The organism is Rhodococcus sp. BH5 (assembly GCF_027583855.1).
Taxonomy (GTDB): Bacteria; Actinomycetota; Actinomycetes; order Mycobacteriales; family Mycobacteriaceae; genus Rhodococcus_F; species Rhodococcus_F qingshengii.
The window spans coordinates 1-82,459 of the sequence record NZ_JAJHVW010000016.1 but is presented as its reverse complement, the minus strand read 5'-3'; the positions used below and the strand labels follow the sequence as shown (position 1 = coordinate 82,459).

General features: G+C 63.1%; 86 protein-coding genes. 26 read left to right on the top strand and 60 right to left on the bottom strand.

Features of this window, described 5'->3' with window-relative positions; all coding sequences use genetic code 11:
• Positions 1-294: 294 nt before the first annotated feature.
• Genes RhoBH5_RS28350 through RhoBH5_RS28340 form a run of 3 tightly spaced genes read left to right on the top strand, consistent with a single transcriptional unit; the run spans position 295 to position 1,553 of the window.
• Complete coding sequence (locus RhoBH5_RS28350) at positions 295-702, top strand: hypothetical protein (RefSeq protein ID WP_270009047.1); 408 nt, start codon at positions 295-297, stop codon at positions 700-702.
• A 33-nt stretch (positions 703-735) separates the two neighbouring features.
• Positions 736-1,113, top strand: a complete 378-nt coding sequence (locus RhoBH5_RS28345) for a helix-turn-helix domain-containing protein (RefSeq protein WP_270009046.1) — start codon at positions 736-738, stop codon at positions 1,111-1,113.
• On the top strand, positions 1,110-1,553 hold the full coding sequence (locus RhoBH5_RS28340) for a hypothetical protein (RefSeq protein WP_270009045.1): 444 nt from the start codon (positions 1,110-1,112) through the stop codon (positions 1,551-1,553). The genes RhoBH5_RS28345 and RhoBH5_RS28340 overlap by 4 nt, the downstream gene beginning before the upstream one ends.
• A gap of 133 nt (positions 1,554-1,686) precedes the next feature.
• Here RhoBH5_RS28340 and RhoBH5_RS28335 read toward each other — a convergent pair whose 3' ends face one another.
• The 3 genes from RhoBH5_RS28335 to RhoBH5_RS28325 all read right to left on the bottom strand — a co-directional run bounded on the left by RhoBH5_RS28335 (position 1,687) and on the right by RhoBH5_RS28325 (position 3,605).
• Positions 1,687-2,286, bottom strand: a complete 600-nt coding sequence (locus RhoBH5_RS28335; protein ID WP_270009044.1) for a DUF4236 domain-containing protein — start codon at positions 2,284-2,286, stop codon at positions 1,687-1,689.
• Complete coding sequence (locus RhoBH5_RS28330) at positions 2,283-2,690, bottom strand: DUF2510 domain-containing protein (protein ID WP_270009043.1); 408 nt, start codon at positions 2,688-2,690, stop codon at positions 2,283-2,285. Before RhoBH5_RS28330 ends, RhoBH5_RS28335 begins: the two co-directional genes overlap by 4 nt.
• Positions 2,691-2,756: 66 nt before the next feature.
• Positions 2,757-3,605 (bottom strand): tyrosine-type recombinase/integrase, encoded by an 849-nt coding sequence (locus tag RhoBH5_RS28325; protein ID WP_270009042.1) that lies wholly within the window; start codon positions 3,603-3,605, stop codon positions 2,757-2,759.
• 206 nt (positions 3,606-3,811) lie between these two features.
• Here RhoBH5_RS28325 and RhoBH5_RS28320 point away from each other — a divergent pair, with 206 nt between their 5' ends.
• On the top strand, positions 3,812-4,435 hold the full coding sequence (locus RhoBH5_RS28320) for a GNAT family N-acetyltransferase (protein WP_063314764.1): 624 nt from the start codon (positions 3,812-3,814) through the stop codon (positions 4,433-4,435).
• Here the strand turns inward: RhoBH5_RS28320 and RhoBH5_RS28315 are convergent.
• Positions 4,333-5,436, bottom strand: a complete 1,104-nt coding sequence (locus RhoBH5_RS28315) for a PLP-dependent cysteine synthase family protein (RefSeq protein ID WP_063314765.1) — start codon at positions 5,434-5,436, stop codon at positions 4,333-4,335. The two genes, RhoBH5_RS28320 and RhoBH5_RS28315, sit on opposite strands and share 103 nt — an antisense overlap.
• Positions 5,433-5,819, bottom strand: coding sequence for a DUF4229 domain-containing protein (locus RhoBH5_RS28310; protein WP_030535490.1), 387 nt, complete (start codon positions 5,817-5,819; stop codon positions 5,433-5,435). Before RhoBH5_RS28310 ends, RhoBH5_RS28315 begins: the two co-directional genes overlap by 4 nt.
• 291 nt (positions 5,820-6,110) lie before the next feature.
• Between RhoBH5_RS28310 and RhoBH5_RS28305 the strand changes: the two genes are divergently transcribed.
• Positions 6,111-6,323 (top strand): BldC family transcriptional regulator, encoded by a 213-nt coding sequence (locus RhoBH5_RS28305; protein ID WP_003942029.1) that lies wholly within the window; start codon positions 6,111-6,113, stop codon positions 6,321-6,323.
• A 165-nt stretch (positions 6,324-6,488) separates the two neighbouring features.
• Positions 6,489-6,695, top strand: coding sequence for a hypothetical protein (locus tag RhoBH5_RS28300; protein WP_003941996.1), 207 nt, complete (start codon positions 6,489-6,491; stop codon positions 6,693-6,695).
• Between the two features lie 25 nt (positions 6,696-6,720).
• On the opposite strand, the gene RhoBH5_RS28295 is transcribed toward RhoBH5_RS28300, so the two are convergent.
• From RhoBH5_RS28295 to hemL, 7 genes are all read right to left on the bottom strand, one after another.
• On the bottom strand, positions 6,721-8,346 hold the full coding sequence (locus RhoBH5_RS28295; RefSeq protein WP_333482274.1) for a MinD/ParA family ATP-binding protein: 1,626 nt from the start codon (positions 8,344-8,346) through the stop codon (positions 6,721-6,723).
• Between the two features lie 143 nt (positions 8,347-8,489).
• Positions 8,490-9,452 carry a c-type cytochrome biogenesis protein CcsB gene (ccsB, locus tag RhoBH5_RS28290; protein ID WP_003941951.1) on the bottom strand — a complete coding sequence of 321 codons (963 nt, stop codon included), beginning with the start codon at positions 9,450-9,452 and terminating at the stop codon, positions 8,490-8,492.
• Entirely contained in the window at positions 9,449-11,113 is a 1,665-nt protein-coding gene (resB, locus tag RhoBH5_RS28285; protein ID WP_042453041.1) for a cytochrome c biogenesis protein ResB, read from the bottom strand. Before resB ends, ccsB begins: the two co-directional genes overlap by 4 nt.
• Entirely contained in the window at positions 11,110-11,958 is an 849-nt protein-coding gene (locus RhoBH5_RS28280; protein ID WP_007735278.1) for a cytochrome c biogenesis CcdA family protein, read from the bottom strand. Before RhoBH5_RS28280 ends, resB begins: the two co-directional genes overlap by 4 nt.
• Positions 11,959-11,960: 2 nt before the next feature.
• A complete protein-coding gene (locus RhoBH5_RS28275; RefSeq protein WP_007735280.1) occupies positions 11,961-12,566 on the bottom strand; it encodes a TlpA disulfide reductase family protein in 606 nt (201 codons plus the stop codon).
• A complete protein-coding gene (locus tag RhoBH5_RS28270) occupies positions 12,563-13,222 on the bottom strand; it encodes a histidine phosphatase family protein (RefSeq protein WP_003941868.1) in 660 nt (219 codons plus the stop codon). Before RhoBH5_RS28270 ends, RhoBH5_RS28275 begins: the two co-directional genes overlap by 4 nt.
• 66 nt (positions 13,223-13,288) lie before the next feature.
• Positions 13,289-14,614 carry a glutamate-1-semialdehyde 2,1-aminomutase gene (gene hemL, locus RhoBH5_RS28265; RefSeq protein ID WP_037129903.1) on the bottom strand — a complete coding sequence of 442 codons (1,326 nt, stop codon included), beginning with the start codon at positions 14,612-14,614 and terminating at the stop codon, positions 13,289-13,291.
• Between the two features lie 110 nt (positions 14,615-14,724).
• Here hemL and RhoBH5_RS28260 point away from each other — a divergent pair, with 110 nt between their 5' ends.
• Positions 14,725-15,072: a hypothetical protein gene (locus RhoBH5_RS28260; RefSeq protein ID WP_007735283.1), complete on the top strand. Its 348-nt coding sequence runs from the start codon at positions 14,725-14,727 to the stop codon at positions 15,070-15,072.
• Positions 15,073-15,131: 59 nt separating this feature from the next.
• The gene (locus RhoBH5_RS28255) at positions 15,132-17,063 is read left to right on the top strand and encodes an acyl-CoA dehydrogenase family protein (RefSeq protein WP_270009041.1); all 1,932 of its coding nucleotides are present in this window, start codon (positions 15,132-15,134) and stop codon (positions 17,061-17,063) included.
• Positions 17,064-17,103: 40 nt separating this feature from the next.
• Here RhoBH5_RS28255 and RhoBH5_RS28250 read toward each other — a convergent pair whose 3' ends face one another.
• Positions 17,104-18,120 (bottom strand): hypothetical protein, encoded by a 1,017-nt coding sequence (locus RhoBH5_RS28250; RefSeq protein ID WP_270009040.1) that lies wholly within the window; start codon positions 18,118-18,120, stop codon positions 17,104-17,106.
• 131 nt (positions 18,121-18,251) lie between these two features.
• On the opposite strand from RhoBH5_RS28250, the gene RhoBH5_RS28245 reads away from it, so the two are divergent.
• Positions 18,252-18,812 (top strand): TetR/AcrR family transcriptional regulator, encoded by a 561-nt coding sequence (locus RhoBH5_RS28245; RefSeq protein WP_003941925.1) that lies wholly within the window; start codon positions 18,252-18,254, stop codon positions 18,810-18,812.
• Here the strand turns inward: RhoBH5_RS28245 and RhoBH5_RS28240 are convergent.
• The 9 genes from RhoBH5_RS28240 to RhoBH5_RS28200 all read right to left on the bottom strand — a co-directional run bounded on the left by RhoBH5_RS28240 (position 18,803) and on the right by RhoBH5_RS28200 (position 28,394).
• Positions 18,803-19,678 (bottom strand): TIGR03619 family F420-dependent LLM class oxidoreductase, encoded by an 876-nt coding sequence (locus RhoBH5_RS28240; RefSeq protein WP_064113986.1) that lies wholly within the window; start codon positions 19,676-19,678, stop codon positions 18,803-18,805. The two genes, RhoBH5_RS28245 and RhoBH5_RS28240, sit on opposite strands and share 10 nt — an antisense overlap.
• A complete protein-coding gene (locus RhoBH5_RS28235; protein WP_064074194.1) occupies positions 19,675-21,333 on the bottom strand; it encodes an ABC transporter substrate-binding protein in 1,659 nt (552 codons plus the stop codon). The genes RhoBH5_RS28240 and RhoBH5_RS28235 overlap by 4 nt, the downstream gene beginning before the upstream one ends.
• Before the next feature lie 24 nt (positions 21,334-21,357).
• Positions 21,358-22,419: a DUF1214 domain-containing protein gene (locus RhoBH5_RS28230; protein ID WP_042925645.1), complete on the bottom strand. Its 1,062-nt coding sequence runs from the start codon at positions 22,417-22,419 to the stop codon at positions 21,358-21,360.
• An 88-nt stretch (positions 22,420-22,507) separates the two neighbouring features.
• Positions 22,508-23,653, bottom strand: coding sequence for a sulfotransferase family protein (locus RhoBH5_RS28225; RefSeq protein ID WP_208689743.1), 1,146 nt, complete (start codon positions 23,651-23,653; stop codon positions 22,508-22,510).
• Between the two features lie 22 nt (positions 23,654-23,675).
• Positions 23,676-24,467 carry an SDR family oxidoreductase gene (locus tag RhoBH5_RS28220; RefSeq protein ID WP_064113990.1) on the bottom strand — a complete coding sequence of 264 codons (792 nt, stop codon included), beginning with the start codon at positions 24,465-24,467 and terminating at the stop codon, positions 23,676-23,678.
• Positions 24,461-24,820, bottom strand: a complete 360-nt coding sequence (locus RhoBH5_RS28215; RefSeq protein ID WP_064113991.1) for a nuclear transport factor 2 family protein — start codon at positions 24,818-24,820, stop codon at positions 24,461-24,463. The genes RhoBH5_RS28220 and RhoBH5_RS28215 overlap by 7 nt, the downstream gene beginning before the upstream one ends.
• Positions 24,821-24,844: 24 nt before the next feature.
• The gene (cysN, locus tag RhoBH5_RS28210; RefSeq protein WP_007735300.1) at positions 24,845-26,746 is read right to left on the bottom strand and encodes a sulfate adenylyltransferase subunit CysN; all 1,902 of its coding nucleotides are present in this window, start codon (positions 26,744-26,746) and stop codon (positions 24,845-24,847) included.
• On the bottom strand, positions 26,746-27,651 hold the full coding sequence (cysD, locus tag RhoBH5_RS28205) for a sulfate adenylyltransferase subunit CysD (RefSeq protein ID WP_064688321.1): 906 nt from the start codon (positions 27,649-27,651) through the stop codon (positions 26,746-26,748). Before cysD ends, cysN begins: the two co-directional genes overlap by 1 nt.
• Positions 27,648-28,394, bottom strand: a complete 747-nt coding sequence (locus RhoBH5_RS28200) for a 3'(2'),5'-bisphosphate nucleotidase CysQ (protein WP_042453014.1) — start codon at positions 28,392-28,394, stop codon at positions 27,648-27,650. Before RhoBH5_RS28200 ends, cysD begins: the two co-directional genes overlap by 4 nt.
• 254 nt (positions 28,395-28,648) lie before the next feature.
• Between RhoBH5_RS28200 and RhoBH5_RS28195 the strand changes: the two genes are divergently transcribed.
• Complete coding sequence (locus RhoBH5_RS28195) at positions 28,649-29,260, top strand: TetR/AcrR family transcriptional regulator (protein ID WP_003942004.1); 612 nt, start codon at positions 28,649-28,651, stop codon at positions 29,258-29,260.
• Positions 29,261-29,272: 12 nt separating this feature from the next.
• Here the strand turns inward: RhoBH5_RS28195 and RhoBH5_RS28190 are convergent, their stop codons facing one another.
• The 12 genes from RhoBH5_RS28190 to RhoBH5_RS28135 form a co-directional block, all read right to left on the bottom strand.
• The gene (locus tag RhoBH5_RS28190; RefSeq protein ID WP_003942012.1) at positions 29,273-29,554 is read right to left on the bottom strand and encodes a metal-sensitive transcriptional regulator; all 282 of its coding nucleotides are present in this window, start codon (positions 29,552-29,554) and stop codon (positions 29,273-29,275) included.
• A 31-nt stretch (positions 29,555-29,585) separates the two neighbouring features.
• Complete coding sequence (locus RhoBH5_RS28185; RefSeq protein WP_007735305.1) at positions 29,586-29,858, bottom strand: hypothetical protein; 273 nt, start codon at positions 29,856-29,858, stop codon at positions 29,586-29,588.
• Positions 29,851-30,366, bottom strand: a complete 516-nt coding sequence (locus tag RhoBH5_RS28180; protein WP_003941872.1) for a hypothetical protein — start codon at positions 30,364-30,366, stop codon at positions 29,851-29,853. The genes RhoBH5_RS28185 and RhoBH5_RS28180 overlap by 8 nt, the downstream gene beginning before the upstream one ends.
• Positions 30,359-30,796, bottom strand: a complete 438-nt coding sequence (locus RhoBH5_RS28175; protein WP_003942066.1) for a hypothetical protein — start codon at positions 30,794-30,796, stop codon at positions 30,359-30,361. The genes RhoBH5_RS28180 and RhoBH5_RS28175 overlap by 8 nt, the downstream gene beginning before the upstream one ends.
• Positions 30,797-30,811: 15 nt before the next feature.
• Positions 30,812-30,967 carry a hypothetical protein gene (locus RhoBH5_RS28170; RefSeq protein WP_003941930.1) on the bottom strand — a complete coding sequence of 52 codons (156 nt, stop codon included), beginning with the start codon at positions 30,965-30,967 and terminating at the stop codon, positions 30,812-30,814.
• A gap of 57 nt (positions 30,968-31,024) precedes the next feature.
• Complete coding sequence (locus tag RhoBH5_RS28165) at positions 31,025-31,687, bottom strand: hypothetical protein (protein WP_007735307.1); 663 nt, start codon at positions 31,685-31,687, stop codon at positions 31,025-31,027.
• 49 nt (positions 31,688-31,736) lie between these two features.
• Positions 31,737-32,711 carry a porphobilinogen synthase gene (hemB, locus tag RhoBH5_RS28160; RefSeq protein WP_007735309.1) on the bottom strand — a complete coding sequence of 325 codons (975 nt, stop codon included), beginning with the start codon at positions 32,709-32,711 and terminating at the stop codon, positions 31,737-31,739.
• Positions 32,712-32,786: 75 nt separating this feature from the next.
• Complete coding sequence (locus RhoBH5_RS28155; protein ID WP_003941969.1) at positions 32,787-34,349, bottom strand: uroporphyrinogen-III synthase; 1,563 nt, start codon at positions 34,347-34,349, stop codon at positions 32,787-32,789.
• A 60-nt stretch (positions 34,350-34,409) separates the two neighbouring features.
• Complete coding sequence (gene hemC, locus RhoBH5_RS28150; protein ID WP_007735311.1) at positions 34,410-35,384, bottom strand: hydroxymethylbilane synthase; 975 nt, start codon at positions 35,382-35,384, stop codon at positions 34,410-34,412.
• Positions 35,381-36,742: a glutamyl-tRNA reductase gene (locus tag RhoBH5_RS28145; protein ID WP_003941867.1), complete on the bottom strand. Its 1,362-nt coding sequence runs from the start codon at positions 36,740-36,742 to the stop codon at positions 35,381-35,383. Before RhoBH5_RS28145 ends, hemC begins: the two co-directional genes overlap by 4 nt.
• Positions 36,739-37,626, bottom strand: coding sequence for a redox-sensing transcriptional repressor Rex (locus tag RhoBH5_RS28140; protein ID WP_007735314.1), 888 nt, complete (start codon positions 37,624-37,626; stop codon positions 36,739-36,741). The genes RhoBH5_RS28145 and RhoBH5_RS28140 overlap by 4 nt, the downstream gene beginning before the upstream one ends.
• Positions 37,627-37,766: 140 nt before the next feature.
• The gene (locus tag RhoBH5_RS28135) at positions 37,767-38,027 is read right to left on the bottom strand and encodes a glutaredoxin family protein (protein ID WP_003941953.1); all 261 of its coding nucleotides are present in this window, start codon (positions 38,025-38,027) and stop codon (positions 37,767-37,769) included.
• A gap of 200 nt (positions 38,028-38,227) precedes the next feature.
• Between RhoBH5_RS28135 and RhoBH5_RS28130 the strand changes: the two genes are divergently transcribed.
• Positions 38,228-39,223, top strand: a complete 996-nt coding sequence (locus RhoBH5_RS28130; RefSeq protein WP_003941873.1) for an HAD family hydrolase — start codon at positions 38,228-38,230, stop codon at positions 39,221-39,223.
• A 39-nt stretch (positions 39,224-39,262) separates the two neighbouring features.
• Here RhoBH5_RS28130 and RhoBH5_RS28125 read toward each other — a convergent pair whose 3' ends face one another.
• From RhoBH5_RS28125 to RhoBH5_RS28095, 7 genes are all read right to left on the bottom strand, one after another.
• Complete coding sequence (locus RhoBH5_RS28125) at positions 39,263-40,300, bottom strand: lysophospholipid acyltransferase family protein (RefSeq protein WP_042923247.1); 1,038 nt, start codon at positions 40,298-40,300, stop codon at positions 39,263-39,265.
• The gene (locus tag RhoBH5_RS28120) at positions 40,297-41,430 is read right to left on the bottom strand and encodes an NAD-dependent epimerase/dehydratase family protein (protein WP_007735316.1); all 1,134 of its coding nucleotides are present in this window, start codon (positions 41,428-41,430) and stop codon (positions 40,297-40,299) included. Before RhoBH5_RS28120 ends, RhoBH5_RS28125 begins: the two co-directional genes overlap by 4 nt.
• A 217-nt stretch (positions 41,431-41,647) precedes the next feature.
• Entirely contained in the window at positions 41,648-41,749 is a 102-nt protein-coding gene (locus RhoBH5_RS28115; RefSeq protein WP_003402602.1) for a 30S ribosomal protein bS22, read from the bottom strand.
• Between the two features lie 244 nt (positions 41,750-41,993).
• Positions 41,994-42,230: a helix-turn-helix domain-containing protein gene (locus RhoBH5_RS28110; RefSeq protein ID WP_003941845.1), complete on the bottom strand. Its 237-nt coding sequence runs from the start codon at positions 42,228-42,230 to the stop codon at positions 41,994-41,996.
• A 126-nt stretch (positions 42,231-42,356) separates the two neighbouring features.
• Positions 42,357-43,172, bottom strand: coding sequence for a pyrroline-5-carboxylate reductase (gene proC / locus RhoBH5_RS28105; protein ID WP_003941923.1), 816 nt, complete (start codon positions 43,170-43,172; stop codon positions 42,357-42,359).
• A 34-nt stretch (positions 43,173-43,206) separates the two neighbouring features.
• On the bottom strand, positions 43,207-44,052 hold the full coding sequence (locus RhoBH5_RS28100) for a thioesterase family protein (protein WP_042923249.1): 846 nt from the start codon (positions 44,050-44,052) through the stop codon (positions 43,207-43,209).
• Positions 44,049-44,687, bottom strand: a complete 639-nt coding sequence (locus RhoBH5_RS28095; RefSeq protein ID WP_042453006.1) for a MerR family transcriptional regulator — start codon at positions 44,685-44,687, stop codon at positions 44,049-44,051. Before RhoBH5_RS28095 ends, RhoBH5_RS28100 begins: the two co-directional genes overlap by 4 nt.
• Positions 44,688-44,837: 150 nt before the next feature.
• Here RhoBH5_RS28095 and RhoBH5_RS28090 point away from each other — a divergent pair, with 150 nt between their 5' ends.
• The 4 genes from RhoBH5_RS28090 (at position 44,838) to RhoBH5_RS28075 (ending at position 50,853) form a co-directional block, all read left to right on the top strand.
• Complete coding sequence (locus tag RhoBH5_RS28090) at positions 44,838-45,461, top strand: TetR/AcrR family transcriptional regulator (RefSeq protein WP_003942051.1); 624 nt, start codon at positions 44,838-44,840, stop codon at positions 45,459-45,461.
• Positions 45,462-45,616: 155 nt separating this feature from the next.
• On the top strand, positions 45,617-47,083 hold the full coding sequence (locus RhoBH5_RS28085; protein ID WP_058227475.1) for a wax ester/triacylglycerol synthase domain-containing protein: 1,467 nt from the start codon (positions 45,617-45,619) through the stop codon (positions 47,081-47,083).
• A gap of 3 nt (positions 47,084-47,086) precedes the next feature.
• Complete coding sequence (locus tag RhoBH5_RS28080) at positions 47,087-49,423, top strand: glycerol-3-phosphate 1-O-acyltransferase (protein ID WP_007735324.1); 2,337 nt, start codon at positions 47,087-47,089, stop codon at positions 49,421-49,423.
• A complete protein-coding gene (locus RhoBH5_RS28075) occupies positions 49,420-50,853 on the top strand; it encodes an HAD-IB family hydrolase (protein WP_003941905.1) in 1,434 nt (477 codons plus the stop codon). The genes RhoBH5_RS28080 and RhoBH5_RS28075 overlap by 4 nt, the downstream gene beginning before the upstream one ends.
• Here the strand turns inward: RhoBH5_RS28075 and RhoBH5_RS28070 are convergent.
• Genes RhoBH5_RS28070 through RhoBH5_RS28060 form a run of 3 tightly spaced genes read right to left on the bottom strand, consistent with a single transcriptional unit; the run spans position 50,833 to position 53,808 of the window.
• Positions 50,833-51,717 carry a sugar phosphate isomerase/epimerase family protein gene (locus RhoBH5_RS28070; protein ID WP_042923251.1) on the bottom strand — a complete coding sequence of 295 codons (885 nt, stop codon included), beginning with the start codon at positions 51,715-51,717 and terminating at the stop codon, positions 50,833-50,835. The two genes, RhoBH5_RS28075 and RhoBH5_RS28070, sit on opposite strands and share 21 nt — an antisense overlap.
• 7 nt (positions 51,718-51,724) lie before the next feature.
• Entirely contained in the window at positions 51,725-52,858 is a 1,134-nt protein-coding gene (locus RhoBH5_RS28065; RefSeq protein ID WP_270009039.1) for a hypothetical protein, read from the bottom strand.
• Positions 52,858-53,808: a Ppx/GppA phosphatase family protein gene (locus tag RhoBH5_RS28060; RefSeq protein ID WP_003941975.1), complete on the bottom strand. Its 951-nt coding sequence runs from the start codon at positions 53,806-53,808 to the stop codon at positions 52,858-52,860. The genes RhoBH5_RS28065 and RhoBH5_RS28060 overlap by 1 nt, the downstream gene beginning before the upstream one ends.
• 66 nt (positions 53,809-53,874) lie before the next feature.
• Here RhoBH5_RS28060 and RhoBH5_RS28055 point away from each other — a divergent pair, with 66 nt between their 5' ends.
• Positions 53,875-54,660: a hypothetical protein gene (locus RhoBH5_RS28055; protein ID WP_003941928.1), complete on the top strand. Its 786-nt coding sequence runs from the start codon at positions 53,875-53,877 to the stop codon at positions 54,658-54,660.
• Positions 54,661-54,747: 87 nt separating this feature from the next.
• Here the strand turns inward: RhoBH5_RS28055 and RhoBH5_RS28050 are convergent, their stop codons facing one another.
• The 8 genes from RhoBH5_RS28050 to RhoBH5_RS28015 all read right to left on the bottom strand — a co-directional run bounded on the left by RhoBH5_RS28050 (position 54,748) and on the right by RhoBH5_RS28015 (position 63,239).
• Entirely contained in the window at positions 54,748-55,437 is a 690-nt protein-coding gene (locus RhoBH5_RS28050; protein WP_003942020.1) for a response regulator transcription factor, read from the bottom strand.
• Positions 55,434-56,669, bottom strand: coding sequence for a sensor histidine kinase (locus RhoBH5_RS28045; RefSeq protein ID WP_003941938.1), 1,236 nt, complete (start codon positions 56,667-56,669; stop codon positions 55,434-55,436). Before RhoBH5_RS28045 ends, RhoBH5_RS28050 begins: the two co-directional genes overlap by 4 nt.
• 162 nt (positions 56,670-56,831) lie before the next feature.
• The gene (locus RhoBH5_RS28040) at positions 56,832-57,587 is read right to left on the bottom strand and encodes a phosphoglyceromutase (RefSeq protein WP_003941992.1); all 756 of its coding nucleotides are present in this window, start codon (positions 57,585-57,587) and stop codon (positions 56,832-56,834) included.
• A 46-nt stretch (positions 57,588-57,633) separates the two neighbouring features.
• Positions 57,634-59,235 carry an AMP-binding protein gene (locus RhoBH5_RS28035; protein WP_208689749.1) on the bottom strand — a complete coding sequence of 534 codons (1,602 nt, stop codon included), beginning with the start codon at positions 59,233-59,235 and terminating at the stop codon, positions 57,634-57,636.
• Between the two features lie 139 nt (positions 59,236-59,374).
• Positions 59,375-59,872 carry a YbjN domain-containing protein gene (locus RhoBH5_RS28030; RefSeq protein ID WP_047268888.1) on the bottom strand — a complete coding sequence of 166 codons (498 nt, stop codon included), beginning with the start codon at positions 59,870-59,872 and terminating at the stop codon, positions 59,375-59,377.
• Positions 59,869-61,197, bottom strand: a complete 1,329-nt coding sequence (gene mshA, locus RhoBH5_RS28025; protein WP_003941843.1) for a D-inositol-3-phosphate glycosyltransferase — start codon at positions 61,195-61,197, stop codon at positions 59,869-59,871. The genes RhoBH5_RS28030 and mshA overlap by 4 nt, the downstream gene beginning before the upstream one ends.
• 42 nt (positions 61,198-61,239) lie before the next feature.
• Positions 61,240-62,067 (bottom strand): alpha/beta fold hydrolase, encoded by an 828-nt coding sequence (locus RhoBH5_RS28020; protein ID WP_042452989.1) that lies wholly within the window; start codon positions 62,065-62,067, stop codon positions 61,240-61,242.
• Positions 62,013-63,239: an MFS transporter gene (locus RhoBH5_RS28015; RefSeq protein WP_270009038.1), complete on the bottom strand. Its 1,227-nt coding sequence runs from the start codon at positions 63,237-63,239 to the stop codon at positions 62,013-62,015. The genes RhoBH5_RS28020 and RhoBH5_RS28015 overlap by 55 nt, the downstream gene beginning before the upstream one ends.
• Positions 63,240-63,350: 111 nt before the next feature.
• On the opposite strand from RhoBH5_RS28015, the gene RhoBH5_RS28010 reads away from it, so the two are divergent.
• The 3 genes from RhoBH5_RS28010 to RhoBH5_RS28000 all read left to right on the top strand — a co-directional run bounded on the left by RhoBH5_RS28010 (position 63,351) and on the right by RhoBH5_RS28000 (position 65,582).
• Positions 63,351-64,124, top strand: a complete 774-nt coding sequence (locus RhoBH5_RS28010) for a PIG-L family deacetylase (protein WP_003942001.1) — start codon at positions 63,351-63,353, stop codon at positions 64,122-64,124.
• Positions 64,125-64,188: 64 nt separating this feature from the next.
• Positions 64,189-64,581: a PaaI family thioesterase gene (locus RhoBH5_RS28005; protein ID WP_058227471.1), complete on the top strand. Its 393-nt coding sequence runs from the start codon at positions 64,189-64,191 to the stop codon at positions 64,579-64,581.
• Complete coding sequence (locus tag RhoBH5_RS28000) at positions 64,578-65,582, top strand: tocopherol cyclase family protein (RefSeq protein WP_007735336.1); 1,005 nt, start codon at positions 64,578-64,580, stop codon at positions 65,580-65,582. Before RhoBH5_RS28005 ends, RhoBH5_RS28000 begins: the two co-directional genes overlap by 4 nt.
• On the opposite strand, the gene RhoBH5_RS27995 is transcribed toward RhoBH5_RS28000, so the two are convergent.
• Positions 65,548-66,417 carry a LysR family transcriptional regulator gene (locus RhoBH5_RS27995; RefSeq protein ID WP_065352117.1) on the bottom strand — a complete coding sequence of 290 codons (870 nt, stop codon included), beginning with the start codon at positions 66,415-66,417 and terminating at the stop codon, positions 65,548-65,550. The two genes, RhoBH5_RS28000 and RhoBH5_RS27995, sit on opposite strands and share 35 nt — an antisense overlap.
• 70 nt (positions 66,418-66,487) lie before the next feature.
• Here RhoBH5_RS27995 and RhoBH5_RS27990 point away from each other — a divergent pair, with 70 nt between their 5' ends.
• A complete protein-coding gene (locus RhoBH5_RS27990) occupies positions 66,488-66,847 on the top strand; it encodes a YybH family protein (RefSeq protein WP_054187841.1) in 360 nt (119 codons plus the stop codon).
• Positions 66,848-66,862: 15 nt separating this feature from the next.
• On the opposite strand, the gene RhoBH5_RS27985 is transcribed toward RhoBH5_RS27990, so the two are convergent.
• Positions 66,863-68,134 (bottom strand): ROK family transcriptional regulator, encoded by a 1,272-nt coding sequence (locus RhoBH5_RS27985; RefSeq protein WP_074447122.1) that lies wholly within the window; start codon positions 68,132-68,134, stop codon positions 66,863-66,865.
• Positions 68,135-68,476: 342 nt separating this feature from the next.
• Between RhoBH5_RS27985 and RhoBH5_RS27980 the strand changes: the two genes are divergently transcribed.
• The 3 genes from RhoBH5_RS27980 to RhoBH5_RS27970 are packed head-to-tail and all read left to right on the top strand — an operon-like array spanning position 68,477 to position 72,537.
• Positions 68,477-69,454, top strand: a complete 978-nt coding sequence (locus RhoBH5_RS27980; protein ID WP_042452972.1) for a TauD/TfdA dioxygenase family protein — start codon at positions 68,477-68,479, stop codon at positions 69,452-69,454.
• Positions 69,451-71,772, top strand: a complete 2,322-nt coding sequence (locus RhoBH5_RS27975; protein WP_270009037.1) for an arylsulfatase — start codon at positions 69,451-69,453, stop codon at positions 71,770-71,772. The genes RhoBH5_RS27980 and RhoBH5_RS27975 overlap by 4 nt, the downstream gene beginning before the upstream one ends.
• Positions 71,773-71,787: 15 nt before the next feature.
• The gene (locus RhoBH5_RS27970; RefSeq protein WP_003942076.1) at positions 71,788-72,537 is read left to right on the top strand and encodes an SDR family NAD(P)-dependent oxidoreductase; all 750 of its coding nucleotides are present in this window, start codon (positions 71,788-71,790) and stop codon (positions 72,535-72,537) included.
• A 15-nt stretch (positions 72,538-72,552) separates the two neighbouring features.
• Here the strand turns inward: RhoBH5_RS27970 and RhoBH5_RS27965 are convergent, their stop codons facing one another.
• From RhoBH5_RS27965 to RhoBH5_RS27950, 4 genes are all read right to left on the bottom strand, one after another.
• A complete protein-coding gene (locus RhoBH5_RS27965) occupies positions 72,553-73,311 on the bottom strand; it encodes an ESX secretion-associated protein EspG (protein WP_270009036.1) in 759 nt (252 codons plus the stop codon).
• Positions 73,308-74,846, bottom strand: a complete 1,539-nt coding sequence (locus tag RhoBH5_RS27960; protein ID WP_270009035.1) for a hypothetical protein — start codon at positions 74,844-74,846, stop codon at positions 73,308-73,310. The genes RhoBH5_RS27965 and RhoBH5_RS27960 overlap by 4 nt, the downstream gene beginning before the upstream one ends.
• Positions 74,847-74,966: 120 nt before the next feature.
• On the bottom strand, positions 74,967-76,163 hold the full coding sequence (locus RhoBH5_RS27955; RefSeq protein WP_042452959.1) for a L,D-transpeptidase: 1,197 nt from the start codon (positions 76,161-76,163) through the stop codon (positions 74,967-74,969).
• A gap of 32 nt (positions 76,164-76,195) precedes the next feature.
• Positions 76,196-77,239, bottom strand: coding sequence for a UDP-N-acetylmuramate dehydrogenase (locus RhoBH5_RS27950; RefSeq protein ID WP_158170618.1), 1,044 nt, complete (start codon positions 77,237-77,239; stop codon positions 76,196-76,198).
• 74 nt (positions 77,240-77,313) lie between these two features.
• Between RhoBH5_RS27950 and RhoBH5_RS27945 the strand changes: the two genes are divergently transcribed.
• From RhoBH5_RS27945 to RhoBH5_RS27935, 3 genes are all read left to right on the top strand, one after another.
• Positions 77,314-77,811, top strand: coding sequence for a DUF2505 domain-containing protein (locus RhoBH5_RS27945; RefSeq protein WP_042452956.1), 498 nt, complete (start codon positions 77,314-77,316; stop codon positions 77,809-77,811).
• Positions 77,812-77,887: 76 nt separating this feature from the next.
• Positions 77,888-78,388, top strand: coding sequence for a DUF2505 domain-containing protein (locus RhoBH5_RS27940; RefSeq protein WP_007735352.1), 501 nt, complete (start codon positions 77,888-77,890; stop codon positions 78,386-78,388).
• A gap of 7 nt (positions 78,389-78,395) precedes the next feature.
• Positions 78,396-79,184: a class I SAM-dependent methyltransferase gene (locus RhoBH5_RS27935; RefSeq protein WP_270009034.1), complete on the top strand. Its 789-nt coding sequence runs from the start codon at positions 78,396-78,398 to the stop codon at positions 79,182-79,184.
• Positions 79,185-79,254: 70 nt separating this feature from the next.
• Here RhoBH5_RS27935 and RhoBH5_RS27930 read toward each other — a convergent pair whose 3' ends face one another.
• The gene (locus RhoBH5_RS27930) at positions 79,255-81,288 is read right to left on the bottom strand and encodes an Ig-like domain-containing protein (protein ID WP_270009033.1); all 2,034 of its coding nucleotides are present in this window, start codon (positions 81,286-81,288) and stop codon (positions 79,255-79,257) included.
• Positions 81,289-81,369: 81 nt separating this feature from the next.
• Positions 81,370-82,459 (bottom strand): Ig-like domain-containing protein (locus RhoBH5_RS27925; protein ID WP_270009032.1); only part of this gene is annotated, 1,090 nt, incomplete at its 5' end.

The following is an 82,459-nucleotide window of genomic DNA, read 5'->3' as shown; positions in this document are numbered from 1 at the left end:
TTGGGTCCCACCCCCCAGAGAGCGCACAACTGAAGGGTGGGACGTGCGCGGCGGACCGACTCCCTCGATCGCCGCAGCGCAACCATACTATCCGACCCCGCCCGACCCCTGCACTCGCACGACGAAGCCCCCGATCTCATCGCATCCAGCGGTGAGGTCGGGGGCATTTTCGTTGCACGCGCAGGTCATAATTCGCGGATCTCGATCGAGTTGTCATTTTATGACGGCGAATGAAACACCGGAAATTCGACAGGTGATTGAATGGCCAGTCATGACAGGTAGAGGAACTCTGCAGTGCTGAGACGTCCACGCGTGGCAACGCCAGGCAGTTACCGATGGGTTCGGCTCGCTGAATTCGACGCCGAGGTCAAGACCCTGATTGGACACGATCGGGTGCTGATCGCCAGACTGCTGGCATCGTTGAGACGTGCCACGTGCGGAACCTCCGGTTCGGACGAGTACGTATTTCCACTCGGGCGAACCCCCTACCATCCACTCGTCGAACTCCGCCTCGAAGACGAAGGCGACGACAAGTACCGGCTTTACCACGCGGAGCCGGCCGAAGACCCGATACTGCTGCTCGGCCTCGTATTCTCGGTCAAGCAGCACGACCCGCATTTCGAGTGGAAGGTCATTCAGAATGGCCACATCGACACCAGCCTGGATCGCTACATCGCCTGGTCTGCACGTAACGTCCATTGAGTAACCAGGCTCTTTGCGGTTAACATCAATTTCATGGACGGCGTTGACGAATTCGCAGAACTACTCGGCATGGACCCGAGTGACCCCGACGACGAGCGAGCATTACGACTGGCTCAGGTCCACGAAGGCTTTCTGGCCACGCTCGTAGCCCTTCGACGCGAGCACTTCAAGCAATCTGACTTCGCTGACCGCATGGGTCGCGATGCCGCGTCCGTCAGCCGATTTGAACGGATCGGAACAGACCCCCACCTGTCCACAATTCTCAGATACGCCGTTGCCCTGGGTGTCGACTACTCCATCAGTGTCGAAGTCCCCGTGCCCAAGAAAGCGGACGACAACATCATCCACTTCCCGTTCATTGCTCTCGACGTGAATGACGAGCAGGACGTATGGAAGGTGGCGGCCCAATGACCGACTCCGGCACCATCGCCCTCGATGTTGCACTTGTCCATGTGGGCATCGCTCGCTCACTCGTTCAACGCAACGAACCCGGCGAACCGCCGCCAGAGTGGGCACTGAAGGCCGGCAAGGAGAAAAATGCCAACCTCTCACTCCGAGGCAGGGATTCGGAACACTTCATCGCTCAAGTCGACGTCGAGGTTGCGAAGAACGACATCTATTCCACAGTTACCGTGCACGGCCTCTATCGAATCCATCAAGACGGCAAAGCTCTGCGTGGCGCGAATGGCAACCCACTCTTAGTTCTCGCCCCCGCCGTCCATAAACAGCTGGCGGCGAGCGCCATGGACGATCTCTACCCATTCGCTCGCGCAATCGTCCACGAAGCTACATCGAAGGTGGCCTCCACCGACGGAATCCTTCTCGCGCCTCAGCAGTTTGAGCTTCGCTAGCAGTACTTTGTGAACAAAACCCCACAGCTCCTACTGGAGCAGCGGGGCTTTTCGTCGCCTACACGGGCCCGAGCCAGTCTCCCCCCGCCCATCCGACCCCGTGCGATGGGGTGGGGTGGGGGTGAGGGGACAACTACTTGCGATTCTCGTCGCGCCACTCCTTGGGCGAGCGCGGCATTTGACGCAACCGGGGATTGGGCTTGTCCAGATCTGCCGGCGCAAAGCGGCCGTAGATTCCAGCATCCTCGCCTTGCAAGTACTGCCGGTGCTGCTCCTCTGCGCGCTTCGCCACGCGTTCATCCTTGGCAGCCTGGACAGAAAGACCCGCCTGACGGGATCGCCACATCTTGCGGACGATCAGAAATGCAATCCATGCCCCGATCGCGATAGCGCAAAGAATGAGGATCTGCCGCCAAAAATTGACAAGCAAAATGATCAACAAGATCGCGCCGATAATGAACGCAAGCCCCTTTGTCATATCTGAATCACTGAGAGGCTTGACCGCCGGAGGCTGCCCACCAGTGGGCGTCGCTGATTTCTTGGAAGATTTCTTGTCGCCGATTACTTTTGTGTCGGAAATCCCAATTCCAGGAACCCTGACAGTCCGGCGAACTTTCCCGTTCGCCCCGCGTCCAACTCGGAGCGGGCCAGCACCTGCGCTGATCCCCAAGCCTCCCTTCGACGCCGTAATCCTCACGCCACCGAACTTCTTCGATTTCCTGAAGTTCGTCACGCCTTGCCGCCTGCTCGACTGACCACGGCACCGATGACGAGAAATAGGACGCATCCGCCAATCAGCACAAACGTCCACATCTCTCGACTGTCGAGAGCTTCGCGGCAGGCCCAGAAACCTGTCTCGCCGGCCAACTCCGTCAACTTGGGGCTGATGAGCGTCCCACACTTCGCTGATCCCACACGCACATCAGTGAAAAGCAGGAAAGCGAGTAGTGCGACACACGCCGCAGCGAGCACTCCCATCACCTTCGCGATCGTTGCGTATGCATTCGCTGCACTGGAATTCGCGACAACCGGCGCGGGCCCGGGGTGAGTGTGCGAGGTCCACTGCTCCCCATCCCAGTACCGATACATGTTCGGATCGGACGGATCAGGGTAATAGTCAGGTGCAGGTTTGGTCACACCTCGGTATCAAACCAGAAGCGCCCGGCATATCGGCTAACTCGGTTAGTTTTTCTTTCGCCTAGGTTAGCGCCTGGTCATCGAAGATAGGCCGCGCCCCAATCGGTCGACGGACGACGTTGACCGCCGAGTGTTCGAAGCGAGGTAGAGAGTCGTGGTCGACAAATGCTGATGCCCGAGCGCGACCTGCACGTCGCGGACGTCCGCACCGAGGTCTGCCAATCGAGTAGCGAAACGATGACGGAGCGTGTGGAGCGTGTACGGAAGGCCAATCGCCTTAAGGTGCGCTGAGGTGATCTGGGTGAGTCGGTTCGGCGTGTAGGGCTGCCCGTTCTTTGAGAGGAACAAAAACCCCGCCCTACCCATAAGTGAGCGGACCTCGGTATAGATGTCCGGCGCGATCCTGATGATTCGCTCGTGCCCACCCTTGCCGTGCACAACGAGGTACGCTCCACCATTTTTCTCGTCCTCCCTAATATCACTCCGCGCGATTCTGGCGATCTCCCCGCACCGGAGGCCGCAGTAGCCAGCCAGAAGAAAGACGCAAAACAACTGATGGTCATAGCGAGACGTGATCAATGCGACCGCCAAGTCCTGCTCGGGAATCGGCCTAGGTAACCGGCGCTTCAACTTCGGCGTCACGAGATGGATTGTCGGGTCAATCTCGATCACGCCATTCAGAAGCGCCCAGCGATAGAACGACCGGATGTGCGCTGTGTATGTCGCAATACTCGACGGAGAGACTCTGAGTCCGGCCTGCCACTCGACCAGCTCATCGACGGTCGCCTCGATGAGCGGCTTACCGAGTTTCGCTTCAAGTCGCTGGAGGTTGTCGAGGCGATGCCGGATGGTGGTCGGCGTTGCGTTATGTAGCTGCAGATTCCGAATATGTACGGCGATGACATTTGTGCTCATGGGGAATATCTACCTTGCCGTTACCCAGTTCACTGGCACTTTCGAGCACCTCGTCGAGGATCGGTTTGGAACGACGACGAGCGCATTGACGTGCACTTCTGCTGACCCGAGGTGACAAGACTATGACGCACCTTCGGTTGCGTAGGTTTGCGTTACAGAAGGCGTAGCGCTGGGAGAAACGCACTTCTCGAGGTAAAACGGTTTCTGTGATCCGCTCGGCCATATCCACCGACCTACCCGCACTGCAACAGATCGAGATCGCCGCGGGCGAACCGTTCCGAGACATCGGGATGGACGCCATCGCAGACGATCCACCGCCGACGCTCGACGAGTTGAACGATTTTCTCGCAGCCGAGCACATCTGGGTTCAGACCGACGCGAACGACGTACCCGTTGCGTACGCACTCGTCGAGATCGTGGACGGCGGCGCGCATATCGAACAGGTCTCCGTTCACCCCGATCATGCCCGGAAAGGCCTCGGAGCACAGCTGATCGACGCCGTCACCGAATGGGCGGCGGACCATCACCACGATCTCGTGACTCTGACGACGTTCGTCGACGTTCCGTGGAACGCGCCGTACTACGAGCGACTCGGGTTCGTGCGTCTGGCCGAGAACACGCTCTCCCCCGGCCTGATACGCATCAGAACGGACGAGCAGTCGTCCGGGTTGGACGCCTGGCCGCGCGTGACGATGAGCCGCCCGTCACACGGTCCGGCGCCGGCGATTCAGGAACTGGCCGTCCACGCACCCGAACGGACGAACTCGTCCAGCACTGCCGTCGGACCGAGCAGGTCGATCCCTTCCGACGCCACCCATTCGTCGTTGTAGTACGTCCCCGAGTAACGCTCTCCGCCGTCGCACAGGAGGGTGACGACGCTGCCGCTGCGCCCGGCCGCCATCATTTCGGCAATCAACGCAAAAGCTCCCCACAGGTTCGTCCCCGTCGAGCCGCCCACTTTGCGCCCCAGGGCCGCGCTGGCGTGCCGGGCGGCCGCGATCGAGCCTGCGTCCGGCACCTTGATCATTCGGTCGACCACCTGACCGACAAAAGACGGTTCGACGCGCGGACGGCCGATGCCCTCGATCCGGGAACCTCGAGTACCGACGATCGACGGATCGCTCGCTCGCCACGCGTCGAAAAACACGGAGTGCTCCGGGTCCACCACGCACAGCCCCGTGTCGAATTTCCGGTAACGAAGAAAGCGGCCGATCGTGGCACCGGTTCCGCCCGTCCCGGCTCCGACGACCACCCAGTCGGGAATCGGATGTTCCTCGTGTTCGAGCTGAGTGAAGATCGATTCGGCGATGTTGTTGTTTCCTCGCCAATCCGTCGCGCGCTCGGCGTGGGTGAACTGGTCCATGTAGTGACCGTTCAACTCACTCGCGAGCCGATGCGATTCCGAGTAGATCGACGACGGATCGCTCACGAAATGACAACGTCCCCCCTGCGCCTCGATCAACGCGATCTTGGCGGGACTCGTGCTCGCGGGCATCACCGCGACAAAATCCAGGCCCAGCAACTTCGCGAAATACGCCTCGCTGACAGCCGTCGATCCGGACGACGCTTCGATGACAGTGGTCTCTTCGGTAACCCAGCCGTTGCAGATCGCGTAGAGGAAAAGCGACCGTGCGAGTCGATGCTTGAGACTCCCCGTGATGTGGGTCGACTCGTCCTTCAGATAAAGCTGGACGGTCCAGTTACTCGGCAGCGGATAGCGCAGCAGGTGAGTGTCCGCGCTGCGTTGCGCGTCGGCTTCGATCAACCGCACCGCGTTGTCGACCCACTGGCGTGAGGTCCGACGGTCGACGTCGAGCGACCCCGTGGTCACCGCCCGTCTCCGCGCAGCTTGGAGCGAAGATCGTCACGATCGGACCGACGCTGGGCGTCGACCGCCGCAATGCCCGCATTGACACGCTTGCGCAGTTTCGCGAAGAGCAGCAACGACAGCGGCAGCGCGATCAGAACTGCGAACAGCGCCGCGACGATCAAGGGAACGTCCGTGCCGGCGAGCTTTCCGCCACCGATGATGACGGCACCGATCACGACGACAAGCAGCAGCCGAGCGACCGAGTACAGCACCACATCGCGGGCTAGTTGACCCTTGGTCACCGGCCCGGAAGCCGACTTTGCTTGCCCAGAGTTTGCGGAAGGTTTACTGGCCTTGACCGGCTCAGAAGGAACATTTTCGGGGTTTTCAGACAACTGACTCACCCTCTCAGGTTACCCATTCCGAATACGGGTGGGACCGAGCCCGCTATATCCATTTTGTCCTTTACTTAAACATTACTTTTTCTTGAAAGATCGACTACCCGGCTATATCTGTGCAAACATTGCGCTACCACTCAGAAAACGGTCGAATGTGAGCGAAGGACTTCGAAACAAACTCGACGCAGGTTTTTGGCAACTGGTCGACACACCGGTTCGGAACCAAAGTTCGGAATCACTGCTCGGTTCGGAATCACTGTTCGTCAAACGTTCGACATCAACATGGAGGACCTCACAATGAGCGCACCAACCTTCAATACCGCCGCAGACGCACTCATGACGCCCGGACAGGTAGCGGCATTGTTTCATGTCGATCCCAAGACCGTGACCCGCTGGGCACACGCAGGACGACTGGGCTCGCTTCGCACGCCAGGAGGACATCGTCGATTCCGTGAGACCGAGGTCATGCAGCTTCTGCGCTCGCTGACCACCGAAGCAGACAACAACTGAGCAACTTCAGCTCACTTCGAAGCACTTTGCGGTACCCGACAGATCTTGCAGTACCCGACAGATACAGCACTAGCGCACTGAGCCGAAACGCTTGTCCGCACCACTTCTGGTGAAGCGGGGCGGAGACTGAGTAGGCTCGACTTCAGTTCCCTGAGGAGGTGCGCCGTGTTGTATCTGTTGGCGTTGGTGGGTTTGGTGACATTGATCGTTCTGATGTGGAAGGCATTCGGGCCCGATCCGTCGACGCGCACCCCGGTGAGCGGTGTACGCGGGCCGGATGACGATCCCGAATTCCTGTGGAATGTGAACCAGCAAACACGACGCAAGCGCACGGAAGGTCCGGACGTACCGCCGACTGACGCGTCGACGTAGCGTCCGGGCTCGCCCGGCTATCCGATTACCGCCCCGTCAACGCGAACGGGGAGGCCGGAAAGTCCTGCGCAACCACCGCAGCCAACTCCAGCACCGCTTCCCGAGTACCTGGACGCAGTCGGTCCAGATCGATTTCGGCGCCCTCTTCCAAATGCGGATCGAACGGAATCAGTTTCACCGCTCGACAGCGCTGCTCGAAGTGCTCGACGACCCGCGGCAGATCAACCTTGCCCGAGCGAGGCCGTACCGCGTTGATGACAGCTACGGACGTGGCGACCAGCCTGCTGTAACCGTGAGCGTCGAGCCAGTCAAGTGTTGCGGAGGCGCTACGTGCACCGTCGACGGAACCGGAACTGACGACGATCAACGAATCTGCACCTTCGAGAATGGCCTGCATCGCCGAGTGCATCAATCCGGTGCCGCAGTCGGTCAGAACTATGCTGTAGAACTTCTCGAGCATGTCGACCGTGCGCGTGTAGTCCCCACCGCTGAAGGCCTCTGAAACTGCTGGATCGCTGTCGGAGGCAAGCACTTCGAGCCGGTGTCGATTTTGCGATGTGTAGCCACGGACGTCGCTGTACTTCTCGATGCTGTTCTCGTCGCGCAGCAGGTTTCGCACTGTTGCCGGAGTTTCGAGCGGGATCTTCTGGCTCAGCGTTCCCCGGTCGGGGTTTGCATCGACAGCGACGACGCGATCGCCGCGGATCGAGCCGAACATCGACCCCAGTGTCGCTGTGGTCGTGGTCTTTCCGACGCCGCCTTTGAGACTGAGCACCGCAACCTTGTAGCAGCCCTGGAGCGGCTGGTTGATCTGGCGCGTCAACTCGACGAGGTGCTGCTCTTTTGCACCGTTTCCGAGGTTCACCGATCGGCCGGACAACGTGTACAGCGCCTTGCGCCAGCCACCCACCGGGGCAGGCCGGACAGGCCGCTTGACGAGGAGCGCAGCCGAGAGATCTTGCGCAGTCATCGGGAGAGCGGACTCGAAGCGACTGTCCGGAGCCGAGGTGAGTCCGGTCTGCGGCATCGGAGCGCGAGTAGGTGGCGCCGTCGGCGGGGCCATCGGCACGGCCTGACCATTCTGGAGGGTGTGGCCGTTCTGCACCGGCGCAGCGCCGGGATGACCGAACTGCCGAATCGCGGGATTGGACGGATGGACGCCGGGCGAAAAAGGTGCCTGCGGTTGCTGGAGCGGTCTCGCGGATGAATGCGCCGTCGGGCCGGGCTGCGAATTCTGAACAGGATGCAGGTTCTGAACAGGCTGCGGAACGCCAGTTCGTGAATCCGGAAGCGACCCTCCACGATTCGTAGGTTCGTAGGTCTGCATCGGCATCGCAGGCGAGGTCGAGAACTGGCCGTTGATCGGGCCTGGCTGCGCTGCCGGATACTGGATGACCGGAGTCTTGGGACCTGGTACCGGAGCCGCTGGGGTCGTCGTCGGCGGCGGAGCGGCGGGTGCACTTGGCGCCTGGCCGGCGACTTGCTGGAGCGGCCCGGAGTCGACCGGGGCCACGAAGAGACTACGAACGTCGCTGGGAACCGAGTCCGATGACGGCTCGGGCGCGGATGCGCGCGGCTCGCGCCGCGTCGGCTCGGCAGGGCGCACCGGCTCCCACAATCCTGCTCCGGCGTCTTCAATCTTGTCGGCCATCTCGCCGCTCCCCCTCGTCGATCCCACAGCTACCATACAGCTAGTAATTCGCCAAGCTGCATCGTAACTGTTGCCCGCCCCTGACGTACCTACCGGTGATACCTACAGACCGGTCGGCAGCCACCCACGGTACCTCGAGAGGATCAGGTGAGTCCCGCGTAGGAGTGCAAGCCGGAGACGACCATGTTGATGATGAAGAGATTGAACAGCATCGCAACAAAACCGGCGATGTTGATCCAGGCGGCCTTCGTCTCCCGCCACCCGGACGTTGCCCTCGCATGCAGGTAGGCCGCGTAGATCACCCAGGCGATGAAGGACATCGTCTCCTTCGGATCCCAACCCCAGAAGCGTCCCCACGCAGCTTCCGCCCAGATGGCACCGAGGATGACGCCGGCGCCGAACAGCGGAAACGCGATGATCGTGCTCTTGTACGCCAAGCGGTCGAGAGTCTGGGCATCCGGCAGTCGCTCTGCGATCCGGCCACCGATACTCGTGCCTTCGTCACCGGGCGGGAACTTCAGTCGCAGCAGGAACAGAAGGCTCGCGATACCGCCGATCATGAAGATTCCGGAACCGACGCTGACGATCGTCACGTGAATCGGAAGCCAGTACGAGCGCAGCGCCGGAACCACGGGAGCCGCGTCGGCGTAAAGGACCGTGCCGGCGAGGAACATCAAGATCAGAACCGGCACCAGCAGGAAGACCCACATCGGACGGTACGCCGGCTTGATCAACAGGACGTGCCCGACCAGCAACGACGCCGCACACGCCATCGCCACGAATTCGTACATGTTGCCGAGCGGGAATCGTTCCGTCGCAAATCCGCGGAGCACGATCGACGCGATGATCAGCACCGTTCCGACGACCAGGACAGCTCGGCCCATTCCGCCGAATCGTTCCGAGAGCGACTTGCTCGGAGTCTCCGCGACCCTGCCAGGCACGGATGCGTCGACACCGCCGGCGGAGACCAGTTCCTTGTCCTGAACCGCCTTTGCTCTGGCCGACGCGTACTGCACGATGAGCAGCACAAACGCCAGCACGAGCACGGTGAAGGCGGACTTGAAGGCCCAGTCGCTGTACTGCGCGAGTGTCTCGTTCGTTGTCATCGGGCGTTCTCCTGCGCGTGCGGTTGGTTCACCGCGGTGGTCGGATTGCTTTTCAGCAAGCGGTCGGCGAGGCGGTCGAACTCGTCGCCCCAGCCTGCGTGGTCGGTGCGGGCAAGCCCACCAAGTTCTACTACAGTACGTCGTTCGTCATCTGGATAGATACGTGCCCAGACGCGGCGACGCTTGATCACGAGCGAGACGAGTAGGCCCGCCATCATGGTCAACGCCGAAACCAACACCCACACCTGAGCGGGATCGTGGGAGACCTGCAGGTTCACGAAGTCGACGGCACCATCGAATCGCACCTGGGTTCCGTCGGCAAGCGTCGCGCTCTCCCCCGGAAACAGATTGACTCGATCCTGCTTGACCAGTCGGCCCTGATTGATCAGTTCGGTGTTGAGTTCGAACAGCGATTGCGGGTTACCGGTATCGAGTCCGGTGTCGCCCTTGTAGATGTCGATGGCGACTGCCGGATCGTTCATCGCCGGGTAACTCGACGACAGCAGGTTGCCGTGGAACAGCGCGGTGGGCGCGAACAATCCTTCGATGGCAATCTGATTCTTCCGACGCTCGTCCGCATCGGGATACATGCCGCCCGGCGGGTCGAAGCGCATCGCGCCACTGCTCAGGAACGTCGTGGCGTCGTCCGGACGCCACTGGAGCGTCTCGGTGCGGGTCTCACCGTTCGGGAACGTGACGGTGAACGTCGGCGCGTATCCGTGTCCCTGCAGGTACACACGATCGCCGGCGATCCGCAGCGGGTGGTTCACCTGGATGGTCGTGTCCCGCCAGGTATCGGACTCGAGGTCGTCGCCTGCCTGGTACGAGATGTCCGAGGTGAACATCTCGGCCTGACCGGTCTCGAGGTAGTCGGCCTGGAAATTCTTCACACGTACACACAGCGGGGTCATGCCGGTGCCGTCGAGGCTCAGACCGGCGACGAAGGAGTCGAACACTGCCGGCGAGGTCGTGCAGAACCCGGGGCCGTCGTTGGCGATGACGATGCGATTGCCCTCGTAGCCGAACAACTTGCCCGCGGCGATCGCGATCAACAATCCGACCAGCGAGAGGTGGAACACGAGGTTGCCGAACTCGCGGAGGTATCCCTTCTCCGCCGAGATGGTGATCTCGCCTTCGCGTCGTGATTTCGAATCGCCGCGACGCGTTTCGACGCGCCACCCGCGCAGTTCTTTCGACACCCGGGCAGCAAGTTCGTCGGGAGTCTCGCCGTCCACGACGCTCGTGGTGTGGTGCGGCAGGCGAGCAAGATTGCGCGGCGCATTCACCGGACGGGTGCGCAGCGCCTTCGCGTGCTCCACGCAACGCGGCAGGATGCAGCCGACCAGCGAGATGAAGAGCAATGCGTAGATCGCGGTGAACCAGAAACTGCTGAACACGTCGAACAATTCGAGGCGGTCCATCCACGGACCGAGCGTCGGACGCGCGGCGATGTAGTCGGTGACCTTGCCCTCGTTGAGGGTTCGCTGTGGCAGCAGGGCGCCGGGGATCGCAGCGAGCGCGAGGAGGAACAGCAGTACCAGCGCGGTCCGCATCGAGGTGAGCCCGCGCCAGGTGTTGCGCCCGAGTGCAACGACTCGACCGATCACCGACTGCTTCGGCAGCACGGGTTTCGGGTGGTCGTTATTGTCGTCAGCTGTCATATCGGCAGCGTCACCTCCGAGATAAATGCGTCGCGAACCCAGCCGACGAACTGGTCCCACGCGCCGGTGACGAGGGCGATTCCCACTGCCACCAACATGATTCCGCCGAAAATTTGAATGGTGCGTGCATTACGACGCAACCAGCCGACGCCGGTCAGCGCGCGCGCCGATCCCAGCGCCAAGATGATGAACGGCAGGCCGAGTCCGATGCAGTACGCGACGATCAACGTGACACCACGCGCGGCGGTCATCCCGTCGGTTCCCGCCGCTACGGACATCACGCCTGCCAATGTCGGACCGAGGCACGGCGTCCAGCCCAGAGCGAACACTCCCCCGAGCAGCGGCGCACCCACCAGTGACGACACGCGACGCGGTTCGAAACGAACATCCTTCTGCAGCGCCGGAATCAGCCCGATGAAGACGAGACCCATTGCGATGGTGACGACACCGCCCACTCGCATCAGGACCTCGCGGTTGACGAGCAGCGTGGAGATCACGCCGAATACCGACGCGGTCGCGAGGACGAACACAACGGTGAAGCCCGCGACGAACAGTCCGGCCGCACCGGCCACCCTCAGTCGACTGCTCCGGGTGATCGTCCGCGTCTTCGCTTCTTCGGCGGTGATCGCGGGAGCGTCGGCACCGACGACGCCGGCCAGGTAGGACAGGTAGCCGGGAACGAGCGGCACGACGCACGGTGAAGCGAACGACACCAGACCGGCGAGCACACAGGCGCCGAGGGCGAGCAGAAGCGGACCGGACGACGCCGCGTTCTGAAACGCTTCGCCCACACCGGCACTCAGTGTGTCGCTGCCGGCCAGCAGCGTAGTGGTCGTGGTTGTCATCTTTACTGCGCGTCTTCCTGAGCTACTCGCTGGACGACGGGCAGCAAATCCTCGGCGAGAAGTTCTTGGAGGAACACCGCGGCGACGCGATGCTGGCGGTCCAGGACGATCGTCGTCGGAATGACCGACGTGGGGTAGCCGTCACCGAGGGCGATCAGCGAACGCATCGACGGGTCGTAGATCGACGGGTACGAGACCTTGTTGTCGACCACGAAGTCCTGCGCTTTGTTCTTGGTGTCGTCGCGGACGTTGATGCCGAGGAACTGCACGCCCGAATCCTTGGTCTGCTCGTAGACCTGTTCCAGGTCGTCGGCTTCGGCGCGGCACGGTCCGCACCACTGACCCCAGACGTTGAGGACGACGACCTTGCCCTCGAAGTCCTCGACACCGACCTTCTGACCTTCGTTCATCAGATCGGGCCCGGAGAGCTTGCCGATGGTGCCTCGGTCGGACGGCGGATCGTAGAAGATCTTGGTTTGTCCGCCCGGTGAGACGAAGTCGAAAGTTCCGCCCTGTGCGACGGCGTCGTCGCCGGTCGCGCAGGACGAGAGAAGAAGCATCGCCGACGCAGCGGCTGCGAATGCTGCGGCGATGCGGCGCGAAATCATGCTCCTGTCACTCTCGGGTCGGAGGCGCCGGCAGGTTCGGAGTAGACGATGTCGACCAGGGTGTCGCCTTCGTAGACCAGTGACGTCAACGACGCCAGTCCACACTGACGGTGACGGGGATCGTGCCACAGACGCTCACCCTGCAGGAATCGACGCAGAGTCCAGACCGGAAGCTGATGGCTGACGACGACGGCTTCGTGTCCGACTGCCGCGACGCGTGCGGCATTGACGGCTGCGAGCATGCGATGCGCGATCTGCAGGTAGGGCTCGCCCCAGGACGGGGTGAACGGGTCACGCAGTTTCCACCAGTGACGCGGACGCGAGAGCGCACCGTCCCCGACGGCAACCTTGAGACCCTCGAACTCGTTGCCTGCCTCGATCAGGTTTTCGTCCGTGACGATGTCGAGCTTGTGTGCCTCGGCGATCGGAGTCGCGGTCTCTTGTGCCCGCTGCAGCGGCGACGCGACCACGTGGGTGATGTCGTGATCGGCGAGCACCGACGCGACCGCACGAGCCTGAGCTTCGCCCGCCACCGACAACCGGAAGCCCGGGAGCCGTCCGTAGAGGATCCCGCGCGGGTTGTGTACTTCGCCGTGGCGCAGGACGTGGACGATGGTGCGGGTGGACGTGTGGTCGGGGTGATCGGCGTCGGTCACAGTCGAGGGTCCTCGCTGAAGATGATGGATGTCGGAAGCGTGCGGGTGTTCTGGAATGGGAACTGGTCAGGGCTTGACGGCAGCAGCTGCGGCCTTGGCTGCGTGCGGCATGGCGTCGGCGATGATCGAGAAGGCTCGATCGTCGAGTGCTGCGGAGACGAACCACGCTTCGAACGCGCTCGGCGGCGGGTACACGCCGCGGGAGAGCAGTGCGTGGAAGAAGGCGGGGAATCGCCAGGTCTGCGCGGCTTTGGCTTCGTCGTAGTTGGTCACCGTGTTCTCGGTGAAGAACACGCTCACCAAGGTGCCTGCGTACTGCACTCGGTGTTCGACGCCTTCGGCGGTGAGTGCTTGGGTCATGAGGTCGCCGAGGGCGGTCGCGTTCCGGCCGAGCTTGGCGTACACCTCGGCGTCGGCGGCGCGCAGGCTCGCGAGTCCGGCGGCGACGGCTACGGGGTTACCCGAGAGGGTGCCTGCCTGGTAGACGGGACCGTCCGGTGCGAGGTGGCCCATGATGTCGGCGCGGCCGCCGAATGCTGCGGCAGGCAGGCCGCCGCTCATGACCTTGCCGAAGGTGTAGAGGTCGCCTGCGACGTTGTCGATGCCGTACCAACCCGAGGCACTGACGCGGAATCCGGTCATCACCTCGTCCATGATCAGGAGTGCGCCGTGCTCACGGGTGAGACGACGCAGACCCTCGTTGAAACCGGGAAGCGGTGCGACGGCGCCCATGTTTCCGGCGGCAGCTTCGGTGATGACGCACGCGATGGCGCCGGGATTGGCCGCGAAGGCCGCGGCCACCGCGTCGAGATCGTTGTAGCGCACGACGATGGTGTCTTCTGCTTGAGCGCCGGTCACGCCGGGAGAGGTCGGCAGCCCGAACGTCGCGAGGCCGGATCCGGCGTCGGCGAGAAGGGCGTCGACGTGGCCGTGGTAGCAACCGGAGAACTTGACGATCTTGGTCCGCCCGGTGAATCCGCGGGCGAGGCGGACTGCGCTCATCGTGGCTTCGGTTCCGGAGTTGACCAGGCGAACCTTTTCCACGGGCGCGACGCGGGCGACGATTTCCTCGGCGAGAGCGACTTCGCCTTCGGTCGGCGCACCGAAGGAGAGACCTCCGAGCGCGGCTTCGCGAACGGCTTCGACGACTGCCGGGTGAGCGTGCCCGAGAATCATCGGACCCCAGGACGACACCAGGTCGACGTAGTTGTTTCCGTCGACGTCGGTGAGGGTGTAGCCGGATGCTTCGCGAATGAATCGCGGTGTTCCGCCGACCGAACCGAACGCGCGGACGGGCGAGTTGACGCCACCCGGAATCACGTTGCCGGCACGTTCGAAGAGCCGAGCGGAGTTCGTTGCATGCACGTCGGGATCACCGGAAGACACAGTCACGGCTTCCAGTGTCCCAGTTCTGTCGAATCTGACAACGACAGGGTGTAGGACTTCGGTGCTCGAGGCGAGTTTTCCGGTCGAACCGGGCCCCGCGTGAGACGATTCCGGGCATGAAGCGACTGTTGACGACGCTGATGGTCTCGGCTGCGATTCTTCTCACATCGTGTGGTTCGGACGCTTCGAACGACGACAAGGCGACAGTTTCGTCGCCGCCGAGCGCCACCGACTCGGCTCGAACCACCGCGGCGACGAGCACCGACCCCGCGTTTCTCGGCGGGTGTTCGGCGGTGTCCGTCTACGTTCAGCAGCGTGTTCAGAGCGGCGACACGTCGACCCAGACGGCGGGCGCCGACTTCCTGAAGATCGTCGAGAACGACCCTTCGTACCAGGCTATGTCCGAGAGCGAGAAGGAACTCTTCCGCCAAGGAATCGAAGCGGGTGCCGCGGGCTCCTGCTGAATGTGAGGTTGGGATCGAACCGGGTTGCCCGCGGTGCGCTACGCGCTATCGTCGGTTCCATGGCCACCACAGCGGACCACCTCAGGACAACACTCGACGGACGCTGGCGGGAGGTGCGTGAGCGCGTTCGCGGCGAATTGAACGACGAACGTTTTGCTCCGCACTACACACCCAACACCGCCATTGCGCGCTCCAAGGCTCTCGAACAGATGCGGGTCCTCGCCGATCTCGGGTACGCCGCAAACGGTTTCGCCGTCTCTCACGGCGGAACGGGCGACGCGGGTGGCGCCGTCACCAGCATCGAGATGCTCGCGATGTCCGACCTCTCACTGATGGTCAAGGCCGGCGTCCAGTGGGGTCTGTTCGGCGGCGCCATCGAAAACCTCGGCACCGAGCGTCACCACCAGGCGTACGTCAAGCCGCTGATCGATCTGGACCTGCTCGGTTGCTTTGCGATGACCGAGACCGGTCACGGCAGCGACGTCCAGGAACTCGAAACCACGGCGACCTACGACGTCGAGACGGGCGAGTTCGTCGTCAACTCCCCCACTCCGTCCTCTCGCAAGGACTACATCGGCGGCGCTGCCCAGCACGCCACCGTCGCAGCGGTGTTCGCACAGCTGATCACCGGAGGCGAAAGTCAGGGCGTCCACTGCTTTGTCGTGCCGATTCGTGACGACGCCGGCAACGACCTCCCCGGCGTCACGACGTCCGACTGCGGGCTCAAGGGTGGACTGCCCGGAGTCGACAACGGCCGCATCGTCTTCGACCAGGTCCGCATCCCGCGTGAGAATCTACTCAACCGTTACGCCGACGTCGCCGAGGACGGCACGTACAGTTCGGCGATCGAGAACCCGAACCGTCGTTTCTTCACGATGGTCGGCACACTGGTTCGTGGACGTGTCACCGTCGGTGGTTCCGCGGCAGCGGCCGCCCGCGTCGGATTGGCCATCGCCGGTCGATATGCCCTGCAGCGCAGGCAGTTCAGTGCTCCGAAGAGTGACGACGAAGTCCTGATCATGGACTACCTCGTCCACCAGAAGCGCCTGCTACCGTTGATCGCCCGCTCGTACGCTCTGCAGTTCGCACAGAACGAACTCGTAGCCGCGATGCACGACATCCAGAGCAGCGACGACCCGGATCCGCAGGAGCAGCGCGAACTCGAAGGTCGCGCCGCCGGACTCAAGGCCGCCAACACCTGGCATGCCACTCGGGCCATCCAGGAGGCACGCGAAGCCTGCGGCGGCGCAGGCTATCTCGCCGAGAACCGCCTCACCGCACTCAAGGCGGACACCGACGTCTTCACCACGTTCGAGGGTGACAACCACGTTCTGACGCAGTTGGTCGCAAAAGAACTCCTCACCTCCTACGCCGACGAAGTCCGCGGCATGAGCCCTGTCGACTGGATGCGCTTCGCCGCTACGACGGTCTCCGACGTGGTCAAGAAACGCACGGCAGCGCAGCAGATCCTGCAGACGATCGTCGACACTCGCCAGGACAACGAAGAGGACGGCAGCCTCTTCAATCGCGGCACCCAGATGAAGATGTTCGAAGACCGCGAAGAGTACCTACTCGCCACTGCGGCAAGGCGATTGCAGGCAGCGCAGAAGCGCGAGGAGAACCCGTTCGACGCGTTCAACTTCGTGCAGGACCACGTGCTCAAAGCCGCTCAGGCGCACATCGAGCGCGTCATCCTGGAAGCATTCGTCGCCGGCATCGACTCGTGTGAGGACGAGACCGCAAAGGAACTCTTCGGCGAGGTGTGCGATCTCTACGCACTGTCCGTGATCGAAGAGGACAAGGCCTGGTTCATGGAGCACCGGCATCTGTCGGTGGAGCGTTCGAAGGCCGTGACGCGCGGAATCAACGAGCGTTGCCGCACCCTGCGCCCCCACGGCGAGACACTGATCGACGGGTTCGGCATTCCGGACATCCTGCTGGGGTCCGCGATGCTCGACGGACCGGGCACCGACGCGGTACGGCTGAAGTAAAGGGTTCGGGTGGGGTCGGCAATCGCCGGCCCCACCACACTCAGTGCGCTGCTGCCTTTTTCGACTGGCGAGAGGCGAGCAGTCCGGTCAGGCCGAGTGCCGCGACCAGCCAGATCCCCAGAACGAGCAGGTGCGGTCCGGCGCCGTTGCCACTGAAGTAGATGACGGAGCGGATGGGCTCCATGGCTGCCGATCCGAGCCAGAACGAATGGATGTGCTGCCAAAATCCCGGCAGGAACGACACCGGAATGGCACCACCCGAACTCGGGAAGTTGATGAAAACGAGCACCGTCAGCACCGCGAAGATCGCGGCTTGGCCGAGCAGTCGATTGAGCAGAATGCTCACCGCACCGACGGTGAACGTGTAAACCATCGAGATTCCCAGCAGTTGCAGGATCTGGCCGAATGACGCCCCGAAGGCGTGCATGAAGATGCTGGTGATGCCGAAGGCTATGAGCGGGGTGAGTAGCGCCGCACCGGCCAGGATCGAATACTGCTCTCGCAACCGCATTCTCGGCGCAACCTGACTGAGCACCGTGATGGTCAGGTAGCCACCGAGGGTGCAGACGATCAGGAAGTAGAAGAGTCCGACAGTCGAGGAGTCGCGCGCCGTGACAGGCGCCGAGTCGATCACCGTGACCTGCTGCCCCGTCTGCTCCGCAACCGAATGCGCCAAGCTGCTCACCACGGAAACCGTCGAGGCGCCCGCGCCGGTGGCGATATGTGCGGTCACGGCGTCACCGATCTCGACGGCGCCGATCGCATCGCGGTTGTCGATCCGAGAGAGTGCGTCGGCGGCGTTGGCTGTGGCAACGATGTCGAACTTGTCACCCGACGAAGCCTGGATTCCGTCGATCAGCGGGGCCGTGACGGACGGCGACCCGACCACCACGATCGGTGCCTGATTCGGCGTCGGCGAATGGAAGGCGCTGACGTAGCACAGGCAGAACATGATGACGAAGAACAACGGAAATGCGAGTCCACTGCCCACCATCTTCCAATTGGTCGGCGGATCGACAACTTCTTCGCTGGGTACTCGGACGTCGGTATCTGTCATATTCCACGCTCTCTTCACTAACCGCATCTAGCTGTCAACACCGTTGACAGACTCAACAGTCAACACCGTTGACACGTTATAGTCAACGCCGTTGACAACGCGGTCGGCGAGCGAGCACAGAGGTCGATGTCGTGACACCCACGAGGCACACGCCAGAGCAGGAGCAACCCTCGACATCCGAGGCGATTCGCGCGGCGGCGTTCCAACTGTTCGGCGAGCACGGGTTCGGCGGCACGTCAGTTCGCGCCATCGCCAAAGTTGCCGGAATCGATCCGGCCCTGGTCATCCGGCATTTCGGGTCCAAAGAAGCACTGTTCCTGGAAACCACGCCGGTTGCGGACTACTTCGAAGGCCAGTTCGACGGCCCACTCGACACCCTCGGTGAGCGAATCGCCGCCTTCGTCCTGGGCAAGGCCGACGCCCGGATGCTGTCGGTGTACACAGCGCTCATGCGAGCATCGGACAGTCCACGCATCCGGGAGCGACTCCGAGACATGACCGGAGTATTCGCCACCAATCTCGCCGCTCGTCTAGACGGCGAAGACGCGTACACCCGCGCACTCCTGGTCTCCGCCCAGGTGTCCGGGCTGTTGAGCGTCCTCAGCGACGAAAGTATCCCCCAGTCCGCAGATCGCGACGAGTTGGCAAAACTCTACGGCCGGGCGATGCAGACGCTGATCGATCAGTACTGAGCGATGACCTCCTCGGCAAACCGCCGAACGGAGTCGAGTCGTCCCTGACGATCACCGGCGTCAACTCCGTAGTGATACCAGGGCAAAACTCTGATTTCCGTGACTCCGAGAGTCTCGAGTTCGCGATATCCGTCCAGATCACGAACATCCGTCGGCGAGACGTTGACGCCGAAAGGAACATCGGCACGACCGTACTCGACCCGCAATTCCGTGAGACGATCGATGGCGCAGGCTAATTCGGCTTTGGTCGTGTTCACCGACATCCAACCGTCAGCCAGCCTGGCTGCACGACGCAACCCCGGTTCGCTGTGCCCACCGATGTAGATCGGAACCGGAATCTCCGGAGCAGGACTGATCATCAGAGCGTCGAAATCGTAGTGCTTGCCGTGGTATTCGACCCATTCCGGCCCACGTCCCGCACACACCGCCTTGATGATCTCGATGGCTTCGTCGGTACGCGCGCCGCGGGTGCGCATCTCGGTACCGGTGAAGGTGAATTCCTCGGGAATCCAGGACAAACCGACGCCGAGAGCGACGCGGTTCCTCGACATCACGGCCATGGTCGCGACCTGCTTGGCAGTCAACAGCGGATCGCGCAGTGGAAGTTTGAACACGTTGGTGTAGAACTGAATTCGCGATGTGACGGCCGCCATCGCCGCCATGGCAATGAACGGATCAGGCATCGGCGTCTCGGGCGCCCACATCCGCTTCCCGTCAGCAGTGTACGGGTACGGCGCCGACACCTGCTCCGGATAGAACACGGAATCCGGCATCGCGATTCCGTCGAACCCCACCTCTTCGGCGACCTGCGCCAACTCGCACAGTTCCAGGGCGTCGATCATCGCACCGGCCAAGGACCACTTCATCGTTCCACCGTTTCGCCGTTGGGCGAGATCCAAGCGCCGCCCAAGAACATGATGTCGGTGATGTTGCGTACGACGCCGTGAACATTGCCGTCCCATGCGGTCAACACCGACGCCGGCCCCCAGATCACGTAAGGCACAGTCGCGTTGGCGTACTCCTGCACCTTGCTGATCGCCTCACGGACAGCATCGTCCGTCGATGCCGTCTGCACAGCTGTGATCATCGCGTCCATCTCCGGGTCCGCGAAGCCGGACGGGTTGTTCTTCGAATCACTGGCCATACTGTTGTACAAATTGAGGTACGGCGCTTCTTCTCCGACCGGAGCGCCACCTCTGGTCATGTCGAAATCGTGGTCCTTGTATACCCGTCGAACCAGATCGGTCACATCGGTCGCGTAGTCGATGGTGACGTCGAAACCGATCGCGTTCAGCGACGCCTGAACCGTCAGTGCCGTCGCCTGTTGGCTCGGCTCCGAGGTGGTGAGGTAGCGGAGTTTCCCGTCGTACCCGTCGGACTTCGCTTGATCGAGCAGCGCCTTTGCCTTCACCTGATCGAACGGAATGCCTGCTGTGTTGTTGTACCAACGTGACGTCTGCGGGACCAGTTCGGAACTGGCGGTGCCCAATCCGTTGTTCGCCCGGGTATTGACCGCCGCCGGATCCACCCCGTAGGCGATCGCCTGACGGACGCGAACATCGGCCCCGGGCTTGCCCTCACGGTTGTTGATCGTGCCAATCCCGTTCTGTCCGGTCGGACTGAGGTAACCCGAGTATCCGTCGTCGAGAGCTTGTTCGATCACGGCCTCGTCGCGGAGGATGTACGTCATGTCGATCTGGCCGCTCTTCAACGATTCGTACTGAGACTGCGCACCCGACGTGGGAACAAACCGCACTGTGTCCAGTGGAGGTTTACCGCCCTGATAATCCGTGCGTGCGGCGAGTACCAGTTCTTCGTGCGGGGCGAACTTGGCCAAGGTGAACGGACCCGCCCCGATCGGTGTGAACGCTCTCTCCCCGGTTCCTGAAACCGACCCTGCCTCTCCCCCTGAACTTCGCGCAACGATCATTCCGGGCCCGAGCGACAACAGCGCCGGGAATTGACGCCAGGGCCGCTCGAGCACGAATTCGACTGTGGTGGCGTCGGGCGTCTCGATCCGATCCACGATGTTGAGCCAGGTCTGCGATACATCACCCTTGCCTGCCACGAATCGATCGATACTCCACTTCACCGCTTCCGCGTCGAGCGGACTTCCGTCGCTGAAGGTGAGGCCGTCAGCCAAAGTGACGGTGTACGAGGTGAAGTCGCTGTTGTTCGACAGTGTCTTCGCGAGTTGTGGCACGAAGCTCCCGTTTGTGGAGTCGCTGCGTACCAGCGTGTCGTAAATCGCGGCCATTTCGGTTCCGCCGGTCGAACCGGCGGCTTGCGTTCTCGTGGGGTCCAACGAGGAAGGGAACGAATAGGACCCGAAGGTGAGAACACCGCCGTCGATCCGCTCCCCCACATCTGGGGCGCCCACAAAACCAGCTGCGCCACTACTGCTCGGTGAAGCCGATCCCGAGTTGTCCCCACTGCTCGACGCGCAGCCGGCCAACATCAATGCACCGGCAAGCCCGAGCGCGACAAAGCGAGGGCCGAACCTAATCTTCCTGGTGTACATACGTTCCCAATCTCCGTCAGCGTGTCAGATCTTGACTACCTTCGACGTCGGGATCGGGTGCGAGTCCGCCTTGATCCAGCGCAGCGCCCATGTCCCCTCGGCATGCGAATCGGTGTCGATCCAGTTGCCATAACCCGGATCCTTCGCCGCCACGACGATTGTCATGGTGCCGTCGTCGTTGAGCTTCGCGGTGTGATTGTTGATGTAGATGTTCGTGCGGTTGTAGTCGAGGGACTCGACCCAGAAGTTCTGCAGCACGAAGTTGAAGTACTCGCAGTTCGGAACCTCGGTCTCGATGACCCACGCCTCGTCTTCGGCGAGCTTCCAGTAACCGTGGAAGTAGAAGATCGTCGGATCGCCGCCGGCGTCCTGGAAGTAGTCCTGTCCCCAGTCGAAGATCTCGTTGGTGTGCGGCTGGAATTTGCGCGACCATTCCAGGAAGGTCTCCGCCATCCCCTTCACGATCCCGACGGACTTGGTGAGGCGCTCGCCGATCTCTTCCGGAGTCAACGGGACGAACTCCCCGTCCGGGTTCAGGCATTCGATGGTCAGATCACCGACAATCTCGTTGCGTCGATCCTGGTGAGTTTGCCGAACGGAGATGAGGTTGCTGTCGGGCGCCAAAGGCAGCCAAGCGCCCTCATCGGGCTTGTCGACGCTCGCGATGAACTCGAAACGGCCGTTCTCGTCGACCTCGAGGTCGTGGATATGCAGATCGCCGGTCTGCAGCATGGTGCCGTCGATGTGGTACCGATTTACGCGCGAGCCGAAGGTGATCAGCGGGACGGTGCCTCGGGTGCCGATGATCCGGTAGTTGTACTTACCGGAAATGTTGGCGCGCATGTAGACGTTGTCCGGGTTGTCGGCACCGATCTTCGTCATCATGTTCGGGTTCGGAGCCGACGAGAACTGCGGCCACCGCGGATCGGTGTACTCAACACAGTTGATCGTGCCGTACCGAAGCAACCGACTCAGGTAGCGGACGCCCTCGGCTTGAGTCAGCGGATCCTGAGGGACGATCTCGTCTTCCAGGACCTTTCCGACCTCGAGCAGATCTGCGCAGAACTTTTCCCAAACAGCATTCATGTGAATCTCCTTGTTTCGGTTGGGGCTTCGCCCTGTGCGCCTTTTTGGTAGTCGGCACTACCAAAAAGGCGCACAGGGCCGGAGGCCTTCAGGATGTGGTGGCGAACTTCGCTTCGACGTCGGCAGCGCTCACGCCGAAATCCTCGAGCGAATAGCGATGCGACGGACGACGGTGCTCGGCAAGGCTGGCCTGATGCGACGCCTCCACCGCGGCGCGGGCGTCGTCTGTGAAGGGCAGGGCGAACTGTGCATAGATCTTCTCGACGGTGCCGACCGCATCGGCGATGAAGTCCTTGTAGTCGACGTCGATGAACTGATCGGGGTTGTAACGGCTACGGGCATTGTTGACGTTCGCATTCCCTCGCGCCCACAACTCCAGTTGCGTGCGCCCGATGGCCGGACGATCGAAGGCCCTCGACATGTCGTGTCCGCCCTGCTCGACGAGGCTGAAGGTGGACGCCATCGATGTCAACGGGTCCCGGAAGGTCCGAACGAACAGTGCATCCGGATAGACCGACATGATCTCGTCGATCGCGAAGACATGGCTCGGGCTTTTGAGCACCCACCGTCTGTCCTGGTCGTGCAGCCCGATCAACTGCAGGTTCTTCTTGTGCCGCGCATATGTTTCGGTCCAGTCCTGCTCCGCCAGCCACCGGGTGTAACTCGGCACGTACGCCACCGTCTCGAACGCGGTCGAGAGCATCGTCTGCTGCAGCAGCCGCCAGCATTCCTCGACCTCCTCCGCCCCCATGAAATGAACCTTCATCAGGTCTGCCTCGTTACGCTGGCGAGCACGGTAGAAGGCGTCGGAGCGAACGTAATCTTCGTTCTCCGACCACTTGTCGCGCTCGGGGCGCGGCTGCGGCGTCTCGGCGAGCCACATCTCGGCGCCCTGATGCGCTGGGTCGGCACCGAGCAAGCGGTGCAGCGCGGTGCTGCCGGTGCGGGTCAACCCGACCACGAAGATCGGGCGTTCGATCGGAACATCTACGTGCTCTGGATATTTCTCGAATCCGGCCTCACTGGTCAGGCGACCCGCGAGCGCTCCGACGATCATCTTGCGAGCGATCACCTTGCCGTGAGGAGTGAGGTCGGCCTCGTTCTGGAACGACTCGAGGAGAACTCGAAGTCCTTCGAGATAGCTTTCGCTGCCGAAGTTTTCGTACCCGGCCGCCTCGCGCGCAGCCTGGTGCAGGTCATCGATGGAACCGATGCCGTCGTAATCCTGTGTCATGGCTAGTCCTTGTATGAGTTGATCAGTGGTGCGTGTGACCGCAGTTGACGTCGAGACATTGCCCTGTGATGGCCCTGGCTGAATCGGACAGGAGGAAGACGACAGCGTTTGCGATGTCATCTGGCTCCGGCAATCGGCGCAGATCGGCGCCCGCTGCGATCTCGTCGTAGATCACCTTGGGGTCGACTCCTGCCTCCGCCGCCTTCTTCTCGAACATGTTCTTGACCGAGTCCGCCCAGATATAGCCGGGAGCAACCGAATTGACTCGAACGCCCTTGGGACCGAGATCGATCGACAAACTGCGTGCCATTGCCAGGAGCCCGGATTTCATGATGCGGTAGGCCCCGAACCCGGGAAGCTGGTTGCGCAACACCATGGACGTGACCATCACGACGGACCCGTGCGACTCGATCAATGCCGGAGCAAATTCTCTGGTGACGTTCAACGCCGCGAGCAAGTTGATGTCGATGCCCGACTGGATGGACGCCACGTCGGCGTCCAGGAGCGGGACCTGCGCGGGTTGAACAAATGCGTTGTTCACCAAGCAATGCGCCGCACCGAACTCAGCGACAGTTGTCTCCGCCAACGAAGCGATCGAATCGACGTCGGTGAGGTTCGTCGGTACGGCCAACGCGATTCCGCCGCGGTCTCGAATCTCCCTTGCCACCGATTCCAAGCGCTCGGGTGTGCGGGCAGCCAGAACAACCTTCGCTCCGGCCGCCGCGCTCTGCAGCGCAATCGAACGACCCAGCGCCGGGCCCACTCCCGAGACGACGACAACCTTGCCTGCCAGCAGGCCCTGATGGGTCAGCACAGCGCCTGCGGATCGAGAACAACACTCAGGGAGATGATCTTGCCGTTCTCGTCGAACTCGAACACATCGGTGGCAGCGAAGTCAGGGATACCGGCGCGCTGCACCCGAAGCTGCATCGCTGCGTACTTTCCCGTCACCGAAATCGGACCGAGCAGGCTGACTGTGAAATCGACCTGCGCGTTCGCGGTATCGAATTCGCGAATCTCCTCGATTCCGCGGTAGGTCTGGACCCCCAGCGGTTCGTGTTGAACTGCGTCGGGCGCAAACAGCGCAACCAGTCCGTCGACGTCGTGACTTCCGAGACACTTGACGTAATCTTCTACGGCAGAAACTATTTCAGCCCTGTCAGGCATGGATGCTCCTCGTGTTCAGGCGGATCAAGAAATGGTTCCGCGGGCGCGGAGATGGTCGACGATCGCGATCGCAGCGTCCTCGGTCGTCGTGACACTGGTGTCGATGTGAATGTCAGGGTTCTGCGGCGGTTCGTACGGCGAATCGATTCCGGTGAAGTTCACCAACTCGCCCCGTCGAGCCTTCTTGTACAGACCCTTGGGATCTCGCTCCTCTGCGACGGCAAGAGCGGTGTCGACGAAGATTTCGACGAACTGTTCGTCGCCGATCAATTCACGGGCGGCATGACGCTCGGCCTCGAACGGTGAAATGAAGGACGCGAGCACGATCAGACCGGCGTCCGCCATCAGTCGGGTGACCTCGGTGACGCGACGGATGTTCTCGACGCGGTCGGCTTCGGTGAATCCGAGGTCTCGATTCAGCCCGTGACGGACGTTGTCTCCGTCGAGGAGGTAGGTGTGCGCGCCGAGTGCGTGCAGTTGACGCTCGACATCGTTCGCGATGGTCGACTTTCCCGAACCGGAGAGACCGGTGAACCACAGAACTGCGGGTTGGTGTCCCTTGAGCCTGGTGTGCGCGGCCTCGTCGACGTCGACGGATTGCCAGTGAATGTTGTCCGATCGACGCAGCGAGTGCGTGATCATGCCCGCACCGACAGTGCCGTTGGTAAGGCGGTCGATGAGGATGAAGCTACCGGTGTCACGGTTGCCGACGTACGGGTCGAACGGGACCGGTCGATCGAAACTGAGGTTGCACACACCGATTTCGTTGAGCGCGAGAGTAGTCGTTGCGGTCTTCTCGAGAGTGTTGACGTTGATCTTGTGTTTCGGTTTGGTGATGCGCGCAGTGACTGTGACGGTACCGATCTGGCACAGGAACGGCCGTTCGGGCAGCATGGGAGCCTCACCCATCCAGACGATGCAGGCCTCGAACTGATCGGCTACGGCCGGCGGATTGTCGCCGATGGACAGCACATCACCGCGACTGATGTCGATCTCGTCGGCGAGCGTGATGGTGACCGAGCGGCCCGCACCGGCAACGTCGAGGTCGCCACCCATGGTCACGATGCGCTCGACTGTGGACGTCTTTCCACTGGGGAGCACGCGGATGGGATCTCCGGGAGATACGGTGCCGGAAACGATCTGGCCGGAGAATCCGCGGAAGTCGAGGTCCGGCCGGTTGACCCACTGCACCGGCATCCGGAACGGAGCCGCGGCGGCAGCATCGTCGATGTCCACGCTTTCGAGATGCTCGATCAGGCTTGGTCCGGAGTACCACGGGGTATTCGCACTGCGCTCGGTGAGATTGTCACCCATGTATGCCGACATCGGGATGGCGACGAACCCGTCCAGACCGATCTCGTGAGCGAACTCTGCATAATCCGCGGTAATGGCATCGAAGACCTCTTGCGAGTAGTCGACGAGGTCGAGCTTGTTCACGGCAAGCACCACATGCTTGATCCCCAGCAACGACACCAGATACGAGTGCCGGCGGGTCTGAGTCAGTATCCCCTTGCGGGAATCGACAAGGATCACAGCAAGATCGGCGGTCGACGCGCCCGTCACCATGTTTCGGGTGTACTGCTCGTGCCCCGGAGTATCGGCGACGACGAACTTGCGTCGCTCGGTCGTGAAGTAGCGATAGGCGACGTCGATCGTGATGCCCTGCTCACGTTCGGCGGCGAGACCGTCGACCAGGAGCGCGAAATCGAGCCCCTCCCCCTGGGTTCCGCTCTTGCGCGAATCGGCTTCGAGCGCCGTCAACTGGTCGTCGAAGACGAGTTTCGATTCGTAGAGCAGACGGCCGATCAAGGTGCTCTTGCCGTCGTCGACGCTGCCGCACGTGATGAATCGCAGCATGCTCTTGTTTGCATGACGTTCGAGGTACGCCTCGATGTCGTCAGCGATCAGATCCGAGGAAACAGTCATCAGAAGTACCCCTCTTGCTTCTTCTTCTCCATCGACGCACTGGAGTCGTGGTCGATGACCCGTCCCTGGCGTTCGGAAGTGGTGGTGAGCAACATTTCCGAGATGATCTCGGTCAGGCTCGTTGCGGTCGATTCGACGGCTCCGGTCAGCGGGTAGCAGCCGAGGGTGCGGAAACGAACGCTCTTGAGTTTCGGAGTCTCTCCCGGCAGCAACGGCATCCGGTCGTCGTCGACCATGATCAGCGCACCGTCCCGCTCGACGACGGGCCGCTTGTCGGCAAAATACAGCGGAACGATCGGAATCTCTTCCTGGCGTATGTATTCCCACACATCCAGCTCGGTCCAGTTCGAGAGAGGGAAGACGCGCAGGCTCTCGCCCGGCGCTTTGCGGACGTTGTACATCCGCCACAGTTCCGGTCGCTGCTGCTTGGGATCCCAACGGTGCGCAGCTGATCGGATCGAGAAGATGCGTTCCTTGGCGCGGGATTTTTCTTCGTCACGTCGGGCGCCGCCGAATGCAGCGTCGAACTTGTAGTGATCGAGGGCTTGTTTGAGGCCCTCGGTCTTCCACATATCGGTATGGACAGCGCTGCCGTGAGTGAACGGGTTGATCCCCTGCTTCACGCAGTCCGGGTTGGTGTGGACGATCAGATCGAGATCGCCTGCAGCAGCGGTACTGTCACGAAGTTTGTACATTTCACGGAACTTCCACGTGGTATCGACGTGCAGAAGCGGAAACGGCAGCTTCGACGGATAGAAGGCCTTGCGCGCCAGATGCAGCATCACGGCGGAGTCCTTGCCCACCGAGTACAACATCACCGGGTTCTCGCTCTGGGCAACAGCCTCACGCATGATGTGAATGCTCTCGGCTTCGAGTCGTTCGAGGTGCGTCAGTGTCGCGGTCATCGGCCCAGTTCCTCCAGTGCTTTCGGGGCGAGTTCGGGTCGGCAGATCAGCAGATCCGGCAACCACGGGTTTTCCTGGTTGTAGCGCAGTTCGCTGCCATCGATACGCGAAACATGCAGTCCCGCAGCATGTGCGACAGCAACGGGCGCCGCCGAATCCCACTCGTACTGTCCGCCCGCATGTGCGTAGATGTCTGCCTCACCCGAGACGACCGCCATTGCTTTGGCTCCGGCGGATCCCATTTCGATCAACTCCGCGCCCATCGAGTCGGCCATGCGCATGACCGGTTCCGGACGACGCGTCCGCGATACGACGACTCGAACCGGCGTCGCGGCATCCCGTTCGGTCCGATCATCGCTGCTCGAATAGGTGACGCCAAGGGCAGGCATTGCGACCGCACCGGTTGTGAGGACACCGTTTTCGGTCAGCGCAACATGAACGGCCCAGTCCGATCGTCCGGCCTCGCCGTACTCACGGGTGCCGTCGAGAGGGTCGACGATCCACACCCGATCCGCAGCCAGCCTCGCGAGGTCGTCAGCCCCTTCCTCCGACAGCACTGCATCCGCAGGAAAGCGTCGGGCAAGTTCGGCGACGATGAATTCATGACTGAGCCGATCGGCCGCGTTCTTGAAAGTCGCGACATCACCGTCGTTTTCGCCGAGGGATTTCCGATGGTCGAGCAGAAGTTCTCCAGCCGCAGCGGCGATGTCGATCGCCGCGCGTTCATCGTTAGTGCGTGTCATAGGTACTCCACAACTATGTAGACCTCCCGATCGATACGGGAAGAAAGGTCAGGCAGACCGCAGAGTGTCCAGCGCTTTGCACTGGCCTCGATGTGGTCTGCGCCATACCGTAACACCAGAATGAACGATGTTCATTCTATTTCGAACAATGTTCATTCTATGATCTGAGTCACATTGGTTTCTGGGTGGCGTTCGACAACGAACAGTGTTCGATGTGAATTGAGGATGCCGACCACCGCGACTACGGTGATCAAATGAGCAGTACCAGCAGCAAGTCGATCTACGGCGACGCCGAAGTGCGTCGACGCCGAACTCTCGACGCGGCGATCTCGCTTCTGGACGAAGGAGGCTACTCCGCGCTCACGATCCGCGCTGTCGCCAAACGAGCCGGCACCAGCACTGGCCTGATCTACCAGTACTTCGTCGACAAGCAGGACATCTTCGCCGCCCTCCTCAGCGAAAGTCAGCTGGAAATGGCGGACTTCGTGAACTCGCTCCCCCGCGAGCAGGGACTGAGCGCCTTACTCGAGTCCATGATTTCCGAGTTTGCTCGGCACTGGGCACGGGTGGGTCGACTCACCACCACTTGGCGCGACATCGAAGGCATGGCCGGGTCCGACCGAGAAAGCATGCGGGAACTTCACGCATCCGTAGCGGTCTACAACTCGGCATTGATTCGAGCGCTCACCGAATCTGCTGCAGCCGAAGGGAGCCGGTTGATCGACGACCCCGCGTTGATCCATCTCGTGCTCTCCGGACTCAAAGGCCTGTCGGACACCATCGTCATCAACATCGCCAAAGAAGTCACACCCGAGTACTTCGTGAGCTTCTCCGCCCGGGCGCTCGCGCGGTCCATCACGGAGTGACGGACCGACACCTTACGAACGAACGAGGCGAGCGATGGCCGCCTGAGCTTCCTTGATCTTGACGTCCGCTTCCGGACCACCCTGCTTGGCAGCTTCGACGACGCAACCCGCAAGGTGGGCGTCGAGAAGCTTCAGGGACACGGACTGCAACGCGCTCGTCGCGGCGGATACCTGGGTGAGCACGTCGATGCAGTACCGGTCGTCTGCGACCATGCGTGAAATTCCGGCTACCTGACCTTCGATACGACGAAGGCGCTTGAGCAGATCGTCCTGCTCGGGGCTGTAACTACTCATACCGCAACTATACCCCCTACCCGTATGAGGGCTACTGCGATGCGACGAAGCCCACCCGGACGCGGCGCACGACATCGATGGCCATCAGCCCCGCAACCAGAATCGACAACCCGGCGCCCGAGATCCAGAGACCGTCGTAGTGCGTGCTCTCGAACGGTGGAGCGCCCTCCAGTATCGGTCCGAAGTCGGACGTCGTCGTACCCGCTCGCCAGCACACGACCGCCAGAATCGTTGCGGCGACGATACCGAGTACACCGATCCACGTCTTCACGTCGACACGCGGGGATGGCTGTGGCTCAGTCATCGGCAGACCCGTCCGGTTCGACACCAACCACAACGACCTGACTCAACGCCTCGCGCAGTGCCTGATCGTCCTTTGCCCACGCCCGCACCAATCCCCCGGTGGTCAAACGTAAGCCGATACCGTGCCGACGCCTGGGCACTCCGGACAGCTCACCGAGCGCGCGTGCCGTTTCCCACGGTTCCATTTCGTCCTCGTAGGCAGCGTCGTCGGACTCCGGGAACACCTCGGCGATCTCGGTGATCGGCACCTCTTCGGTTCCCTGACGCAACGTGGTCGCGGTCAGAAGTACGCTCGCGTGCCGCCGTGCTGCGATCACCTGCACGTAGACCAATCCGGTGAGGATCACGGCGAACATCGCCAGACCGAACCAATGCACCACCGGGCCCGTGAACAGTTCGATGACCAAGGCGATCAGGCAGAAGATCGGACCGAACGCGATGGCCCACCACCGAGAACCCGGTTCGTAGTACAGAACGTCCGGGCCGATTTCCGGCGCGCGATCAGCCACGGGCAAACCAACTTCGGGTGGTGTCGCGGTAGATCGCGACGCAGGCACAGATCAGCATGACGGGAACAACCAGCGCGAGCACGGTACTGATCCCGGCGACGACCAGCGCGATCTGCAGCACCGCGAACACTCCGGACACGATCACCAGGATCCGTCGGCACAACGCCCGTCCGGCGCGAGTGGGACCGGCGAGGCCGCCGATCGCGAGGCCGGTCAACAGCAGAACCAGCCCGGACACCCGCACGAAGGTGACGTAGATGTCGATGTTTCCGGCCGAAACGCCTTGATCGGTGAACTGCTCACGCAACGAATACGAAGCGCTGGTGACATTGATCAGGCCGAAGAGTATGAGCAGGAACGCGCTGGCGATCCACAGCCAGAATGCTGCCTCGACAGCCGTCGGGCGCCTGACCTTCGTAGAGATACTCACGGGTTCAAGTGTGCGCTATCCGCTGACGATGCCCGGAATCATGAGCATCAGGAGTGTCACCAGAACAGAGGCTCCGAGGATCGCGAACAAGATCACTTCGGTGCGTGAACCACGTTGGCGCAGTGGCGCGTCGTGGGTGCTTTCCGTACGCAGGGCTTCCTGAGAACTCATCGCGTCCGACCTCTCCCCTACTACTTCAGTGACCCGTTTCACAGTACCCCGAGCTACCTACCGGTTCCCCGCCGGGGGGAAACGAAGAAAGTACGGATTGGACTCTTTTCGGTGCATCATCACGATCGCCCCGACAGCAGCAACTGCCTGCAGGATTTCCGCTCCGCCGAACAGCAGAGTGGCCGCGCCGCCGTCTCCGCCGAGCCCGAAGATCACCGGGATCGCGGAGACCAGCATGAAGACGCCACAGAACGTCAGCAACATTCGAGCCCAGTTCCTGCCGCGACTCATCGCGCGCACGAACAGAAGGAACACCGCGGTGACGATCACGACCAAAACCGCAGAGAACACGATGACCAGTGGGAACATGCCCTCCACGTCGGAACGCGTCAGACCGGCGTCGACAGCTGCCTGATTTCTGAGCATCTCGTCGACGAACATCGACTTCTGCCCGAGCAGCATCCAGATCATCGCGCCGCCCTGGACCAACCCCAGCGCCGTCACAGCCCACCACAACTGAATCGCAGTCACGACGTCCGTCGGCGGCTCGGGTTTCGGCGCAGGTCCCGGGTATCCGTTGTAACCGGGGCCGTATCCCGGGATCTGACCCGTCGGCATCGGTCCGAGTTCGCGGTACGGCTGATTCTCGAACGGCTGGTTCTCGTAGGGAGGTTCCCGGCGGGGCGGTTCCTGGCGCGACGGCGGCCACTGCTCGGTCATGACACCAGCGTATCGGTCGATACCGGCGCAGCCACCATGCGTGACTCCGTCACAGCCATCCGGCAACTTCCGACGCCCAGTACGTGAGGACCACGTCGGCACCGGCGCGGCGAATGCTGATGAGCGATTCGAGAATCGCCGCGTCCCGATCGATCCACCCGTTCTGCGCGGCCGCAGTGATCATCGAGTACTCCCCCGAGATCTGGTACGCAGCGACCGGAACCGGGGACCGGTCGGCGGTCTCACGCAGAATGTCCAGGTAGGACATTGCAGGCTTGACCATCACCATGTCGGCGCCCTCGGCGACGTCGAGGTCTACCTCGCGCATCGACTCGCGGCGATTGGCGCCGTCCTGCTGATACGTACGACGGTCGCCTTGCAGTGAGGATCCGACGGCTTCACGGAACGGCCCGTAGAACGCTGACGCATATTTCGCGGCATAGGCGAGCTGGCCGACATCGACATACCCCGAAGCATCGAGTGCACCACGGATCGCAGCCACCTGACCGTCCATCATGCCGCTGGGGCCGAGCAGGTGCGCACCCGATTCAGCTTGCGCGAGAGCCATTTCTACGTATCGGATCAAGGTCGCGTCGTTGTCGACAGCGCCGCCGGCAGTCAACACGCCGCAGTGGCCGTGATCGGTGAACTCGTCGAGGCAGGTATCGGCCATGATGACCGTCGAATCGCCGAGTTCGTCTGCCAGAGCGCGCAATCCGACGTTGAGGATGCCGTCGGGATCGGAGGCACCGGACCCCTGGGGATCCTTGTCCTCCGCCTTCGGGACACCGAACAGCATCAGGCCACCGACGCCGGCTTCCACCGCTTCCACCGCTGCGGACCGCAGCGAATCGAGGGTGTGCTGGAAAACGCCTGGCATGGAACTGATCTCACGCGGTGCGTCGATGCCGTCGGCGACGAACATCGGCAAAACGAGGTGCCGGGGTTCGAGCGAGGTCTCTGCCACGAGTCGCCGGAGCGCAGGAGTGCGCCGGAGCCGGCGAGGGCGATGAGTAGGAAACACGAGAAGTAGCCCTCCTTCGTCGGAACCTGTGAGCGGTTGAGGAGTCCACAGACTCCTCAACCCCTCACGGGTGCGCTAGCGCCTTCGAGACTTCTTGCGCGGGGGCGGCAAAGCACCTTCGGCGCGCAGACGAGCAGCATGCTCGGCGAGAGCCTCCACCAGCGGTCCCACCTGCGAGGTCTCGGGCTGCACGTCGACGCGCAGACCGAACTCGATAGCGGTTTCGGCCGTCTTCGGGCCGATGCACGCGACCAACGTGCGGGCGTGCGGCTTGCCGGCGATGCCGACGAGGTTGCGCACGGTCGAGGACGAGGTGAAGCAGACGGCGTCGAATCCACCGGTCTTGATCATCTCGCGGGTCTCGGCCGGCGGCGGCGCTGCCCGGACGGTGCGGTAGGCGGTGACGTCGTCGATCTCCCAACCGCGTTCGCGCAGGCCCTCTGCGAGGGTTTCGGTCGCAATGTCCGCCCGCGGCAACAGAACCCGGTTGACCGGATCGAAAACGTCGTCGTACGGGGCGAATTCGGCCAACAGGCCTTCGCTGGACTGCTCACCGGTCGGGATCAGCTCGGGGTTGATGCCGAACGAGCGCACCTTGGCTGCGGTTGCTTCACCGATGCAGGCGATCTTCACACCGGAGAAGGCGCGAGCGTCGAGGCCGAACTCTTCGAACTTCTCCCACACTGCGCGAACAGCATTGGTGGAAGTGAAGACGACCCACTGGTAGCGACCGTCGACGAGTCCCTTGACCGAACGCTCCATCTGAGCCGGGCTGCGAGGCGGCTCGACGGCGATGGTCGGAACCTCGATCGGGATCGCTCCGTGAGTGACCAGACGGTCGCTCATCTCGCCGGCCTGATCCTTGGTGCGCGGCACGAGGACGGTCCAGCCGTACAGAGCGCGCGATTCCCACCACGACATCTTGTTGCGCTGCGCGACAACCTTGCCGACGGTGACGATGAGCGAGCCCACCAGTTCGGATCCGGCTTCGTTGAGCGTCGCGAGAGTTGCCTCGACGGTTCGCTGCTGACGAGTGGTACCGCGGACGGTGATCGCAGCAGGCGTCTGCGGGGCCAAGCCGTTCTCGACCAGCGCGCTGGCGGTCTCGGCGAGATGTCCGGACGTCGCGTGCAGGACAAGCGGTCCCGGTGCAGCGGCCAGAGCAGCCCAGTCGACTTCACCGCGAACGTCGGCCTCGGTGTGACCCGAGCCGAGCGCCATGCCGGCGTAGCTCGGCACAGCCGAACCGGAAGGCAGACCCGGGAGAACCTCGAACTGAACCTGCGTACGGGCGACTGCGGTGACCTCTGCGATCACGGAATCCGTGGTCAGCGGGTCGCCGGAGACCAGACGCACGACGTCGTGGCCGTTCTTGGCCTCGTGCACCAATGTCTTTGCAACCTCGGCAGGCTCGCCGAGTGCCGGACGCACGTCCGCGATCAGCTCGCCGGTCTCCTCGTCGCGGCCCATGTCGATGCCGACGAGTGCGACGACGCCCTTGTCGACATCCGGATCGGTGAATGCCATTGCGGCGCCGGTGAGGACGTCACGTGCGCGAACGGTGAGCAGGGCGGGGTCGCCCGGTCCCGATCCCACGAACAGGATCCGTCCGGGAGTGTTCTTTCGGACTCGGGTCATCGGTGATTCTCCAGTGCGCTGTATCGAAATGGGAACTTGGTGCAAGTGCAAAGTGGGGCGTCAAACATCGGCTGCCTCGCCTGTAGTCACGTTCATCAACTCTCGGGCGCCGAGTTCGAGTAACTCGCGCGCTACCGCTCGGCCGAGTTCCTCGGCCTTGTCCGGCGCACCCACTGCGCCGGTACGGATGACGTCCGAACCGTCGATGGCGGCTGCGCAGCCGCGTACCGACAGTTCGTCGAAGATTCTGCCGTCGTCGTCGAGGGATTCGACGATCTCCGCGATCGCTCCCACCGGAGCGGTGCAGCCGGCTTCCAACTCGGCGAGCAGGGCGCGCTCGGCAGTAACTGCCGCCCGGGTACCCGCGTCGTCGTGCTCGGCTAGGATCGCCGCCAATTCCACATTGGCAGAAAGGCATTCGACGGCCAGAGCACCCTGCGCCGGAGCGGGGAGCATCTGCACGGGCTCGATGTTCTCGGTGATGAGATCGAGCAGACCGATACGAGACAGGCCGGCGCGAGCGAGGATCACGGCGTCGAGTTCACCGGATTCGACCTTGCCGAGACGGCGCTGCAGGTTGCCCCGCAACGGCACGATGTCGAGGCCGAGACCGAGTGCCTTCAGCTGCGAAACACGGCGCGGCGCCGAGGTTCCCACCTTGGAACCGGCCGGAAGCTCCCCGAGGACCAGACCGTCACGGGCGACCAGCGCGTCACGCGGATCTTCGCGTGGCGGAATCGCCGCGATGACGAAACGCGGGTCCTGCGCGGTCGGTAAGTCCTTGTAGGAATGCACCGCAACGTCGACGCGGTTGTCCAGCAAGGCTTCTCGAAGCTCTGCCGTGAACACTCCGACGCCGATCTTCTGGACGGGATCGGTGGACTGGTCGCCCTTGGTCTTGATGATGACCAACTCGGCGGGATGTCCGGCCGCAATGAGGGCATCGCGCACGGTACCGGCTTGCGTGGTCGCGAGAAGACTTCCGCGAGTGCCGATCCGCAGCGGGCTCCCCGATCGAGGGGTGGTGACGCTCATGCCTGCAGGTCCCTTCCAGTGCGGTCGCCGTCCACCAGATCGGTGGGTGTGGCCACGGCCGCGGGAGATCCGGGGCTGAGTTCGAAGAGTTCGCGCAGCGCTGCTGCGTAGGAGTCGCCGCCGGGGGCCGACGCCAGTTGCTTGACGCGCACGGTCGGGGCGTGGAGCAGCTTGTCCACGACGCGTCGCACGGTGCGTGCAACCTCGTCGCGCTGCGGATCGTCCAGGCCGGGCAGACGCGAATCGAGTCGCATCAGTTCGGCTTCGACGACGTCGGCGGCGCGCTGACGCAAAGCCGTCACGGTCGGAGTGACCTCCGCGAGGCGCTGTCCGGCAAGGTAGGTCGCAAGCTCGCCGGCGACGATGGTGCGTGCGGCATCTGCGTCAGAGGCGGCGGCGCCTGCCGCTGGATCACGCTGCAGCGTCTCCATGTCGAGAACGGTCACACCCGGCAGGCCGGCGACGGCGGGATCGATGTCGCGCGGCAGCCCGAGGTCGCAGATGACGAGGTGCTTGGTGTTGTCGCGATCGGGCTCGGCGAGTGCGCGGTGCACATCCGCCAGGGTGACCACTGCCCCGACCGCGCCGGTACAGGTGACCATGACATCTGCCTGCGCCATCGCGGCCGAAAGCTGATCGAAGGCAACACCGTCGGCGTCGACGCCGTTGGAGCGTGCCGTCTCTGCCAGGTGCTCGGCGCGTTCCTGTGTCCGGTTGACGACGACGATGCGTGCGATTCCGGCGCGGGTGAGATGCGCAACCGACAGACCGCCCATCGAGCCTGCACCGACAACCACGGCAGTGCGGCCGACCAGGCCGCCCTCACCGATGATGCCCGCTGCACGATCGAGAGCCACCGACACGACTGATGCTCCGGCGGAGTCGATTCCGGTTTCGGAATGCACTCGCTTGCCGACGCGCAGTGCCTGCTGAGCCAGTTCGTGGACGACGCGTCCGGCGGCCTGCTGCGCATCCGAAGATGCGTAGGCCGAACGGATCTGGCCGAGGATCTGCTGTTCGCCGATCACCATGGAATCGAGGCCGCTGGCCACCGCGAAGAGGTGCTCGACGGCTGCTTCGCTGTAGCGGACGTACGCGTGAGCGTGCAGCGCTGTCAGGTCGAGACCCGAATGGTCGGCCAGGATTTCACCGACCTCGGTGAGTGCACCGTGGAACGCGTCCACCACCGCGTAGACCTCCACCCGGTTACAGGTGGAGACGATCATCGCTTCGGAGATGTGCGAAGACGCCAGAAGCTTGTCGATCAGCTTCGGACGATCGGTGTCGGTGACAGCTACTCGCTCGAGCACCGGGACGGGCGCGGTTCGATGCGAGACCCCGACAAGCAGAACACTCACGGCGCGATCACTGATCCGTTTCTTGTCGAACCTGCTCCGACCGGAGCGGGTGAACTGGTGGATGGGACTGACGAAGCGGATGCGGCGTGAGCCACTCGTACTCGCGGCGCGCTGGATGCCTGATCGGCATTGCGCGCACTGTTGAAGGAGAGAACCTGCATCTCGACGGCTAGATCTACACGTCGCAGTTCCACGTGATCGGGAACGTCGAGGGCGATCGGCGAAAAACTCATGATGCAGCGCAGCCCGGCGCTGACGAACTGGTCGCACACGCCCTGAGCTGCCTCGTCCGGTGTGGAGATGACGCCGATGGTCGCATTCAGTTCACGGCAGGCGACGGTCAGTTCCTCGGTGCTGCGCACGACGAGATCCCCGACTCTGCTTCCGATTCGATCTGCATCACTGTCGAAGAGTCCGACCATCTCGAAACCGCGGCGGCTGAATCCGCCGTAGCCGACCAGCGCCTTGCCGAGGTTTCCGACTCCGACGAGAACGACCTTGTGCCCACGATCGAGTCCGAGTGCACGCTCGATGCGGATGCGGAGCCTGTTGACGTCGTACCCGACGCCACGGACACCGTTGGGTCCGAGGAACGACAGATCCTTACGCAACTTCGCTGATCCGACACCTGACGCCTGCGCGAGTTCCTCGCTCGAGACGATGGAGGTACCCCGGTCGGACATCACTCCGAGGACCCGCAGGTATGCGGCCAAGCGCGTCACCGTAGCCTGGGGGATGACGCGATCCTGAGCGATCGGGTCGGTAACCGAGGCGCTGGAAGCGTCGGTGACGGAAGAGCCCGCAGCGCCGGTGACGCGCTGAGCCACAGGCTCATGCGTCTGGTGCGGTTCGGTCACGTCGCTGGCTCCTCGTCCGGTCGACACGACTGTCGACCTCCACGATGCTCCGGGGGAATGTTCACACCACGGTAACCGCTTGTGAACCCATGCACAAAGTTGCTCGAGACGGGTTCGATGTGCCGTTCACCTGCAAAGCGGCTCCGCGGACAACTTTGAGGGTTGCCTTACTTGCGTAAATCGTCACGAAGGCGCTCCTCGTCGACTTCCCAGTAACCGTGCTCGCGTCCGTCGAGAAGAATGACGGGCAATCTGTCTCCGTACTCCGCTCTCAGCTCTGGATCCGTCGCGGCAGCTTCGTCCACGTCGATGCACGTCAATTCCAGCTCGAACTCGGAACAGACCCGTCGCAGGACCTCCGCCGCGCCGACGCAGGACGCGCATCCTGCGCGTGTCAACAGGGTCACTTCATGCGTAGCTGCAGTCATCGACGCATACCTTTCTTCTACGGGGACGCCATCTACTTGATCGGTCGAGTGTGCCTCCGGAGCCCCACTCGGTGCCAAATCGGCGGAGAGGAACGTCACACACCACAGGGAAGGTCACCATCCAACCCATCGGGCCTCATCGCGGAGGATAGGCTGACTCGAAGAGTTCTCTGCTCGAGAATGCAACACGGGAGGTGCGGGTGCCTGCGCGATCACTACCGAACGGCTCCGGATTCGGATCAGGGCTTGCCGGGGTCATTCTCCCCGGACGTCGCCATGTGAAGAATCCGCTGGGCCCGAGTGAGTCGGAAGTTCGAGCCAATCTCGCCGGCGAGGCGAGCGCTGACGCAGCTCTGGCATTGCACGAAGCTGCCAACCCCACAGAACCGGAAACCGGCGAAGAGCCCCCGGCCGTTCCGCGCGACCTCACGGCCGCCGCATTCTTCGACGTCGACAACACCATGGTGCAGGGTGCGTCGATCATCCACTTCGCCCGTGGTCTCGCTGCACGAAAGTATCTCAAGACCTCGGATCTGGTGGATTTCGCGTGGAAGCAGATCAAGTTCCGAGTCACCGGCCGAGAAAGTAGCGACGACGTCGCCGAAGGCCGCGAGAAAGCACTGTCCTTCGTGGCCGGTCGATCCACCGCCGAACTCGCCCGCCTCGGCGAGGAGATCTACGACGAGGTCATCGCCGACAAGATCTGGCCAGGCACGAGGGCGTTGGCCCAGATGCACCTCGACGCCGGACAACAGGTGTGGTTGGTGACGGCAACTCCGGTCGAACTGGCTCAGGTCATCGCCGAGAAACTGGGATTGACCGGCGCCTTGGGCACTGTCGCCGAGAGTGAGGACGGCGTCTTCACCGGCCGACTCGTCGGCGACATCCTGCACGGCATGGGCAAGGCGCACGCCGTACGGACGTTGGCGGTGCGTGAAGGACTCAATCTCAAGCGCTGTTCCGCCTACTCCGACAGCCACAACGACGTTCCGATGCTCTCGTTGGTGGGGACACCGGTGGCGATCAATCCCGACGCAGATCTTCGTGAACTCGCGAAGAACCGCGGGTGGGAAGTTCGCGATTTCCGCACCGGACGAAAGGCCGCCAAGATCGGCGTACCGACGGCGCTGGTGCTCGGAGCGGTCGGCGGGGCGCTCGCGGCAATTCTCGCCAGGCGCAAAGAACAGAACGTCTGAGCGGGTTCGGTCCGGATCGAGCAGCGATCCGGACCGAACTCAGCCGAGAAAGACGTTGCGACGCTTGGCCAACAGTCGATACAGCGTCTGCTGAATGGTTTCCCGGACGTGGTCCGTGACCTCGAACAGGACCATCGGATCGTCGGCGGCACCGCTCTCGAAGGTGTCGGTGACGATGGGCTTTCCGAACTCGATGTACCACTTCGACGGCAACGGAACCAGGCCGAGCGGCCCGAAGTGTGGAAACAGCGGTGTCACCGGGAAATACGGAAGACCGAGAACGCGTGCGAGTGTGGTGAGATCACCGATTTTGGGATAGATCTCCTCCGAACCCACGATCGAGCACGGAATGATCGGAACACCGGTTCGCATTGCGGCCGACACGAAGCCACCGCGCCCGAACCGCTGCAACTTGTACCGCTCACTGAACGGTTTCCCGATGCCCTTGAATCCTTCCGGGAACACGGCCGCGACTTCACCGTCGTTGAGCAGACGCTCGGCGTCGGGGTTGCAGGCCAACGTATGACCGGCTTTGCGCGCCAGTCCACCCACCACTGGCATCTCGAATGCCATGTCCGCAGCCAACATTCGCAGTGGACGATGCGCTGGATGGTGATCGTGCACGGCAACCGACGTCATCAGTCCGTCGATCGGGATCACACCGGCGTGGTTGGCGACCACAAGCGCTCCCCCGGTGAGGGGAATGTTCTCGATCCCACTGACCTCGACGCGAAACCACTTCTCGAACAACGGGCGCAACATCGGCATGACGACGTTGTCCGCGAAATGCGGGTCGAATCCGAACTCGTCGACCTCGTAGTCGCCCGACACCCGACGTCGGAAGAATTCTGCTGCCGAGGCGATCTGGTCGACGATCGCCGACCTGGCCGAATCGACGAACGTGCTCTCACCGCCGTGGTCGGCCGCCGAGGACACTCCGGACGGATGCCGACGTTCACTTTGTTCACGGATGTCACGCTCCGCACCGGTGACGGACTCACGCGAACGGGAAGTTGCCGACTTTCCGGTGTGAGTTGCGCTGGGCCGCAGGGGAATTACCTTCGCCACGTCAGTCACCCCTTCACCGCACTTCGTCCCGACAGCGGCATGTGCATCACGTCTGCACTTGTTGCCGCCGCGGCGGTGTCACCGCCGAGGATGGTGGTCAACGCATTCTCCGCCCGATCGATCCACTCGGACTTGATGATCCGGCGCGTCTGCATCGCACGCATGAAATCGTCGAGTGCTTGCATGGTGGTCCATCGCGGCTCGAACCCCAGCTCGCTGCGCATGCGAGTGGTGTCGAGTCCGCAGCCGAACCGGAAGTACTCGAGTTGCTCGTCGGTGTACAGCCTCATGGACGACCCCACCAACGCGCTCCCGACGCTGCGGAACAGAGCGAGCGGCATGGGAACTTCCACCCTGCCTGCCCGGCGGATCGCCTGCGACATCATGACCACTCCGTCGCCGGCGATGTTGTACGTACCCGAAGCGTGTCCGATGGTCGCCTTCTCCAGCGCCGCGAGGGCATCCTCGACGTGGAGCAATTGCAGGCGCGCGTTGCGCCCGACGATGGTGGGCACGAGTGGGGCGGTGACGTAGTGCCCGACGGTTGCAGTCAGCTGAGGTCCGATCAACGGCGCCAACCGCAGAATCCCGACCGAGATGTCCGGGCGCCGACGCCCCATTCCGCGGAGGTATCCCTCGATCTCGAGGCTGTCGCGGGCATATCCGCCCGGCGGCCGGCGGCGCGCACTCATTTCTTCGGTGAACTGAGCGGGATCCTTGGCACTGCACCCGTAGACGACCGAAGCCGAGCGCAGGATCACCTTGCGAACCGTCGGCGCTTTCTGGCAGACCGCGAACAGTTGCATGGCGCCGATGACGTTCATGTCCTTCATCGCGGCGCGGCTGCCGGCTTTGGGGGCTTTCTGAAGCGTCGACGCGTGCACGACGGTGTCGACCTCGGCGTTTCGGATCACTTTGCCGATCAGCGGATTGCGGATGTCTGCTCGCACGAATTCCGCGCGGCCCATTCTGCGCATCATGTCCTTGCTCGGACTGACGGCGTCGACGGCGATGACACGCTCGATCGACGGATTCTGCGCAAGCCTGGTCACCAGGTAGCCGCCGAGAAATCTGCTCGCCCCGGTCACCAGTACGACGCGAGGCGTCGTGCCCCCTGAAGTGTTGTCACCTTCAACCACCAAGTACCCCCATATCCAGTAGAAACGCGCTCTGCCGAAGCGTCCCTCCCGCGATTTTCCCCCACTTTACGGGCAGAGGGGGTCCCGCGCTGACTACCCAAATTTCGGCCATTCAAGACAAACCGCCCAGCCAATGAGACGTGGCACACATCGCTTCCCCCCGAATATGCTGATGCCCGCCACCCCGGAAGGGGTGGCGGGCATCAACAGGTACTGCTTATTTACCGAGTTTCCTGCGCTGTACTCGGGTACGACGAAGCAGCTTGCGGTGCTTCTTCTTCGACATGCGCTTGCGACGCTTCTTGATCACTGAACCCATAGCGGGTGTCCCTCACGTTCTTCTCTAGCGTTCCTGCGCACGCCGGTCACGTACGCCTGCGCCAAGCAATTGGCGCCTGGCCCTCGTTTTAACTAGCTCAGCGCCTTACGACACCAGCTTGCTGGTACGACAGTGACTCATCGTACCGGTGTGGAGTCACTCGGCATAAACCGAGCCTCCGGCACAGCAACCGCTGTGCCCGCGACTCGGCTCACGCCGAGGTCATCCTCTTCGAACCGGCTGGTCAGCCGGCATCGAAGTACGAGGTTTCGAGGTAATCGTGTACTGCCTTCGCATGTACACGGAACGAACGGCCCACTCGTACAGCAGGCAATTCGCCACTGTGTACCAACCGGTACACAGTCATTTTCGACACCCTCATCAAAGTTGCTACCTCAGCAACAGTGAGGAATTGCGTGCCGGCCACTGCCGGCTTTCCGTCGTGGGACGAACCCATGGACGGCTTGTTTGCAGACACCATTAATCCACATACCTCCAGCACGACTCGCGCCGCCGGCTTCCCCTCCGGCGGAACAGACACGTACGTACTAAGTCGAGCTTAGCTGTACTGGTGGGGTTAAAGCGACGGGTGTGGCTAAACGGACGACTAATCCGCAGCTGCACCCATCGCGGCCGAGCGCGACTTGGCGGCATCCAAGGCATCGAAGAACGCCGTCCGCAGGCCGCCCGCTTCGAGCTGACGCAGTGCCGCAGCCGTCGTTCCGCCCGGTGACGTCACTGCGGCGCGAAGATCCGTCGCGCTGTCGCCGGTGCGATCGAGCATCGCTGCGGAACCGACCATCGTCTGCACCACCAATTCGGTAGCGACCGGGCGCGTCAGGCCGAGACCGACTCCCGCGTCGATCATCGCTTCGGCGACCAGAAAGAAGTAGGCCGGGCCGGAACCGGAGACAGCCGTGACCGCGTCGATCTGCGATTCGGGAACCGTGACCACCTTGCCGACGCTGCCGAGGATGCCGCGTACGAGCTCGAGATGCTCGGCCTTGACGTGCCGTCCGGGCGAGAGCACGCTCACGCCCTCCCCGACCAACATGGGGGTGTTCGGCATGACGCGGATGACCGGGAACCCTGCGGGCAGACGCGTTTCGAAGAATCCCGTGGGGATTCCCGCCGCAAGGGAAACGATCAATTGTTCGAGGTCGCCGTCCAGATCGACCTTCGTCAACGCCGTGAGCGCTGACTCGACGTCGTTCGGCTTCACCGCGATGACGATGACGTCCGCACCCTCGGCGGCATCGGCGACCGTGCTGACGCGGATGGAGTATTCGGCGATCAATTCGTCTGCGCGAGGCTGATATTGCTCGGCGACGACCAGATCCTTGATGGCGTGGCCGGCCTGCAACAGCCCGGAGATCAGCGCCTCGCCGATCTTGCCGCCACCGATAATCGCAATTCTTGTCATGGCGAACAGCCTGCCACGACCGCAGCGATCGACCCTAGCGGGGCATCATCGCCAATTGACGACTCTGGACGACGACTGCGCCCGTCGAATCGAGAACAGCATGATCCTCTTCGAACCACGTGCTGCCCAGAACATCCGAGCTCGCCCGCACGCGAAGCCATCCCGGCGTCGGCAGTCGGCGCAGGTACGTCGTCAACTGCACGGTCGGCGCCCACCCGAACAGGCCGCGGTTCATCGTCACCGGCGCGCTGATGTCACCCGCCATGATCGCGAACAGCACAGCGGTGTCGAGGTCGTTTTCGTCCTCGGGTCGAGGACGGACCCACATCCTGACCTCGGCCTCGCCTTGGCTGCCGGTCAGGAAGTGCGCCGAGGTGGTGTCGATTCGCATGTCGCAACCCTGACCGACATGCACGACCTGCGCCATCGGGTGATCGCCGATGACTGCCACCGCACTCTCCGGCGGTTCCGGTGACATGTCGTCGATCGACGAGGCCGTGACGAAGGTGGGGTCGCCGTCATCGGGGAATCCGAGCGTGACCGCCGCGCGAACAGCGCTGCGGCCCGCCTGGCTCAACTCGACGTCGAACAACGCGACCTGGCGTCCCTGCTTTCGGACGATCACCTCCAGTTCGACTTCACCCGGATCTGGGGCCGACAGATAGTTGGCGCTCACCGCGAGTGGCTGCATCTTCAGAAGCGAGTCGTTCTCACCTGCGCCGTCTCGCAGACATCGACGCGCGGCAGCGGCGCACACAGCCATCATGGAGCCGCCGTGCACTTTCGGCCCGATGGTCCAGATCGAATCGATCGTTGCTGTGTATCGCCCGTCGCCGAGCGAGGTGAGGCGATTGAGATCTTGAAAGGGACTGGTGCTCATCGATTTTCCTGTTCGGTGCTTTCTCGGTGTTGCGGGAAATGTCGTGCGGCCAAATCTTGGTGCGCCAGGCGTCGCAAAGCTGTCAGGACGGGTTCGTACATGGCGGTTCCGAGGACCGCATAGCGAATGCCGTCCTCGGTCGAACTGGTAGGCATCAGCTCGATTTCCACTTCGGCAATCCCTCGGATGTGGTCGCCGTAGGCGCGCAGGCGCTCGTCCGAGAGACTCAGTCCTGCATCCTCGAGGCCGATCAGTGCCCGCTCGAGGTGCGCGACCGCCACGTACCTCGGCTCGAAGACCTGACCGAGAAACTCCAGAACCTTGCGAGCTCTGGGGAACTCTGGATCCGGTTCAGGTTCGACGTACGGGGGTAGTTGCGCGATTGCGCGGCCGAAAGTCTCGAATTCGGATCGCTCGTCAGTGTCCACCAGTTCGAGCACCGCGCGAATCCGTGGAATCGCGAGTCCCGCCCCGGCCAGGGCCCTGATCAACGCGAGTCGCCGGACGTGCTGTTCGCCGTACCTCGCTCCCGTTGCGCTGGTCGGCTCACCAGGCATCAGCAGACCTTCACGGAGGTAGTACTTGATAGTGGCCAGTGCAACGCCGGACTGTGCGGCCAGTTCGGAAACCTTCACCGCTCCTCCGTCCAACTCGCTCGACCCTTTACTGGATAGTGATGCTATCCAATGGTGGCCGAGCATCGGTAAGGAGGACACGCCTTGCGCTAGGGTTGAACCTTCTTTAGTCACACCACCAGAAATTTCCGAACGGAGCGAACAGGCGGAATGACGGATTTGCAGTCGGAGGCTCAGCCCGACGAACAGTGGCGCATCGTGGAACCACTGACGCTGACTCCCCTGCTCACCGCCGCACTCGAGGTGTTCCACGAACTCGGTTACCACGGAGCGTCGGTTCGTGACATCGCAAAACGTGCCGGTGTCACCGTGCCGACGCTGTATTACCACCACGGCAACAAACAGGGCATCCTCGTCGCGCTGATGGAACCGGGCATCGAGAACGTCACCGCACGCGCGAGCGCTGCGGTCGACGCTGCCGGACCGTCGCCGACGGCACAGTTCGGCAATCTCGTCGAGGCGTGTGTTCTGCACATGACCAGTCGCTCCGACATAGCCTTCCTCGATTCCGAACTGCGATACCTCGAGGACGCGGAACGAAAGAGCTACGCCGCCAAGCGAAAGAAGCTCGAGAACCTACTCGTCGACGTACTGACGGCAGGCGTCGAGAGCGGTGAGTTCACGGTCCCGGACATCACCGGAACGGGCCGTGCACTACTGGGAATGTGTCAGTCCGTCGTCCTCTGGTATCGACTCGACGGACCGCAGACTCCGCGCGAAGTCAGTGTTCTTTACCGCGAGATAGCCCTGAAAGCCGTCGGCGTCACTTCTTGAGCACTGAACTTCCCGGCATGTCCGATTAGCCCTTAACTGACGAACGTCACACCTGTCGGCTGACACCGAAACCGGGACGCGCCCACGGTCGCGGGTCCACACTTAGAAGCAGAGATGCGCGGGGTGGATCCGCAGACCGAGGGAGTTCTTGACGTATGGCCAACAGCAATCCATTTGTTCCTCCTAGCGCGGTCGACGTCGACCTTTCCGCGGTCGCCTGGGGGGCGAACCGCACGATGTCCGACTTCGAGACTGGAATGTGGCGGATGGAAGAGGCGCAGCCGCAACTGCGCTCACCGATCGTTGCGGTAGAGGTACTCGATCGTGCCCCGGACTGGGATCGACTTCTCGACGCAGTCGAGTGGGCATCGCACGTGGTTCCGCGTATTCGTATGCGAGCAGTGGAACCGGCAATGCAGCTGGGCAATCCGGTGTGGTCCGTCGATCCCGAGTTCGACATCGGCTACCACCTACGACGCGTCCGCTTACCTGCACCGGCGGACTTCGATCACGCACTGCGCATGTGTCGTCACCTTGCGACGGAACCTTTCGACAAGGCTCGACCGCCGTGGAGCGCGCTGCTCATCGAAGGTCTCGACGACGGTCGCGCCGTGTTCGTGGTCAAGACTCACCACTCCATCACCGACGGCATGGGCGGCATCCAGATGATGACGCTCCTGCACAGCAGACGCCCGGACCCCACTCCGAACAAGCCCGACCGCACACCGCCTGCTCCTGAGCATCTGTCGTCGGTGGGCGCCTTCGGCGAGGAGGTCGTCAGCGAGATCCGGCGTGCGCCCTCGCGTATCGCCAAGCTGGTCCGTGGTGCCACCAATGTTGCGACCACGGCGATCTCGAGTCCGATCACGACTGCTTCCGAGGTCCTCGGTTACGCCAATTCACTCCGCAAGATCGTCACTCCCCCAGCTCGTTCCGGTTCCCCTCTGCTCCACGATCGTGGTCTCGGACGGTGGTTCGGAACTCTCGAAGTGGGTGTTCCCGAGCTCAAGGCCGGAGCAAAAGCTGCCGGCGGCTCACTCAACGACGCGTACGTCGCCGCTTTGCTCGGCGGCTTCCATCGCTACCACGAAGCCTTCGGGCAATCCGTCGACAGCATTCCGATGGGTATGCCGATCAGCATGCGTACGGGCGCAGACGCCAACGGCGGCAACCGGTTTGCAGCCGTTCGCTTCAACGGCCCGGTCTCCGAAACGGATCCGGCCAAACGCATCAGGCAGGTGCGAGAGATCGTTCTGAGTCTGCGTGAGGAACCGGCGTTGGACGCTATCGACGTCGCCGCCCCGATCCTCGCCCGCCTGCCGAATTATCTACTCGCGAACTGGTATCTGTCCCAGTCGACGGGTCTGGACCTGCAGGCCAGCAACGTCGCCGGCGTACCGGTACCGGTCTATCTCGCCGGAGCGAAGATCGAGCGGATGTTCCCGTTCGGCCCGGCGCCCGGTTGCGCGGCAATGGCGACACTGGTCTCCCACGTCGGGGTGTGCTGTATCGGAATCAATCTCGACACCGCTGCGATCACAAAACCCGCGCTGCTGATGCAGTGCTTGCAGGAGAGCCTGGACGAGATCGTCGCTCTCGGAGTCACAACGGAAGGTGCGTGAGTCATGAGCGAGAACACGACCAACCCGCGCGTGTACCTCACCGAAACCATGACAGAGGCCGAAGCCGGCGTGCTGCGAAAGTGGCTTGCCGACAAGGCAAGCTCATCCGAAACTCGGCCGGTCACCGTCAACATCACCGACAAGACCCTGGCAGAACTGGCGGCACGGACCGACGACCCGATGCTCGCACCGCTTCGCGTGGTGTGGATTCCGGACACCCATACCAAGCACAACGTCGCGGTGCGACTACGTGATGCGCTGGCACCACGCGATCCTCTCCACCCCGGACGCGGTGCACAACGCAGAACCCTGCGCACCGACCCCTCTCGGTGCCAGGTCATCGAAGGTGAACCCGCACCACTGAGCGATCTCGAGCGCCGCCTCGAAAAGAGCGGTGGCGGTTCGCTACCGGAGTTCATCCGACGGCAGGCCGCTCTGGCACTCGAACGCGCCGAATTGGGCCTACTGGGTGGCCAGTACAAGGTGTCACGGTTCGTCGTCGACGAGATCACCGACACCCGCCGATTCGCCACCGAGGTCATGGCTTTGGCCGACCGGTTGAACATCGCCGTCGCCGAAGTCGATCGCCGCGCACGTGAAGCTCTCGAAGAAATGGTTGCCACCCAGAGTCGCCAAGCCATCGCGGTGTGGGATCGCCTGGGCCGCTACTTCGCTCGCGCCTACAAGCTGGACGTGGACACGAGCCGCTTCGAGGAACTCCGTGAGCTGAACAAGGAACACTCACTGGTCTTCCTCCCCAGTCACCGTTCGTACCTCGATCCCCTCGTCCTGCGTCCGGCGTTGATCGCGAACGGCTTGCCGCTCAATCACGTCATGGGCGGCCTCAACATCAGTTTCTGGCCCATGGGCTCGATCCTCAAGCGCAGCGGCACCGTCTTCATTCGTCGAAGCATCGGCAACGACGAGGTCTACAAGTGGTCGATGCACGAGTACATGCGCTATCTGCTGACCAAGCGCTTCAATCTGGAGTGGTACATCGAAGGTGGACGCGGACGTACCGGGAAACTACGCCCGCCGCGCTTCGGTCTCCTGACCTACCTGACCAAGGCATTTCAGGTCAGCGGAGCGTCCGACGTGTACCTCGTCCCGGTTGCGCTGAGCTACGACCAACTCTACGAGGTCGGGGCCATGGCTGCCGAGGCGCTCGGCGCCGAGAAGACACCGGAAGGCCTGCGCTGGATGGTGGGTTACGTACGCGCCCAGGGAAAACGCAACGGTGTCGCGCACGTGACCATCGGCCGGCCGCTCTCACTCGCGGACGCACTCAGCCAGGAAACCGATCAGCGCCTCGCCATTCAGAAGGCCGGCATCGAGGTGTGTCACCGCATCAACGAGGTCACCCCGGTGACCGTGTCTTCACTGGCGATGTTGGCGTTCCTCGGAATCGAAGACCGGGCGTTGACAGTTCGTGAACTCACCGCGATTCTCACGCCGCTGTTCGGCTACATCACCGCGCGAAATCTTCCGATCGCCGGCGACGTCGAACTGTCCGATCCGCGTGTCATCGAGAAGGCATTGCAGACACACGTCGATTCCGGGGTGCTCGAGCGCTTCGATCGGGGCGGCGAGCAGGTCTTCTACCTCGGCAAGGACCAGCATCTTGTCGCTGCCTTCTACCGCAACAACACGATTCACTTTCTTGTCGTGCGTGCCATCACCGAACTCGTACTTCAGGCAGCCGTCGAAGAGCGGTTCGAGGACCCCATCGGGGACGGGTGGGCAGAGGCCAAGCGCATCCGAGATTTGTTGAAATTCGAGTTCTTCTTCAGTGACCGGGACACGTTCGAGCAGGAGATGCGGACCGAGCTGACGCTGATCGACCCCGAGTGGGAAACCGTCATGGCCGACGACAAACGAACCGAGCACATGATCGAGACGGTTCGCCCGTACCTCGCGCACCGCGTGCTCCAACCGTTCCTCGAGGCGTACCAGGTTGTCGCCGATCAGCTTGTGCTCGCGCCGATTTCGACATCGTTCGACGAAAAGTCGTTCATCAGCAACTGCATCGACGTCGCACATCAGCGTCGACTGCGGCAGCAGATCGCCAGCAACGAATCCGTCTCCGGTGAGTTGTTCGCCACCGCACTGAATTTGGCGCGCAACCGTAACTTGATCGAAGTCGACGACGACGGAGTCCGGGCCAGGCGCCTGGCATTCGCTGCCGAGATCAAGGTTCAGGTCGAGCGCCTGCGTCACCTTCGCGCACTCGCGCATGCACGACTCGATCAGGTGGCGATGCCGGTACCGGACGCCGCTGCGGTAGTGACCATTCCAGAAGCAAACCGAGCGCCCGCCGCGAACGAGGAAGTAGGACTGTGACCGGACTCGAGCGTCTGCACTCCGCCATCGAAGCCGCCCCGCCCGGGCCCGGAACGATCGCCGCCTTCGACCTCGACGGCACCTTGATCAGCGGGTACTCGGCCAGCGTTGTGTACCGAGACCGCCTGCGACGCTTGGATATCAGCGTCGGCGAACTCTTGCGCACCACCGGTGCCGCGATCGACACCCAATTCCGCGGTGCTGACGTCGGAGCACTCATGGACATCGGCGTTCGAGCCTTGGGCGGCCGTACCGTCGAGGAACTGAACGACTGGGGGCGACGGCTGTTCAAGCAGGAAATCGCCGCGATGATCTACCCGGAAGCCCGCGGGCTGCTGGCGGCACACCGGCGAGCCGGCCACACGATCGTGATGGCTACGTCGGCGACTCCGTTCCAGGCCAAGTACGTCGCCGAAGATCTCGACATCGAAGACGTGCTGTGCACCGAACCCGAAGTCGTCGACGGCATGCTCACCGGCGAACTGTCTTCGCCCGCACTGTGGGGGCCGGCCAAGGCCAATGCCCTTGCAGGCTATGCCGAGAAGATGGGCGCCGATCTGAAGAACGCGTTTGCGTACTCCAACGGTGTCGAAGACGTCTTCATGCTCGAGGCCGTCGGGCGACCTGTCGCGTTGAATCCCGATCGTGGTCTGGCCAAGATCGCGTTGCGCAATCACTGGCCTTCGGTCAGCCTGCGTAAACCGCAACGAGGCGCAACACCGATCTCCACGATCCGAACGGCGACGGCCATGGGCGCGCTTGCTGCCACCGCCGCCCTCGGTGCGTCGGCAGGCATTGTCACCGGGAACCGTCAACTGGGTGCGAACCTGGTCGGCACGTACGGCCCCGACATCTCGCTCTCACTGCTGGGCATCGACGTCGAGATCGACGGCGAGCACAACGTGTGGGATCACCGCCCGGCGGTGTTCATGTTCAACCATCAGAGTTCCCTGGACATGTTGGTCCTGGGCACCGTGATCAAGCGTGACGTGACCGGCGTCGCGAAGAAGGAAGCGGCAAGCGATCCGCGGTTCATGCCCGTCGGTGCACTGCTCGACGTCGCCTACATCGACCGCACCGACACCACGAAGGCGAAGGCTGCACTGCAACCGGCAGTAGACAAGCTGAAGAATGGTGTCTCGATAGTCATAGCTCCGGAGGGCACCCGTTCTCCGACGCCACGTCTGGGCCCTTTCAAGAAGGGTGGATTCCACTTGGCGATCCAAGCCGGTGTGCCGATCGTGCCCGTGGTGATTCACAACGCGGGTGAACGGATGTGGCGCAATTCGCTTGTCGCCCATCCAGGCCCGGTCTATGTCTCGGTGCTCGATCCCATCTCGACCGAAGGCTGGGAGACCAAAGACCTCGACGCACACGTCGAGAAGGTGCGCGCGCAGTTCGAAGCTGCGCTACTTGCCGGCCACCGCTGAGCGTGCCAGGTGCTCGCGTGCAAACGCGAGCGCCTGCGCCAGCATCGACGACCGCTCCCGCCGGGTGCGCGCGTTCTGCGTGTTGATCTCGATGACTGCCTGGCCGCTGAATTCGCTCGCAGCCAATTGCTGACACAACTCCGCGCACGGCTGTGAGCCATGCCCCGGAATCAGGTGCTCGTCCATCGACGCCCCGCGACCGTCGGCCAGGTGCAGGTGCTCGAGCCCCTTGCCCATGCGGGAGGCCAACTCCAGGGCATCCATGCCCGCCGTTGCGGTGTGCGACAGGTCGAGTGTGTAGTGAGCATGATCGGAATCGGTCGGGTCGTACGACGGACTGAACGCGGACAACGCTGCCCCTGGACCGCCACGTTTACGCAGACGCTCCGCGGACTTGTCCTTGCCGCCGAAGAAGCTGTCGGCGCGCATGGGGAACATGTTCTCCACCGCCACCACGACGCTGCTCTTCGATTCGAGTTCGACAACCTGTTCCGCGAAGCCTTCGGCGTACTTGCGCTGCCACCGGAACGGCGGGTGGACGACCACCGTCGTCGCTCCCAAGGTTTCGGCGGTGCGCACCGAACGCTCGAGCTTCTCGACCGGATCGGAACCCCACACGCGCTGCGAAATCAGCAGACACGGCGCATGCACGGCCTGCACCGGAATGGCGTACTTGCGAACGAGGGCAGCGACAGCACCGATGTCCTGACTCACGGATTCGGCCCACACCATCAGTTCGACACCGTCGTATCCGAGATCAGCGGCGTAGCGAAATGCCGCTTCCGTGTTCTCCGGATACACCGAAGCCGTCGACAGGCCGACGGCTATCGGCCGACGAACCATGCGCTGCGATCCCCCGATCATCGTCCGATCAACCCGAGGTCAACAAGAACGCCAGTGGACCGAGCGTCACGATCATGCCGACGACCACCGCGATCACGAAACTCGTGATGTCGTCCGTCTTCCGCAGAACCCGCACGACGGCAACCAGGCCGACGATCACGATCAGCGCGAGCACCAACGCCACCCACGGCAGCATGTCCCACAGCTTCTCGAAGCCCTTGAACATCGCGCCGCCGACGATCAGTGCAACAACCACCTGACCGGCAAGCACTGCCCATTCACGGATCGAGTTACGCTCGCCTGCCTCTTCCGCTGCCGGTTCGGCTTCGACATCGGACTCCGCGGCGGCACTGGTCTTTTTTGCACCGTCATCGACAGCCGGCGCCTTGACCAGATCGACCACGGCGGTGGATTCGGCCTCGCCGGCATCCGCGTCTGCGATCTTGTCGATCAGTTCGGTGCTCTCTTCCGGCGCGGCCGGAGCAGGAGCAGTCGGTGCAGGTGCCTTCACGACTGGAGTGGGGACACGCGGCGGCAGGATCGGCGGACGCAACGACGGCGACTGCGTTGCGGCGCGCTCCTGACGCATCAGGTCGCCCGCCAGGGTCTGACCCGACAGCAGGGCTGGTTCCTGCGTTACCTGCGTCGGTGACGAGGAGTTGAGCGGTGCCCGGCTCACCCACTGCCCGGGCGAGGACTTCGAGATCTGTCCCGGCGAAGGTGTGGAAGTCGGCTTCGGAGTGGTGACCGGCGGCGCAGCAACCGGCTTCGACTCACCCTTGGGTGCCTGCGGCTCGTCATCGTCATCGTCGTCGTCGAACGAGACGGCGAAGGCTGCGGTGCGATCGGCGGGAACCTTCGGTGCCGGTTCGACTGACTTGGCGGTTTCCGCGACAGCCTCGGCCGGCGCTGAAGGTGCAGAGTTCTCCGGCGCAGCGGTTTCCGGCGCAGCGGCTTCAGGCTGGGCTGCTGGTTCGTCGGACTCGGGCTCGGCGGCCGCGCGCGATCCCGACTGGCGAACGATCGGGATCTCACCCGTCAGTTCGGCGACGGAGATGCCACCGGCTACGCCGCGCCGGCGTCGTCCACCTCGGGATTCGACGCTCTGACCGTTCCGCTTGAGCAGTTCCGCTACGGAAATCTGCTGACTGTCCTCGGTCATCAAGCACTCACCACCAATTCACCGCCCATTTCTGTGTCGAGCTTTCGCAGAATCAGACCCTCACGCAGTGCCCAGGGACAAATTTCCAGTTCGTCCACTCCGAGCGCCCGCATGGTTGCCTCTGCGATGAGCGCGCCGGCCACAATCTGCTGTGACCGATCCGAGCTCACTCCTTCCAATTCTGCACGGTCCGCTGCCGTCATCCTGGATATGAAGGCTATGAGTTGCCTGAGTCCGCTGGAAGTCAGGGTCCGTTTTGCCCGGGGGCCTGCGGCAGAAGGGGCCGCGCCGGTGAGCCGAGCCAACGATCGGAAGGTCTTCGAAGTCCCGACCGTGCGGTCCCAGTCGCCGGCGGCGCGCAGTTCCTTGGCTGGTCCGACCAACTCCGCGTCCAGCCAGTCGCGCAATACAGCGACCCGGCGCTTGCCCGGCGGATCAGCCTGTAGCCAGTCGCGCGTCAACCGTCCGGCACCGAGTTGCAGTGAGAAGGCGACGTCCGGATCCTCGTCACCACCTGCGGTGAGTTCGAGCGAGCCGCCGCCGATGTCCAGGTTCAGGATGCGTCCGGCGCTCCAGCCGTACCAGCGGCGCACGGCCAGAAAGGTCAAGCGGGCTTCGTCGACCCCGGAGAGAACCTCGAGGTTGACTCCGGTCTCGGCGCGGACGCGGGCGAGTACGGCTTCGGAATTGTTGGCGTCACGGACCGCGGAAGTGGCAAAAGCCATCATTTCCTCGCACCCGGACGTCTTGGCGATACCGGCGAATTCGGAAACCGTCGACACCAACCGATCGGCTCCTGACGTGGTGATATCGCCGCGGTCGTCAGTGTTTTCTGCCAGCCTCAACGTGGACTTGGTCGAGCTCATGGGTGTTGGGTGGCCGCCCCGATGGGCGTCCACAACCAATAGATGGACGGTATTGCTTCCGACGTCGAGTACCCCTAGTCGCACATCGCCACGTTACTGGGTCTACGGTCGGCCCTTGTGACAGCAGGTAACCCAGACCGGTCCCACAAGATGACTCCGAGCCCCGAGGTCGATCTCGATTTCCCGCGCGAATGGGTCGAATTTGTCGATCCGGATAACTCCGAACACCTCATTTCCGCTGATATGACGTGGTTGCTCTCGCATTGGACCTGCGTGTTCGGCACGCCGGCGTGTCAGGGCATCATCGGAGACCGCCCGGACGACGGTTGCTGCTCGCACGGCGCTTTCCTCTCCGATCAGGAAGATCAGGACAAGCTCGATGCGTCAGTGAAAATGCTCACAGCCGAAGACTGGCAGTTCATGGAAAAGGGTCTCGGCAAGAAGGGCTACGTCGAAGAAGACGACCTCGAGGACGAGCCCGCGCTGCGCACCCGCCGCTACAAAGGAGCGTGCATCTTCCTCAACCGGCCGGGTTTTGCCGGAGGCGAGGGCTGCGCTCTGCATTCCATGGCGCTCAAGAAGGGCATCGAGCCGCTCGAGGTGAAACCGGACGTGTGCTGGCAGCTACCGATCCGCCGCACCCAGGACTGGGTCGACCGGCCGGACGGCGTCCAGATCCTCAAGACCACGATCACCGAGTACGACCGCCGCGGCTGGGGTGAGGGCGGCGACGACCTCGCCTGGTACTGCTCCGGCTCCCCCGACGCTCATGTCGGGGAGCGGCAGGTCTGGCAGTCCTACGGGCCCGAGTTGACGGAACTTCTCGGAAAGCGCGCGTACGACGAGCTGGCTCGCCTCTGCAGGCGTCGCGCGGGCCTCGGCCTCATCGCAGTCCATCCGGCGACCACGATCGCTCAGAACAAAGCTCAGGGCTGACTCCGCCTGAACAAAAAGAATTCAGCCGCTCACACGATCGTGTGAGCGGCTGAATTCTTCTCGACATTTCTTCTCGACGAGGTTCGATCACGCTTCGAGCTTGTAACCCAATCCACGGACCGTGACCAGATGTTCCGGCTTGGCCGGATCCGATTCGATCTTCGAACGCAACCGCTTCACGTGTACGTCAAGGGTTTTGGTGTCACCGACGTAGTCGGCGCCCCAGACTCGGTCGATCAACTGTCCGCGGGTCAGCACCCGACCGGAGTTGCGGAGCAGGTACTCGAGGAGATCGAACTCCTTGAGCGGCAACGTCACCGGGTTACCCGCGACCTGCACGACGTGGCGCTCGACGTCCATCCGTACCGGTCCGGCCTCGAGCACCCCGTTGTCGGAGGCGAGGTCCGCCTCGTTCTCCACCCCGCGGCGCAGCACCGCACGGATGCGAGCGATCAGCTCGCGCGCCGAATACGGTTTGGTCACATAGTCGTCCGCACCGAGTTCCAGGCCGACAACCTTGTCGATCTCACTGTCACGCGCCGTCACCATGATGACGGGAACGCCGGAGCGCGACCGCAGCGCCTTGCAGACGTCCGTGCCACTCATGCCGGGCAGCATGAGGTCGAGCAGGACGATGTCCGCTCCGGAGCGATCGAATTCCGCCAACGCCGACGGTCCGTCGTTGACGATGGTGGTCTCGAAGCCTTCCTTGCGGAGCAGGAACGCCAGCGGGTCCGCCAAGGACTCCTCGTCCTCCACAATCAGCACACTCGTCATCGTTTGGCCTCCATGCCGTTTTCTCTACTGCCTTGTTCTCGTCTGCCGATCCGCGTGGAACCGGCGGTTCCCGCGTCGTCAGAGTCGATGTCGTCGTCCGACTCCACGTGTGCCGGTATCTGCAACGTGAAGGTAGACCCTGTACCCGGTTTGCTCCACAGTTCGATGGAGCCGTTGTGATTGGCCGCGACGTGTTTGACGATCGCCAACCCCAGACCGGTTCCACCGGTCTGCCGTGACCGCGCCTTGTCCACGCGGAAGAATCTCTCGAACACTCGCTCCTGGTCCGCTTTCGCGATGCCTTCTCCTCGGTCGGTGACTGCGATCGCGACATTGTCGCCGCGTACCGACCGACTGACGGAAACCGGAGAACCCTTGGGCGAGTATGCAATAGCGTTCTCGATGAGGTTGGACAATGCCGTGACGAGGAGAGTCTGATCCCCGAGTACTTCCAGCCCACTCGGATGGTCGGTGGTGACCGTGATCCCGGCGGCCTCGGCCGACAGATTCGACCTCGACAGTGCTTCGGACACCACGGTGTCGACGTCGACCACGTCGAGATCCGGCAGCTTCTCGGCACCTTGCAGACGCGAGAGTGCGATCAACTCGGTGACCATCTTGCCCAGACGAATCGACTCACCGAGCACCCGTTCGCCGAAGTGGCGCACCGATTCCGGGTCGTCAGCGGACTCGAGCAGCGCCTCCGCGAGCAGGCTCATCGCACCGACCGGCGTCTTGAGTTCGTGGCTGACGTTCGCGACGAAATCGCGTCGGGTCGCCTCCATGCGGACCTGCTCGGAATCGTCGTCGGCGAACAGGACCACGAAGTTGCGATCGTCCTTGCTGAGCAACCGGGCCGTGCCACGTACCGCGATCTTGTCGCGGCCCCGCTGAGCGGTCTGCGCCGTCAGATCGACCTCGACGGGTTGACCCGTCCGCAGAACTTCCTGAGCAGCCCGCCAAGCTCGCTCGTCGACCAGACGATTCTTGACGAGACCGAGTTCCTCGGCGCGAGGATTGAAGAGCACGACGTCGTGAAAACCGTCGACGACGGCGATACCGCTTTCCGAAGCCAACACGATGAGGTCGAGAACCTGGGACATCGTGAGCCCGGTCTGTTCGTCCGAGCGCTGACTCTGGCGCGACGACAGCCTGGGTACCAGCACCCCGCCGACGAGGTAGCCGACCAAGCCGGCGACCACGACCAGCAGCACTGCAATCACGACACTCACGGCGCAATCGTACGTTCGCGCGAAGAGTCGGTTACGGCGGGTTCGGACGTTCCCACCCGCGTAATCCGCCAGGTGGACGGCGTTGGTTCGTCGTTCATCTGCTGTTGGCCGAGGCCCCCCGAAATCACTGTTCGGGGGGCCTCGACGCACATCATCGGGTTGCTACTTTCCGCCCTGATTCGCCACCGCGGCGGCGCCGGCAGCTGCGGCCTCCGGATCCAGGTAGGTGCCGCCGGGATTGAGCGGCTTCAGGTTCTCGTCGAGGTCGTAACGCAGCGGGATTCCGGTCGGGATGTTCAGGCCCGCGATGTCCTCGTCCGAGATGCCGTCGAGGTGCTTGACCAACGCACGCAGCGAGTTGCCGTGCGCGGTGACCAGCACGTTCCGACCGGCGAGCAGCTCCTGGGAGATGGTGTCCTCCCAGTACGGGATCAGACGCTTGACGACGTCGAGCAGGCACTCGGTCAAGGGAACCTCGTCGAGGTTCGCGTACCGGGGATCGGTGTCCTGGCTGTACTCGCTGCCGGCTTCGATGGCGGGCGGCGGGGTGTCGTAGCTACGACGCCAGAGCATGAACTGCTCGTTTCCGTACTCTTCCTTGGTCTGCGCCTTGTTCTTGCCCTGCAGAGCGCCGTAGTGGCGCTCGTTGAGACGCCAGTCGCGCACTACCGGGATCCAGTGGCGATCGGCGGCGTCGAGCGCGAGGTTGGCGGTGCTGATCGCGCGGCGCAGCAGAGACGTGTAGAGAACGTCGGGCAACAGGTTGTGCTCGGCGAGCAGTTCGCCGGCGCGCTTGCCCTCGGCCATGCCCTTGTCTGTCAGGTGTACGTCCACCCAGCCGGTGAACAGATTGAGTGCATTCCATTCGCTCTCGCCGTGGCGGAGCAGGACCAGGGTTCCGATACTCATGGCGTTCATCCTGGCACGAGTACCGGAACCCTTCTTGATCAACCCTGTCCGGAAATCAGCTCGGGGCAACTTCCGCAGTTCGCAGATCCTTGCGGAGGATCTTTCCGGCCGCGGATTTCGGCACGGTGCTGATGAACGAAACCTGGCGGACCTTCTTGTGCGGCGAGACGCGCTCGGCGACGAAGGTGATCACGTCGGCTTCGGTCAACTCGGCGCCGTCCTGGAGCACGACGAATGCCTTCGGGACCTCTTCGCCCTCAGCGTCGAGCACACCGATCACTGCGGCGTCGGCGATCTGCGGATGGGTCAGCAGCAAGGCCTCGAGTTCCGCCGGGGGAACCTGGTAGCCCTTGTACTTGATCAGTTCCTTGAGGCGGTCGACGATCTTGACGACGCCGTCGCCGTCGACGGTCGCGATGTCACCGGTGTGCAGGTAACCGTCGTCGTCGAGGGTGTCCTTGGTGGCCTGGTCGTTGCCGAGGTAGCCGAGCATGATGTTCGGGCCCTTGCACCACAGTTCGCCGGGCTCGCTGACGCCGTCCGAGCCGAGAGCCGGGTACGCGACCTCTTCGCCCGTTCCGGGGTCGACGAGCTTGCATTCCATGTTGGCGATGGTCGGACCGCAGGTGTCGAGCGCGATGTCGTCGCGGTCGAACGGAATCGCGTGCGAGACCGGGCTCATCTCGGACATGCCGTAGCCCTGGCGGACGTGGCAGTTCAACCGGTCGGCGACGGCCTTGCCGAGCGCCGCGTCGAGCGGGGCCGCACCGGAGAAGATGGTGTGCACGCTCGAGAGGTCGTACTGATCGACGAGCGGGTGCTTTGCCAGCGCGACGGCAACGGGCGGTGCGACGAAGATGTACGTCGACTTCTGCTCGGCGACGATCCGCAGGAACTCGACGAGATCGAACTTCGGCATCGTGATGAGGCTCGCGCGGCGGTAGAGCGCAGCGTTGAGCAGGACCGTCATGCCGTAGATGTGGAAGAACGGTAGGACCGCGAGGATCTTGTCGTCGGTCTCGATGCCCATCCGCGGAATGATCTGGCAGACGTTGGCCACGAGGTTGCGATGAGTGAGCATGACCCCCTTGGGTCGGCCGGTGGTGCCCGAGGAGTACGGCAGCACCGCGAGCTGGGTGGCCGGATCGAAGGAGACCTCGGGCGCCGCTGCACCCTCGCCGAGCAGATCACGCAGCGAGAGGTGGCCTTCGGCCCCGTCGAGCACGAACAGGTTCTCGGCCGGGATACCGACCAGGTCAGCAGCTGCCTTTGCCTGCGGCAGGAGCGGCGAGACGGTGAAGAGGAACTTGGCCTTGGAATCGGTGAGCTGCTTGGCGATGTCCTCGGCGGTGTAGAGCGCGTTGATCGTGGTCGCGACGCCGCCGGCACGAAGGATGCCGTGGAAGACGGAACCGAAGGCCGGGACGTTGGGCGAATGCAGCCCGACCACGTCGCCGACGGCGAGTCCGCGCGCTGCGAGTGCGCCTGCAACGCCGTTGATCTGTGCGATCAGCGAAGCGTATGTGGTGACTGCGCCCGAACTGCCCTCGACGAAGGCCGTCTTGTCGAGGTCTGCGGGGTCGGTGTTTCCGAACAGGAAGTCGTAGACGCTGAGGTTGGGGATTTCAACGTCGGGGAACGGACTCTTGAAGCTCACTGTGCTCCTCGAAAAGTTGCGCGGCGGGGTGGTGTGACCAACTTACTGTGACTCACGGGAACAGTATTATTCCGTGACGACAGTCACAAGTAAAGGCCACTTTACGTGACACATCCGCGATGTGTCTCACCCCGCTCGATCAGCTCTGCGCGGGCTCTTCCTCGATGAGGTGCTTGAACGGTTCGAGATTCGCCAGCGACTCGCCTCGCGACACCCGCCACGCCCACTCACGCTTGATGGACGAGGAGAAGCCGAGTTCGAGGATGACGTTGAAATCGCCGTCGGCGGCTTCGAGAACCTGACCGAGCACTCGGTCGAGTTCATCGCCGGTCACCGCATGCTCCGCGATCTTGCCGACGAGGTAGATGTCCCCGACCTTGTCGAGTGTGTACGCCACCCCGTACAGACGACGGTTGCGCTTGAGCAGGAACTTGTAGACGCCTTCGAAGTTCTCGTCCACCTTGCGGCACACGAAGGCCTCGACCCGCACACCGTGATTGCCGACGGTGAGCAGAGTCGACGTCTTGAGTTTGTGTTCACCGGGAAGTTCGACGATGAAATGCGCGTCGTCTTTTCTGGTGAAGTCGAGTTCACGCTCGGTGAGGGCCTGCTCGATGGTGTCCGAAATGCTGCTCATGTACGCACTCCCCCGGTCCGGCGCAGACGCCACAGACCCCGCGCACGGCGGGGCGAGAAGTCGCTGGGACCGGTTCCGTTGTTGTAGTTGACTGCGGCTTTGCGATAGCTCTCGAGCAAACCGTCCGCGGTGTGTTCCCACGAGAAATTTTCGGCGTGACGCGGTGCCTGCGCGGCGAGTTCGGCCAAGCGCGTCGGTGCTGTCACCAAAGATTCGAGGGCGCCGGCCCAGTCTTCGGTGCGGTGTCCTTGAACCAGCAGGCCTGTCTCCCCGTTGCGTACGGCTACTCCCAGTCCGCCGACGTCGGCGGCGATCACGGGAGTTCCGCAGGCTTGAGCTTCGATGGCGACCAATCCGAAGGACTCCGAATAGCTCGGCACCGCAACCAGATCCGAGGCACGGTAGACATCGGCGAGACGCTCAGGAGCCTGCGGCGGCAAGAACGTCACCTGCGCTGTGATGCCGAGTGAGCGTGCCAGTTCGATCAGCACGTCCGGCCGCGCGAGGCCAGTTCCGGACGGCCCGCCGACGACGAGGATGCGCAACGGCAACTCGGGGCGACGGCTGATCACTTCGGCGGCAGCACGCAGCAGAACGTCCGGCGCTTTCAGAGGTTGGATCCGGCCGACGAAAGTCACGACGACCTCGCCCGGGTCCAACCCCAACGACGCGCGGGCGGAATCGCGATCGCCCGGTCGGTAGCGGGTGAGATCGGCGCCGGGAGCCACGACGTCGATACGCGTGGGATCTGCACCGTACAACTCGTGCAGCGCCTTGGCTTCGTCGGTGGTGTTGGCGACCAGGCGATCGGACTCGGCGACTACTTGCTGCTCGCCGATCTGACGTGCTGCCGGCTCCGGGGTGTCTCCCTCGGCAAGCGAAAGATTCTTCACCGCCGCGAGGGTGTGGGCGGTGTGTACGAGGGGCACGCCCCAGCGGTCGCGGGCCAGCCAGCCGACCTGACCGGACAACCAGTAGTGCGAGTGAATCAGGCTGTAGTACCCGGGCTCGTGGCGCGCTTCCTCCCGCAGAACTCCTGCGACGAAGGCACACAGTTGAGTCGGCAGATCCGCCTTGTCCAGCCCTTCGAAGGGACCAGCAGCAATGTTCCGAACCCGCACTCCGGGAGCGGCGTCCACCACGGGTGCGTCGGCCGAGGACGTCGCGCGGGTGAATATCTCCACCTCGACGCCACGTTTGGCGAGCTGAATGGCGGATTGCAGAACGTAGACGTTCATCCCACCCGCGTCACCGGTGCCGGGTTGTGCCAATGGCGAGGTGTGGACCGAGAGAACGGCCACCCGGCGAGGGCGCGAAATGTGCATGGGCGTCACGACTCCATACTGCCCCCTCACCGGGCGCGAACTCTAACCGAGGCTCGAGATGAAGGTTCGCACTTCGGACACGAATCGTGTCGGATCCTCCACGAACGGGCCGTGATTGCAGCCTTCCCAGTACGACGCCTGGGACTTGGGAATCAGTTCCTCGGCGTGCTTACCTGCGCTCACGTCGACGACGGAGTCGTCGGTTCCGTGCAGAACGAGGACCGGGATGTCCAGGTTGCGAAGCAACTCGTCGTGACCGACAGCACGGTTGAACAGTGCTGCGCGCACCCGCGGACGCGTCGAGAGGCTGTACCCGAACAAGGCCTGCGACGCTGCACCCTTGCCCTCGGGTGGGCCGGTGAGAGCATTGCCGAAAGCGCCGAGTGCACGGATCGCCTCGCGGGGATCTTCGGACATCGCGCCGGGAACTGCGCTACGCATCGCCGAGCCGACCTTGCCACCTTTTTCGCCGCGCCCGATGCTGGTGATCGCCCCGACCAGAACCGCGCCCGCCACCGCGCCGGTGCCGTGCGCTGCCAGGTAATCGCAGATCACCAGACCGCCGTACGACCAGCCGAGCAGGATCGCGTTCTCGGTGACGCCTTCGGCCGCAAGAACAGCCGCGACGTCGCCGGCCCAGTTCGCGGAATCGTCGTATCCGGATTCGGGCGCATCTGAGTAACCGTGGCCGCGCAGATCGACGGCGATCAGCCGATAGTCCGCGGCCAGGTCCGCGAGGACCTGCTCGCCCCAGCACTGCGAGGACTGAGCCCAGCCGTGCAGCAACACCAGCGGGGTCCCCGCCGAATTTCCGGTTACTCGATAGACGATGGACGTGCCGTCGACGCTGACGGCTTCACGAATAGACATGCCGTCACGATAGAGGCTGCGACTGCGGCGCCGACGGCGAGCATGTAGGCCGACGGGACGCCGTAGCGATCGATCAGCTGTCCGGCCAGCGCAGACCCGAGCGCCACGCCGACGCCGAGGCCGGTAACCGTCAGGGTCATTCCCTCGGTGAGCTTTTCCGGTGGGACGATCTGTTCGACCAGGGCTGTCGCGATGATGAGCGTCGGTGCGATGGTCGCGCCCGCCAGCACGTAGGCACCCGCAAGTGCGGCCACGTTTCCGACCAACAGAAGCGGGACGCTGAGAACGGCGACCGCCGAGGACGCGATCATCAACTGCCCGCGCAGCGATCGCGCCGGGTGCATCGACCCGAAGATCAGTCCCGCGATTCCCGAACCGCCGGCGAACAGCGCGAGGACCAGCGTCGCCGACCCCGGCGAATTCTGTTCCTTGGTGAACGCGATGGCGCCGACGTCGATGACGCCGAAGATCGTTCCGAGCATCACCATGATCACGATGACGATCCACATCACGTGGTTACCGAGAACCGATCGTCCGCGGCCGGGTCGACGCGGATGCACCTTCGGTTCGGTTCCGCGCTGTATGACCAGCAGCAGGGTTCCGGTGACCAGCAGGATCAACCCTGCCAGTGGTCCAGCCTCGGGGAAGAGCCCGATGCTCAGACCTACCGATATGACCGGGCCCGCCACGAAGCAGAGCTCGTCCACCACCGATTCGAAGGCGAAGGCGGTGCGCAGCTGAGGTTTTCCGACATAGATCGCCACCCACCTGGCGCGAATCATCGCGCCGATCGTCGGAGTGGCGCCGCCGGGGACGACCAGAACGAACAGCAGCCAGTCGGGAGCTTCCATCCGGACTGCGAGCAGGAGCGCCCCGATCGCGGTGACGCTCACGGCTGCGGCAATCGGCAGGACCGCTCGCTGTCCGAAGCGGTCGACCGCACGCGAGACCGCGGGCGCGATGATCGCCGACGAGAGCGCAAAAACCGCGGCGAGCGCGCCGGCGAGCGCGTAGTCACCACGAAGTTGCGAGATCATCGTCACGATTCCGATACCGATCATGGCGATCGGCAGCCTTGTGACAAATCCGGCGGCCGAGAAGGCGACCGATCCGGGGGCGGCAAAGATCTCGCGGTAGGCGCTCAGCAGGCCTTTGTTGGTGGATTCGCTCATGTCAGCTTCTCGTGCACTGAACAAGGTTCACAGAGCCGAGGCCGACTCGACAAATCGTTTTCACTGTGCGCTCGGGTTGACCTGTCGGTAACTTGCCTTACGATTGCGCGAATGAGTGTCCTGGTGTGTTTCCACGCCCATCCCGATGACGAAGTTTTCACTACGGGCGGCGTGATGAGAATGGCCGCCGACGCAGGTCACCGCGTCGTAGTCGTCACCGCTACCGACGGTGCTCTCGGTGAATTCCCCGACGGACTGTTGGACGAATACGAGACGTTGGCTCAGCGCCGCAGCCGTGAGCTCGAGGCGTCCACCGACGCGTTGGGTGCCAGTCGCGTCGTGTCCCTGCACTACCCGGATTCGGGGATGGTGGGTACGCCCGAGAACGAGAATCCGGAAGCGTTCTGCAACGTCGACGTCGAGAAGGCCGCCGAGCGTCTGGCCGAGGTTCTTCGTGAAGAGAACGCCGATGTCCTGACCATCTACGACCCCAACGGCGGATACGGCCACCCGGATCACATCCAGGTCCACCACGTCGGCGTTCGTGCTGCAGAACTTGCGGGCACGCCGTTCGTCTACGAGGCGTCCACCAACCGCGATCACATGAAGATGCTGATGCAGGCCAACCCCGAGTGGACCGAGGAGGCGCAGCCGCCGGACATCGAATCGTTCGGGCTTCCGGCTGACCAACTCACCACCGCGGTCGACGTCAGTTCGGTGATCTCGTCCAAGCGCGCGGCCATGTACGCGCACGCAACGCAGGTCGGCGATTTCGGCCCGTTCCTCGAAATGCCGACGGAGCAGCTCGCCGCGGCATTCGGCACCGAGTGGTTCCGTCGTCGCAACGCGCCGGAAGGGCTGTCGGAAACCGCCCTGCCCCTGTGAGTCACCGCCCTCGATAAACCGAAGTCCCGACGGAGGTTTCGGCGGCTCGTTAACATCGGTAGGCATGGACCTCGAACAACTTGTCGCGAGCATGCCTTTTGCAGTTCACACCGGAATTCAGTTGGACAGCGCGGCACCCGAACAGGTTGTCGGCCATCTGGATTGGGACAGCCACCGCACCACCGCCGGCAACGGAATGCACGGCGGCGCCTTGATGACGCTGGCAGACAGCGTCGGCGCCGTCTGTGCATTCCTCAATCTGCCGCCCGGCGCAAGTACGTCCACCACCAGTTCGTCGACCGTCTTCACTCGCGGCGTGCGCAAGGGCACGGTCACCGCCACCGCCCGGCCACTGCACGCGGGGCGCAGCACCGTCGCGGTGGTGACCGAGATCCGCGACGACGAGGGCCGCCTCGTCGCTCAGGTCACCGCATCACAGGCAGTACTGGGATCGTGAAGCTTCCCGCGTACCGCGCCTCGGGTGCCACCCTGCCGTACGGCAATCTGCTTGCCTCCCATGACGTTGCGATGGAGGGTTACTTCTGGCGATTCACGATGCCAGACAGCGGACGGGTGGTGATCGCGCTCGCCGGAATCAACAAGGCCGACGGCGGCAGCTGGTCGACGCTCGGTCTCGCGGCACACCCAGGCGGATTCCTCCGCACTGCTGAGCATCCGAATGGATCGGCCGATCCCCGTATCCTGGGGGCCTACGCCGACAACGCTTTCCGCGGCAATGCCGATCGACTCCAGGTCGATTTCGGCGACAGTCATCTCGACGTACGCATCAGCAATCAGCGATTCTGGCCGCACCGCCGCTTCGGGGGGTCGAGTTACTTCCAATCAGTTCCCGCACTCAATCAGTACTGGCATCCGTGGCTGCTCGGCGGCCGGGTCGAGGGAAGCGCCGTCATCGACGGACAGAGCTGGGATCTCACCGGAGCGCAGGTGTACGGCGAGAAGAACTGGGGAAAGGGAGGATTCCCGGAATCCTGGTGGTGGGGACAGGCACAGGGGTTCACCGATCCTCGAGCCTGCGTGGCGTTTGCCGGCGGACAGGTCAGCGCCGGACCTCTGCGCACCGAAGTCACCGCCGTCGTTGCCGCGCTACCGGACGGAACGGTGTTGCGGCTGGGTAATCCTCTGACGTCACAGGTGGAGACGACGGTGTCCGACGATCGCTGGACGCTTCGGGGTTACAGCCGGAAGTGGAGCGTCGACATCGACGGGACCGCACCCATCGCCGACGCACACATACTTCCTGTTCCGATACCTGCCGAGCGTCGAAACGTGCCAGGAGCGCTCGAGCATCTCGGTGGAACGATGTCGGTCATCGTCCGGCGACGCGGCACCATCGTCTGGAAGGACAGGTCGAGGTTGGCTGCTCTCGAGCACGGCGGATTGGATCGGGCGCAGGCCGAACTCACTCGGCGGGAACAGCTCTCGCAAGATCGATGAGAGCAGAGGCCGCCGGATTCTTGCCGCCCGACGAACGCCAGACCAATTCCAGCCGAGATCGTGCTTCCGGTTCGAGATCGATCCGATGCAACTCCCCCACTGTCGACTCCGGAAGCACGGCCATTCCCAGCCCCTGCGCTGCCAATGAAACGATGATGCCGAGGTTGCTTGCCTCGAGCGCAACCGTCGGCTTGGTGCCGGCTGCGGCGCACGCGAAGTCCAGACACGTTCTGATGCCGGTTCCCTCCGGCAGACAGATGACCGATTGCGTCGCGAGTTCGGCAAACGGCAGAGACGACACCTCGGCCAGCGGATGATCCGCCGCCACTCCGGCCACCAGTCGTTCGTCGGTGATCACCCTCGATTCGAGCCCTTCCGGCAGCTTGCCCGCCACCCCGATGACGGCTATGTCGAAGGTTCCGTCCGACACTCCGGCAAGCAGACTGCGCGAATCGTCCTCGGCCAGCGAAATGTCCAGTCCGGGGTGTTTGTTGTGCAACCGACTGAGCAGATCTGTGAGGTCGGCGGAAGCGCAGGCGGTAACCATCCCGACCGAAACGGAACCCCGAACCAGTCCGTTCAAGGCATCGACAGCGTCGCGGGTGCTCTGAACGGAAGCGAGTGCAGCGTAGGCGTGCGGGAGGACAGCTCGCCCGGCGTCGGTCAGACAAACGGTTCGACCACTACGATCGAGCAATTCCTGCCCCAACTCACGTTCCAGCCGTTTGACCTGCGCACTCACACCCGGTTGGGCTACGTGAAGCCGCTCGGCGGCGCGAGTGAAGTTGGCTTCCTCCACTACCGTGACAAAGTATTCGAGCTGCCGAAGTTCCATAACTGCTGATTCTAGCTGCGAGACAAACTAGATCTTGGACTTATCGCCGGAGTACTAGAACGATGGAAGCATGACAACAACAGATGACGTTCAGAAGGCCGGAACCCCGGAAGACATCGCGAAGCTTTTCGTGCAGTTCGCCAACGCTGGTGACGCAGACGCCGTCGCCGCACTTTACGAGGAGGATGCGGTGATGGCCTTCCCTCCCGGATCCCTCACCGTGGGCCGCCAAGCCATCCGCGAGGTGATCTCTCAGATGCTGGCAGCTGCACCGAGATTCACCGTCGAGGAATCTCTACCGACGGTGATCAGCGGCGACCTGGCCATGACCTCGACCAAACCTTCCGACGGAACCGGCGGGCGCACGCAGGTCGCGCGCCGCCAGCCCGACGGATCATGGTTGCGAGTCTTGGATCGACCGGAACTCTGACTGCCCTCTTCGCAGTCAGACGGCCGACGCGCGGCGCATAGCCGCAGCGGGATCAGCAAACAGTGAGCTCAGTGACACGACCGTGGAAGCGTATTCCTGAACCCGATTGCCGAAACCGGTAATTCGAATGTCCTTACGCTCCAAGGAGGATGCCGTCGAGAAAGCCTCGGCGACATGGGGCACCCCGGCCGGATAGTCGGTGAATGCCTGACCACCCAGAATCACACGATCCGGGTTGAACAGGTCACGCAGCATCGCCACTGTCCGGCCGAGGACGCGTGCTCGATCAACCAGAAGCTCGTGTGCCGGAATGGAACCCGACGACGCGGCCCGGTAGACGTCCGCGATCGTGACACGCTCGCTGCCCTGGATCACGGCGCCCGAAGACAAAGCCTGCGCGACTACGGCGCGGTCACTGATCGTCGCTTCAAGGCAACCCACGGCTCCGCAGGTGCACCGTGCGGACGAACCGGTGGGGAGGTGCGCGATCGAACCGGGTCCGCTGGACGGCGTGTGCACTCGCCCTTCGAAAGTGATTGCGATGCCGGCAGTTTCACGAGCGTAGAAGTACAGGCCGGTAGTGCCCGGCGTCGGGGCTTCGGCACGGTCGGTGCTGAGCAGTAGTTCCGACGCGGCCATCGCCTCGACGTGGGCGGCTACCGATACAGGGAGATCCAAGCCGGCTCCGATGATGGACCCGACCTTGGCGCCCTTCCATCCCAGACGCGGGTGATCGACGACTCCGGTCGCTGAATCGACGCGACCGCCGATGGCCACGCCGACGGCGAGCGGACGACGCTTGTGCCACCGCGAGGCAAAGGATTTGGCCGAGCGCGCAATGGTGGCAAGCGCGACAGCAGAATTGGTGGCAGGCGTCGGAATCTCGACGGCGCCGAGCACCTTTCCACGAATGTCGCTGGCGATGATGCTGGTGACGACGGCACCGATGTGGATGCCGACTGTCAGATAAGGCTCGTGGTTGACCTCGAACGGAACTCGCGGACGCCCGATTGCTCCGGAGGCCGTCAGGTCCGCGCGTTCGCGCAGGATCCCGAGGTCCAGCAGGCTCGTGACCTGCCGGTTCACGGTGGCGATGCTCAGCCCTGATGCCTTTGCCGCAGTGTCACGTGAGAGCGGCCCACGGGATCGAGCAATGCGCAACACAGTCGCGGACGGACCGTCGGCGATGCGTAGTTCGGGCGCAACTATCTGGGTACGGGTCCGGGTTCCCGAGAGCGCGGTTCGCGATCGGATGTTCGGAATGGCGGAGATTGTGGGTGTCGACATGGCTGTCCCTTGCAGAAGGAGGAGAAGGCGCATATCTCTGTCGACCGAGAAATCAGCGTTTCCACTGGTCACACGAAGAAATAGACAGAAAAGGCGCAGAAATTAGCTGCAGAAAGAACGGCGGCGACAACACAGCTCTCGCGCCAGAGGCAGACGCGAACCAAGCGCAGCGGTCACATAGGTGACCCGCAAAGCGGCAGGCTGGTCGGTCGACATGGCTCCAAAAGTAGCAGCTTCACCGAGATTCACAAATCAGGTGCGGTAACGATCACACTGAACGCAACCCTGTCGGGGCGAAATCTCGCGTGTTTGGGTGGGCACACTCCCCACGAAAGGTGCACCATGTCTACAGCTTTCGCCAAGCCGACCCTCACGAATTCGGCATCAACGAACGGAGCGGCCGTTGACGCCGCTCGCGGCACTGTCACCACCCTCGGCGCGCATATCGGCGCCCGAATCGACGGAATCACTCTCGGCGGGCATCTCGACCCGGCGACGATTTCCCTCATCCGGCAAGCACTTCTCGAACACAAGGTGATCTTCTTTCGCGGGCAAGACCACCTCGACAACGATTCGCAGTACGAGTTCGCCCAGCTGCTGGGTACCCCGACCACTGCCCACCCCACCGTGAAGTCGCACGGCGCAAAAGTTCTGCCCATCGACTCGGACCTGGGCAAGGCCAACAGCTGGCACACCGACGTCACCTTCGTCGACCGCATCCCCAAGGCTTCGATCCTGCGCGCGGTGCAGCTACCCGAATACGGCGGTTCCACGACGTGGGCGTCGGGGGTAGCCGCCTACAACGGACTGCCGGATCCGCTCAAGGCGCTCGCGGAGAACCTCTGGGCTCGCCACACGAACGTCTACGACTATGCGGCAACCAGCGCCGAGCGGCTCACCGAAGATCGCACGGCCGCCTACCGCGAGGAGTTCCAGTCCACGTACTTCGAGACGGAACACCCGGTGGTGCGGGTCCACCCCGAAACCGGAGAACGCACGCTCGTCCTCGGACATTTTGTCAAGAACTTCGTCGGGTTGAGCACCGAACAGTCGAACGGTGTATTCAAGCTCTTGCAGGATCACGCCATCAAGCTCGAGTACACGACGCGGTGGAACTGGGAAGCGGGTGACGTCGCGATCTGGGACAACCGCGCCACCCAGCACTACGCGATCGCCGACTACGACGATCAGTACCGGCGTCTGGAGCGCATCACCCTTGCCGGCGACATCCCGGTCAACATCCACGGGGAACGAAGCCGCAGCATCGCCGGCGACGCTTCCGAATACTCGATCATCGAAGGCGCCTCGACTCTCCCATGACTTCACCGGATTCCGCCCCTCCTCCGCACGCCCGCGGATACGAAGGCTTCGAGGGTCGAATCGGCCGCACCGCAGCCGATTCGACCCCGTCGTGGCCCACCTCCACGACCCCGATTCCCGGATCACCCAACATCGTCGTGGTTCTGATCGACGACATGGGGTACAGCGACATCGGGCCGTTCGGCTCCGAGATCGAGACTCCCACCCTCGACCGCCTTGCCGCGCAGGGCATTCGGATGACCAACTACCACACGACGCCCCTCTGCTCGCCGTCGCGCGCAGCTCTTCTCACCGGCCTGAATCCGCACCGCGCCGGGTACGGTTTTGTCGCCAACGCCGATCCGGGCTACCCCGGACTGCGTCTGGAATTGGCCGACGACGTCCAGACACTCCCCGAAATCCTCCGCGGCGCGGGCTATGCGACCTATGCCGTCGGCAAGTGGCACCTCGTACGCGACGCCAACCTGGCCCCGGGACGAAGTCGTGACTCCTGGCCGACGCAGCGCGGTTTCGATCGCTACTACGGCTCACTCGAAGGCCTCAACTCCTTCTACTATCCCAATCAACTGATCTCCGACAATTCTGTGGTCGACGTGGACGAGTACCCCGAGGGGTACTACCTCACCGACGATCTGACCGACAAAGCGGTCGGGTACATCAAGGACCTCCGCGCCCACGATCAGGACAAGCCGTTCTTCCTCTACTTCGCACACGTCGCCATGCACGGACCGTTGCAGGCCAAGCCTGCCGACCAGGAAAAGTACCGCGGCCGCTACGACGAAGGGTGGGATCGAATCCGCGAGTCGCGGTTCGCCTCTCAGCTCGTGCAAGGCCTCTTTCCGGAAGGTACGCAACAAGCACCGCGAAACTCCGAACCCGGCTTCGACGTCCCCGAATGGGAATCACTCACGCCGGAAGTGCAGTCCAGGTTCGCCCGCTACATGGAGGTGTACGCGGCGATGGTCGACTCGATCGATCAGAGCGTCGGACGCATCGTCGACACCCTGGACGAACTCGGCGAGCTCGACAACACGATCATCGTCTTCACCTCCGACAACGGCGGCACCGCCGAGGGCGGTTCGGACGGGACCCGAAGCTACTTCGCACAGTTCGCGCATATTCAGGATCCGGACTGGGTGGGCGATGTCCCCCACGACGAATCCCTCATCGGCGGACCTGAATTGGGCGTCCACTATCCACGTGGATGGGGACAGACGTCCAACACCCCGTTCCGGTTCTACAAAGGGCAATCCTTTGCCGGCGGGATCCGTGTTCCTTTTCTCCTGTCCTGGCCCGCTGGATTGAAACCCGGAGCAGACGACAACGGGATTCGCGACCAGTTCGCGTACGTCACCGACCTGACCCCTACGCTGCTCGAACTGGCCGGAATCGACGCACCCAGTGTGCGAAACGGGCTCCCGGTGAAAGAGTTCGACGGGGTGTCTTCCGCGTCCGTTCTGCGTTCGTCTGCCGCTCCGAGCACTCACACCGAGCAGTACACCGAGATGACCGGCAACCGTGGCTACTACAAGGACGGCTGGAAACTGCTGGCTCTCACCCCGGCGGACATCGACAAACCGCACTGGCAGTTGTTCGACGTCCGCACCGACCCGACCGAGCTCGACGACCTGGCATCACGGTTTCCCGACAAGGTTCGCGAACTCGCCGAGGCCTGGGACCACTCGGCGTGGGCGAACACCGTGTTTCCTCTACTCGGCAATACCGTCGGCGCGGTTCGCCGTCCGGAGGAAGGAGCACTCTCACGCCCGGTGCGACTACTTGCCGGAACGCCCCCGCTGGAGCGCTACCGCTCATCCAAGCTGATCGGGTTCCGCGACTTCGACATCACGGTCGAACTCGACGGTTACCGCGAAGGTGACGCCGGTGTCCTTGTCGCCCATGGCGATCCGCAGGGTGGGTACCTTCTCTACGTCGAGGACGGGCACCTGCATCTCGGGTACAACGCGTTCGGTTCCTACTCCGTTGTCGACGCCGGACCGCTGGCGCTCGGCACCGAACGCATCGAGCTGTCGGTGACGGTGGTACCGCGGTTGCGTTGGGATCTCCACGTCAGTCTCGACGGCATTCACGCGGGCCGGCTGCTCGGGCAAGTACAACTGGTGGGAATGGCGCCGTGGACCGGTATCTCGGTCGGTGTCGACGCCAGGGGACCTGTGTCGTGGGAGGTACGACGACGCCATGGTCCCTTCCGGTACAGCGGCGCGCTGCGCGCCGTCACCTACACACCCGGCCGGATACAAGTACCGCGTCGTCACATCGAATCCATCGAACGGGAAGCAGAGTATGCCGCCGACTAGCCCTACGATTGCATCATGACCATTTCTTCCGATGCCCGCATCGCCGTAGTCACCGGAGCCAGCTCCGGAATCGGTGAGGCCACCGCCCGCACCCTGGCAGCTCAGGGATTCCACGTCGTGATCGGTGCTCGCCGCGTCGATCGTCTCGAGAAGATCGCCGAGGAAATCGGTGGTACCGCTCTCGAACTCGACGTCACCGACGAGGATTCCGTCGACGCGTTCGCGGCCGTGGTCCCACGTGTCGACGTGTTGGTCAACAACGCGGGTGGTGCAAAGGGTCTGGCAACAGTCCTGGACGCCGATCTGGACGACTGGCGGTGGATGTGGGAGACCAATGTTCTGGGCACGTTGCGTGTGACGAAGGCACTGCTGCCCAAGCTGATCGATTCGGGTGACGGTCTGGTCGTGACCATCACCTCGGTGGCCGCGCTGGAGGCATACGACAACGGCTCGGGCTACACCACCGCCAAGCACGCTCAAGCCGTCCTTCATCGGACATTGCGTGGTGAACTGTTGGGCAAGCCCGTTCGACTGACCGAAATCGCGCCGGGAGCCGTCGAGACGGAGTTCTCACTCGTCCGGTTCGAGGGCGATCAGGACAAGGCCGACAAGGTGTACGAGGGAATCACACCGTTGGTGGCGCAGGACATCGCCGAGATCATCGGTTTTGTCGCGTCGCGGCCGTCACATGTGAACCTCGATCAGATCATCGTCAAGCCGAGGGATCAGGCAAGCCCCGGTCGGTTCCACCGCACCACCAGCTAGTTCGAATCGTTCTGACTAACCAGTGCGAATCACCCGGTGCAGGACGAGGCCGAGATTGCGTGCAATCTCGGCCTCCGTCATTTCCGTGGAAGCGCTACGGGCACTTACGGTTTCATCAGCGGTGATGATGTACCGACCATCTCCGGCATAGTCGTACCAGTGGAACGTTATGCCGTCGTCTGTCGGTCTGCTGTCCACCGCTCCTCCCGGGTATGTGGTGACTTCACCGATCGAGGTCCGCTCTCGGTCGAAGAATCTGCTCACTTCCTCGCTCCCGCGCGCACCGGCAGCACTGCTCAGAAAGCTCGCTCTACCGGAAGTTTTCGGCCTTTCGATGCTCACACCACGCTCCGATCCAGCGGGGCAGGTCGGCAGGTGATCGACGAGCATCCGTGGAATTGCCGATGGGCGTACCACGGTGAAAACCACGTCGGAGCCACAGTCGACAGTCCTGCCGGGCAGTTGAGTCAGGAGCACCCCCAGGTCGCCGGCAACAACGCCGTGCAATCGCGTCACCGTACTCATGTTCTGCCCGTGAAAACCGGAAACCTCAACGCGAGCATCAGGATTCGCAAGAGCACCGAGAACGTGATGCAGCCGATCGTCGAGCAACCAAGCCAGGTGTGCTCCCGCTCGACGTCGCTCTTCTGTCAGCTCGTTCATGGTTTCGGCCGTCGGACGAAACCGCAGCGGGTACGGGAGTCGGTCACGTCCGACCGCTTCCCAGAGAATCTGGAATTCGAGGCCGGTGAACTGCCACTGCATGGTGGTCATTCGCCCAGCACCGCCGGGGAGACCATCGGTAGGTCGCCGACCAGGGCATTGCCGTTCTCGACTGTGACGAGGTAGCCGGGGGTGTCGTGAACGTTGTCTTCGTCTTGCCCTTGCCCTCGTCCCGGTGCCATGCCGCCGACGCCACCCATCGCGCCCCGACCGCTCTGCGCGCCCGTCGCCGAGGTACCGCCAGCTCCGTTGACGCCCCCACGTCCGCCACCGGCGAGGCCGCCCACGCCGCCAGGGCCGAGGGCTCCGACTCCGGTTCCGCCTGGCCCGAAGACGCCGGTACCGATTCCACCAGCAGGACCACCACCCGAACCGCTACCTACCAGGCCTGACGGCGTTCCGGAACCGAGCTGAGCACCATTCGGAGTTGCACGGGCAAGGCCATCCGGCGCTGCACCGGCGGACAGTGGACCGGCATGTGCCGCCGTGGTCCCGGCCGGGTCGGAACCGGTTCCGGATCGAACTGCATCGACGTTCGGATTCCCTTGGGCATCAACGCCGCTACGGTTGTCACCATTTCCGGTATCGGTGCCGGACGGATTCTGACCGGAACCGTGTCCGGGCGGGTTTGCCCCGCCGGAGTTTCCACCGTCCGCTCCCCCACCGACTCCGCCACCCGATGTAGACGGCGCGCCGAGCCCGTTTCCTGAACCCGAAAAGTTCCCGCCGTCGGCACCACCACCACCGAATGCGCCGCCACTTCCAGCCCCGCCACTTCCAGCCCCTCCATCGCCGGTGACCGGATTGAATGCGGCCGGGAGGATCGGCACCTGATCGTCCGCACGCTTCATGGACGGCAGATACACGTCCTTCATCACCTGGCGCGCTTGACGTTCGGCTTCTTCCGCTTCGTATTGGGCCTGCTTCCATGTAGCCCCGGGAACCATGCTGAGAAACCTCTCGACCGTCGAGGCGCCGTCGGGTGCCGGAATCGAGCGTTTTGCCTCGTCGAGTGCGATCTTCGCCTCCTCGATCTTGTTCGAGATCAGATCGACCCGCACCTTCAGCTCACCCGCATCAGCCGAGTAGGCCAGCACTGCTTCCAGCGCAGCCGAGCCGCCGCGCCCCTGCCAGCCTTCGGTGATCGCACCGTTCACGTCGTTCTGGAACTTCCCGATGCCGGCTTCGACCCGGCCTGCAATGGCCTTCCAAGCCTCACCGATCGCACTCAGGGTTGCCGGATTCATCTCGTTGACGTGGTCGAAGATTTCGGAGTGCGACATCGCATCGAACGGATCGTCGTCCACGATTGCGTGTTCGCTGTACTCGAGCGACGACGTCTGGGCGGTGAGGGCATCGCGCTCACCCCAGGCTCGTGCGCGCTCCACATCGGCGTCGACGGTCGCAGCAGCCATCTCGTCGTCGAACGCGCCGCGGTCGTCGGTTATGGATTGCACCAGAGCAGATGTAGCGATTGCGCTCGCGATGGGAGTGCCGACAACTGGCAATGCCGCCACGCCAGGAGGCACGGCCTGCGTCGCATCGGAGATTCTTCCCAGCACGTCTTCCAGAAATGGAATGCCCACCGCTGTCCCCCTGAAGTCGAAAACCCCCGTCGGACTCCCCCGAGCCGACAGCACTTACCTGTACAGACGCAAGCAGAGCCCGGACGGTTCCCTCATCCACGGATTTACCGCAGTACAGAGTTACGGCAGTGCCGACATCGACTTCCAGGTCGGCAGATCGATTGCCCAGTCGTAGATGTCGCCGTCCGCAGGAGACAGGTCGATCGACGTGCCGGTCACCTCTACGGGGTCACCGTAGAGGGCGGTTCCGAAGTATTCCTGCGCGTCGGATGTCGACAGGTTGATGCAACCGTTCGTGACGTTCGACGAGCCCTGCACCCCGGTGGTCTCAGGATTGGCGTGGATGAATTCGCCGTTGTTGGAGATGCGCACGGCCCAACGCTCACGCACGTTCTCGTAGAACGGCGGATTGGACATCATGAAGTCTTCGTACTTCTCCGTCACCATGTGAATGCCGCTGCGCGTGACGTTGCGAGGTTCGTTTCCCTCGCCGTAGCTGACGGGAATGTCCATGATCGTCTGACCGTCGCGCACCACCTGCATGCGGTGGCTGGGCGCATTCGCCTTCACGATCTGGCTACGACCGATCGTGAAGTCGAGCGTGAGATCCTGGTCGCCGAAGGCGCCACCGCCGTAGTTCAAGCCGTATAGCTTGGCGTCCAGATGGACAGTCGTGCCCGGCACCCAGTAATCGGCCGGACGCCAATGGGCCCGCGATCCGCCGTTGTCGTCGGCCAGCCAAGCCCACGATCCGGCGGTGGGCGGCACGGTGGTCACGACAAGCGCCTTCTCAACGGCCGCCTTGTCGACGACGGAGTTGTCGAACTGCAACGTGATCGGTGCCGCGATACCAACTTCTTGGCCGTCGGCGATGTTGAGGGTGGCGCCGGTGGTCGACTCCGGGGCAACCGTCGTAAAGCTCCCTTGGACTGGCACGGATTTACCGTCGGTCCCGGTTGCCGAGCCCGACCACGAATACGTGGTGCCGTAGCCGAGTGCCTCACTGACGGTGAACGATGTCTTGTCAGGCGACAATTGTCCTGCAACGGCTTTACCGGCCGCATTGCTGAGGCTGACGTCGGACAGCGTTCCCTGGGTCACGGCTACCGAGACGGGGGCGACCGGGCTGACATCTTTGGTGCCGGGCGCCGGCGTCGACACCACGGTCGCCACCGGTGCTGGCTCGGCGGCCGCCGCGCCGCCCTGTCCGTCCTTGCCACCGATCGTGCAGCCGACGACGGCCACCATCACAGCGAGCAATACAGCTACCAACGCAACAAGACGCGAACGACTTCTCCTACCACCCAGCTCATGCACTTCAACAGGCTACCTGCGGGCTCCGTCAGGAATCAGATGGTGCAGCCCACAGTTACCGGTTCCGGTTCCAGGTGGACACCGAACGCGGCTTCGACGCCGTCGCGCACTGTCCGCGCGAGCGAGACCACATCCGCGCTCGTTGCCGACCCTCTGTTGGTCAACGCCAAGGTGTGTTTCGTCGACAGCCTGGCCGGTGCATCTTCACCGGGATAACCCTTCGAGAATCCGGCCCGTTCGATCAACCATCCGGCCGAGAGCTTGGTTCCACCACTGCCGGGGAACTGCGGCACGGTGACGTCGCCGAGCTGTTCGGCGATGGCTGCGAGCACGGCAGGCAGCTTGTCGTCGGGCACCACGGGGTTGGTGAAGAAGGAACCCGCGCTCCAGGTGTCGTGGTCGTACGGATCGAGCACCATCGCCTTACCCGTCCGAAGTCCCAGAACTGCCTCGCGGACCTGCGACGCAGGTAACCGCTCGCCTTCTTCTGCCCCCAGTGCGGTGAACAGTTCGCGGTACGCGAGCGGGGCGCTCAATCCGTCGGTCGACGCGTCGAATTCGACGGCGAGAACCAGTGCTGCGTCCGAATGCTTGAGGACGCTCGACCGGTAACCCAATTCGAGTTTCGACGGTTCGACCCACGACACTTCGCCATTGCGTCGGTCGAGCAGTTGAACTCGCCGGAGTCGCGAGCCCACCTCGACGCCGTACGCGCCGACGTTCTGCACCGGCGTCGCACCGGTCGAGCCCGGAATCCCGGACAGGCACTCGAGGCCACCCAGTTCCGCGGCGACCGATTGACCGACTACTTCGTCCCACACCGCGCCCGCTTCGGCGACGACGCGGTCCGTGTCGAGGCTCACGGTGGTGTTGGCCACACGAACGACAACTCCGTCGAATCCCGAGTCGGAGATCACGAGATTGGATCCGCCGGCGAGAATCAGCGTCGGGATCTGCTCGCGATCGAGCAGCGTCACGACGTCGATCAACGACTGCGTCGTCGGACATTCGGCGAGCAGCCGCGCCGGTCCCCCGATTCGGAGCGTCGTCAATCCCGACAAGTCAACGTTCTCGGACACGAAAGCGCCTGATTCCACGACGCGTCTGCCAATGGTTACGTCCCACACATCGATAAACGGTAGCCTCCACAATCGTGAGCCGTCGCATCGAGCATTCGTCGAAGTACACAGTCCCCGCCGAGAAGGTCCATGAGGCGGTGACCTCCGAGCAGTACTGGCGCGACCGAATCGTCGCTGTCGGTGGTCCCGGCGCAACGATCGAAGAGCTGACCGTTCGCGACGAGACCGTCGCGGTCACGATGTCGCAGATCATTGCCGCAGAGCATCTCCCCAGCATGGTGTCGAAAGTCGTCAACGGCGACATCGTCATCAAGCGCAGTGAAACGATGGCGCCTTTCAAGGACGGCAAGGCCACCGGCACCTTTTCCGCCCACGTCGACGGCGTTCCCGCCCGTGTCGAGGGCACGCAGGTGCTGACAGGTGACGAGAACTCCGCCACTCTCGAGATCGACGGTGAGGTCGAGGTCAAGATCCCGTTCCTCGGCGGAAAGATCGAAAGTGCGATTGTCGACGAGGTTGTCCGGCTCATCCAGGCCGAACAGGACTTCACCCGGGAGTGGATCACGAAGTAAAACCCTGCGAGCGGCGGCAGTTGTGGATACAGCCGATTTGGCTTGTCACAGCGTGTAACCGGTATTCTTTACGATCATGGCTCGCCGCATCGACTACTCCGCCCGCTATCAGCACTCCCCCGAGCAGGTCTATGCGGCGCTGGCGGACCGCTCGTACTGGGAGGCCCGTGTCGAGGAGATGCGCAAGCATTCCGAGAACCATGTGGAACATTTCGAGGTCACCGATTCCGGAATCGATCTCGTGCTCCACCACATTCTTCCGCGCACGGATTTGCCTGACATCGCTCAGACGGTGATGAAGAAGGATCTTGTCATCACTCGTAAGGAGTCGTACGGCGCCTTCGGTGACACCGTGACCGGAACGTACGAAGCGTCCATCCCGGCCGGGCCGGGGAGTTTGTCCGGCACCATGGAGTTGTTCGCGACCGATACCGGGTCCACGCTGCGAACCACGTCCGAGGCCAAGGTCTTCATACCGTTCATCGGCGCGAAGTTGGAGCAACTGATGCTCATCAACCTCGTAGATCTGTTCCGCACCGAAGCCCAGGTCACCGCGACCTGGCTCGCCGCACGCTGAACCCGGCGTGAAGAAAGCTCCACCCCCGAAGATCGAGGGGGTCATCACCCGTGGCACGACGGGAATCAACAGACTGCGACGTAGTGACCGGTGGATCGTGCACAACCGCACTATCGCGCACGCCCTGAACAACGCGACCGATCCGTTGATCGTCGACCTCGGGTACGGGGCGAGGCCGGACACCACCTTCGAGATGGCAAGCCGCCTCACCGCTGTCCGGCGGGATCGACGCGTCATCGGGCTCGAGATCGACCCCGCCCGCGTGGTCGAGAGTCGTGACGGTGTCAGCTTCGCCCGTGGTGGATTCGAACTTTCCGGTCTCACACCCGTCTTCGTACGCGCCTTCAACGTGCTCCGGCAGTATCCGGAGGAGGCTGTGGACTCTGCGTGGGCACACATTCAGTCCAGTCTCGCACCGGGCGGGCTGCTACTCGACGGAACCTGCGACGAACTCGGGAGACGTTGCGCCTGGGTGCTTCTCGACGCTGATCGTCCATTGACCCTGACACTGGCCTGGGATCCCTTCGACATCGAGCGCCCTTCCGACATCGCGGAACGTCTCCCGAAGGCTCTCATCCACCGCAACGTTCCCGGTGAGCCGATCCACGCGTTGCTCAGCGCGGCCGATCGAGCCTGGGCCACCGCCGCGCCGCACGCCTCGTTCGGACCTCGCCATCGTTGGGCTGCCGCATTGGAAATTCTTCGGGCGCAAGGAATTCCCGTGCAGCCCGCGCGGCGACGTCTTCGTGACTGCATCCTGACCGTGCCCTGGCACGTCGTAGCGCCGAATCCCTGAACTCATAGACGGGAAACGCCCCGCCGCGGAGGTGTTCTCCGCGGCGAGGCGTCTGTGTGCAGGCGTCGGGCTAGGACCCGAAGATGTTTTCCAGGCTTCCCAGTGAACCGGTCGAACTGCCGCCGTTGCCGGGATCCCCGCCGTCGGACGCTGCCGTTACCCTGACAGTGACTGCGGCCTGGGTCTCGGAACCGAGATAGCCGTCAGTTCCACTGAACACCGCGGTGATTCGGCGATCTCCGAGTTCGGTGAAGGTGTGCGAGAGCGTGGCCTTACCGTTCACCACGGCAACCGGTCCACCGATCGGGGTGGTTCCGTCCATGAACTGGACCGTTCCTGCGCTGAGCGTAGGTACCACTGCCGCAACAAGATCGACCTTCGCGCCCTTGACCGCTGACGCCGGAGCGCTCACGGTGATGGACGTTTCCTGATCCTCCGCGGCCGGAGCCGTGACCGAAACCGACTGAGCAGCCGAGGTAGAGGTGAGGAATCCTGTTGCACCCGAGTAGACGGCCGTGATGTCGTGCGTACCGACGCTCGCGAACTCGTGCATGATCGACGCCTTGCCCTCGACGACCGGCACCGGTGAGCCGAGATTGCCCGAGCCGTCCTTGAACTGCACTGTGCCGCCAACCGGCGTCGGCGTGACGGTTACGGACAGACCAACTGCCGTACCGGTTTTTGCATCCGCCGGAACGGTCAAGACCGTCTGGGTCTGCTGGTCGGTGGGAGCCGGCGCCTTGACGTTCACGGTCTGGGCGTTCGATGTCGAGCCCAGGTAGTTACCCGACCCCGAGAACACTGCGGTGATGCTGTACTCACCCGCCACGTTGAAGATCGGCGTGGTTGTCGCTTTTCCGGTTGCGTCCACGGGAATCGGGGAGCCCAGATCCCTGCCACTTTCCTTGAACTGCACGGTGCCACCTGCAACACCGGTCGAGACCGAGGCAGTGAACGACAATGTCTCTCCGGTCGAAGCGGTCGACGGGCCGACGAGGGTAGTCGTTGTGTTCTCCTCGACCACCACCGGAGCGACTGTCAACGCATGTGGCGCCGACGTCGAAGTCTGGTAGACACCGGAACCGGAGTACACCGCCACGATCGAATGCGCGCCTTCTGCATAGGAATTCGTCAGCGAAGCCTTGCCGTTGGCATCGACGGGAACGGCGCCGCCGAGGTCGGTTGCACCGTCCTTGAACTGCACCGTGCCACCCGCCGGAGTGGGCGACACCGTAGCCTCGACGGTCACGGACTCACCTGCAACTGCACTTGCGGGACCGGTGATCGCGGTTGCAGTGCTCTTGTCCGCTTCGGACACTACGACGTCGACAGCCGACGACGTGGAGGTCGCCACCTTTGCATTACCGAGATACTTGGCCGTCACGCTGTGGGTTCGGACGTCAGCCGGTGTCCAGGCAAGCGTTGCAACACCATTGGCGAGCGCGCCCGCACCGATCTTGGAACCGGCGTCGAAGAACTCCACCGAATCACCGTCGGCACCACCGGTCACCGTCGCACTCAACGTCACCGGCTGCCCCACCTGAGCGCCACTGACCGGTGACACGGTGGTCGTCGACACGTTCTTCTGAACGTTGATCGACGGACCACGACCATTTGTCGTGTCGTCAACGAACACCGTGCCGTCGAAATGCACCGTCGTCGACAAATCAGTACCACGAGCACAATCCGCACCGACGCGATACTGGAATTCGAACGTCTTGACGTCACCACCCCACATCGGCCATTCCGTAGCACCCGCACTCAAACGAACAGAATCAGTAGCCACCTCGTTGACACGGAACGCACTACCGTTCACCGTCGCCGAACCATCGACATACGTCATACACGCCGGATGAAAATCGCGCACCGCATACAGATTGTGAACCGCGGCAGTTCGCTTGAACACCGTCTTCGACGTGATCACATCACCCTCGGACGGCGTCCCGTTACTGATCGTCCGAGTCACCTTGTACCCGTCGGAATTGAACTCCGCCGTCACCGGAGCCGCACCAGCAACCCCGACACCCGCAACCACCGCGAAACCCGCAGCAACAGCAAACACACTCAAACCTGCAACTGCACGGCGTGCAGAACCTACAGACATAGCTTTTCCTTCTCGAGAAGTGAGCGAAATGGGTGATGCCCCAACGCCGAACGCGGGCGGGGCATCACCAGGTGTCGGCGGCTAGGAGCCGAAGATGTTGCCGAGGCTGCCGAGCGAACCGGTGCCGTTGCCTGGTTCTTCACCGTCGACGGGTGCGGCGATCTGGACGGAGACCTGATCGGACGATGCCGTCACCGTGCCGGCGCCCGAGTACTCCGCCGCGACAACTCGCTGCCCTTGAGTTGCGGGCTTCCACGAAAGGCTGGCCTTTCCGGATGAATCGACCGTGGCCGTGCCGATGACGGTCTCGCCGTCCTTGAAGGTGACTGTGCCACCCGCATTGGCGGGGCTGATTTGAGCGGAGATCGTCTGGGCAACGCCGACCTGGCCCGCTACTACGCTGAGATCTGTTGTGGAGCTTGTTGTTCCGGCGGGCTGTTCGGCGACTGTCACATTCGCGGTGGTACTCGACCCGGTGACACCGGATCGACCGGCGAATACGGCTTCCACCGTCTGTGCACCGGCGACCGTCGGAACCCAGGCATAGGTCGCTTCACCGTTGCCTGCCACCGGCACCGAAGCGAGCACCGTTCCGCCGACCTTGAACGTGACCGTTCCACCGGTGCCCGACGCGGACACAGTCGCTTTGAGATTGGTCGACTTGCCGACCTGCGCGCCCGAGATCGGCGCCAGCGTCGTACTGGACTGAGCATCGGCCTGCGAAACGTTCACGATCAGCGCTGCCGAAGCGGAACCGACGGCACGCGCCGTGTCGGCGAACTTCGCTGTGATCGAGTGGTCTCCACGGGTGGTCGGTGTCCAGGCAAGTGTTGCAACACCATTGGCGAGCGCGCCCGCACCGATCTTGGAACCGGCGTCGAAGAACTCCACCGAATCACCGTCGGCACCACCGGTCACCGTCGCACTCAACGTCACCGGCTGCCCCACCTGAGCGCCACTGACCGGTGACACGGTGGTCGTCGACACGTTCTTCTGAACGTTGATCGACGGACCACGACCATTCGTCGTGTCGTCAACGAACACCGTCCCGTCGAAATGCACCGTCGTCGACAAATCAGTACCACGAGCACAATCCGCACCGACGCGATACTGGAATTCGAACGTCTTGACGTCACCACCCCACATCGGCCATTCCGTAGCACCCGCACTC

Bases quoted from the DNA above. Each gene is read 5' to 3' on its own strand.
- RhoBH5_RS28345 (WP_270009046.1), top strand. From the start codon at position 736: ATGGACGGCGTTGACGAATTCGCAGAACTACTCGGCATGGACCCGAGT.
- RhoBH5_RS28340 (WP_270009045.1), top strand. From the start codon at position 1,110: ATGACCGACTCCGGCACCATCGCCCTCGATGTTGCACTTGTCCATGTG.
- RhoBH5_RS28325 (WP_270009042.1), bottom strand. From the start codon at position 3,605: ATGAGCACAAATGTCATCGCCGTACATATTCGGAATCTGCAGCTACAT.
- RhoBH5_RS28305 (WP_003942029.1), top strand. From the start codon at position 6,111: ATGAGCGCACCAACCTTCAATACCGCCGCAGACGCACTCATGACGCCC.
- RhoBH5_RS28295 (WP_333482274.1), bottom strand. From the start codon at position 8,346: ATGGCCGACAAGATTGAAGACGCCGGAGCAGGATTGTGGGAGCCGGTG.
- ccsB (WP_003941951.1), bottom strand. From the start codon at position 9,452: ATGACAACGAACGAGACACTCGCGCAGTACAGCGACTGGGCCTTCAAG.
- resB (WP_042453041.1), bottom strand. From the start codon at position 11,113: ATGACAGCTGACGACAATAACGACCACCCGAAACCCGTGCTGCCGAAG.
- RhoBH5_RS28280 (WP_007735278.1), bottom strand. From the start codon at position 11,958: ATGACAACCACGACCACTACGCTGCTGGCCGGCAGCGACACACTGAGT.
- RhoBH5_RS28275 (WP_007735280.1), bottom strand. From the start codon at position 12,566: ATGATTTCGCGCCGCATCGCCGCAGCATTCGCAGCCGCTGCGTCGGCG.
- RhoBH5_RS28260 (WP_007735283.1), top strand. From the start codon at position 14,725: ATGAAGCGACTGTTGACGACGCTGATGGTCTCGGCTGCGATTCTTCTC.
- RhoBH5_RS28255 (WP_270009041.1), top strand. From the start codon at position 15,132: ATGGCCACCACAGCGGACCACCTCAGGACAACACTCGACGGACGCTGG.
- RhoBH5_RS28250 (WP_270009040.1), bottom strand. From the start codon at position 18,120: ATGACAGATACCGACGTCCGAGTACCCAGCGAAGAAGTTGTCGATCCG.
- RhoBH5_RS28240 (WP_064113986.1), bottom strand. From the start codon at position 19,678: ATGAAGTGGTCCTTGGCCGGTGCGATGATCGACGCCCTGGAACTGTGC.
- RhoBH5_RS28235 (WP_064074194.1), bottom strand. From the start codon at position 21,333: ATGTACACCAGGAAGATTAGGTTCGGCCCTCGCTTTGTCGCGCTCGGG.
- RhoBH5_RS28230 (WP_042925645.1), bottom strand. From the start codon at position 22,419: ATGAATGCTGTTTGGGAAAAGTTCTGCGCAGATCTGCTCGAGGTCGGA.
- RhoBH5_RS28225 (WP_208689743.1), bottom strand. From the start codon at position 23,653: ATGACACAGGATTACGACGGCATCGGTTCCATCGATGACCTGCACCAG.
- RhoBH5_RS28215 (WP_064113991.1), bottom strand. From the start codon at position 24,820: ATGCCTGACAGGGCTGAAATAGTTTCTGCCGTAGAAGATTACGTCAAG.
- cysN (WP_007735300.1), bottom strand. From the start codon at position 26,746: ATGACTGTTTCCTCGGATCTGATCGCTGACGACATCGAGGCGTACCTC.
- cysD (WP_064688321.1), bottom strand. From the start codon at position 27,651: ATGACCGCGACACTGACGCACCTCGAACGACTCGAAGCCGAGAGCATT.
- RhoBH5_RS28200 (WP_042453014.1), bottom strand. From the start codon at position 28,394: ATGACACGCACTAACGATGAACGCGCGGCGATCGACATCGCCGCTGCG.
- RhoBH5_RS28195 (WP_003942004.1), top strand. From the start codon at position 28,649: ATGAGCAGTACCAGCAGCAAGTCGATCTACGGCGACGCCGAAGTGCGT.
- RhoBH5_RS28190 (WP_003942012.1), bottom strand. From the start codon at position 29,554: ATGAGTAGTTACAGCCCCGAGCAGGACGATCTGCTCAAGCGCCTTCGT.
- RhoBH5_RS28185 (WP_007735305.1), bottom strand. From the start codon at position 29,858: ATGACTGAGCCACAGCCATCCCCGCGTGTCGACGTGAAGACGTGGATC.
- RhoBH5_RS28170 (WP_003941930.1), bottom strand. From the start codon at position 30,967: ATGAGTTCTCAGGAAGCCCTGCGTACGGAAAGCACCCACGACGCGCCA.
- RhoBH5_RS28165 (WP_007735307.1), bottom strand. From the start codon at position 31,687: ATGACCGAGCAGTGGCCGCCGTCGCGCCAGGAACCGCCCCGCCGGGAA.
- RhoBH5_RS28155 (WP_003941969.1), bottom strand. From the start codon at position 34,349: ATGACCCGAGTCCGAAAGAACACTCCCGGACGGATCCTGTTCGTGGGA.
- hemC (WP_007735311.1), bottom strand. From the start codon at position 35,384: ATGAGCGTCACCACCCCTCGATCGGGGAGCCCGCTGCGGATCGGCACT.
- RhoBH5_RS28135 (WP_003941953.1), bottom strand. From the start codon at position 38,027: ATGACTGCAGCTACGCATGAAGTGACCCTGTTGACACGCGCAGGATGC.
- RhoBH5_RS28115 (WP_003402602.1), bottom strand. From the start codon at position 41,749: ATGGGTTCAGTGATCAAGAAGCGTCGCAAGCGCATGTCGAAGAAGAAG.
- RhoBH5_RS28110 (WP_003941845.1), bottom strand. From the start codon at position 42,230: ATGGTGTCTGCAAACAAGCCGTCCATGGGTTCGTCCCACGACGGAAAG.
- proC (WP_003941923.1), bottom strand. From the start codon at position 43,172: ATGACAAGAATTGCGATTATCGGTGGCGGCAAGATCGGCGAGGCGCTG.
- RhoBH5_RS28100 (WP_042923249.1), bottom strand. From the start codon at position 44,052: ATGAGCACCAGTCCCTTTCAAGATCTCAATCGCCTCACCTCGCTCGGC.
- RhoBH5_RS28090 (WP_003942051.1), top strand. From the start codon at position 44,838: ATGACGGATTTGCAGTCGGAGGCTCAGCCCGACGAACAGTGGCGCATC.
- RhoBH5_RS28085 (WP_058227475.1), top strand. From the start codon at position 45,617: ATGGCCAACAGCAATCCATTTGTTCCTCCTAGCGCGGTCGACGTCGAC.
- RhoBH5_RS28080 (WP_007735324.1), top strand. From the start codon at position 47,087: ATGAGCGAGAACACGACCAACCCGCGCGTGTACCTCACCGAAACCATG.
- RhoBH5_RS28070 (WP_042923251.1), bottom strand. From the start codon at position 51,717: ATGATCGGGGGATCGCAGCGCATGGTTCGTCGGCCGATAGCCGTCGGC.
- RhoBH5_RS28065 (WP_270009039.1), bottom strand. From the start codon at position 52,858: ATGACCGAGGACAGTCAGCAGATTTCCGTAGCGGAACTGCTCAAGCGG.
- RhoBH5_RS28055 (WP_003941928.1), top strand. From the start codon at position 53,875: ATGACTCCGAGCCCCGAGGTCGATCTCGATTTCCCGCGCGAATGGGTC.
- RhoBH5_RS28050 (WP_003942020.1), bottom strand. From the start codon at position 55,437: ATGACGAGTGTGCTGATTGTGGAGGACGAGGAGTCCTTGGCGGACCCG.
- RhoBH5_RS28040 (WP_003941992.1), bottom strand. From the start codon at position 57,587: ATGAACGCCATGAGTATCGGAACCCTGGTCCTGCTCCGCCACGGCGAG.
- RhoBH5_RS28030 (WP_047268888.1), bottom strand. From the start codon at position 59,872: ATGAGCAGCATTTCGGACACCATCGAGCAGGCCCTCACCGAGCGTGAA.
- mshA (WP_003941843.1), bottom strand. From the start codon at position 61,197: ATGCACATTTCGCGCCCTCGCCGGGTGGCCGTTCTCTCGGTCCACACC.
- RhoBH5_RS28020 (WP_042452989.1), bottom strand. From the start codon at position 62,067: ATGTCTATTCGTGAAGCCGTCAGCGTCGACGGCACGTCCATCGTCTAT.
- RhoBH5_RS28015 (WP_270009038.1), bottom strand. From the start codon at position 63,239: ATGAGCGAATCCACCAACAAAGGCCTGCTGAGCGCCTACCGCGAGATC.
- RhoBH5_RS28010 (WP_003942001.1), top strand. From the start codon at position 63,351: ATGAGTGTCCTGGTGTGTTTCCACGCCCATCCCGATGACGAAGTTTTC.
- RhoBH5_RS28005 (WP_058227471.1), top strand. From the start codon at position 64,189: ATGGACCTCGAACAACTTGTCGCGAGCATGCCTTTTGCAGTTCACACC.
- RhoBH5_RS27995 (WP_065352117.1), bottom strand. From the start codon at position 66,417: ATGGAACTTCGGCAGCTCGAATACTTTGTCACGGTAGTGGAGGAAGCC.
- RhoBH5_RS27990 (WP_054187841.1), top strand. From the start codon at position 66,488: ATGACAACAACAGATGACGTTCAGAAGGCCGGAACCCCGGAAGACATC.
- RhoBH5_RS27985 (WP_074447122.1), bottom strand. From the start codon at position 68,134: ATGTCGACACCCACAATCTCCGCCATTCCGAACATCCGATCGCGAACC.
- RhoBH5_RS27980 (WP_042452972.1), top strand. From the start codon at position 68,477: ATGTCTACAGCTTTCGCCAAGCCGACCCTCACGAATTCGGCATCAACG.
- RhoBH5_RS27975 (WP_270009037.1), top strand. From the start codon at position 69,451: ATGACTTCACCGGATTCCGCCCCTCCTCCGCACGCCCGCGGATACGAA.
- RhoBH5_RS27970 (WP_003942076.1), top strand. From the start codon at position 71,788: ATGACCATTTCTTCCGATGCCCGCATCGCCGTAGTCACCGGAGCCAGC.
- RhoBH5_RS27965 (WP_270009036.1), bottom strand. From the start codon at position 73,311: ATGACCACCATGCAGTGGCAGTTCACCGGCCTCGAATTCCAGATTCTC.
- RhoBH5_RS27940 (WP_007735352.1), top strand. From the start codon at position 77,888: ATGGCTCGCCGCATCGACTACTCCGCCCGCTATCAGCACTCCCCCGAG.
- RhoBH5_RS27930 (WP_270009033.1), bottom strand. From the start codon at position 81,288: ATGTCTGTAGGTTCTGCACGCCGTGCAGTTGCAGGTTTGAGTGTGTTT.